Origin of the sequence: Pseudomonas sp. LAIL14HWK12:I1 (assembly GCF_003202095.1) — a bacterium.
GTDB classification, from domain to species: domain Bacteria; phylum Pseudomonadota; class Gammaproteobacteria; order Pseudomonadales; family Pseudomonadaceae; genus Aquipseudomonas; species Aquipseudomonas monteilii.
Map to the genome: position 1 here is coordinate 1 of NZ_QJKG01000004.1, position 112,375 is coordinate 112,375.

Sequence of the window (112,375 nt, forward strand, 5' to 3'; positions counted from 1 at the left end):
GAGGCTTGACCATATAACACCCAAGCAATTTGCGCGTAAGCCGAATTGTGGTGGTGAAGACGAAAGACCCGAAAGTTCGCAACATCACAAATATCGCATATCCGAATTGGCCACGAGTGTTCACGGACATTCTGGCAACAGAATTTCTTGACGACCATAGAGCATTGGAACCACCTGATCCCATCCCGAACTCAGTAGTGAAACGATGCATCGCCGATGGTAGTGTGGGGTTTCCCCATGTGAGAGTAGGTCATCGTCAAGATTCATTTCGCAAAACCCCTATCTGCGCATGCAGGTAGGGGTTTTGTCTTTTCCGGCCAGGAAAAGGTTTGTCTCCAAGCGTGCCACGGTCCGTGCCACGCCCCGTGATATGGTTCCGCATCTGAACCAACTGCCTTCCAGGGAATGCTCAATGGCTATTACCACGCTCCATCCAGGTTTCATGATCGTCCACGGCAACCGCCTCGATGACCTACGCAGCCTGGTGGTGAGCTGGATGCGCCGTTACCCCTTGGCACCTTTGGAAAACGAAATCGCCCTTGTCCAAAGCAATGGTATCGCCCAATGGCTCAAACTGGCCCTGGCTGAAGACCCGCTGGAAAATGACCTGGGTGGCTGCGGCATCGCTGCCGCAATCGATGTGCAACTGCCTGGCAGCTTCATGTGGCAGCTGTACCGCAGCGTGCTGGGCCACGACGAAATTCCCGAAGTATCCCTGCTCGACAAGGCCCCACTGACCTGGCGCCTGATGCGCCTGCTGCCAGCCCTGATAGAGCGCCCGCATTTCGAGCCGCTGCAGCGCTTCCTCAATGACGACAGCGACCTGCGCAAGCGCTACCAGCTCGCCGAGCGACTGGCCGACCTGTTCGACCAGTACCAGGTCTACCGCGCCGACTGGCTCAAGGACTGGGCTGCTGGCAATCACATCCTCAATACTGCCCGTGGTGAGCGCAAAGGCCTGCCGCCGGGCAACCGCTGGCAAGCCGAGTTGTGGCGAGCCTTGTTGGAGGATGTCGGTGAGCAGGGCATGGCGCAAAGCCGCGCCGGGGTACATCAGCGCTTCACCGAGCGCATCAACAATCTGGAACAGGCACCTGCGGGGCTGCCCCCGCGGGTGATCGTGTTCGGCATTTCCTCGTTGCCTGCGCAGGCCCTGGAGGCACTGGCAGGCCTGGCGCGCTTTAGCCAGGTATTGCTGTGCGTGCACAACCCCTGCCGCCACCACTGGGCGGACATCGTTGCTGACAAGGACCTGTTGCGCCATCAGTACAGGCGCCAGCAACGCAAACAGGGCATGCCCCTGCAACTGGACGACCAGTCGCTGCACCAGCATGCTCATCCGTTGTTGGCCGCTTGGGGCAAACAGGGCCGCGACTACATCAACCTGCTCGACAGCTATGACGATCCGGGCAGCTACCAGGGTGCGTTCAGCGATGGGCGCATCGACCTGTTCAGCGACGGCTCGCCTACCACGTTGCTCAACCAGTTGCAGGACGACATTCTTGAACTACGCCCGCTCGCCGAAACCCGCGAGCTGTGGCCGCCAGTCGATCCAGGCAAAGACCGCTCGATCCGCTTCCACATTGCACACAGCCCGCAACGCGAAGTGGAGATTCTCCATGACCAGCTGCTGGCCCGCTTCAGCGCCGACCCTACGTTGCGCCCGCGTGACGTAATCGTCATGCTGCCAGCCATCGACACTTACGCGCCGCATATTCGCGCCGTGTTCGGCCAGTTGCAGCGCAGTGACCCGCGCTACATCCCCTTCACTCTCACCGACCAAGGCCAGCGCGGGCGTGAGCCTTTACTGATTGCCCTTGAACACCTGCTCAAACTGCCGGATAGCCGCTTCGCGGTCAGCGAAGTGTTCGACCTGCTGGACGTCCCGGCAGTCCGTGCCCGCTTCGGTATTCGCGAAAACGACTTGCCTACGCTGCACCGCTGGATCGAGGGCGCCGGTATTCGTTGGGGCCTCAACGCCGAGCAGCGGGCCAGCCTGGGTTTGCCCGCCGGGCTTGAACAGAACAGTTGGCGCTTCGGCCTGCGACGCATGCTGCTGGGCTATGCCGTAGGTGTGGGAGAGGCCTGCGATGGCATCGAGCCCTACGATGAAATCGGAGGCCTGGACGCAGCACTGATCGGTCCGCTGGTCGCACTGCTCGATGCACTCGACGTCGCTTGTCAGGCGTTTTCCGAGCCTGCCACTGTCAGTGAGTGGGGGGAGCGCCTGCACGCCTTGCTGCAGGTATTCTTCCTCGCCGAGGATGAGCACGACGAGTTCCTGCTGATGCAGCTACAGGACCTGCGCGATGGCTGGCTTGAAGTGTGCGAGGCTGTTGGGCTGAATGACCCGTTGCCGCTGACCGTGGTGCGTGAGGCCTGGCTGTCAGGCCTCGACCAGGGCAAGCTGTCGCAACGCTTCCTCGCCGGTTCGGTTAATTTCTGCACCCTCATGCCCATGCGCGCCATCCCGTTCCGCGTAGTCTGCCTGCTGGGCATGAACGATGGCGACTACCCGCGCGCCCAGCAACCACTGGACTTCGACCTGATGGCCAGCGATTACCGCCCCGGTGACCGCTCACGCCGCGAAGACGACCGTTACCTGCTGCTCGAAGCGCTGCTGTCGGCACGTGACCAACTGTATGTCAGCTGGGTCGGGCGCAGTATCCGCGATAACAGCGAGCGCCCGGCCTCGGTACTGATCGGCCAGTTGCGCGATCACATCGCTGCGGGCTGGCAGTTGAACGGCGCCGAGCAAGGGCAACCCGTGGAGCCGGGCGAGCAACTGCTGCATGCACTGACCCTGGAACACCCACTGCAGCCGTTCAGCCCCCGCTATTTCCAGAAGGGTAGCCCGCTGTTCAGTTTTGCCCACGAATGGCAGGTGCTGCACCAGCAAGGCGAAGAGCAAGAGCAGGGCGACCCTGGCTTGCCACCTTATTTCGACGATGAAGCCCTGAGCCTGACCCAGCTGAATGACTTCCTGCGCCACCCGGTACGGCACTTCTTCAGCCAGCGTTTGAAGGTGTACTTCGAAGCACTGGAGGCGCCGACCCCGGACGAAGAACCCTTTGTCCTCGATACCCTGCAACGCTACGGCGCCAGTGAGAGCCTGCTCGGCGCCGCCCTGGCCGAGCCGGGCAACGCCGAACAGGCCTTGCAGGCCCAGGCGCGGCGCCTGCAAGCCTGCGGTTTGTTGCCACTGGCCGGCTTCGGCGAGCTACTGCAGAACGAGCTGATCGAGCCGCTACCCGACCTGCTGCAACGTCACCAGCAGTTGCTGCAACGCTGGCCACAGCTGGTCGAGGGCGCTTTGCCGGTGCATTTCGAGCACGGCCAGCACCGCCTCGAAGGCTGGCTGGGCCGTGTGTTCCAGGCGGATGACCAGAGCCTGCTCAGCATCACCACCGTACCCAACACCATCAGTGCCGGGCGCAACAACCTCAAGTGGCACCGCCTGATTGCCCCTTGGGTCACGCACTTGGCCGCCTGTGCGGCAGGCTACCCCTATAACAGTGCACTGGTAGCCAGTGACCTGACCCTGTTGCTTGCACCGCTGCCGCCCGAGCAGGCCAGGCAACTGTTGGGCGATTTGCTCGTGGCCCGTCAGGCAGGGATGAATGCGCCTCTGCCCGTTGCAGCCAAAACCGCGTTTGCATGGTTGGCCCAGGACGATGCCGACAAGGCCTTGGCCGCCGCAGCCCGCGCCTACGAAGGCGACGAGCGCACCAGCTTTGGCGAGCGGGGTGAAAGCATTGCCCTGGCTCGCCAGTTCCGTGACTTTGCCGCACTCACTGCTGACGAAACCTTCGAAGGCTGGTGCGAAACCTTGTACCGCCCGTTGTTCACCGCCCCTTGGCAGACCTTGGGCAATCCGGAGAAAGGCGTATGACCCAGGCCCGTCCCTTGGCACTGAGTTTCCCCCTGCACGGCAGCCAGCTGATCGAGGCCAGCGCCGGCACGGGCAAGACCTTCACCATTTCGGCGCTGTACCTGCGCCTGATCCTCGGCCACGGTGGCGAACAGGGCTTTGACCGCGAGCTGCTACCACCGCAAATCCTCGTGGTGACCTTCACCGACGCTGCCACCAAAGAGCTGCGCGAGCGCATTCGTGCCCGCCTGGCTGAGGCTGCACGGTTTTTCCGTGGTGAACTGGAAGCCGCCGACCCGTTGTTGCATCAACTGCGTGACGATTATCCACAAGAGGCCTGGCCGCGGTGTGCCGGCCGCCTGGAAATCGCTGTGCAGTGGATGGACGAAGCGGCGGTATCGACCATCCATGGCTGGTGCCAGCGCATGCTCCGCGAGCATGCCTTCGACAGTGGCAGCCTGTTCACCCAGACCCTGGAAACCGACCACAGCGAGCTGCTGGGCCAGGTGATGCGCGATTACTGGCGGCGTTTCTGCTACGGCATGCACGGTGATGCGCTGGCCTGGGTCCGCAGCAACTGGGGGAGCCCCGATGCCTTGCTGCCGCGCATCCGCCCGCTGTTTGGCCGCATACGCGCTCAGCACGACGGGCCAGAGCCCTCCGCGTTGATCCAGGCGTCACTGCAGCAACGTGACCAACAGCTGGCTCGGCTAAAGGCGCCGTGGGCGCAGTGGGCCGAAGAGCTGCGCCAAATCTGCCGCGATGCACTGGCCGCCAAGCAGGTCGACGGCCGCAAGATGCAGGCCCGTTACTTCGAACCTTGGTTCGACAAACTTTGCGCCTGGGCTGCCGATGAGCATCTGGTGGAGCTCGACCTGGGTACCGGCTTCACCCGACTCACCCCTGCGGGCATGGCTGAAGCCTGGAAGGGCGAACCGCCCGACCACCCGGCCCTCGACGCCATGCAGACGTTGCAACAGCAATTGCAGGCCTTGGACAACCCAGATGCGCCGTTGCTTGAGCATGCTGCCGGCTGGGTATCGGCGCGATTCGAAGTGGAGAAGCGCCGCCGAGCGGAAATGGGCTTCGACGACATGCTCCTGCGCCTGCAGCACGCCCTGGCCAGCGAGGCCGGTGAGCGCCTGGCCAGCCTGATTCGCGAACAGTTTCCGGTTGCGCTGATCGACGAATTCCAGGACACCGACCCGGTGCAGTACGGTATTTTCGAGCGCATTTACCAGATCAGCGAAAACCGTGCACAAACCGGCCTGTTCATGATCGGTGACCCCAAGCAGGCAATTTACGCCTTCCGGGGTGCCGACATTTACACCTACCTTGCTGCGCGGCGCGCCACCAGCGGCCGCCTGCACAGCCTGGACACCAACTACCGCTCCAGCAAAGCCATGGTTGCGGCGGTCAACCAGGTGTTCCTGCAGGCCGAGGCGCGTGAAATGGGGCGGGGTGCATTCCTGTTCCGCGAGGCCGATGACAACCCGTTGCCGTTCATCGAGGTGCATGCCAAGGGCCGTGGCGAACAGCTGCTGATTGGCGGTGAAGCCAGCGCAGCCCTGCAATGCTGGCAGCTGGAAAGCGAAGAGCCGGTTTCCAGCAGCGTTTACCGCCAGCAACTGGCCGCCAGCTGCGCCAGCCATATCGTCGCCTTGCTCAACGGTGGCCAGCAGGGCACGGCGGGCTTCCAGAATGCCGAGGGCGAATTGCGCCCCTGCCTGCCTTCGGACATCGCCATCCTGGTGCGTGATGGCCATGAAGCGCAGATGGTCCGCGCCGAGCTGGCCAAGCGTGATGTGCGCAGCGTGTACCTGTCCGACAAGGACTCGGTGTTCGCCGCCCAGGAAGCCCACGACCTGCTGGCCTGGCTCAAGGCCTGCGCCGAGCCAGACTCGGAACGCCTGCTCAAGGCCGCACTGGCCAGCCTCACACTGGGCCTGTCGCTGGCCGAACTGGACCGGCTGAACCAGGACGAGCGGGTCTGGGAAGGCTGGGTCATGCGTTTTCGCCTTTACCGCGACACCTGGCAGCGCCAAGGGGTGCTACCGATGTTGCGCCACCTGCTGCATGACTTCCATCTGCCGCGCACGCTGATTCGCCGCAGTGATGGCGAGCGGGTGCTGACCAACCTGCTGCACTTGGCCGAGCTGTTGCAACAGGCCGCAGGCGAGCTGGACGGTGAGCAGGCGTTGATCCGCCACCTGGCCGAGCACCTGGCCAGTTCCGGGCAGGCCGGTGAAGAACAGATCCTGCGCCTGGAGAGCGACGAACAGCTGGTCAAGGTGGTAACGATCCACAAGTCCAAGGGCCTGGAATATCCCCTGGTCTATCTGCCGTTCATCTGCACCAGCAAACCCGTCGACGGCACCCGACTGCCGTTGGCCTGGCATGACAGCGACGGTAATGCCCACCTCACACTCACGCCGAACCAGGAGCAGATCGAGCGCGCCGATGACGAGCGCCTGGCCGAAGACCTGCGCCTGCTCTACGTAGCCCTGACCCGGGCACAGTATGCTTGCTGGCTGGGTGTTGCCGACCTCAAGCGTGGCAACCAGAAGCGTTCGCAGCTGCACCGCTCGGCATTTGGCTACCTGCTGGGGGGCGGCATTGCTCTGGCCGAATCGACGCAGTTGACGGGCTGGTTGCAGGCGCTGGCGGCGACGTGCCCGCACATCACCTGCCCGGGTCTGCCGCAGGCGGATGAGCAGGTGTATCGCATGCCCCATGCCGAGCGTGAGCTGCTGCCTGCACGCAAGCCTCGCCGCGCAGCAGCCGAGCATTGGTGGATCGCGTCGTACAGCGCCCTGCGCGTCGGCGACCAGACCCTTGGCGCCGACAGCTCGCAGGCCCAGCAATTGCTGGATGACGAGGTGCTCGATGCCCAGGTGTTGCGCGAGGTCCCGCCCGACAGCGGCGATATCCACCGCTTTCCACGGGGGCCGAACCCGGGCACCTTCCTCCATGGCCTGCTGGAATGGGCAGGGCGCGAGGGCTTCAGCCAGGTCACCGGCAACTCGCAGCTGATCGAGCGAACCGTTGGCCAGCGATGCAACCGCCGTGACTGGACCGGGTGGATTCCCACCCTCACCCAGTGGCTGCAACGCTTGTTGAACGAGCCGCTGCCGTTACCGGGCAACGACCTGCGTGTAACGCTCGGTCAGTTGCGCCATTACCAGATCGAAATGGAGTTCTGGTTCGCCAGCCATCAGGTCGACGCCGAACAACTCGACCGCCTGGTCGCTCGCTACACCCACCCTGGGTTGGCACGCCCGGCAGCGCAGCCAACCGTGCTCAACGGCATGTTCAAAGGCTTCATCGACCTGGCGTTCGAGCTGGACGGGCGGTATTACGTGACCGACTACAAGTCCAACTGGCTGGGCCCCGACATCCAGGCCTACGACACAATGGCCATGGCAAAGTCCATCATCGAGCACCGCTACGACCTGCAGTACGTGCTGTACCTGCTGGCCCTGCACCGCCAGTTGCGCGCACGCCTGCCGGATTACGATTACGACCGCCATGTCGGTGGCGCCCTGTTCATCTTCCTGCGAGGCGCCAGCAGCAGCGGCCACGGCGTGTACCACGCCAAGCCACCGCGTGAGCTGATTGAACGCCTGGATGCGCTGTTCCGTGGCGAGCGCGCGCCCGCACAGCAGGACCTGTTAGCCGGAGTCGCGCCATGAGCCGAAGCCTACTCGACCTTTTGCCCACCCCACTGCACGCCGAGCACCTGTTGGCGCTGGCACCTCAGCATGACAGCGGTGACCTGCTGCAACTGCTCGACCGCTGGGTAGAGCGGGGCTGGCTGCGTGCCCTGGACCGTGCATTCGTGTCGTTCCTTGAAGAGCGCTCCCCTGGCAGTGACCCCTTGCTGTTGCTGGCGGCAGCGTTGGCCAGCCACCAACTGGGCCATGGCCATGTGTGCCTCGATTTGCAGCAAACCCTGGCCGAGCCCGACTTTGCACTGTCGCTGCCACCGGAAGGCGACGCCTTGACTGGCCCTCTGCTGTTACCCTCGCAGCTGCTGGCCAACCTCGACTTGAATGCCTGGCGCCAGCGCATCGCCGCCAGCTCGCTGGTGGCACTCGGCGATAACCCAGGCCAGCAAGCGCGGCCGCTGGTGCTCAGCGGCGAGCGCCTGTACCTGCGCCGTTACTGGCGCTACGAGCGGCGCATCGACCATACCCTGCGCCAGCGCCTGACCCAGGCCGAAGCGCCGCTGACCGACCTGTCAGATCGCCTGGCGCAGCTGTTCGCGGGCGGGGCGCCAGCAGGCCAGGTGGACTGGCAGAAGCTTGCGTGTGCGCTGGCCACCCGTGCCGGTTTCAGCATCATCACGGGCGGCCCCGGCACGGGGAAAACCACGACCGTCGTGCGCCTGCTGGCCCTGCTGCAGGGGCCGGCGGTAGAGTTGGGCAGGCCGCTGCGCATACGCCTGGCCGCGCCGACCGGCAAGGCTGCTGCGCGCCTGACCGAGTCCATTGGCCAGCAAGTCGAGCGGCTGCAAGTCAGCGCCGAGGTCCGCGGGCAAATTCCCACTGACGTCAGCACCGTACACCGGCTGCTCGGCAGCCGCCCAGGCTCGCGGCACTTCCGCCACCATGCTGGCAACCCGTTGCCGCTGGACGTGCTGGTGGTCGACGAGGCGTCGATGATCGACCTGGAAATGATGGCCAACCTGCTCGATGCCTTGCCGCCACGGGCACGCCTGGTGTTGCTGGGGGACAAGGACCAGTTGGCCTCTGTCGAGGCCGGTGCGGTGCTGGGGGATTTGTGCCGGGATGCCGAAGAGGGCTGTTACTCGCCGGCAACCACTGCGTGGCTGGAACAGGTCAGCGGCGAGTCGCTGGCCGGCAGCGGGCTCAAGGCCGGCGATGAGCAGCGCAACCCGCTGGCCCAACAGGTGGTAATGCTGCGCTTTTCACGACGCTTCGGCGAAGGCAGCGGCATTGGTCAACTGGCCAGGCTGGTCAATCGCCAGGACGCTTACGCGGCACGCAACCTGCTGGCCACGCCACCGGAGGATGTGCACAGCCTGGCGCTCAAGCACGAGCAGGACCGTGCTTTTGACCGCCTGCTGCTCGACGGCCTGAACCGTGGTGCCGAAGGCCCGCAAGGCTATCGCAGCTACCTGCGCACCCTTGGCCGCTACAGGCCGGCACTCGAAACCGCATTTGACGACCCGGCATGGGAGCAGTGGGCGGGCAAGGTGCTGCACAGCTTCGAGGACTTCCAGTTGCTCTGCGCGGTGCGTCGCGGCGCCTGGGGTGTCGAAGGCCTCAACGAGCGGGTGGCGCGGGTGCTGCACAATGCCGGGCTGATCGACAGCCAGCAGCCCTGGTACGAAGGGCGCCCGGTGTTGGTGACCCGCAACGACTACGGCCTGGGCCTGATGAACGGTGACATCGGCATCGCCCTGCGCCTGCCGGATGAGCAAGGCGAGCCGCTGCTGCGCGTGGCTTTCCCGCGTAACGATGGCAGTGGCGGGGTGCGCTTCGTCTTGCCGAGCCGGCTTAACGAAGTGGAAACGGTGTTCGCCATGACCGTGCACAAGTCCCAAGGCTCGGAGTTCAGCCACACCGCACTGGTGTTGCCGGATGCGCTCAACCCGGTGCTGACCAAGGAGCTGGTGTATACCGGCATCACCCGCGCCAAGCACTGCTTCAGCCTGGTCGAGCCACGCCAGGGCATTTTCGAAGAGGCGGTGGCGCGCAAGGTACGGCGTATTTCCGGGTTGATGCTGGAGCAGGTCTAGGGGCATACAACCCGATGCACCTGGCCGCTCTTCCATACAAGGAAGCGGCCATGTGCTATCGTTGCGCCGATACCGGAAAGGAACATAAGAGATTTCCCACATGAATGTGGCCGGGAGGCGAGCGCCAAACTGTGCACTTTCGCTGTTGCTGGCCGCCCTGTTCATTTCCATGGGCGCCGCCCGGGCAGATACCGCCACAACCACCGCCCAGGCCCAGCAACGCGCCAAGGCCGTGACCCAGGTCGTACTGGGTATCTTCAGCTATGCCCGCTGGCCGGTCGAACCCTCCCCCTTACGCCTGTGCCTGGTCGGCCCCACCGAGTATGCCGATGACCTGATCAAAGGCCATGTACAGGAGTCCGGCCGCCCGCTGCAGGTGCGGCGGCTGCTGGCAGAGGATACCCAGGTCGCCCAGGCCTGCGATGCCATCTACATTGGCAAGCTTGACCAAGGCCAGCGCGACAAACTGTTCGAGCGCATCAGCGGCCACCCGGTTCTGAGCATCAGCGAAGCGAACGACCCCTGCACGGTCGGCAGCCTGTTCTGCCTGCGGGTCAGCGACCAGCAGGTGGCCTTTGAAGTCAACCTGGATTCGGTGGCGCGTTCCGGCGTGCGCATCCACCCCAGCGTGCTGCAATTGTCGCGGCGCCGGGCGGTGCAGCCATGAAGCCGACCCGCAAGCAGGGCTTACGCCCGACCCTGCGCTCGGTGCTGGGCCGTGGCCACCTCAGCGTTGCCTTGCTCGCTGTAGGTCTGGCCGGTATTTCGCTTACGCTGCTGGGTGTGCTCGCCCTGCGCGTCTATGCCAACCACAACCTGCACCTGATTGCCCGCTCGATCAACTACACCGTAGAGGCGGCGGTGGTGTTCGATGACAGTGCTGCAGCCAACGAATCACTGGCGCTGATCGCCAGTAACGAGGAGGTGGCCGAGGCCAAGGTCTTCAACAACGAAGGCGAGCTGCTGGCGCACTGGCAACGCGGCGATACGGGCATGCTCGGCAAGCTCGAAGTGCAGGTGGCCACGGCCTTGCTGGATGAGCCGGTCAACCTGCCGATCCTGCACCAGCAGCAAAAAGTCGGGCACACTGAACTGGTCGGCCAGGGCCGTAGCCTGCTGCTGTTCCTGCTCAGCGGTCTGGCCGGAATCCTGTTCTGCACGATACTCAGCGCTTTGGCTGCCCAGTATCTGTCGCGGCGCCTGCTCAGCAATATCACCCGCCCGCTGCGCGGCCTGGCCAGTGTCGCCCACGCCGCCCGCCGCGAGCGCAGCTTCGACCGGCGCGTGCCGGAGGCGCCGATTGCCGAGCTCAACGAGCTGGGCAACGACTTCAATGCCCTGCTGGACGAACTGGAGGTGTGGCACAGCCACCTGCAGAGCGAAAACCAGACCTTGGCTCACCAGGCTAGCCACGACAGCCTGACCGGCCTGCCCAACCGCGCCTTCTTCGAAGGGCGCCTGAACCGCAGCGTGCGCAATGCCGCGCGGCAGCGGGACCACCTGGCGCTTTTGTTCCTCGACAGCGACCACTTCAAGCAGATCAACGACACCCTTGGCCATGCCGTGGGCGACGAAGTGCTGATCAGCGTGGCCGACCGCGTGCGTGCCCAGCTGCGCGAGCACGACCTGGTGGCACGCCTGGGCGGTGACGAGTTCGCGGTGTTGCTGACACCTTTGCAGTCGCGCAAGGACGCCGAGCAGATTGCCGAGAAGATCGTGGCCAGCATGAAGCTGCCGGTGCAGCTGGACAGCGGCCGCAGCATTGCCACCTCACTGAGTGTCGGTATTGCCTATTACCCGGATGACGGCGCTGACCCCGCCAGTCTTCTCAATGCCGCCGATGCGGCGATGTACGAGGCCAAGCGTAAACGCCGTGGCCATTGGCAAGTGGCGCAGACGGAACGGTCCGCCAGTGAAATCAAGAACAGGAGTTGAACCCGTGATGCACGCTTTACGTTTCCCCCTTTGGGCCTTGTTGCTCGCCATGCTGGCGCTGACCGGTTGCCAGAGCGCACCCCCCAAGGGCCTTACCCCTGAACAGATTGCCGTACTCAAGCGCGAAGGCTTTACCCCCACCGATGAAGGCTGGGCCTACGACCTGTCCGGTAAAGTGCTGTTCGGCAGCGACCTGGACAGCCTCAACGGCCAGAGCCAGGCGATTGTCGAGCGCATTGGCAAGGCGCTGCTGGGTGTTGGCATCCAGGGCGTGCGGGTAGACGGGCATGCCGATTCGTCGGGCAAGGCGGCGTATAACCAGCAACTGTCCGAGCGCCGTGCCCAAAGCGTGGCCAAAGCGCTGGTCGGGGTGGGCATGCAGGCCCAGAACATACAGCGCCGTGGCCTGGGCAGCACCCAGCCAGTGGCAGACAACCGCACCAGCGCCGGGCGTACCGAAAACCGGCGTGTATCCATAGTGGTGGCGTCTTACTGACTGGTTATATCAGGGCGCAGAGCGCCCTGATCATTCCTGAGCAAAACTCATCTCCCGCGTTTCGCCCATCAACAACGGCGCGTTCGCCTCGGTCACCCCCCGGATGTAATCCCACAGCAGGGTAATCCGCTTCAACTTCCTCAAATCCTCCCGGCAATACATCCAGAACTGCCGCGTCACCTCGATCTCATCCGGCAACACCGTCACCAATCTCGGGTCCTGTGCTGCCAGGAAACACGGCAATATCGCCAACCCACGCCCCTGCAACGCCGCGGTGTACTGTGCAATCACACTGGTACTGCGTAGGTGCGCACTGGCACCGGGGATCAGGTTGGCCAGGTACAAAAGCTCCGAACTGAACGCCAGATCATCCACGTAACTGATAAAGGGATGTTTGGCCAAGTCCGCCACCTGACGAATCGGCGCGTGGCTGTCCAGGTAATCCTGGGTCGCATACAGCCGCAAGCGGTAATCGCACAGCTTGCAGCACACATAAGGCCCATGCTCTGGCCGCTCCAGCGCGATGACAATATCCGCCTCACGTTTGGACAGGCTGATGAAGTGCGGCAGCGGCAGAATATCCACCGAAATCGCCGGGTAGGCATCAACGAAGTGGCTCAGCTGAGGGGTAATGAAGAAGCTGCCGAAGCCCTCCGTGCAACCCATGCGCACATGCCCCGACAACGCCACGCCCGACCCGGACACCTGCTCGCAGGCCATGTGCAGCGTGCTTTCGATCGACTCGGCATAGCCCAGCAGGCGCTGGCCTTCGGCGGTCAGCACAAAACCGTTGGTCCGCGACTTTTCGAACAGCAACGTACCCAAGGCCCCCTCCAGCGAGCTGATGCGCCGTGACACCGTGGTGTAGTCCACGCTCAGCCGTTTGGCGGCACTGCTGGCCTTGCGGGTGCGAGCCACTTCAAGGAAAAACTTCAGGTCGTCCCAGTTGAGGGCGCTCAGGGATGTGAGGTCTTTTTGCATGATGATCCGGTTTTTTTGTGCGTTCTTGTTGGATGTTTGCACATCTATACTCGAAACAAGCCTCAGGACGCCACCTTGCGTTTGCTTGGCGCTGGCGATCTCGTCCCGACAATAATTCCAAGGAGAACGCAGATGAACGCACCGCAATCCCCGAACCCCACCAAGGTCGAGCAGGTCAAGCTGCTGATCGACGGCCAATGGGTCGAGTCGAAAACTACTGAATGGCGCGACATCGTCAACCCTGCCACCCAGGAAGTACTGGCGCGCGTGCCGTTCGCCACCGTCGAAGAAGTCGACGCTGCCGTGGCTGCTGCCCATCGCGCTTTCCAGACCTGGCGCGACACCCCGATTGGCGCACGCATGCGCATCATGCTCAAGCTGCAGGCGCTGATTCGCGAACACACCAAACGCATTGCCCAGGTGCTCAGCGCAGAGCAGGGCAAAACCTTGGCTGATGCCGAAGGCGATATCTTCCGTGGGCTGGAAGTGGTCGAGCACGCGGCGTCCATTGGCACCCTGCAGATGGGCGAATTCGCCGAGAACGTCGCAGGCGGTGTCGATACCTACACCCTGCGCCAGCCGATTGGTGTATGCGCCGGTATCACCCCGTTCAACTTCCCGGCGATGATCCCGCTGTGGATGTTCCCCATGGCCATCGTCTGCGGCAACACGTTCGTGCTCAAGCCGTCCGAACAGGACCCTCTCTCGACCATGCTGCTGGTCGAGCTGGCGCTGGAAGCCGGCGTACCGGCCGGTGTGCTTAACGTGGTGCACGGTGGCAAGCAAGTGGTGGATGCCATTTGCACCCATCAAGACATCAAAGCTATTTCCTTCGTTGGCTCTACCGAAGTCGGCACCCACGTGTACAACCTGGGCAGCCAGCACGGCAAGCGCGTGCAGTCGATGATGGGCGCCAAGAACCACGCCGTTGTGCTGCCCGATGCCAACCGCACGCAAACCATCAACGCCCTGGTCGGTGCTGCTTTCGGCGCGGCGGGCCAGCGCTGCATGGCCACCTCGGTGGCGGTGCTGGTGGGCAAGGCCCGTGAATGGCTGCCGGATATCAAGGAAGCGGCCAGCAAGCTCAAGGTCAATGCCGGCTGTGAGCCTGGTACCGATGTAGGCCCGGTAGTTTCCAAACGCGCCAAGGAGCGTGTGCTGGGTCTGATCGAAAGCGGCATCAAGGAAGGCGCCAAGCTGGAACTCGACGGCCGTGACGTCAAGGTACCGGGCTACGAGCAAGGCAACTTCGTCGGCCCAACCCTGTTCTCGGGCGTGAAGACCGACATGCAGGTGTACACCCAGGAAATCTTCGGCCCGGTGCTGGTGACCCTGGAGGTCGATACACTTGATGAGGCCATCGCCCTGGTCAACGCCAACCCGTTCGGCAACGGCACTGGCCTGTTCACCCAAAGCGGCGCGGCCGCGCGCAAGTTCCAGAGCGAAATCGACATCGGCCAGGTCGGCATCAACATCCCGATCCCGGTACCGGTACCGTTCTTCAGCTTCACCGGTTCGCGTGGCTCCAAGCTCGGTGACCTCGGCCCGTACGGCAAGCAGGTGGTGCAGTTCTACACTCAGACCAAGACCGTCACCGCCCGCTGGTTCGATGACGACAGTGTCAATGACGGTGTGAACACCACCATCAGCCTGCGCTAAGGAGACGTCATGCGTATTGCATTCATTGGCCTCGGCAACATGGGCGCGCCCATGGCCCGCAACCTGATCAAGGCCGGGCACCAGCTGAACCTGTTCGACCTGAACAAAACCGTGCTGGCCGAGTTGGCAGAACTGGGCGGGCAGATCAGCCCGTCGCCCAAGGACGCGGCGGCCAACAGCGAGCTGGTTATCACCATGCTGCCGGCGGCGGCCCATGTGCGCAGCGTGTACCTGAACGACGACGGCGTGTTGGCCGGCATTCGCCCCGGCACACCAACCGTGGACTGCAGCACCATCGACCCGCAGACCGCCCGCGATGTGTCCAAGGCCGCAGCGGCCAAGGGTGTGGACATGGGCGATGCGCCGGTGTCCGGTGGCACCGGCGGCGCGGCAGCAGGCACCCTGACCTTCATGGTGGGCGCCAGCGCCGAGCTGTTCGCCAGCCTCAAGCCGGTGCTGGAGCAGATGGGCCGCAACATTGTGCACTGCGGTGAAGTCGGCACCGGGCAGATCGCCAAGATCTGCAACAACCTGCTGCTGGGCATCTCCATGATCGGCGTGTCCGAGGCCATGGCCCTGGGTAACGCGCTGGGCATCGACACCAAGGTGCTGGCCGGCATCATCAACAGCTCGACCGGGCGTTGCTGGAGTTCGGACACCTACAACCCGTGGCCGGGCATCATCGAAACGGCGCCTGCGTCGCGCGGTTATACCGGAGGCTTTGGCGCCGAACTGATGCTCAAGGACCTGGGGCTGGCCACCGAAGCGGCACGCCAGGCACACCAGCCGGTGATCCTCGGGGCCGTGGCCCAGCAGCTGTATCAGGCCATGAGCCTGCGCGGCGAAGGGGGCAAGGACTTCTCGGCCATCGTCGAGGGGTATCGCAAGAAGGATTGACGAGCGAGGTGGACTTCATCGCGGGCCAGGTGGCCTTCCCTCTGTAACTGCGCACCAGAGGGAAGGGCACCTGCCCCGCGATTTTTTTATCAGGCGAAAACGAAGTACTTGCGTACAGTCTCGACCACTTCCCAGGTGCCTTTCATCCCCGGTTCGATGACGAACACATCCCCGGCTTTCAGATGCTTCGGCTCTTCGCCTTCCGGGGTGATGATGCAGTAGCCATCGAGGAAGTGGCAGAACTCCCACTTCTCGTAGTTGACCTCGAACTTGCCCGGGGTGCAGATCCAGGTGCCCATGATCTTGCTGCCGTCGGCCGACAGGTAGGCATTGAGGTTGACAGTGTGCGGATCGCCGCCGATGCGCTTCCACTTGGTGGCGTCCACGACCGGCGTCGGGCAGGTTTCGCGCAGGACGGTGATTAAATCGGACATGGCACAACTCCTGGTGACTGGCTGAATGACTCGTCACCATAGGGCCATCGGCCGGGCCGCAGTTGCCTGGGCTCGACGTCCAGCTGTCTGGTCGCGCTATGCCAGGTGGTTTACCTCGACGGTGATGTGCGCCAGTTCTTCATGCACACTCAAGGCCTGGCGCACGCTGTCGGCGCTGAGGGCACTTGAGGTGGCCAAACCAAGAATGCAGGCGTATTGGGCCTTGCCCACCCGCCATACATGCAGGTCGGTGATGCTGGCCGGCACGGGCAGCTGCGCCACCACTTCGCGGATTTCTTCCACCACCGGCGCGTCCATCTCCGCATCCAGCAGCACCCGCCCGGTATCGCGCAGCAGGCCGCGGGCCCACAGCGCCACCAGCAGCGCACCCACTAGGCCCATGACCGGATCGAGCCAGCTGGCGCCCCAGAACTTGCCGGCCAGCAAGGCCACGATGGCCAGTACCGAAGTGGCGGCATCGGCCATCACGTGCAGGTAGGCCGAGCGCAGGTTCAGGTCGTGGTGGTGATGGCCGTGGTCATGGTGATGGTCGTGCCCATGATGATCATGATGATCATGATGGTGATGGTCATCGCGCAGTAGCCAGGCACAAATCAGGTTGACGGCAAGGCCTACCACGGCGATGAAGATGGCCTCGTCATAATGGATGGGTCCCGGTGCCAGTAGCCGCTCCACCGACTGGAACACCATCAGCCCGGCCACGCCCAGCAACAGCAGCGCGCTGGAATAACCACCGAGAATCTCGATTTTCCAGGTACCGAAGGCAAAGCGTCGATCAGCGGCATAGCGCCGTGCGGCGGCGTAGGCCAGTAGCGACAGGCCAAGGGCCAGAGCGTGAGAGCTCATGTGCCAGCCGTCGGCCAGCAGTGCCATGGAGTTGAAGAACCAGCCACCGGCAATCTCCGCCACCATCATCACGGCGGTCAGCCACACCGCCAGGCGGGTCTTGCGCTCGGCGCCCAGGTTGCTGGTGTGGAACTGATGGCTGTGCTGCCAACGGTCTGAGGTTTGTGTCGCCATGGTTTATCATGCTCCCGGACGATCGAGAAATATACTATACCCCAGTATACCTAGCATGGTGTGGAATCCAATGGCACATACCCTGAAGAGCAAGAAGCAACTGCTGGCCCGGGTGCGCAAGATCAAGGGCCAGGCGGCCGCGCTTGAGACGGCGCTGGAGCAGGACAAGGACTGCCTGGCGATCCTGCAGCAGATCGCCGCCGTGCGCGGCGCGGTGAACGGGCTGATGGCCGAAGTGATGGAAGGGCATATCCGCGAACATCTGGTGGCGGACGGGCTTAGCGCCGAGGAGCGGCAGGATGAGGCGGACAAGGTGGCGGCGTTGTTGCGGTCTTACCTCAAGTAATCTCGCGGGAGCGGAACCCGCTCCCACATGGATGGTGCAGGCGATTGGAAATTGGGTTGGGCAGTTGATCTATACCTCCCAGGGGTATGTGGCTACGCCCACCAATACCGCACAAAGTGGAAGAACACCGGCGCCGCAAAGCACACCGAGTCCATACGGTCGAGCATGCCGCCATGGCCTTCGATCATGTGTCCCCAGTCCTTCACCCCACGGTCGCGCTTGATCGCCGACATCACCAGCCCGCCGAAGAAGCCCATGGTGTTCACGGTCAGGGCCATCAGTGCGGCCTGCCAGAAGGTGAACGGGGTGATCCAGCACAGCAGGGCGCCTATCAAGGTGGCCAGTGCCACGCCGCCGGCCAGGCCTTCGACGGTTTTGGACGGCGATAGGGTGGGTGCCACCTTGTGTTTGCCGAACAGCTTGCCGCATACGTACTGCAGCACGTCGCTGATCTGCACCACCAGGATCAGCCAGGCGATCAGCAGCAGGTTGCGCCCCTCGTAGCCCGGGATGTCCAGCGTCATCAAGGCCGGCACCGATGACACGCAGTACACCGCGATCATCAACCCCCACTGTACCTTTGATGCACGCTCAAGGAAGCGTGTGGTATCGCCGCCAAAGCTGGCCAATATCGGCAGCAGCAGGAACAGGTACACCGGGATGAAGATGCTGAACAGGCCGTACCAGTCCATGGCGATGAGCACGTACTGCACCGGCAGCGCCACATAGAACGCCGCCACCAACGCCGGGTAGTCGCTGCGCCGGGTCGGGGTAAGGGTCATGAACTCGCGCAGGGCGTAGAACGACACGCCGTAGAACAGCACGATCACACCGTACTTGCCGAACAGGAAAGCGATGCCGATGACCAGCACCATCGCCCACCAGGCGTTGATGCGAGCGTTGAGGTTGTCGATTACCGCGTGTGGCGCTGGGCCTGCGCGCCACTTGAGCAGGCGGCCGATCACGCTGGCGAGCAGCAGCAGGGCGCCGATACCGCCGAACAGGGAAAGGGTGTTGTCGTCCATGTCAGGCATCCTTCGGGGCCAGGTTCAGCAGGGCTCGGCTGGCCCGCTCTAGAAAGGCCTGCTTGCTTTCATCAGCGTGCAGGTGCAACGGTTCGCCAAAGCTCAGTGTGCAAAGTAGGGGCAGCGGAAGGGCGCGGCCCTTGGGCATCACCCGGTTGAGGTTGGCGATCCAGACCGGTACCAGTTCGACGTCGGGGTTGGTTGCCGCCAGGTGGTACAAGCCGCTTCTGAACGGCATTAGCGGTTCATCACCCAGGTTGCGCGTGCCCTCCGGGAAGAAGATCAGCGAGTCACCCTGCGCCATGGCTTCGAGGATCGGTTGCAGCGGGCTGCCCTGGCCTTCACTGCGTTGCCGATCAATCAGCACGCCGTTGAACACCTTGCGAATGAGAAAGTCGCGAATGCCCGGTTTGGCCCAGTAGTCCGCGCCCGCCACCGGGCGGGTACGCTTGCGCAGAGGTTGCGGCAGTGAGGCCCACAGCAGCACGAAGTCACCGTGGCTGCTGTGGTTGGCGAAGTACAGGCGCTGTACCGGCAGCGGCGTACAACCCAGCCAAAGGGCGCGGGCACCCGTGATCAGGCGGGCGGCGGAGGTGATGACATAGGCGGTCAGGTTGGCGAGCATGAGGCGTTCGTTATCCCTTCAAAGGCAGTGTCAGCAGGGTAGCCAAGGCTAGCGAGAGCTGCAGGCCCAGGCATACGGCCTGACGGCGCAACAGGCCTAGTGCGGCCTGGCTGCGGGCAGGCCAGGCGCGGCCGTCGGTGGCCTGTGGTTTGAGTTTCAGTTCGAACAGGGCGTGGTCCAGGGCCTGGGTGTCTGCCGCCAGGTCTACGCTATTGGCAAGGTGGGCAAACAGTTCGGCATCGATCGCCACGCGGATGGCCCAGTACTTGTGCAGCACGCCGAGCGCCAGCAGCACGCTGCACAGCACGCTGGCCAGCGGTGCCAGAGGGAGACCCAGCAAGGGGGCGAGGCCATAGGCCAGAGCCAGCAGGGTGAGGCCGTCAGACAGGTGCTCCAGCTGTTTGCCTCGGCCCAGCAGGCTGGCCACTACACGCAGGTTCATGGCTGTGCTTCCAGTTGCTGGAGAGCCTGGCGATGCGCGTTGCGCAGGACGATGCCGGGGCGTGCTTTACGGATAAGGGATTCTGCCTGCTGGGCGTCATCGCAACGGCCGGTCACCACCAGCCAGGCCGCCACGGCGCTGGCGCTGCGTGAATAACCCAAAGCGCAGCACACCAGCACGGGGCCTTGAGTGCGTAGGTGCTCGATAGCGCTGGTGGCTTGTTGTAGCAGGATGCTGTCGGGTGCTATCAGGTCAAGGGTGGGGAAATGCAGGTAATCCTGCGTTGCCAATACGGTGCACGGCAGCTCCGCACACAAATCGACAATCGCAGCAAATTGCCCCCCCTCACCACGTCCTGGAGTCCGCCCAAGGTACACGTCATCGCATACCTCATCCGCTTGCGGGTGGCCCTTCGTCCAAAGCCGCGAATTGAGCCACGCACCTGCCAGATAGGGTGCCAACAGCCACCGGCTCGCATTCGACAAGCGCCCGTCGGCACCCTTCTGAAAACCATCCGCCCCGAACACGGCATAGTTCATTGCCACTAGCCCCAGCGACACGCCCGGCCAACTTAACCACAGCCAGGTGCCGCCCAGCGCAACAGCTGGAAGCACACACAGCAGCGCGCCCACAGCATAACAACCGGCGACCTTCCAACGCTTGGCATCCCGTGCAAGGCGGGCCGCCTGGAAGGGCAGGTGCCCTTGATACGGCCACAGCCACAGGCAGGCAAACCCGGCCAGCGCCCCAGTGGGTACATCGATGAAATGATGCTGCCAGGTGGTCAGCACCGACACCCCGATCAGCGCCATCCAGCCATGCATCAGCCAACGCCAGGGCTGGCGTTGCAGATGCCGGGCAAACATCGTCCAGATGATCACCAGCAAAGCGATGTGCAGCGAAGGCGCCTGGTTGAAGGGTTTGTCGAAGCCCATCAATACATCGAACAGCCAGCCGAACAGCCCGTCCAGTTCCGGTCGCTCGAAGGTGAACCGCAGCGGCCACAGCAGGAAACAGCAGACGCTGATCACCTGCGCGCTGAGCAGCGCCAGCGCGTGGCGGTCCATTTCCTGGCGTGTGCGCGGCAGCAGGAAGGACAGCCCGTAGAGCAGGTCGATCGACCAGTACGGGATGATCGTCCAGGGCCACAGCGGCATGCCGTGCTCCCAGCTGAACACCAGGCTGCCGACATCACTGCGCCCGGCCGTGTAATGGTTCGCCAGCCCATAGCTGAGGAAGAACAACGGCCCCAGCAGCAGAAGCCAGAACACGCCCCGGCGGATCAGCCCAGGCTCGCGTGGCGGGCTCACTCAGCGTACCCGCTGTGCCAGGCTGACGCTGAAAATGCCCCATTGATCAATACGCTGGGCCAGCTTGCGGAAGCCCGCTGCCTCGACCAGCTGGTCCATCTCGGCCTGGCTGCGGCGGCGCATCACCCAAGCCTCGCCACCCCGATGGCTGGTGAGGGCGCGGGCAATCATCTCCAGTTGCGGGTGCCACGGCTGGCCGGTGTAGACCAGGTAGCCGCCATCCTCTACGGCGTCGGCCAGCCCGGCCAACGAGTTGCCCACCAGTTGGTTACTGGGGAAGAGTTCGTACAGCCCTGAAACCACTGCCAGCGTTGGGGGTTGCTCAAGTGTGGCCAGGCTCTGGCGATCGAAAGCATCGCCCTGGACGAAGCGGGCGATGTCGGCCAGGCCCTTTTCGCTGATTAGCGTGCTGCCTTGCTGAACGTTCAGTTCGCTGTAGTCGCGCAGCAGGATCGAATCCGGCAACCGCTCAAGGTCTTGCAGGGCTTCGAGGATGTAGCGGCCATGGCCGGCGGCAATATCGACAATGTGCACGGGCCGTTGTTGTTCACGCAGGTGGGCGATGGCCAGGCGCAGCAATTCCTCGACGTGCAGCTTGCGCTGGCGAATACCACGCCAGCCGATGGCGTCGAGGTAATTCTGGTCGATCAGGCGGCCCAGTTTGCCCTTGCCGGTCGGCTGGTTGCGGTACACGTAGTCGAGGGTGCTGCCCGAGTCGAAGCCGGTGTCAAAGCCCAGCTTCACGCCTTCGGACAGCCCCTTGCCCAACTGCAGGCCCGCGCGGGTGGCGCGCCAGTAAAGGTCGCGGGGCGAATTGCGTGGCAAGGGGGCGGCCAGGCTCTCGGCCTCGGCGCAGCTGGCGCCGGTCTTGTCGGCATCCAGCAATGACGGCTGTGCGGCGGGGCGGGTGAAGCAGTGTTCGACAAACCGTTCGATGCGCCTCAGCGCATGGGCCCGATCACGTTCCCCCAAGGTGTCGTGGAAGAACCCGGGCAGTAGGTGCATTTCCTTGCGGGCACTGCCCAACCGTTCGAAAAAGCGCTCCTGTGGCTGGCGCTCGACCACGAAGTCGGCCCCGGAGACCAGCAACTGGGTCGGTACCTGAATGGCCTGGGCGTCTGCCACTACCCGGTCGGCGGCTTCGTACAGGCCTAGCAGCATGGTCACCGAGATTGGCCGGCTGATCAGCGGGTCGGCCACGTACGACATCACCCGCTCCGGGTCATGGGTAAGCAGGCGCGGCTTGACGTAGCTGTTGACGAAGAAGTTGCCGCGCAAGGCCTTGAGCAGTTTCAGGCCGGGGCGGGCGAACGGCACGTACAGCTTGACCTTGAATGCCGGCGAGGCCAGCACCAGGCAGCGCACCTTGGGCGCGTAGTCGTGGGCCCAGGTGGCAATCAGCACGGCGCCGACGCTTTGCGCCAGCACCACCATGTCCTGCTCGGCGATACCGTGGTGGGTGTGGATATGTTCGATGAAGGTTTGCACGTCGCGCACGCTGGTGGCGAACCCCGGGCTGTCGCCGCGTGCACCTGGCGACTGGCCGTGGCCGCGCGCATCCCAGGCGAAGAAGTCATAGCCCGGCATGTCCAGTTCATCGGCCAGGTGGGCCATACGCCCGCCGTGTTCATGGCCACGGTGAAACATCACCACAGCCCGGCGTGGCTGGTGTTCGTTGCGGGTGGCAGGCCAATGACGGTAGTGCAGCTCGACACCGTCATGGGTGGAGAAATGCAGCGCTTGCGCTTGGCGCATGGTCAACGTCCTTTTGCGACGATTTTAGGCTCTGCGGGTTTCGGCCAGCCCCTGGCGAACCCGGTTGTAGAGGGTATAGAGCGAGAGCGCGAGGATGACCAGCAGCAAACCATTGATCCAGCTGTCGTTCAGCAGGCCAAAGGCGACGCCGGTGCCCAGCACGCCGAAGGCAAAGGCGCGGTCGCTTTTGCCCATGGGGCCGTCATAACGCCGCGAGGCGCCGGCCAGCGGGCCCATGACCCCGGCGTATTCGCTGAAGGTGGCGCACAGCACCACCAGTGTCACCAGCGTCGGTGACACCCCGGCCAGCAGGGCGAAGGGCAGGTACAGGGCGGCATCGGCGATCACGTCGCAGAGTTCGTTTAGGTAGGCGCCGAGGGTGGATTGCTGGCCGAACTCCCGGGCCAGCATGCCGTCGACGGCGTTCAGCGCCATGCGCAGCAACATCCACACTGGCACCAGGATGAACAACCAAGTGGCATGGGGCAGGGCGGCTAGCAGCAGGCCCAGCAGGATCGATACCACGGCGGCGGTGACGGTGACCTGGTTGGCGGTGACGCCCCGGTCATGCAGGCGCTGGACGGTTGGGCGCAGCAGAGCCTGGAAGCGCGGTTTGAGCTGGTAGATCGATGCCACTGGAAAGTCCTTTTTAGTGGTGCGATGTGCCGATTGTGTGCCGAGGATTTTGCTGGCTGCAAGTGAGTGGCTGAGAAATTGCTCACATCGGTTGAGGCCAGGGTTTTCAGCGCGCCCGGCGCACGCCATTATCGGCCCATGACTACCTTGCTCGCTTTCTACCAGAACATTGGCCCAGCGCTCTCGCTGCTGGTGGTGCTGACCTTCCTGCTGGCCGGCGCCGTCAAAGGGGTGATCGGCCTGGGTATGCCGACCATCGCCATGGGCCTGCTGGGACTGGCTATGTCACCGGCGCAGGCTGCTGCGCTGCTGATCGTGCCTTCGACCCTCACCAACCTTTGGCAACTGGCAAGTGGCGGGCACCTTCAGGCCTTGCTGGTGCGGCTAGGCCCGATGCTGGCACTCATCTTCATTGGCACCTTGCTGGGCAGCGCCTGGTTGGGCATCAACAGCGGCCCATGGGCCGTCCACGCACTGGGTGCGGCCTTGCTGGTGTATGCGGTGTACGGGCTGATTGGCCCAGGTTTGCAAGTGGCGGCGGCGCACGAGCGCTGGCTGGGGCCGGTTTGTGGGCTGGTGACGGGGGGCGTCACGGCGGCAACCGGGGTATTCGTGATACCGGCTGTGCCCTACCTGCAGAGCCTGGGCCTGAGCCGCGAGCAACTGATCCAGGCCCTGGGCCTGTCGTTCACGGTTTCGACCCTGGCGCTGGCCGTTGGCCTGGCCGGGCAGGATGCCTTGGGTGGCCAGGCGTTGGGGGCTTCGCTGCTGATGCTGGCGCCAGCTTTGCTCGGCATGCTGGTCGGCCAGTGGTTGCGTCAGCGCATCAGCGCGCTGGTGTTCAAACGTTGCTTTTTCATCGGCCTGGCGGCACTGGGCGGCCATTTGCTGATCAACGGCTAGCGCTTGAGGCGCTGAGCATGTCGACCCGCTGGATATCGAAATCGCGCTCTAGGTAATCCATGCGCTTTTCGAAGAACGCGGCCATGTGCGGCAGGGCCGAATGCACATCCAGCGCAGCCTGGTTGGCCCACACTTCGAAGAACACGAACAGGCTCGGGTCCTGCTGGTCACGCAGCATGTGGTACTCGATGCAGCCCGGCTCCTGGCGGCTTGGCTCGACGTAAGGCCGGAACAGGTTTTCGAAGGCGTCAGCCATTTCCGGGCGGGTCTTGGCTTTGAGGATGAAGGCGAACTGCTCGCTCATGGGGCGCTACTCGGTGATGGAAGGTGAACCGATTCTACGGCAATAATATGCTGCGCATTCGTGACTTCTGGTCAATTGTATTTTGCCCCGTTACCGCTGTATCCCAACCCCATGGGTCTCTAACCTGCCGGCATGAATTCTGACCCGGCCGGGGAGGCCAGCATGAAAAAGATCCTTCTGCTCAATGGTGGTAAACAGTTCGCTCACTCCGATGGCCGCCTCAACGCGACCTTGCACGAAGCGGCCATCGCTCACCTGGACCGCGCCGGTTTCGATGTGCAGGAGACGTTCATCGACGGCGGCTACGACGTACAGGCCGAAGTGGAGAAGTTCCTCTGGGCCGATGTCATCATCTATCAAATGCCGGGGTGGTGGATGGGCGCGCCCTGGACCGTGAAGAAGTACATCGATGAAGTCTTCACCGCTGGCCATGGCAGCCTTTACGCCAACGATGGCCGCACCCGTTCGGACCACTCGCAAAAGTACGGCAGCGGTGGTTTGGTACAGGGCAAGCAGTACATGCTGTCGCTGACCTGGAACGCGCCGAAGCAGGCATTCGATGACCCTGCCGATTTCTTCGAAGGCAAGGGTGTGGATGCGGTGTACTTCCCGTTCCACAAGGCCAACCAGTTCCTCGGCATGACCGGCCTGCCAACCTTCCTGGCGGTAGATGTGATGAAGCGCCCGGATGTACCGGCGGCACTGGCGGCTTATGAAGCACATCTGGACAAGGTGTTCGGCAAGGCGATCTAATCCAGGCAAGTAGCTGCCGCAGGCCCGAATGTGAAAACCCGATCCGAAGAACTCCAGGTGTTCGTCGCCGTCATCGACTGCGGCTCGATCTCTGCCGCTGCCGAGCAGATGGGCCAGACCCCGTCCGCCGTCAGCCGTACCTTGTCGCGCCTGGAGGGCAAGCTCGGCACTACCTTGGTCAACCGCACCACCCGGCGTATGGACCTGACCGAGGAAGGACGCTTTTTCCTTGAGCGTTCGCGGCAGGTACTGGAGCAGATGGACGAGATGGAAGAGCGCCTGTCGATGAACCGCCAGACCGCTACCGGGCGGCTGCGCATCAATGCGGCCGCGCCGTTCATGCTGCATGCCATCTTGCCGTGGATTGGCGAGTTTCGCCGCCAGTACCCGGGTATCGAGCTGGAGCTTAACACCGACGACCTGATCATCGACCTGCTGGAGCAGAGCACCGACGTGGCGATCCGCATCGGTGAGCTGGCCGACTCCAGCCTGCACGCACGCAACCTCGGTTGCAGCCCGGTGCAGGTGCTGGCCAGCCCGGTTTACCTTGAGCAGCACGGTACACCGCAGCAGGTCGAGGATCTGGCCAACCATAGCCTGCTGGGTTTCAGCCAGCCCGAATCGCTCAACCAGTGGCCACTGCGCCATGCCCAGGGTGACCGTTGGAGCATTCGCCCGGCGCTGATCGCCTCCAGTGGCGAGACCCTGCGCCAGCTGGCGCTGGCCGGCGAGGGCATCGTCAGTCTGTCGCACTTCATGACCCACGAGGACATTCGCACCGGGCGTCTGCAGGTGCTGCTGAGCGAGGCCAACAATGGCTACCGCCAGCCGATTCATGCGGTGTACTACCGCAACACCCAGCTGGCATTGCGTATCCAGTGCTTCCTCGATTTCATCCAGCGCAAGCTGGCGATGTACGCCTGCTGAGTTGCCTGAACGCGACATATCCTGTCCGCAGACGGCGAAACTTCCTACGTGTTATTGCGCAGTCGAACCGCTTCGGCCTTACTGACTGCTCAACAAAAACAACACCAAGGAAGTGTCATGCGTATTGTTCCATTCCAGTACCTGGCTCTCGCAGCCGCGATCCTGAGCTGTTCCTCGGTTTACGCCGCCACGCTGGAGGGTGGCGCGGTGGCGGCCCCCGATCAATATGGTGCACAGGTGGCTGCCGATATCCTGAAAAAGGGTGGTAACGCGGTGGATGCCGCGGTGGCCACTGCCTTCACCTTGGCAGTGACGTACCCCGAAGCCGGTAACATTGGTGGTGGCGGGTTCATGACCCTGTTCGTCGACGGCAAGCCTTACTTCCTCGACTACCGCGAAGTCGCGCCAAAGGCCGCCACGCGCAACATGTACCTCGATGACAAGGGCGAAGTCATCGAGAACCTCAGCCTGGTCGGGGTGCGTGCAGCAGGTGTGCCCGGCACCGTGATGGGCCTGTGGGAGGCCCACAAGAAGTTCGGCAAGCTGCCCTGGAGCGAGCTGCTGACCCCGGCCATCGGCTATGCGAAAAATGGCTTCAAGGTGGCGGAAAAGCAGTACCAGTACCGCAACGATGCCCAAGGCATGTTCAAGACGGCGACCAATTTCAACGACTACTTCGGCAACATGAAGGTCGGTGAACTGTTCAAACAGCCAGAACTGGCCCAGACACTGGAACGTATCGCTGACAAAGGCGTGAGCGAGTTCTACCAGGGCAAGACCGCCGACCTGTTGGTGGCGCAGATGCAGGCTGACAAAGGCCTGATCACCAAAGAAGACCTGAAGGACTACAAGGCCGTATGGCGTGAGCCGATGGCCGTGAGCTGGCGTGGCAATGTGGTCTACACCGCGCCACCGCCAAGCTCTGGCGGTGTGGCCCTGGCCCAGCTGCTGGGCATCAAGGAAGACCGTGCGGCGGACTTCAAAGGGGTGGCGCACAACTCGGCGCAGTACATCCACCTGTTGGCCGAGATCGAGAAGCGCGTGTTCGCCGACCGTGCCGACTACCTCGGTGACCCGGCGTTCACAAAGGTACCTGTGGATAAACTAGTGGCCAAGGACTACCTGGCCAAGCGTGCCGCGCAGGTCAACCCGAACGCCATTTCCGAAACCGACAAGGTCAAGCCGGGCCTTGAGCCGCACCAGACCACGCACTTCTCCATCGTCGACAAGCAGGGCAACGCGGTCAGCAACACCTACACCCTCAACCTCGACTACGGCAGTGGCGTGGTGGTGAAGGGCGCAGGCTTCCTGCTCAACGACGAGATGGATGACTTCAGCGCCAAGCCGGGGGCGGCGAATGCCTTTGGTGTGGTGGGTGGCGATGCCAATGCCATCGAACCGGGCAAGCGTATGTTGTCGTCAATGAGCCCTAGCCTGATGACCCGCGATGGCAAAGTCGAGCTGGTGATCGGTACGCCGGGTGGCTCGCGGATCTTTACCTCGATCTTCCAGGTGATGAACAACCTGTACGACTACGGCATGCCGCTGGACAAGGCGGTGGCGGCGCAGCGCGTGCACCATCAGTTGCTGCCCAAGGACACTATCTACTTTGATGCCTATGCGCCGTTGACCGGGCCGGAGGCTGACAAGTTGAAGAAGATGGGTTATGTGCTGGAGGATCAGGGCTGGGAGATGGGTGATATCCAGGCGATCCGGGTGGACGGGGCCAAGCTGGAGACCGCTTCCGATCCACGTGGGCGAGGTGTGGGCATAATCGTGAAGTAAGCAGTCGCTTGTGCCGGCCCATCGCCGGCAAGCCAGCTCCCACAGGTGTGCCGCTGCCCTTAAGGCTTGCATTGTCCCTGTGGGGGCCTGGCTTGCCGGCGATGGGCCGCAAAGCGGCCCCAAAATCTTGAGGTCAGACGCGGAACTGGCTGACCAGCGTCTGCAACTGCCCACCCAGCCGCGCCAGTTCCACACTGGACGCCGCTGTCTCGTCACTGGCCGCTGCCGTCTGCTCCGACACATCACGTACATTCAGAATGCTGCGGCTGATCTCTTCAGCCACCGCGCTCTGCTGCTCTGCCGCCGCCGCAATCTGCTGGTTCATCGACTGGATGCTCGACACCGTGCTGGTGATGCTCTCCAGCGACGCCCCGGCCTTGCGTGCCAGCTCGACGCTGCTGTCGGTGAGGGTACGGCTGCCCTGCATGGCGTTCGCCACTTGCTGGGTGCCATGTTGCAAGCTGGCAATCAGCTCTTCGATTTCTTCGGTGGACTTCTGCGTGCGCTGCGCCAGGCCGCGCACTTCGTCGGCAACCACGGCAAATCCACGCCCGGCCTCGCCAGCACGCGCCGCTTCGATCGCAGCGTTCAGCGCCAGCAGGTTGGTCTGTTCGGCCACCGACTTGATCACGTCCATCACGCTGCCGATCTTCTGGCTTTCCTGCTGCAGCAGGTTCATGGCTTCGGTGGAGCGGTGCATGTCTTCGGCCAGGCGCTCGATCTGGCCAATCGCCTCGCCCACCACGCGATCGCCGGCACGGGCTTCGTCGTCGGCACCGGTGGCGGCATGCGAGGCCTGCTCGGCGTTGCGTGCCACTTCCTGAACGGTGGCAGCCATTTCGTGCATGGCGGTGGCCACCTGATCGGTCTCGACCTTCTGGCTGTTGGCGCCCGCGCTGGTCTGTTCGGTGACTGCCGACAGCTCTTCGGCGGCGCTGGCGATCTGGGTGACGCCATCACGGATGCCAGTGATCAGCTCGCGCAGGGTGGTGCCCATGCGTGCGATGCCTTGCTGCAACACGCCCAACTCATCGCGGCGGGTGACGCGCAGGTGCTGGGTAAGGTCGCCGCTGGCGATCTTTTCCACTGCTCCCAGGGTTTCACGCAGCGGGCCGGTGATCTGGCGGGTGATCAGCACCGCTGCCAGCACGCCAACCAACAGCGCCAGCAACGTGGCGATGGCCTGCAGGCTGCGGGCCTGGGTGCTTTCGATGTCGCGGCGCTCCAGCTGGATCTGGTACAGCGCATCGCTGCGCTTGACGATGTCGGCGCCCTGTACGGTCATTTCGGCGCGTGAGGTGGTGATGTCGGCGACTGCGTCGCGGAATTGGCGTACGGCGTCGCGGTAGGCCTGTACCGAGCGCTCGAACTGTTGCAGACGAGCGTCTTCGGCGGGCAGCTGGCGCTTGAGGTTGTCGACGTCGGCCAGCGCTGCGTCCAGCTGGCGCAGGGCGGCTTGTTCGTTGGCGGCGGTGTTGTCGGCAATGTAGCCGCGCACGTCGATGCGCACCTGCAACAGTTGCTGGCGAGCCTTGCTGATCAGCTGGTATTGGGCCAGGCGTACGCTGTCGGCCTCGGGGCGTGCCATGACTTCCTGGCTGAGCACATCCATGGCCTGGTCGGCGCGGGTGGCCGAGCTGTCCATCGCCGCACGCGCATTGCGGGTGGCGTCGTAGCCCTGGCGCATCTTGTTCAGCGACAGCTTGTAGGCGCTGATGGTTTCGCCCAGTTCATTCAGCAGCTTGATGTTTTCCGGGCTCTTGAAGGTGCTGGCCAGGTAAGCCTGTTGCTTGCTGAAGGCGTCCAGTTTGGTCTGGGTGTTGGCGGCGGCGGCATCGTCGCCGTTGGCGATCATGTACTGCAGGCGCGCAATGCGCAGGTCGGTGAGGTCTTTGTTCAGCTGGCCGATGTCGCCCATCCAGTTGCTGCGGTCGATCAGGCTGCCCAGGCTGGTCCAGCCGGTGAGGGCCAGCAGGCCGGTGAGTACCAGCACCAGGCCGAAGCCCAGGCCGAGTTTGAGGTTGACGCTGATGTTGGCGAACCAGCTGTTCATGCACGCTCTCCAGAAGTAGTTTTCGCTCTCTTGATCTTCGATCGCCAGGCGTTGTTGTTCTGGATGCCCGCTGATTCGTTCAGGGATTATCGGCAATGATTGCGGAAGCTGAAACGCTTTTTCAGCAGATTTGTAACTGGATAAATTGGGGCTGCAAAGCGGCCCCGATCAGTATCAAAGGTTACGCGCACTGAAGGTGTCGCAACTGTTCACCTCGCCTTGGGCAAACCCGGCCTTGAACCAGCGCACCCGCTGCGCCGAAGTGCCATGGGTGAACGAGTCAGGCACTACGCGTCCGCGACCTTGCTGTTGCAGGCGGTCATCGCCAATGGCATTGGCCGCGTTCAAGGCTTCTTCGACGTCACCCGGTTCCAGCCAGTTCAGGCGCTTTTGGGCCTGGTAGGCCCACACGCCGGCCAGGCAGTCGGCTTGCAGTTCCTGGCGCACCAGCAGGCCGTTGTCGCCTTCCATGCGCTGGCCGTTGCGGCGCGCGGCATCCACCTTGGCCGAAACGCCCAGCAGGGTCTGCACATGGTGGCCGATTTCGTGAGCGATCACGTAGGCCTGGGCAAAATCGCCAGCGGCAGCAAAGCGGGTTTCCATTTCGCGGAAGAACGACATGTCCAGGTACACCCGCTGGTCTGCCGGGCAATAGAACGGCCCCACTGCCGCCGAGGCGAAACCACAGGCTGAATTGACCTGGCCACTGAACAGCACCAGCTTGGGGTCGCGGTACTGTTTGCCGGCTTCGGCAAACAGGGCTTTCCAGGTGTCTTCGGTGTCGCCCAGGATCGAGGCCACGAACTCGGCCTGCTGGTCATTGGCCGGTGGCGCCTTGCCGCCCGCACCACTCGGTGCAACCTGCGTCTGTTGCTGTTCCATCTGGCCGGCGAGCTGGCCAAGAATCTGCAACGGGTCCTGCCCGGTGAGCCAGCCGATGCCGACGATCAGCAGGATCGCCCCAAGCCCCAGCCCCTTGCCGCCGCCGAAACGCATGCCGCCGCCACCGCCACCTTCGCCTCGGGCATCGACCACGTTGTCGCTGCGTCGGCCTTTTCGCCATTCCATGAGTGCTCTCCCGAGCGTGAAACAAGAAGACAAAGATTAGTTCACGACAGCGGCAGGTGTCAGGCCAAGGTGTTAACCCATAACCCAATGGTTATGTGAGAGAGGGCTGATTTCAATATTCATCGCGCGCGACATGCCTGAAACTGCAAGTCCGCCTGCCACGCCCAGGCGTTCACATAATTCCAAGAGAGGAAACCGGCATGCCCGCACAGGACAACAGCCGCTTCGTGATCCGTGATCGCAACTGGCACCCCAAAGCCCTTACGCCTGACTACAAGACGTCCGTTGCCCGCTCGCCGCGCCAGGCACTGGTCAGCATTCCGCAGTCGATCAGCGAAACCACGGGGCCAGACTTTTCCCACCTGGGCTTCGGTGCCCACGACCATGACCTGCTGCTGAACTTCAACAACGGTGGCCTGCCGATCGGCGAACGCATCATCGTTGCCGGCCGCGTGGTCGACCAGTACGGCAAGCCTGTGCCGAACACCCTGGTGGAGATGTGGCAAGCCAACGCCGGCGGCCGCTACCGCCACAAGAACGACCGCTACCTGGCTCCGCTGGACCCGAACTTCGGTGGCGTTGGCCGTTGCCTGACCGACCGTGATGGCTACTACAGCTTCCGCACCATCAAGCCAGGCCCGTACCCATGGCGCAACGGCCCTAATGACTGGCGCCCGGCGCACATCCACTTCGCCATCAGCGGCCCGTCGATTGCGACCAAGCTGATCACCCAACTGTACTTCGAGGGTGACCCGCTGATCCCGATGTGCCCGATCGTCAAGTCGATCGCCAACCCGCAAGCCGTGCAGCAGTTGATCGCCAAGCTCGACATGAGCAACGCCAACCCGATGGACTGCCTGGCCTACCGCTTCGACATCGTGCTGCGCGGCCAGCGCAAGACCCACTTCGAAAACTGCTGAGGACCCCGCCATGCCAATCGAACTGCTGCCGGAAACCCCTTCGCAGACCGCCGGCCCCTACGTGCACATCGGCCTGGCCCTGGAAGCGGCCGGCAACCCGACCCGCGACCAGGAAATCTGGAACCGCCTGGCCAAGCCAGACGCGCCGGGCGAGCACATTCTGCTGATCGGCCAGGTGTATGACGGTAACGGCCACCTGGTGCGCGACTCGTTCCTGGAAGTGTGGCAAGCCGACGCCAATGGCGAATACCAGGATGCCTACAACCTGGAAAACGCCTTCAACAGCTTTGGTCGCACCGCCACTACCTTCGATGCCGGCGAGTGGACGCTGCACACGGTCAAGCCGGGCGTGGTGAACAACGCGGCTGGCGTGCCGATGGCGCCGCACATCAACATCAGCCTGTTTGCCCGGGGCATCAACATTCACCTGCACACGCGCCTGTACTTCGATGACGAAGCCCAGGCCAACGCCAAGTGCCCGGTGCTGAACCTGATCGAGCAGCCGCAGCGGCGTGAGACGTTGATTGCCAAGCGTTGCGAAGTGGACGGGAAAACGGCGTATCGCTTCGATATCCGTATTCAGGGGGAAGGGGAGACGGTCTTCTTCGACTTCTGATACAAACCCTTGGGGCCGCAACGCGGCCCCAGCGTTCTATCAGTTAACGCCGAACCAGCAGAACCCCACTCTCCATATGGTGGGTATAGGGGAACTGATCAAACAACGCACACCGTTCGATACGGTGGGTGTCCTGCAACTGGGCAATGTTCGCCGCCAGCGTTTCCGGGTTGCACGAGATGTACAGAATGCGCTCGAAACGTCGGGTCAGCTCGCAGGTGTCCGGGTCCATCCCCGCGCGCGGCGGGTCGACGAACACGGTGCCGAAGTCGTAGCTCTTCAGGTCGATGCCTTCCAGGCGACGGAACGGCCGCACCTCATTCAGTGCCTGAGTCAGCTCCTCTGCCGACAAGCGCACCAAACGCACGTTATCCACAGCGTTCTCGTCGAGGTTGCTCAGCGCGGCATTGACCGAGGTCTTGCTGATTTCGGTCGCCAGCACCTGTCGCACGCGGGTGGCCAGCGGCAGGGTGAAGTTGCCGTTGCCGCAGTACAGCTCCAGCAAATCGTCTTCACGCTCGCCGATGGCTTCGAACGCCCAGCTCAGCATCTTCTGGTTCACCGCACCGTTAGGCTGGGTGAACGCGCCTTCCGGCTGGCGATAGCTGAACACGCGGCCAGCCACGTCGAGTTTTTCCACCGCGTAGTCGCGGCCAATCACCAGGCGTTTGCCTTTGGAGCGGCCAATCACGCTAACACCCAGCGCTTCGGCCAGTTGCCGTGCGGCCAGTTCCCACGCCTCGTCCAACGGGCGGTGGTAGCACAGGGTGATCATCGCATCACCGGCCAGGGTGGTCAGGAACTCCACCTGGAACAGGCGGTTGCCCAGTTCCTCGCTGGCCTGCCAGGCCGCCTTCAGGTGCGGCATCAGCGCATTGATGCGCTGGCTGGCAATGGGGAAATCCTCGATCAGGATCGCCTTGTGCTTCTCGCCCGGGGCGAACATGGCGTAGTGGCGCTGGCCGTCCTCGCGCCACAGGCGGAACTCGGCGCGCAGGCGGTAGTGCTCGCGTGGCGAGTCGAAAACAGCCGGCTCCGGCGCGCCGAAGGGCGCCAGCAGCTCGCGCAGCCGGGCCACCTTGGCATCCAGTTGGGTGGCGTAGGAGGAGGGGTCGAAAGCAGCACTCATGCGTTGAACCAGCCCAGCTTGATGACGAACAGGATGGAAAGGATCACCAAGGCCGGGTTCAGGTCGCGGTGGCGGCCGGAGATCAGCTTGACGGCGGTCCAGGAAATGAAGCCGAAGGCGATGCCGTTGGCGATCGAGTAGGTCAGCGGCATGGCCAGGGCAGTCACCACTACCGGTGCGGCTTCGGTAACGTCGTCCCAGTTTATTTCTGCCAGGCCCGAAGCCATCAGCACCGCGACGAACAGCAACGCCGGGGCAGTGGCGAAGGCTGGCACGCTACCGGCCAGCGGCGCGAAGAACAGCGCCAGCAGGAACAGCACGGCAACCACGATGGCGGTCAGGCCAGTGCGGCCACCGGCGCTCACACCTGCAGCGGACTCGATGTAGCTGGTGGTGGTCGAGGTGCCCAGCAGCGAACCGGCCATGGCGGCGGTGCTGTCGGCGATCAGCGCGCGGCCCATTTTCGGCATGTGGCCGTCCTTGCCCATCAAACCGGCGCGCTTGGCCACGCCGATCAGGGTGCCGGAGTTGTCGAACAGGTCGACGAACAGGAAGGCGAAGATCACGCTGACCAGGCCTACGTCCAGCGCACCGGCAATGTCCAGTTGCAGGAAGGTCGGTGCCAGCGACGGCGGCATGGAGACGATGCCGCCGAACGGCGTCACGCCCATCACGATCGAGGCGATGGTCACCGCCAGGATGCCGATCAGCACGGCACCGCGCACTTTCAGCGACTCCAGGCCCACGATCAGGAAGAAGCCCAGGGTAGCGAGGATCGGCGCTGGCTGCTTGAGGTCGCCGAGGCCCACCAGGGTAGCCGGGTTATCGACGACGATGCCGGCATTATGCAGGGCGATCAGCGCCAGGAACAGCCCGATGCCGGCGGCAATCGCCGAGCGCAGCGGCAGCGGGATGCTGTTCACGATCCATTCGCGGATGCGGAAGATCGACAACAGGAAGAACATCACCGCCGACAGGAACACCGCACCCAGCGCCACTTGCCAGGTGTGGCCCATGTGCAGCACCACGGTGTAGGTGAAGAACGCGTTCAGGCCCATGCCCGGCGCCAGGGCGATCGGGTAGTTGGCGATCAGGCCCATGGTCACCGAGCCGATGGCTGCGGCCAGGCAGGTGGCGACGAAGATCGCGCCTTTGTCCATGCCGGTCTCGCCGAGGATGCTCGGGTTGACGAACAGGATGTAGGCCATGGCCAGGAAGGTGGTGACGCCCGCGAGAATCTCGGTGCGCACATTGGTGTTGTGTGCTTTTAGTTGAAACAGCCTTTCCAGCATGCCCGCTCCCCAAGGCGCCCCCGGCGCCATGAATGTATCGACCCCATCAGCAAAGCACAGACCGTACCGGTTGCCGTGGTTTTGTGTGGGGAGGAAAAAAGCCGCGCATGATACCAGCATGCTCGGCGGGGGCCTATGGCCGTTGGGAATGGGATTTTCTCAAGCCTGTGCGGCCTCTTCGCGGTTTTACCCGCGAAGAGGCCGCACAGGTTAGCGCTCAGTTGTTATGCAACCGATCCCGCTTGGCCAGTGTTGGGAACAGTCTTATCCACACCCCGGTCACCACCAATGTGCCCACTCCGCCCATCACCACCGCTGGCACTGTGCCAAACCAGTGCGCCGTCACCCCGGATTCGAACTCGCCGAGCTGGTTCGAGGCACCAATGAACAACCCGTTCACCGCGCTCACCCGCCCGCGCATTTCATCCGGCGTTTCCAGTTGCACGAAAGCCCCGCGAATCACCATGCTGATCATGTCCGCCGCGCCCAGCACTACCAGCACTGCCAGCGAGAACCAGAACGAGGTCGACAAGCCGAAGGCGATGGTCGCCACGCCGAACACCCCGACTGCCGTGAACATGGTGCGCCCCACATTGCGTTCGAACGGGAAGCGCGCCAGCCATACCGACATCAGCAATGCGCCCACCGCCGGGGCCGAACGCAAAAGGCCAAGGCCCAGCGGGCCGGTCAGCAGGATGTCCTTGGCGAACACCGGCAGCAGCGCGGTGGCGCCACCCAGCAGAACGGCAAACAGGTCCAGCGAGATAGCACCGAGGATGTCAGGCCGGCTGCGGATGAAGCGAATGCCGGCCAGCAGCGATTCGATGCTGGCCCGCCCGCGCTGCACGACCTGGCCGCGTGCCTGCAGGCTCAGGGTGAGCACGCAGGCGATGGCATACAGGGCCACGGTGGGGCCATACACCCAGATACTGCCAAAGGCATACAGGAAGCCGCCCACTGCTGGCGCCACGATGGTCGCCGATTGGGTGGCTGACGCTGACGCCGCCACCGCCCTTGGGAACAGCCCAGGCGGCACCACGTTGGGCAACAGTGCCTGGGTCGCCGGCATTTCGAACGAGCGTGTGGCACCCAGCAGGAAGGCGAGGGCGAAAATGAGTTCTCGGGTGACGTTGTCAGTCGCGCTGCCCACCGCCAGCGCCAGGGCGATCAACCCCTGCAGGCTCTGGCACAGGGCGGCGACTTTGCGCCGGTCGTAGCGGTCGGCTACATGCCCGGTGTGCAGCATGAACAGCACCCGTGGTGCAAATTCCACCAGGCCGACCAGGCCCAGGTCCAGCACGTTGCCGGTCAATTGATAGAGGTGCCAGCCAATGGCCACGGTGAGCATCTGGAAGCCGCTGGCGGTAAACACGCGGGCCAGCCAGAACGCCAGGAAAGGGCGGTGGTGACGTAACAACTGCGGTGCGGAATCAGACATCGGAAACCAGGGGCCTCGGCGCAGTAGAGGGGGTGCGCAGCGTATCATCTGTTTGTAACAACCGGTTACTGTTTGCCCGGATCGGCACTTTTTCACACCTAATGAAAGAGGGTGGGGCAACCGGTCACGCGGCAATCAGCCACACGGCTTGCCGGGCAATTCGGGACTATGCTTCCTAACATTCGTTGATCTGGATCAATCGTTCCAGATTCAACGAATAGGCCCTTTTGGCCGGAATCCCTGCGATCGAACAGAACAATTCCAACACGCCGTACTCGACCCAGTGGGGGCAGTGGGCGACTGGGGCCACAAGCCCGGACGCCGGATTATCTGAAGAGGAAGCACCATGTTCGGAATAGAGGCCCTAGAGCTCGCCCGAATGCAGTTTGCCTTTACCGTGTCGTTCCACATCCTGTTCCCGGCCATCACCATTGGCCTGGCGAGCTACCTGGCAGTCCTCGAAGGCCTCTGGCTTCGGACCCACAACCAGGTCTACCGTGACCTCTATCACTTCTGGTCGAAAATTTTCGCCGTCAACTTCGGCATGGGCGTGGTCTCGGGCCTGGTCATGGCCTACCAGTTCGGTACCAACTGGAGCCGCTTCTCAGAGTTCGCCGGCGCCGTCACCGGGCCATTGCTGACCTACGAGGTGCTGACTGCCTTCTTCCTCGAAGCGGGCTTCCTCGGCGTCATGCTGTTCGGCTGGAACCGTGTAGGCCGCGGCTTGCACTTTTTCTCCACCTGCATGGTGGCACTGGGCACGCTGGTATCCACCTTCTGGATTCTCGCCTCCAACAGCTGGATGCAAACCCCGCAAGGCCACGAGATCATCGATGGCCGGGTGGTGCCGGTGGACTGGTTTGCGGTGGTGTTCAACCCCTCGTTCCCCTACCGCCTGATGCACATGGCCACCGCTGCGTTCGTCTCCACGGCGTTCTTCGTCGGCGCCTCGGCGGCCTGGCACCTGCTACGCGGGCGTGACAACCCGGCGGTGCGCAAGATGCTGTCGATGGCCATGTGGATGGCGCTGATCGTCGCCCCGATCCAGGCCGTGATCGGCGACTTCCATGGCCTGAACACGCTCAAGCACCAGCCGGTGAAAATCGCTGCCATCGAAGGCCACTGGGAGAACGTACCCGGCGAGCCGACCCCGTTGATCCTGTTCGGCATTCCCGACATGAAGGCCGAAACGACGCACTTCAAACTGGAAATCCCGGCGCTCGGCAGCCTGATCCTCACCCACAGCCTGGACAAGCAGGTGCCGGCAATGAAGGAATTCCCGCCTGAGGACCGGCCCAACTCGACCATCGTCTTCTGGTCGTTCCGAATCATGGTCGGGCTTGGCTTCCTGATGATCTTCGTCGGCCTGTGGAGCCTGTGGCTGCGCAAGCGTGGCACGCTCTACACCTCGCGCCCGTTCCTGTACCTGGCGCTATGGATGGGGCCTTCCGGGCTGATCGCCTTGCTGGCCGGCTGGTTCACCACCGAGATCGGCCGCCAGCCCTGGGTGGTGTATGGCCTGATGCGCACGGCGGATGGCGTGTCCAACCACAGTTATGCACAGCTCGGCTTCACCCTGGTGGCGTTCGTGGTGGTGTACTTCGCCCTGTTCGGTACCGGCCTTGGCTACATGATGCGCCTGGTGCGCAAAGGACCGCAGACCGGCGAAGGTGACGAACACACACCGGGCGGCCCTGGCCAGAAACGTACGCCGGCGCGGCCGCTGTCTGCCGCCGATGATGGCCATGAGGCCAAGACTGCCAGCCTGAGCAAGGAGGACTGAGCCATGGGTATCGACCTTCCGCTGATCTGGGCGGTGATCATCATCTTCGGCGTCATGATGTACGTGGTGATGGACGGCTTCGACCTGGGTATCGGCATGCTCTTCCCCTTCGTCAAGGGCGAGCAGGACCGCGATGTAATGATGAACACCGTCGCCCCGGTGTGGGACGGCAACGAAACCTGGTTGATCCTGGGTGGTGCGGGGCTGTTCGGGGCGTTCCCGATGGCCTATGCCGTGGTGCTCGAAGCCCTGTACCTGCCGTTGGTCCTGATGCTGATCGGGCTGATCTTCCGCGGCGTGGCCTTCGAGTTCCGCTTCAAGGCCAAGGCCGACAAGCGCCATATCTGGGACAAGGCGTTCATCTGGGGGTCGCTGGTTGCCACCTTCTTCCAGGGTGTGGCCCTGGGTGCCTTCCTCGAAGGCTTCAAGGTGGTCGACCGCCATTTCGCCGGTGGCACCCTCGATTGGCTTACCCCGTTCAGCCTGTTCTGTGGCTTGGGGCTGATCGTGGCCTACACGCTGTTGGGCTGCACCTGGCTGATCATGAAGACCGAAGGGCCGCTGCAACAGAAGATGCACGACATGGCCCGGCCGCTGGCGCTGGTGCTGCTGGTGGTGATCGGTATCGTCAGCCTGTGGACACCCATCGCTTATCCACAGATCGCCGACCGCTGGTTCAGCATGCCTAACCTGATCTGGTTCATGCCGGTACCGCTGCTGGTGCTGGTGACCTTTTACGGGTTGCTCAAGGCGGTGGCACGCAACGCGCACTACACGCCGTTCCTGCTCACCCTGGTGCTGATCTTCCTTGGCTACAGCGGCCTGGGCATTAGCCTGTGGCCGAACATCATCCCGCCCTCGATCTCGATCTGGGATGCTGCGGCGCCACCGCAAAGCCAGGGCTTCATGCTAGTGGGCACGTTATTCATCCTGCCGTTCATCCTCATGTACACCTTCTGGAGCTACTACGTGTTCCGCGGCAAGGTGACCCATGAAGACGGCTATCACTAGGAGGACCGCATGATGACCGGCAAACATGGCTTGGAAGAGAAGAAGCCGCTGTGGCAGCGGCTGGGTTGGCTGTTGCTGATCTGGGCGATGAGCGTGGCGGCGTTGGGTGTGGCGGCGTGGGTGATGCGGCTGTTCATGGGGGCTGCGGGCCTTACCACCCACTGAGGTTGCGGGGAGAACTGTGGGAGCGGCGCCTTTACTTACGGGCTTTCAGGATGACGAACTTTGGCGTCGCTGCCACCTGCTCCACCCCCCGGAACAACCGCGCCAGCTTGCTGTGATAGCCCAAGTGCCGGTTACCCACGATGTACAGCGCCCCACCCACCACCAGCGCCTCACGCGCCTGCTGGAACATGCGCCACGCCAGGAAATCCCCCACCACCTGCTGCTGGTGGAACGGCGGGTTGCACAGCACCACGTCCAGCGACTGCTTCTCCACCCCGGCCAACCCATCGGCTGCGACGAAGGTCGCCGGGCGTTCGCCCAGTGCAGCCTGCCAGTTCTCCCGCGCCGATTGCACTGCCATGTACGACTCGTCGACCAGCGTGTACTGGGCATCCGGGTTGGCCAATGCACTGGCAATCGCCAGTACGCCATTACCGCAGCCCAGGTCTGCCACCCTCGCGTTGCCCAGGTCACGTGGCAGATGCGGCAAGAATGCCCGGGTGCCGATATCCAGCCCTTCACGGCAGAACACGTTGGCGTGGTTCACCAGCTCCAGCGCAGGCGCTTCAAGGCGATAGCGGCTAGGGTAGGGCGAGCGGGCGGCCGGCAGTTCGGCCACCGTTGCCGTCAGCAAGCGCGCCTTTTTCTGCGCCAGCGAGGCCTGCACCGGGCCGATGTATTTTTCCATCAGGTCACCGGCCGCGCGTGGCAAATGCTTGATCATTGCCCCCGCAATCACCTGCGCCCCTGGCGCCAGGTGGCCTTGCAGGCGAATCAGTTGCTCTTCGAGCAGCGCCAGGGTTTTTGGCACGCGCACCAGCACCCGGTCGAACGGGCCTTGCCAGTGTTCACTGGCCGGTACGAACGGCACGCTGTCGAACGGCAAGCCATTGCGCGCCAGGTTCTTTTCCAGGGCCAGATGCGCCAGGTGCGAATCGCCACTGCTGACTACCTGCAGCTGGCCCGCCAGGCTGGCGGCCAAGGCACCGAAGCTGTCATTGAGCACCAGCACCCGGCAGCTGGCGTCGGGAGCCTGTTCGTGCAGTTGCGCAAGCAGGTACTCGTCGGCGGCGTCGAAAGCCTGCAGCGGGTCGTTGGCCTGCTCCGGCTGGCGGATCAGGTCGAGTTCGGCGTAGGGGGTGGTCAACAGGGGCATGGCGTCTGGCTCGGGTATGAAACTGCCCGTTGCGGTTCGCTCCGGGCTTTGCCGGGCGATTCTACAGGGCTTTGCCCAAGGTCGCAGGTTTGTAGGTCAGATCCAGCCACGCATGGCTGCGATGGCGATGGCACCGGCTTTGTTTGCTGCGTTGGTTTTGGTGATCACGCTGCGGATATGAAAGTTAACCGTGCTTTGCGACAGCGATAGAATGCAGGCCACGTCGGCAGCGGTCTTGCCGGCGGCTGACCATTTCAGCACTTCCAGTTCCCGATCGCTCATTTTGGGTTGGGGGGGGGCACAGTGCGTTCAGGTGGTGCTCGCCCAGTACGGCGTGAAGGGTGTGGCACAGCCACTGCACGCTGCCGGCTTTGCCGTAGAGTTCGGTAATGTCGATGTTGCCGGCGGGTCTGGCTACGCTGATCTGGCTCTCGTTGTGCTGTAAGTCGTGCAGCGACTGCGTCCAGCCATGACGCAGGCCATGTTGGCAAGCCTCTTCACGAAACTGAGGGGCTTCGCGGTACAGTTCTTCGGTCCAAAGCACTGGCATCGTCGAGCTGTGGCTCACGTTTGCGGCGGGGTCCTGTTTGTAGAACTCGTCGCGCTGATAGCGCTCGATCCATTCATCCGGATAATTGCTGTAGAGGTAAACCCTGGGTGTCTGCGTGGCGATCTGAATGCGAATATTCAGCCCGAGGTACTCCATGCCCAAGTCCTGAGCCAAGTGCACTGCGATGTCGAACAACTTCCTTGGGCATCGCTCGCTGACGAACACATGCAGGTGTTCGGGTCTCCAATGAAGCATTTGAAGCTCTCCTTGGGTGCCAGGATCCAATCCGTTTGAGTACCCGAAAGATTGTAGGAAAAGTCCTAGCATTGTGTTGGGATTTTTTTGTTATAGCGATAAGGAGTTTCTGAGCGTTCGGCACGATCGCCCTTGATGAGGCCCTACAAAGCGGTGGTTTTTATCCGGGCCGCTTTAAGCGACACTGTGCACTCGCCAACCCTGGAGCCCGATATGACCGCAAGCGCCGAAAAGTTCACCCGCCAGACCCTGCTCGATGTTCAGCCGTTGACGCCGAACCTCTTCAGCCTGCGGGTTACGCGCGATGCGGGGTTCCGCTTCCGTTCCGGCCAGTTTGCCCGCCTGGGCGTGACCAAGGCCGATGGCAGCGTGGTGTGGCGCGCCTATTCCATGGTCAGCGCACCGCATGACGAGCACCTCGACTTCTTCTCCATCGTTGTGCCGGGCGGTGAATTCACCAGCGAGCTGAGCCGGTTGGGGGCAGGCGACACTCTGCTGATCGACCGCCAGGCGTTTGGTTTCCTCACCCTCGACCGCTTTGTCGGGGGGCGTGACTTGTGGCTGTTGGCCACGGGCACGGGGATTGCGCCATTCATGTCGATTCTGCAGGACTTCGAGGCCTGGGAGCGTTTCGACAGCATCAAGTTGGTGTACTCGGTGCGCGAAGCGAAAGAGCTGGCTTATGTGGATGAAATCGCCGGGCTGGAGCGGCGCGACTACCTGGCCGAGTTTGCTGGCAAGTTGCAGTTCATTCCGGTGGTGACCCGTGAGCGGCACCCGGGTGCGTTGAACCAGCGTATTACCACGCTGATCGAGAATGGCGAGTTGGAGAAGGCCGCAGGGCTCGAGCTGTCACCGGAGCATTCGAGGGTGATGCTATGCGGCAACCCGGATATGATCGACGAGACGCGCAAGGTGCTGAAGGCACGTGACCTGCAACTGAGCCTGAGCAAGCGGCCGGGGCAGGTGGCGGTAGAAAACTACTGGTAATTGGGGGCGCACAGCGCCCCCAGCTATCTCAAGGCAAACGGTTCTGGTTCTGTGTCTTGAGCAAATCGCGAATCTCGGTCAGCAGCGTTTCTTCGGCCGTTGGCACTGGCGGAACAGTCGGTGCCACGGCTTCTTCACGCTTGAGCCGGTTGATTGCCTTCACCCCCATAAAGATGGCAAAGGCCACGATCAGGAAGTCGATCACGGTCTGGATGAACTTGCCATACGCCAGCACCACCGCCGGTACATCACCTTCGGCAGCCTTCAGGGTAATGGCCAGGTCGCTGAAGTCCACGCCCCCGATCAATAGGCCCAGTGGCGGCATGACCACGTCTCCGACGAAGGACGAGACGATCTTGCCGAAGGCCGCGCCGATGATGATACCCACCGCCATGTCGACGACATTGCCTTTGACCGCGAAGGCCTTGAACTCACTGATCATGCCCATGTTTGGTTCCTTGTAACAAAAGGTAAGGTTAACGCAGTGTAAGCCACTAAAACGCTTCATGCGTGGTGCTCAGGCCTACTGACTGCAGTTGGAACGAATAGTTTTGTCGCATCCCGAAGCGTTCGAGACACGTTCGGCTCGGCTATCATGACGGTTTTTTCCAGGAGACCCCACCCATGGCCAAGGCCAAGCGCTTGTATGGCTGCACCGAGTGCGGCGCGACCTTCCCCAAATGGGCAGGCCAGTGTGGCGAATGCGGGGCCTGGAACACCCTGGTCGAAACCATGATCGAGAGCGGCGGCGCGGCGGCACCCAGCAGCGGCCGCGCCGGCTGGACCGGGCAACAGGCACAGATCAAGACCCTGGCCGAAGTCAGCGTCGAGGAAATCCCGCGCTTCACCACCAGCAGCACCGAACTGGACCGCGTGCTGGGAGGAGGCCTGGTGGATGGCTCGGTGGTGCTGATTGGTGGCGACCCCGGCATCGGCAAGTCGACCATCCTGCTGCAGACGTTGTGCAACATTGCCGTGGGCATGCCGGCACTGTATGTGACGGGTGAGGAATCGCAGCAGCAGGTGGCCATGCGTTCGCGGCGCCTGGGCTTGCCCCAGGACCAGCTCAAGGTGATGACCGAAACCTGCATCGAGACCATCATCGCCACAGCCCGCGTCGAGAAACCACGGGTGATGGTGATCGACTCGATCCAGACCATTTTCACCGAACAGTTGCAATCAGCGCCCGGTGGCGTGGCCCAGGTGCGTGAGAGCACGGCGCTGCTGGTGCGTTACGCCAAGCAAAGCGGTACGGCCATCTTCCTGGTCGGCCATGTGACCAAGGAAGGCTCGCTGGCCGGCCCGCGGGTACTGGAGCACATGGTCGACACCGTGTTGTATTTCGAGGGTGAGTCCGATGGCCGACTGCGCTTGCTGCGTGCGGTGAAGAACCGCTTTGGCGCGGTCAACGAACTGGGTGTATTCGGCATGACCGACCGAGGCCTTAAAGAAGTCTCCAACCCTTCGGCGATCTTCCTCAACCGCACCCAGGAGGAAGTACCGGGCAGCGTGGTCATGGCGACTTGGGAGGGCACCCGGCCGATGCTGGTCGAGGTGCAGGCACTGGTCGACGACAGCCACCTGGCCAACCCCCGGCGGGTAACCCTGGGCCTGGACCAGAACCGTCTGGCCATGTTGTTGGCGGTGTTGCACCGCCACGGCGGGATTCCGACCCACGATCAGGACGTGTTCCTCAACGTGGTGGGCGGGGTGAAGGTGCTGGAGACAGCCTCGGACCTGGCGTTGCTGGCGGCGGTGATGTCCAGCTTGCGCAACCGGCCACTCGCCCATGGGCTGCTGGTGTTTGGCGAGATTGGCTTGTCGGGCGAGGTGCGGCCTGTGCCCAGCGGTCAGGAGCGGTTGAAGGAGGCGGCCAAGCATGGTTTCAAGCGTGCCATCGTGCCCAAGGGCAATGCGCCGAAAGAACCGCCAGCGGGGTTGCAGGTGATTGCCGTGACTCGGCTGGAGCAGGCTCTGGATGCACTGTTCGAGTAATTAGTAGCCTGTACCGACCTCTTCGCGGGCACAGGCAAACGAAAAAGGGGCCGACGATGCGCGTCGGCCCCTCCACTTCACCACTCAGTCAGCAGTCAATGCTCGGCAACCGCCGCCCGCCTGACGGTTTCATTGCCATGCTCATCCACCTCCAGCATCGGTACCTCATTGCCTTCAGCGTCGAACAGCTTGCCATCCTTGAAGTAGTCACCATCACGCAACGCAGAAATGTCCGAGTACTGGATGGTGCGCTCGTAGGCCGCAGCGAACACCGACTGGTTTTCCGAGTTGCCGGTGGTGAAGTGGTTGAAGATCAGGTTCAGCAGGATGGCCATGATCGCCGCCGAGCTGATGCCTGAGTGGAAGATGGTCTCGAACCAGTTCGGGAAGTGGTGGTAGAAGGTCGGCGCGGCGATCGGGATCATGCCGAAGCCCAGCGAGGCCGCGACGATGATCAGGTTGACGTTGTTCTTGTAGCTGACCTTCGACAGGGTGCGAATACCACTGGCTGCCACGGTGCCGAACAGCACGATGCCCGCGCCGCCCAGTACCGGGGTAGGTACTGCGGCAATCACCCGGCCCATGATCGGCAGCAGGCCGAGCACCACCAGGATCACACCACCGGTAGCTACCACATAGCGGCTCTTGACCCCGGTCACGGCCACCAGGCCAACGTTCTGGGCGAACGCGCTCTGGGTGAACGAGCCGAAGATCGGCGCCAGGATGCTCGATGCCATGTCGGCGCGCAGGCCATTGCCCAGGCGCTTGGAGTCGACCTTGGTATCGATGATCTCACCCACGGCGAGGATGTCGGCCGAGGTTTCCACCAGGGTCACCATGATCACGATGCACATCGACAGGATCGCGGCGATGTGGAATTCCGGCATGCCGAAATGGAACGGCGTCGGGAAGGCAAATATCGGACCTTCGGTGACTTTGCTGAAATCGGTCATGCCCAGCGCCCAGGCGATCAGCGTGCCGACCACCATGGCCAGCAGGATCGACAGGCGCGAGATGGTCGCGCTGCCCAGCTTGCTCAGCAGTAGCACGATGGCGAAGGTGAGCCCGGCCAGGCCGATGTTGGCAACGCTGCCGAATTCTGGCGAGGCGCTGTTGCCACCCATTACCCATCGTGCGGCCACCGGCATCAGGGTCAGGCCGATGGTGGTGATGACGATACCGGTCACCAGTGGCGGGAAGAACTTGGTGATGCGCGAGAACACCGGCGTGATCAGAAAGCCGATCAGCGATGCAGCCATGACCGCGCCAAGCACGCCCGGCAAGCCACCGCCACCCTCGCTGCTGAGGATCGCGCCCATGGTCGCCACACCGGCGAACGACACGCCCTGCACCAGCGGCAACTGGCAGCCAAAAAACGGCAGCCCCAAGGTCTGTAGCAGGGTGGCCAGGCCACCGGCAAACAGCGAGGCCGCGATCAGCATGCCGATTTCGGCACCGTTCAGGCCAGCGGCCTGCCCCAGGATCAGGGGTACCGCGACGATCCCCCCGTACATGGTCAACACATGCTGCAGACCATAGGCCAGGTTGGCACCAAGCCCGAGGTTTTCATCCTCGGGGCGCTTGGTGGGAGACGTGCTAGGGGACGTAGTCATGGAGCAGGCTCTCTGTTTATTGTTGTGTCGCTACTGTAGACATTTCCTGCAAATTATTGCCACAAAAATTGTATACAATATTTTGATCGGAGCGCGTACACGAGCGACCGCAGGGTGTGCGAAAACCCAATGCAGAAGGCGTACCAACTCATCGAAAACGGTGCTAGAGGGGTGTGTACAAAGTACTGCTACCCAGGCTTAAAGCTGTCTGGGTAGACAGGAAACATCATGTGGGAAAGCTATTAGCTAGCTAAGAGATTTCATTATTCGATGAGTTCGCGCAGCTCACGCATCATTTCGGTGCTGTCAGCCACGTTCAATTCCACAAGACGGTGCAAATGGGTCATCGAATCGACGTCGATGTAGAGGCAGATGAAGCCCAGGCGATCGGGTTCTTCGTGGCGCAACTCGACCTGCATCTGCACCTCGGTCACTTCATCGTTGAGCAGGATGTACGCTTCGAAGTCCTGGGTCAGGTCGGCATCCCACGGTTGCGGGCATTCGACCAGCAGCCCTTTGAGGGACAGGTCGAGCAGTTTCACCTCCCAGCAGCGTTCGCCCTGGCACAGCCGGGTCGGGGCGTCGAACTGGATACGCTGGAAGCGGCGGCGTTCGTCGTGATCGCTCATGGCATGGGTCCTCGGGTAGGTCCTAAGGTGACATCCTGACTATAGTTAGCGTGGTATGTGCATCAGGTACCGCAATCTGGCCGCAGAGGCTCTAGACCAAAGCAAGTGTGGCAATGCGCGATGACTGGCCCTAGACTCGGTGGGCGGTCTTTCCAATCCACCAGCTGGAAGCAAACCATGAACAACAATAATAGCCTGCTACGCCACCTTCCGTGGCTGGCGCTGGCAGTCATAGGGGCCTGCGCGCTGGGTGTGGTAGCCCTGCGTCGCGGTGAGGCGATCAACGCCTTGTGGATCGTGGTCGCGGCAGTGGCCATCTACCTGGTTGCCTACCGTTACTACAGCCTGTTTATCGCCACCAAGGTGATGCAACTCGACCCGCGGCGGGCCACGCCGGCGGTGCTCAACAACGACGGCCTGGACTACGTCCCGACCAACAAACACATTCTGTTCGGTCACCACTTCGCCGCCATCGCTGGCGCAGGCCCCCTGGTCGGCCCGGTGCTTGCCGCGCAAATGGGCTACCTGCCCGGCACGCTTTGGCTGATTGCCGGTGTGGTGCTGGCCGGTGCGGTGCAGGACTTCATGGTCCTGTTCCTTTCTACCCGCCGCAACGGCCGCTCGCTGGGCGACATGGTGCGCGAGGAGATGGGCCGCATTCCGGGCACCATTGCCCTGTTTGGCTGCTTCCTGATCATGATCATCATCCTGGCGGTGCTGGCGCTGATCGTGGTCAAGGCCCTGGCCGAAAGCCCGTGGGGCATGTTCACGGTGATGGCCACCATCCCGATCGCGATGTTCATGGGCATCTACATGCGCTACATCCGCCCGGGCCGCATCGGCGAAATCTCGGTGGTCGGTGTTGTATTGCTGCTGGCCTCGATCTGGCTGGGCGGTGTAATCGCTGCGGACCCGGTGTGGGGCCCGGCCTTCACCTTCACCGGCGTGCAGATCACCTGGATGCTGGTGGGCTACGGCTTCGTTGCCGCCGTGCTGCCGGTATGGCTGGTGCTGGCGCCGCGTGACTACCTGTCCACCTTCCTCAAGATCGGCACTATCGTTGGCCTGGCCATCGGTATCCTGATCATCGCGCCCGAGCTGAAAATGCCGGCGCTGACCCAGTTCACCGACGGCACCGGCCCGGTGTGGAAGGGCACCCTGTTCCCGTTCCTGTTCATCACCATCGCCTGCGGTGCGGTGTCCGGCTTCCATGCGCTGATCTCCTCGGGAACAACGCCCAAGCTGCTGGACAACGAAACCAACGCCCGCTACATCGGCTACGGCGGCATGCTGATGGAGTCGTTCGTCGCCATCATGGCCATGGTCGCCGCTTCGGTGATCGAGCCGGGTGTGTACTTCGCCATGAACAGCCCGGCTGCGGTGGTTGGCGCCGACGTGGCATCGGTGGCGCAGACGGTCAGCAGCTGGGGCTTCCTGATTACGCCTGAGCAGCTTGAAGCCGTCGCCCGTGACATCGGCGAGCACACCATCCTGGCCCGTGCCGGCGGTGCGCCGACCCTGGCGGTCGGTATCGCGCAGATCCTGCACCAGGTGTTGCCGGGTGAGAACACCATGGCCTTCTGGTACCACTTCGCGATCCTGTTCGAGGCGCTGTTCATCCTCACCGCGGTGGACGCCGGTACCCGTGCCGGTCGCTTCATGCTGCAAGACCTGCTGGGCAGCTTCGTGCCGGCCCTCAAACGCACCGAATCGTGGGGAGCCAACCTGCTCGCTACCGCGGGTTGCGTGGCACTCTGGGGCTATCTGCTGTACCAAGGTGTGATCGACCCGCTGGGCGGCATCAACACCCTGTGGCCGCTGTTCGGCATCTCCAACCAGATGCTGGCCGGTATCGCCCTGATGCTCGGCACCGTGGTGCTGATCAAGATGAAGCGTCAGCGCTACATCTGGGTCACCCTGGTGCCGGCGGTCTGGCTGCTGATCTGCACCACGGCTGCAGGCCTGATCAAGCTGTTCGACCCGAACCCGGCAGTTGGCTTCCTGGCCCTGGCCAAGAAATACAGCACCGCGCTGGACGCCGGCCAGGTACTGGCCCCGGCCAAGGACATCGGGCAGATGCAGCATGTGATCTTCAACGCCTACACCAACGCGGGCCTGACGATTCTGTTCCTGCTGGTGGTGTTCAGCATCCTGTTCTTCGCCATCAAGGTTGGCTATGCCGCCCTGGGCCGCAAGGAGCGTACCGACAAGGAAACCCCGTTCCAGGCACTGCCTGACGCGTAATCGAGAGGAATGCAGTCATGTTCAACGACCTGGGTCGACTGGGTAAATACCTGGGGCAGGCAGCCCGCCTGATGGTCGGCATGCCCGACTACGACAACTATGTCGAGCACATGCAGAAGACGCACCCGGACAAGCCGGTGATGACGTACGAGGAATTTTTCCGCGAACGTCAGGAAGCGCGTTACGGTGGCAAGTCCGGGCCCAAGTGCTGTTGAGCCTGCGACACGTGTGAACCTGTGGGAGCCTGGGTAACCGGCTCCCACAGTCATTTCAGCTTCAGGAGATTTACTGCGTGCAGACGCCTATTCCCGTAACTGTGCTCACTGGCTTCCTCGGTGCCGGCAAGACCACCTTGCTCAAGCACATGCTCAAGGCCGAGCACGGCCTGAAACTCGCCGTGATCGAAAACGAGTTCAGCGAGGCTGGCATTGACAGCCAACTGCTGGGCGACGAACCGGTGCAGGTGATGACCCTGGCCAACGGCTGCGTATGCTGCAGCATCCACGGCGACCTCACGCGCGCGCTGTACCTGCTGCTTGAACGCCTGGACGCAGGCGAAATCGCCTTCGACCGCCTGGTAATCGAATGCACAGGCCTGGCCGATCCGGCGCCGGTGGCGCAAACCTTTTTCATCGACGAGGAACTGCGTGAGCGCTACATCCTCGACGGCATCATCACCCTGGTAGACGCGGCTCATGCGGAACTGCACCTGACCCAAACCATTGCCCAGGCCCAGGTCGGCTTTGCCGATCGCTTGCTGTTGAGCAAGACCGACCTGGTCGAGGCGGCTGCGGTAGAAGCCCTGCGCGAACGCCTGGCCCGCATCAATGGTCGTGCCGCAATCCGAGTGGTCGAACACGGTCGCATCGACCTGGCTGAGCTACTGGATGTGCGTGGATTCAACCTCAACCCCGACCTGGGTGCGAACCTGAAACCCACCCTGCGCCCGGTGCTCAAGCCTGCTATATCGGACCGTATCTCCACGCTGGTGCTGCGCACGGAAACCGCGCTGGATATCGACCGCCTCAGCGACTTCATGAACGAACTGCTGGAAACCCACGGCAAGCAGCTGTTGCGCTACAAAGGCGTGCTGAACATTGCCGGCGAGGACCGCAAGCTGGTGTTCCAGGGCGTGCTCAAGCTCTACGGCTTTGACTGGGACGCCGAGTGGGCCGAAGGCGAGGCTCGTGAGAGCGTGATGGTGTTCATCGCCGATGAATTGCCCGAGGCTACGATTCGGGCTGGCTTCGAGGCGCTGGCTGCGGGCTGAGCCGGCGCGGCGTCGCTGCCTGGAACCACTGCGGCCACGAGCTGCGGTGGCGGGTTTCGACTTCGATGCAGGGGATCAGGCGCTCGGTGAGCACTGCAGTTTGCCGCACGGCCTTGGCCGTGCGGTACTTGATGCTGTGTATGCATTCACGGTCGCCGAACTCGCAGCGGTTCAGTGCGGTACCGCCACATGGGCCGTTGGCCAGGCCCTTGGGGCATGTTTCCGGGCAGATGTACAACGTGTCTTCCAGGCGGCAGCGGCCACAGGTGTCGCAGCCCACCAATGGCCGTTTCACTGCGCGCTCCACCTTGTGCAACACCTGTGCGCCAACGGGCGTGGACCACAGCCGCTGGCGCACCGCCCAGCCAAATGCCTTGCTCAGGCTATTGCGACGGCTGAACAGCAATGAATGCATGCCGTGCATCAGGTGATAGCGCGCTTTTTCTTTGAGTGAAGCATCGACCCTTGACTCGCCCTGGCGCCAACCCGCCTGCGGCGGATGGAAGGTGACTGCCGGCAGGCCGGGCATCTGCCAGCTGGCGCGCCACGCCGGCGCCCATTGATCCAGGGTGTGGATCCGGGCTTGCCAGTGTTCGATGCGGGCCTCAAGGGCCAGCAGTTGTTTGAGTTCGTGAACCCCTGACAGATGCACGCCGGCGTAACCCATCAGCTTCACGCCGATGATCTGCAAGGCCAGGCGGTCAACGCTGCGTGCCTGGGCAAAGGCCTTGGACTGCACGGTCTCCGCTTCGAGCATGTCGCGCATGGACGGTGTGACGGTAACACCAGCCACGTGGTCGAGCATCGCAGCGCGCCCGTGGGTAAGGCTCATCAGGCACGCCAGCATGGGCTTGGGCGTGGCCTGGCGGCGCATCCAGTGCATGGCTTCCTGGTGTTTATCCCCATCGAACCCCAGTTGCAGGGTGAGGAAGTCGGCGCCCGCTGCCAGCTTTTTCTCGGCCTTGAAATACTGGGCGCCGCCTTCTTCCTCGTGGTACTTGAACGGGTTCAGTGCAGCGCCCAGCAGCCAGTGTGGGCAAGCCTGGCGAGCGATTTGCAGGGCGGCGACCGACTCCAGATAACGCACCGGGCGCTGGCCAGGCTCGTGGCCGGGCAGGCGGTCGCCGGTCAGCAGTAACAGCTGGTCGAGGCCGGCGGCGTCCATGCGTTGCAACTGGGCGAGCAGGTGGTGGCGTTCGCGGTCCTTGCCGGAAAAGTGCGGCAGGGCAGGCACCGGGTTGCTGAACGAGGCGAGGGCGTCCAGCGGCGACATGTCCAGCGGGCTGCCGACACGATCGCCGATGGCCACGGTCATCGGCCAGCCACACAGGTGCGCACGGGCCATGATCGCTTCCATGGCGGCGAAGCGTTCTGCGGAAGGCTTGGGGACGAATTCCATCACGCAGACGAAATTCTGTTCGCGCAGCGCGGTTTTCAGCAGGCTCATGTGGCCGGGTACCTGGTGTGGTCAGGGTGCCATTGTGCGGCACAAGGCGGACCGGGTCATGTCCGGATGCGCAGGATGGTGCTCTGATTGAGACATGAACATGATCATGAAGAAATCTTGTGTTCATCTCAAATTTAATGAGTTTGTCTCAGCGGTCCGCGAACCGGAAAATCCCCTCAATCATTTATGCATGCTGAAGGGACAAGACATGGCACTGGCACACAACCTGGGCTTTCCACACACCGGCTGCGACCATGAGCTGTGGCAGGTGCAGAAAGACGCCGGCATTGAACTGCTGCCAGTCGGCGACATTGCCTGGTATGGCCAGGTGTTGGCCGGTGACCACCAGCAGTTTGCCCCGAACTGGGAACAGCTTTTCGAGGCAGTAGCCCAAGCCACAGCCCTTGGCCATGCGGTCAAGCCGGTGTTGCTGGGCCCGTTGAGCTACCTGTGGCAGGCCAAAGCCAAGGCCGGTGATGTCGACAAGCTGGAGCTGCTCGACAGCCTGCTGCCACTGTATGACCAAGCTCTCAACCGCCTGGCTGCCCTGGGCGTTGAATGGGTGCAGATCGACGAACCGATCCTCGCCCTTGAGTTGCCGCAAGATTGGAAAAACGCCTACGAGCGCGCCTACAACATTCTTCAGCGCGCACCTTTGAAGAAGTTGATCGCCACTTACGCGGGTGGCCTTGAAGGCAACCTTGGCCTGGCCGCGAACCTGCCGGTCGATGGCTTGCACATCGACCTGGTGCAGGCGCCCGACCAGTACACCGCCATGCTCGACCGCCTGCCGGCCTACAAGGTGCTGTCGCTGGGCCTGGTCGACGGCCGCAATGCTTCGCCGTGCGACCTGGAAAAGACCTTGGACCTGCTGCGCGATGCCCACGAGCGTCTGGGTGAGCGGCTGTGGGTGGCGCCATCTTGCGCGTTGCTGCACAGCCCATTGGACCTGGCTGTGCAGAAGTGCCAGGAAGTGGCTGTACTGGTCAGGGCCCTGAATAACGCGCTGAAACAGGTCGCTATCGCCGCTTGATCCTCAATCCCCCTTGAATGTACTCCGATTCAAATCGACAGGGAGTGATGCGATGAGAGTTCTGGTAGTCGGCGCCAGCAAGGGCCTGTTCAACTCAGGCTGTGATCAACGTTCGATCGCCAGCGCCACCCCTTGCCCACCGCCAATGCACAAGGTGGCCAGGCCTTTCTTCGCATCCCGCTTGATCATCTCGTGCAACAGGGTCACCAGCACCCGGCAGCCGGATGCACCAATCGGGTGGCCCAACGCAATCGCCCCGCCATTCACGTTGACCCGTGCCGCATCCCATTCCAGTGCCTTGCCCACCGCCAGCGCCTGTGCGGCAAACGCTTCGTTGGCTTCGATCAGGTCCAGTTCGGCCAACTGCCAGCCGGCCTTTTCCAGGCAACGTTGGGTCGCGGAAACCGGCCCGATACCCATGATTGCAGGGTCTACGCCGGCACTGGCATAGGCTGCGATCTTCGCCAGTACCGGCAGTCCAAGGGCCTTGGCCTTGGCGGCGCTCATCAGCAGCACGGCGGCTGCCCCGTCGTTCAGGCTGGAGGCGTTGCCCGCAGTGACGCTGCCGTCTTTCTTGAACGCCGGGCGCAGTTTGGCCAGGGATTCAGCAGTGGTGTCCGGGCGTGGCTGTTCGTCGCGCGCAAACACTTTGGGCTCACCCTTTTTCTGCGGCATCACGATCGGCGTGATTTCGTCATCGAAACGCCCGGCCTCGATAGCCGCCACCGCCTTGCGCTGCGATTCTGCGGCAAAGGCGTCCTGCTGCTCTCGGCTCAGGCTGTACGTGTCCACAAGGTTCTCGGCGGTGATCCCCATGTGGTAGTCGTTGAAGGCATCCCACAAGCCGTCGGTGATCATGCTGTCGATCAGCTGGCCATGGCCCATGCGCTGGCCGGTACGTGCCGAAGGCATCACGTAAGGGGCAAGGCTCATGTTTTCCTGGCCGCCGGCAATCACCACCTCGGCGTCACCGCAGCGAATGGCCTGGGCCCCCAGGTGCAGGGCCTTGAGGCCCGAGCCGCAGACCTTGTTCAGGGTCAGTGCCGGAACACTGTAGGGCAGGCCAGCCTTGATCGCGGCTTGGCGCGCCGGGTTCTGCCCGGCACCTGCGGTGAGTACCTGGCCAAGGATCACTTCGTCGACCTGCGCCGGGTCCAGCCCGGTCTGTTCCAGCAGGCGCTTGATCACGGCGGCACCGAGGTCGACCGCAGGCACCGTAGCCAGGGCGCCCTGGAAGCTGCCGATGGCGGTACGGGTTGCGGCGACAATGACCACGTCGTTCATGTTGTTGTTCTCCGTGCGATGGGCGTAATGCCCAAGCATCGGTGGCTTTGGCTTATTTGTTAAGTTTGTTTTTCTTTCTGATTGATGTGAAAAGCAAATCAATGAGCACCAGGCGCGCTATCCAACTAAGCTGTTTCCCGTGCTGTTTTCACCCAACTGAATGGAGCTCATTCCCATGCGCATCCTGATAGCCCTGTTTATCCTGATCGGCAGCAGCACAGCATTCGCCGCCACCCAATGCACCACCGCTGACAAAAGCACCTGGCAAGACCAGGAAAAATTCCAGGCGCAGCTCAAGGAACAGGGCTACAAGATCAACAAGTTCAAGGTGACCGAGGGCAACTGCTACGAGATCTACGGTTTCGACAAGGACGGCCGCAAGGTCGAGATCTACCATGACCCGGTGACCGGCAAGGCGGTCAAGTCCGAGTACCACGATTGAACAGCAACGGCACGGTGCAGCTGTGGGACCCGCTCCTGCGGCTGTGCCATCTCTCGATCGCCGGTGTGTTCTTCGCTGATTACTTTTTCAACGAAGAAGGTGACGACTGGCACCAGTGGCTGGGCTACTACGCATTGGCCTGCGTGGTGTTGCGCCTGGTGTGGGGCTTTGTCGGGCCACGTAGCGCGCGCTGGGCTGACTTCTGGCCAACCCCGTCGCGTCTGGCGGGGCATGCCCGCAAGCTGCTGCGGGGGGAGCCTTGTCATCGCCTGGGGCATTCGCCGATTGGCGCCTTGGTGATGTTGCTGATGCTGACCGGCATTGTCGGCCTGGTCCTGACCGGATGGGCGTCGCAGGAGGTGGATGCCTTGTGGGGCGAGGACTGGCCGACTGATCTGCACAGCGGGTTGGCCGATGCCGTGCTGGTGCTGGTTTGCGTGCATGTGCTGGCGGCCGTTTACGAGAGCGTGCGCCTGCGGGAAAACCTGCCTTGGTCGATGATTACCGGGCGCCGTCGGCGCCGCGATTGAGTATGCCGGTGCCGGCCTTTTCGCAGCTAAAGCCGCTCCCACAAGTATTGCACAGACCTTGTGGGCGGCGCGGTCTCTGTGGGAGCGGATTTACCCTCGAAGATGCCGGGATAGAAGAACCCCGGTTTTGCATCCCCATGATCACCCCGTAATATGTGTCGGATAACCTGCGGGGGTAGTCTCACCCTCTGATCAATCGGAATCGCCTCAAACGGCGCTTCCCCGGCATAAACCTGACGAGGTACAGACATTGGCCATCATTCATCCTAAGGTTCGCGGTTTCATCTGCACCACGACTCACCCGAAGGGCTGCGAGCTCAACGTCCGTGACCAGATCGAAGCCACCCGCAAGCTGGGCGTGCGCGAGGATGGCCCGAAGAAGGTCCTGGTCATCGGTGCTTCCAGCGGCTATGGCCTGGCGGCCCGCATCACCGCAGCGTTCGGCTTCAAGGCCGACACCCTGGGCGTGTTCTTCGAGAAACCAGGCACCGAAACCAAGGCCGGCACTGCTGGTTGGTACAACGCCGCTGCCTTCGACAAGTTTGCCAAGGCCGAGGGCCTGTACAGCAAGTCGATCAACGGTGACGCCTTCTCTGACGAGGCCCGTGCCAAAGTCATCGAACTGATCAAGAACGAAATGGGTGGCAAGGTTGACCTGGTCATCTACTCGCTGGCTTCGCCTGTGCGCAAGCTGCCGCAGACCGGTGAACTGGTGCGTTCGGCACTGAAGCCAATTGGCCAACCGTACAAGTCGACCGCCATCGACACCAACAAGGACACCATCATCGAGGCCAGCATCGAGCCGGCCACCGAGCAGGAAATCGCCGACACCGTCACCGTCATGGGCGGCCAGGACTGGCAGCTGTGGATCGACGCCCTGGCGGGCGCCGACGTGCTGGCCGAAGGTGCTCGTACCGTAGCCTTCAGCTACATCGGCAGCGACATTACCTGGCCGATCTACTGGCACGGGGCGCTGGGCCAGGCCAAGCAGGATCTGGACGAAACCGCCCTGCGCCTGGACCAGAAACTGGCCGGCGAACTCAAGGGTGGCGCCAACGTGGCGGTGCTGAAGTCGGTGGTCACCCAGGCCAGCTCGGCCATCCCGGTGATGCCGCTGTACCTGTCGATGGTCTTCAAGATCATGCAGGAGAAGGGCGTTCACGAAGGCACCCAGGACCAGCTGGACCGCATGTACCGCGACCGCATGTACCGTGCCGACGGTGCGCCGGCCGAAGTCGACGAGAAGGGCCGCCTGCGTCTGGACGACTGGGAACTGCGTGACGACGTGCAGAGCGCCTGCAAGGCCCTGTGGCCACAGGTGACCACCGAGAACCTGTTCGAGCTGACCGACTATGCCGGTTACAAGAAGCAGTTCCTCAACCTGTTCGGCTTCGAGCGTGCTGACGTCAACTACGACGAAGACGTGGCTACCGATGTGAAGTTCGACTGCGTCGAGCTGTAATCGGCGATAGCCTGTACCGGGCCGTTCGTGGGTTCACCTGCGAACGGGCCGGTACAGGCTATAAAATCTTTGCTAGCTTTGGCGCACAACAACAGGGAATGCGCCATGAGCAGCCTCACCCAACCCGCCACAGCCTTTCGCCACCCCGCAGCCGACGGTTACAGCCTCGGCGGTTTCTGCTGGCGCCACGCCCAGCCAGACCCCCAGCGCCCGCTGGTGATCATCAACGCTGCCACTTCGGTACGCTGCCGCTATTACTCACGTTTTGCCGACTTCCTGTTTGCCCAGGGCTGCGATGTGCTGACCTACGATTACCGGGGCATCGGCGAATCCCGCCCGGCTTCGTTGCGCGGTTTTCAGGCTTCATGGAGCGACTGGGGCAGGCTCGATTTCGAAGCCATGCTGGCGCATGCTGCAGCGCATTTCCCTGGCCAGCCGGTGGATGTGGTGGGGCACAGTTTCGGCGGCTGCGCAGTGGGCCTGGCGCCATCTGCCAGCCGGGTGCGCCGGGTGGTGATGGTGGGCGCGCAGTTCGCCTATTGGCGCGATTATGCGGCTGAGCAGCGCTGGCAGCTGTTTGGAAAATGGCATGTGGTTATGCCGCTGTTGACTCGGGTATTCGGTTACTTCCCCGGCAAGCGACTGGGTTGGCTGGAGGATACGCCATCTGGCGTGGTGCACGACTGGACCACACGAACCCCGCGTTACGAACACCGGCCCAGCGGCCGTGAACTGAAAACACCGCCGTTCGCCCAGGTGCGGGCAGCAACCTTGGCCATCAGCCTGACCGATGACCCCTTCGGCACCGTCGCGGCCACCGAGCGTTTGCTGAGTTATATACAGGGTGCCCGGCACCTGCGCATCGCGCCTGTGGATATCTCGGTCGAGGAAATTGGCCACTTCGCGTTCTTCCATGACCGCTTTCGCGAAAGCCTGTGGCCGGTGGCCTTGCAGTGGTTGCAGCAGGGAGGGCTGGAAGAAGGAGGGCCTGGCACCATCATGGATTGATGGTGGGCTCAAAATTTTGGGGCCGCATGGCGGCCCCGGCTATCTCAGCCCTTGCGCGCCAGAGGCTGCGCAGCAAACTTCACCCCAGCCAGCCCATGCTGGATCAGCGCACGGATATTGCCATGGTCACTGCCCTCAGGCGTGGCCAGCACATCCCGGTAGTGCTCGCCAAAGGCCAGCAGCGCTTCCTGGTCGCTCAGCCCTTCCAGCAGTGCCAGGCCCAAAGTCTTGCACGAACCTTCGTTCTGCCCAGCGGCATTTTCCACGCCACCATTGTTGAAGGCCTGAGGCTGGTAGCTGTAGTGGTCGGCAATGAACGCCAGGGTATCGGCAAATACATGCTGGCCGCTGGCCAGGCTGGCGCGCAGGGTGTTCAGATCAGTCACGAGGTTTTCCTTTTTCGAACGCCGCTTGTTGTTCGGCGCTGGCTTCTTTCTGGTGTTGGGCTTTCCAGTCGGCGTAGGGCATGCCGTACACCGCTTCGCGGGCGTCATCCAGGCTCAGGTCGAGCTGGCGCTCGTCCGCTGCGGCCTTGTACCACTTGGACAGGCAGTTGCGGCAGAAACCGGACAGGTTCATCAGGTCGATGTTCTGCACGTCGGTGCGCTTTTGCAGGTGTTCGACCAAGCGCCGGAACGCGGCGGCTTCGAGTTCGAGCTGTTGCTGTGGGGTCATGGGCTTCTCTCAAGTCATGCGGTTTTTCAGGTGGCGGCCACCGTTGATGACCACCTGGCTGCCGGTGCTGTACTGGCTGGCGAGCAGGTACTTGACGGTCTCGACCAGCGGGCCGGCGCCGGGTTCGAATTCCAGCAAGGCCTTTTTCAGGGTTTGCTGGCGGTAGGCTTCATCGCCCCCTTCCTTGAGGATCAGCAGCCCGGGCAGGATACCGTTCACATGCACCTTGGGCGCATATTTTTCGGCGAACGACAGCACCATGTTCTGCAGCGCGGCCTTGGTGGCGGCGTAGCCGATGTGGCTCTTGCTGCCGCGTGAGGACGTTTCGTCGCAGATGTGGATGATGTCGGCCTTGTCCACCTTGGCCAGCAGGTCGCCCAGGGCCAGGTTGAGGTGGTAGGGCGCTTCGACGTGCAGGCGGAACATGGTTTCGAGGTTGTCGAGCCCGTCATCCAGCCACAGCGAGGCATTGTGGATGATGGCCCGCAGGCCGTCGTAATGGCTGTGCAGGTGATCGATCAGGGCCTGGCGGTCGGCCGCCTGGCACAGGTCGGCCTGGAACTGCACGATGTTCGGGTGGGCCGTCTGTGGCTGGACACTGCGGCTGGCACTGACCACCGTATGGCCGGCCTGTGCCAGTTCAAGGGCCAAGGCCAGCCCGACGCGCTGGCTGGCTCCGGTAACGAGAATGGGGCTGTTCATGTTCGGGCGGTCAACTTATCTGTCCTTTGGTTGCCCCCAGCATACCCGAACTGTTTCCCTATTGTATGGCCTGCCCTCAGCGGCTGCGCAGGGCGCCAGAGGGCGTTGGGGTGGCATGCAGCCAACCGGCCAGCAGGCGGGTGGACAGGGGGATGAACAGGTAGACCATCACGGGTGTCAGCGCCAAGGTGCTGAGCAGTACCCGGGGCACCAGGTCCAACGCTGCCAACCAGTGGCCGAATAGCAGGTTGAACAGCAACGAGACCGGGAAGAATGCCAGCCAGATCGCCACAGCCTGTTTCCAACGGGGTGGTTTTTGCACCATGTTGGTGCCAAACCAGTCGTCGATACCACTTACGCGCGCCTCTTTGGGGCGTTCGAACAGGCCGTTGCCGCGTTGCAACCAGGCCCGGCGCGAGGCGGAGTGCTCCCAGGCATGCAGGGTCGGCTCGTCGCTGAAGCGAAAGATGATCTGGAATTCGTCGCCATCGCGGGGCGGCGCAAGGATGCCCGAGCCAAGGTAGCCGGGAAAGTCGGTGGCCAGCTGCTCGCCTTCATGCAACCAGGCCAGCAAGTCCTGGTAGCGGCCATGGGCGGCGCGGCGAGACACCATCAGGGTGACGGGTGGGGTAGACATCGTGTATCTCCTGGCAACGGGGCTGGCGGGTAGCTGGCCCCTTTGGCTGTGTGGCCCGGGGTGGTGGGCAACACAGGCGTGCATGCAAGAATCGGGCACGGATTATCGCGTATCTGCAATATTCGGCAAACCCCGGGCGGCAAACGGTTGCACCCTGCGACTCGCGCCGTCGTAGTAGAATACCTGTTCAACTTCCGCACGCAGGGTACCCCTTGCAGATGAACGAACAGGGACGTAATCCAGTGATCGATGCGAGTTTTGAACAGCAGGAGCTGTTTCCAATTCGTGAAGTTTCCCGTCTGACCGGTGTCAACGCTGTGACCCTGCGGGCCTGGGAGCGTCGTTATGGCCTGATCCAGCCAATCCGTACCGACAGTGGCCACCGCCTGTATTCCCAGGCCGATATCGATGAGATCCGCCGTATCCTCGGGTGGCTGGAGCGCGGTGTGGCAATCAGCAAAGTGGGCAGTATTCTTGCGCGTGGCCATGCCCTTGCCGGCCAGGCCGGTGATGCGACGGACGCCTGGCTACGCTGGCAGCACCAGATCCGCCTGGCGGTGCAGCGTTTCGACGTGGCGGGCCTTGATCTGCTTTTCCAGGAGGTTTTTGCCGCCAGCACCCTGGACCAGGTTTTCAGCGAAGTGTTCATGCCTGTGTGGCACGACATGGCAGTCCGCCAGGGCGGCTATGGGCAGGCCAGTGAATGGCTGTTCTTTGACCAGTTCCTGCGCGGCCGGGTCTTCGCTCGCTTGCAGCTTGCCCATGTGCCGCGTAGCCGCACCGTGCTGTTGGCGCCATTACCGGGGCAGTGCCATGAGCTCGAGCTGCTGGTCACCAGCTTGATCCTGGGCAGCGACGAAACAGGTGTGACCCCGTTGGCGAACGGGCAGCCACTGCAGGAGTTGGCGCTGGTTTGCGAGCGCCTGAAGCCGGATGCCCTGGTGCTGTTTTCCCATCAGCCGCTTACCGCAGAGCTCACTCGGCACCTGGCTCGCCTGGCGGCGGTATTGGACTGCCCGTTGTTACTGGCCGGTGAGGCGGCGGAAGTGGCACAGGCCAGCCTGGCTGGCAGTGCTATCGCCTGCCTGGGAGCGCAGGGTAGTGTCATGCGCCAGCGGTTGCGGCAGTTTCTGGCAGGTCAGCTAGATACCTGAGTGTGCAGGTCGGGGTGGGCCTGGAGGATGTAGTCGCGCAGACGCTCGATTTCTTCGGGCGGGCTTTGGCTGAGGTCATAAGCCGCCAGGTCCGGGCCAATACGCCGGCCCAGTACGCCGTGCAGTTCGATCGGGCTGATGCCGCCGGGGGCGAAGCGCAGTTCGAAGCGTGCGGGTGGCGAGGGCAGGTCACGGACTTCCAGCAGCACACCTTTGAAGGAAATATCACGTACCCACAGACCGCTGATCTCGTCATGGGCATCGAGCAGTGCGCTCGGCTGCTCCATCGACAGGCGCCAAGGGCGCAGCATGGGGCCGTCTTCGTAGATTTCCGGTGAACCCAGTTGCAGGTGCAGGGCGTGGAACTCGTCTTCTACCAATTGCAGGGGGAAGCTGATCTGTTGGTTGTTGAACTGGGCCTGCAAGGTAACCTGTTCGTTCGCCACCAGCCGGGTAAGCAGGCTCTGTATGCGGCGGTCGCCATTGACCAGCAGGCTCGACATGGAGTCGGCCACGTTCAAATGCGGCGAATGTTGCATGTTCTGGATGAAATCCAGCTCGTCCTGGGTCAGGAGCACGTCTGCTTGCATGATCGAACTCGGTGGTGGCGATTTCTTCATCGGGATTGACCGTGCATGGCGTACTTGGTTCAAGCGCGTTCGTCGGGTTTCGGACGAGCGCACAGTTCCGCCAGTTGCCGTTCCAGTTCGACCTGGCGGCTGACGTCTTTCTGGATACCGATGAAGTAGGTGCGCTGGTCAGCGGCGTGCCTTACCGGGGTAATCGACAGCTCGTTCCAGAAGGCGCTGCCATCCTTGCGGTAGTTGCGCAGCACTTCGCGACAGGGGCGGCCTTCGGCCAAGGCCCTGCGGATACGTGCGCGGCCAAGCTGGTCACGGTCGTCAGCCTGCAGAAAGCGGCAATCCTGATAGAGGATTTCATCGCGGCTGTAGCCGGTCAGGCGTTCGAAGGCGGCGTTCACGTAGATCAGGATGGTGTCGTCGCCTTCCTGCTCGGCAACCACGATCCCGTCATTGGACGCATCGACCATCGATTGCAGCAATTGCGCATTGATCATGTTCGGGCCATTGGGCAAGGAGGGGCTGAGGACGGCGACTTTGGTAGAGGCGGCCTTTTGCCAGCGCTGGATGCTAGTATCCTACGTTTTCACTCAGTTTCGGAATCCTCTACCCGATGAAAGTCGCCATTATTTCCGGATCGGTCTATGGCACCGCCGAAGAAGTCGCCCGTCACGCTGAAACGCTGCTCAAGGCAGCGGGCCTGGAGGCCTGGCATGCGGCACGTGCCACCCAGCAGGATCTTGAAGGTTTTGCCCCCGACGCCTTGCTGGCCGTGACCTCGACCACCGGCATGGGCGAACTGCCGGACAACCTCATGCCGCTGTACAGCACCCTTCGCGATACCTTGCCTGCGGCCTGGCGTGGTCTGCCGGGGGCGGTGATTGCACTGGGTGACTCCAGCTACGGTGATACCTATTGCGGCGGTGGCGAGCAGATGCGCGAGCTGTTTGCCGAATTGGGTGTGCGTGAGGTGCAGCCGATGCTGCGCCTGGACGCCAGCGAGACGGTGACCCCGGAGGCGGATGCCGAACCGTGGTTGGCTGAATTGGCAATCGCACTGAAAGCCTGACCCTAAGGCCGCATAAAAAAGCGCGTCAGGCGTGAGGTTCGCGCAACAATGCCAACCACGCCTGCGCCGCCCGTGACAGGTAGGCCCCACGTCGCCAGATAAAGGCGATGTCCCAGCGTAAATCCCCCGGCGAACGGAGCGGCAAACGCACCACCCCGGGGCGCTCCAGCGCTTTTGCCACCACTCGGGGCAGCAACACCACACCCTGGCCTGCCGCCACCAACGCCGCCAAAAAGTCTGCCTGGCCACTGCGGCCGCCTTCCTTCGGGGTAAAGCCCTGTTGCTGGCACGCCTTCAGCAGCCGGTCGTTGAGCACGAAACTGCGTTGATACAACAGGAACGGCGTATCGGCCAGTTGCCCCAGGTCCACCCCGTCCAGGCTCGCCAATGGATGCCCCGCCGGCAGCAGGGCATCCATTGACTCGTTGCAGAACGGCTGGTAGTCGAACGTCTCATCGCTGGGTGTCAGGCTACCACCCAGTTCCAGCTCGCCACTCTTGACCGCCTGTTCGACACTGCGGCTACCGCCCTCCAGCAACTGGATCGCGATGTTTGGGTGACGTCGCCGGTATTCGGCAAAAAGCCCGGCGAACAAGGCGTCACTGCCCAACATCGGCAGACCCAGGCGTAGTTCGCCACGCTCCATCTGGTTGAGGTCGTCCAGTTCGTTGAGCAGCGCCTGGCGTTGGCGCAGCAGGGCTTCGCCGCGCTCCAGCACAATGTGCCCGGCCGCTGTCAGGTGCAGCTGGGAGGCCTGGCGTTCCAGCAGCGGCTGGCCCACATCTTGCTCCAGCTGCGCCACCTGCTTGCTCACGGCCGATTGACTGATGTGCAGGGTTTGCGCGGCCTGGGTAAAACCACCGCGGTGGACCACTTCGATAAAGCTGCGCAGCTGTTTGAATTCCATGCTCTGAATTCCATTCTGGAATGGCTATCAGTCTAACAATTCGCTTCTGGCCTAGGCAGCCAAATCTTAAAATGAGGGCCTGTCGAGGAACCCCCGTCATGAAACCCGCATTGTTGAAAAAAGCCCTGCGCCTGCTTGTCGAGCTGGCGATTCTTTGTGCCTTGTTTCTGCTGGGCGGCCAGCTTGCGACCTGGTTGGGTTGGCCGATCCCAGGTGGTGTGATGGGCCTGGCACTGTTGCTGATACTGTTCGCGTCCGGTGTGCTCAAGCCGGCCATGCTGCAACTCGGCGCCGGCTGGCTGATGGCCGAGATGCTGCTGTTCTTCATTCCGGCGTTGATGAGCCTGCTGGACTACGGCTCGTTGATCCGTGAGGAGGGCTGGCGCATCTTGCTGGTGATCGCCGTGAGCACGCTGATGGTGATGGTGGTGACCGCGCTCACCGTAGAACTGGTGTGCCGCTGGAGGTTGCGCCATGAGCCTTGAACCCATGCCGCTGTTCTGGCTGGCCCTGACCTTGCTGGCCTACCTGGGCAGCCGCTGGCTGTACCGGCGCAGCGGGCGCTACCTGCTGTCGCCGTTGATCCTGGTACCGGTGCTGTTGCTGGCGGTGGCGGTGCCGCTGCACACCGCGTATGCCGAATATGCGCGCAATACCCATTGGTTGATGAGCGTGCTTGGCCCGGTGACCGTCGCCTTCGCGGTGCCCATCTGGCAGCAGCGGGCGATGCTGGCGCGCCATTGGCCGGCGCTGATGGTGGGCATGGTCGCCGGCAGCAGTGCTTCGATCGCCAGTTCCTGGGGGCTGGCGCACCTGCTGGCGCTGGACAGCGCGACCAGCCTGTCGCTGGTGCCGCGTTCGATTACCACACCGTTTGCCATGCCGTTGGCCCATGACCTGGGGGGCGTACCAGAGCTGACAGCGGTGTTCGTGATGTTCACCGGTGTACTCGGCGCCATGTTCGGCGGCGCGCTACTGCGTTGGTTGCCGTTGCGCACGCCGCTGGCACGGGGTGCGTTGTTTGGTGTCGGTGCGCATGGCGCCGGGGTCAGCCGGGCACAGGAGGTGGGCCGCGAGGAAGGCTCGGTGGCCGGCCTGGTCATGGTGCTGACCGGCTTGCTGAACCTGTTCGCGGCACCGTTGCTGGCCCTGTTGCTCTGACCGTTCGTGCCACTGACTCGCACAGTCATCAAGCTGGCTGGCAACGCAAGTTCCAGCCAGTGGGCTGCTGGCTAGACTTTGCCTCGACATAGAGAGCACATGTATGTGCCGAGGTGACATGCAATGACCGCAGCCTTGCCCTATCCCGTCCCTATCACTTCACCGGGTTACTTCTGATGCCTATGGCCGAAATTCCATTGTGCGTCTGGCGTACCCGGGGACAAAGCTTCAACTTCCGGGGCCAGAGCATCCGCTACTGGACCGCAGGGCAAGGAGAGCCCCTGCTTCTGTTACACGGCTTCCCCACGGCCAGCTGGGACTGGCACTACTTGTGGGGGCCTTTGACCCAACGCTTTCGGGTGATCGCTTGCGACATGCTCGGTTTTGGCGACTCGGCCAAGCCGGTCGACCACGCGTACAGCCTGATGGAGCAAGCCGACCTGCAGCAGGCATTGCTCGGCCATCTGCAGGTCGACCAGCCGGTACACCTGTTGGCCCATGACTACGGCGGCAGCGTGGCCCAGGAACTGCTGGCGCGGCACCACGAACAGCGTGCCGAGATAGCCAGCTGCGTGTTCCTCAACAGTGGGCTGTTCCCCGAAAGCTGCCGCATGCTGCTGATCCAGAAACTGCTGCTTAGCCGGTTCGGCTGGCTGGTCGGGCGCTCGTTCGGGCGTGACGACCTGGTGCGCAACGTGACCCAGGTCTACGGCCCCTGCACCCACCCCAGCGAAAGTGCCCTGGATGATTTTTGGAGCCTGATCGCCGCCAACCGGGGCACGCGCATCCTGCACAAGCTGGTGAGCTATATCCCCGAGCGCAGGTTGCATCGCGAACGCTGGGTCGGGGCGATGCAGCGCAAAGGCGTACCCCTGCGCTTCATCAATGGCGTGGTTGACCCACTTTCCGGCGGGCACATGCTGGAGCGTTATCGGCAACTGGTGCCGGAGCCGGATACCGTGCAGTTGCAGGGCATCGGCCATTACCCGCACACCGAGGCGCCTGTGCAGGTCCTGCGCCACTACCTGGCTTTTCGTGAACAGCGGCTGAGCTATTACCCACAGAAAGTGGCGTGGTCCTGACCGGGCCTCATCGCCCTGCGTTATTGCCAGGCATTCAGCCTGCGTGAGCTTGATTGTCCGCCTGCCGTTGGCGGCGGACACTTGGCTGACCTGAACCTGCCTGGAGCCATGAGCATGAGCGAGCCTGTCCGTCTGCAAGATCGCGTGGTGATCGTCACCGGAGCCGGCGGTGGGCTGGGCCGCGCCCATGCGCTGCTGTTCGCCGCGCGGGGTGCCAGGGTCGTGGTCAACGACCTCGGCGGCTCTACCCACGGTGAAGGTGCCAGCGCTTCGGCCGCCGACCGGGTGGTGGAGGAGATCCGCGCCGCCGGTGGCACCGCCATCGCCAACCATGACTCGGTCAGCCAGGGCGCGCGTATCGTCGAGCAGGCCCTCGACAGCTTCGGCCGGGTCGATGTGCTGGTGAACAATGCCGGCATCCTGCGTGACAAGACGTTCCACAAGATGGACGACAGCGACTGGGAGCAGGTTTATCAGGTGCATGTGGAAGGGGCCTTCAAGGTCACCCGCGCCGCCTGGCCACACCTGCGCGAACAGAACTGGGGGCGGGTGATCTTCACCGCTTCTACCTCTGGCATCTACGGCAACTTCGGCCAGGCCAACTACGGTATGGCCAAGCTAGGCTTGTATGGGCTGACCCGCACTTTGGCAATCGAAGGGCGCAAGCACGGCATTCTGGTGAACGCCATCGCCCCTACCGGCGGCACCCGCATGACCGAAGGGCTGATCCCGCCTCAGGTCTTCGAGCGGCTCAAGCCGGAACTGGTCAGCCCGCTGGTGGTGTACCTGGGCAGTGAGCAGTGCCAGGGTACGGGCGAATTGTTCGAGGTGGGTGGCGGCTGGGTGGGCAAAGTGCGCTGGGAGCGCAGCCTGGGGGTAGGCTTTGATCCGCGCGAAGGCTTTACCCCGGAGCAGGTGGCGGAAAACTGGGCAAGGATTGGCGACTTTGACGGGGCCGTGCACCCGCAGGACAGCTTGCAGGCGCTGCAGCAGATGATGGCGAACCTGCAGAAGTACCCACTCTAGAGCGCTTGCTGGGCACTTTGTGGGAGCGCATCAGCCAGCGAGAGCGCAGGTTCTTTCGGGGCAAAAAAAAAGGCCGCTGCAAGCCACAGCGGCCAATCGAGACGTTAGATCAAGGAGCTTCAAAATCTACGTCGGTGAACCTCGCAGACCTGAAAGGCGGGGGGGAAGAGCCCTTCATGCCGGCCAGTGAGTTAAGAATAAGCGCTTGATCCTGTGGGAAAAATAGCGGCTTATGACATTCACCTTTACGTATCGGGCAATAGTGCTGCAGGCGCTCACGCGGCCGGTGAATAGCCCATGCGCCAGCTGGTCTCGCGCGCAGCCGCCAGCAGCCTTTGCGCCGCCGGCCCATGTTCGTCGGCATGAAAAATCGACGTTGGCCCGACCACGGTCATCACGGCCACAACCTGCCCCAAGGCATTGAACACCGGTGCCGACAACGCATCCACACCTGGCATCAGCAGGCCGTGCACATGGTGCAACCCACGGTCGCGAATGCCGGCCAAGACTGCCTGGTAGTCTTCTGCAGTGTGTTGCAGGGCGGCCAGCTCGCGGTCGCGCAAGTCCACGGTCTCGCGCTCGGGCAGATAGGCGGCGAACACCAGGCCGGTAGAGGATGTAAGCAGCGGTAGCACCGAGCCGATTTGTGTGACCACGGTGACCGCCCGCACTGCCGGTTCAATGCTGACCACGGTCGCGCCCTGGTTACCCCACACGGCAATGAAGCAGCTCTCGTTCAGTTCATCGCGCAATTGCGACAGCGGCAGGGCGGCAATCTTCAACACATCGATGCTGCCCAGCGCCGCCAACCCCACCCGCAATGCTTCGCGACCCAAACCGTAGTGGTTGGTGGCGCTGTCCTGCTCTGCAAAACCACTGGCAATCAACGCCTGCAGGTAACGGTGCACCTTGCTCGCCGGCATTTGCACATGTTCCGCCAGGCGTGACAGCGACGTGGAAGGGGAGAGCTCTGCAAGCGCCTTCAGGATGTCGGTGCCGACCTCCGCCGAGCGGACTTTCTGCTTGCCGTTGTCGGCGGGGGAGCTGGCTTTGGTCATGGGCATCTGCTTCCGGATTCTTCAAGTCGGGCCTTTATAGCTTGACGCCAAGCGCGGGGCAAATTACGTTATTCGTAATCTGATTACGATAAAAACAATGCAGACGCGCTGCCACCCCACACCGGGCCAGCAGCCAGCTGCCCGCAACGGCTCGGCCAGAGCCCGGAGGCATCGATGAATCGCGACACCTCACCCGACCTTCACTACCTCAGCGGCTTCGGCAACGAATTTGCCAGCGAAGCACTGCCAGGGGCTTTGCCGGTCGGGCAGAACTCGCCGCAGAAGGCGCCCTATGGGCTGTATGCCGAATTGCTCTCGGGCACGGCGTTCACCATGGCCCGCAGTGAGCTACGCCGTACCTGGCTTTATCGTATTCGCCCGTCTGCACTGCACCCACGTTTCGAGCGCCTGGCGCGCCAGCCGTTGAGCGGGCCGTTGGGTGGGATCAACCCCAACCGCCTGCGCTGGAGCCCGCAGCCGATCCCTGCCGAACCGACCGACTTCATCGAGGGCTGGCTGCCGATGGTGGCCAACGCGGCGGCGGAAAAACCGGCCGGTGTGAGTATCTACATCTACCGCGCCAACCGTTCCATGGAGCGTGTTTTCTTCAACGCCGACGGTGAACTGCTGCTGGTGCCGGAAATGGGCCGCCTGCGCATTGCCACCGAACTGGGCGTGATGGAAGTTGAACCGCTGGAGATCGCGGTGATTCCACGCGGCATGAAGTTCCGTGTCGAACTGCTCGATGGCCAGGCCCGCGGCTACATCGCCGAAAACCATGGGGCGCCGCTGCGCATCCCGGACCTGGGCCCGATCGGCAGCAATGGCCTGGCCAACCCGCGTGACTTTCTCACTCCGGTGGCGCACTACGAAGAGGCCGAAGGGCCAGTGCAACTGGTGCAGAAGTTCCTGGGCGAGCACTGGGCTTGCGAACTGCAACATTCGCCGCTGGATGTGGTGGCCTGGCACGGCAGCAACGTGCCTTACAAATACGACCTGCGCCGCTTCAACACCATCGGTACCGTCAGCTTCGACCACCCGGACCCGTCGATCTTCACCGTGCTGACTTCGCCGACCAGCGTACATGGCCTGGCCAACATGGACTTCGTGATCTTCCCGCCACGCTGGATGGTGGCCGAGAACACCTTCCGTCCGCCATGGTTCCACCGCAACCTGATGAACGAGTTCATGGGCCTGATCAACGGTGCCTACGATGCCAAGGCCGAAGGCTTCCTGCCGGGTGGCGCCTCGTTGCACGGGGTGATGAGCGCCCATGGCCCCGACGCCGAAACCTGCGAAAAGGCCATTGCCGCCGACCTGGCGCCGCACAAGATCGACAACACCATGGCTTTCATGTTCGAGACCAGCCAAGTGCTGCGCCCGAGCCAGCAAGCCCTTGAATGCCCGCAATTGCAGGCCGACTACGATAGTTGCTGGGCCACCTTGCCGAGCACCTTCAACCCGAACCGGAGATAACCCATGAACCACACTGCCAATGCCCGTAGCTGGGTCGAGCACGCCAACGGGCACAGCGACTTTCCGCTGCAGAACCTGCCGATGGGTATTTTCAGCCGGCCGGGTGAAGCCAAACGCTGTGGCGTGGCCATCGGTGACGCGATCCTCGACCTGGAAGCGGTGCTGGCCGCCGGCCTGTTCGACGGTGCTGCCAAGGCTGCCGTCGAAGCCACCCGCGGTGGCGCGCTGAACGCATTCTTCGCCTTGGGCCGCAGCGCCCGTGTGGCCCTGCGCGAGCGTTTGCAGGCCCTGCTTGGCGAGCACAGCGAACACCAGTCGGCATTGACGCCGGCGCTGATTCCGGCCAGCGACTGCCAACTGCATGTGCCCGCGCAGATCGGTGACTACACCGACTTCTACGTCGGCATCGAGCACGCCAAGAACGTGGGCAAGCTGTTCCGCCCCGATAATCCGCTGCTGCCCAACTACAAGTACGTGCCGATCGGTTATCACGGCCGCGCCTCCACCATCCGCCCATCGGGCACCGATGTGCGCCGGCCCAAGGGCCAGACCTTGCCGGCCGGGCACACCGAGCCGAGCTTCGGCCCTTGCGCACGCCTGGACTACGAACTGGAGCTGGGCATCTGGATTGGCCAGGGCAATGACATGGGCCAGGCGATCCCGGTAGGCGACGCCGCCGAGCATGTGGCCGGCTTGTGCCTGCTCAACGACTGGTCGGCGCGCGATATCCAGGCCTGGGAATACCAGCCACTGGGGCCGTTCCTGTCCAAGAGCTTCATCACCACCATTTCCCCCTGGGTGGTCACTGCCGAGGCGCTGGAGCCGTTCCGCTGCGCCCAGCCGGCGCGCCCGGAAGGCGACCCGCAGCCACTGTCGTACCTGCTGGACAAGCGCGACCAGGCCGCCGGTGCCTACGATATCGAGCTTGAAGTGCTGCTGCTGACCCAGCGCATGCGTGAGCAGGGCGTTGCTCCACACCGCCTGACCCTGAGCAACACCCGCAGCATGTACTGGACCGTGGCGCAGCTGGTGGCGCACCACAGCGTCAACGGCTGCCAGCTGCAACCAGGCGACCTGTTCGGTTCGGGCACCTTGTCGGGGGCCACGCCGGGGTCGTTCGGCAGCCTGCTGGAGATCACCGAGGGCGGCAAGCTGCCGGTGGAACTGGCCAGCGGCGAGGTGCGCAAGTTCCTCGAAGACGGTGACGAAATCATCCTGCGTGCCCGCTGCACGCGCGACGGCGTGGCCAGCATCGGCTTCGGCGAATGCCGTGGCACGGTCATCGCGGCCAACTGAGGAGGGGCGGGCATGGAGCTGTACACCTATTACCGTTCCACCTCGTCCTACCGGGTGCGCATTGCCCTGGCACTGAAGGGGCTGGCTTACCAGTCCCTGCCGGTCAACCTGCTGCAGGGTGAGCAGCGTGGGGCGGACTATGTCGCCATCAACCCGCAGGGCCGCGTACCGGCCTTGCGCACCGATGGCGGTGAATTGCTGGTGCAGTCACCGGCAATCATCGAGTACCTGGAAGAGCTTTATCCACAGCCCGCGTTGCTGCCGGCCACGGCCGAGGCGCGTGCCAAGGTGCGTGGTGTAGCGGCAATCATTGGCTGCGACATCCACCCGCTGCACAACGTGAGCGTGCTCAACCGGCTGCGCCAGGCCGGGCAGGACGAGGGGCAGGTCAATCAATGGATCGGCCACTGGATCAGCCAAGGGTTGGCGGCAGTGGAGCAACTGATTGGTGATCAAGGCTTCTGTTTCGGTGATCGACCGGGGCTGGCGGATGTGTACTTGATCCCGCAGCTGTATGCCGCCGAACGCTTCAACATCGACCTGAGCAGCTTCCCGCGTATCCTGCGGGTTGCCGCAATGGCCGCCGGGCATCCGGCGTTCACCCAGGCCCACCCCGCCCAGCAGCCGGACAGCCCGGCTCAGTGAAGCGAACGGTTCGCCGCCGGAAGCTTGCCGATGCGTTCGGACAGCTTCAGGCGCTGGGCCGGATCTTCAGTCAGTAGCAGCGCATGCTCCAGGTCGAAGCGCTCGGCCTGTGGGCAATCCAGGTGCTGGTACAACGAGGCGCGGGTCATGTAGTCACTGACCTGCACCGGCCCCAACTGCATGACCCGTTCGGCATCGATCAACGCCGCCAGGTGGTTGTCGTTGCTGATGTGCAGCTGGCGCAGGTTGCGTGACAGGCGTTGCAGCATCTGCAGCGGGGTGGCACTGCGCATGTGCTCGGCCGTCAGCGCAACATGCGGCCCGAACTGGCGGGCCAGCAGCTCACGGCAATCGTTGGGGTACAGGCGCCGGCCACCGCAGGGATCGAGCAGGTGGTCGGCACCCGGTACACGCAGCAGGAAATGGCCAGGAAAGCCCACACCTTCCAGCGGAATGGACAGGCGCCCGGCCAGTTCCAGGGCGAGTATGGCCAGGGTCAGCGGTTGGCCACGGCGGCGTTGCAGCACTTTGTCCATCATCGCCGCCTGCGGGCGCAGGGGGTGGTACTCATCCTGCTGGAAGCCCAGCGCATTGAGCTGGCGCAGCAGCGGCTGGGCCAGTTCGCACAGTGGCAGCATCGGCAGGTGGGTGCTGATATCGCGCTGCAGGTCTTGCAGCACGGCAAGGCTGGCTGCGGGCTCGACACTCCGGTCGTGCTCGGCGGCAATCCACAATGCGGCTTCCAGCAGGGCGACAGGCTCGCGTTCCAGGCAGGCCAGGCAGGCTTGACGTGGCTTCATGGGGCTTCTCCACACACGCTTGAGTATTAGCCGTGGCGCGGGGTTTCGTCCAGTGGTCCGGCGGCGGCACCAGCTTCAGGGCGGTGCCTATACTGGAGGGAGCACCTCATGGGGGGCCTGTCGATGTTCGCTCTGATGCAAAGCACCCGTACCCAGTCCTTGCACCTGTTCAACGACCCGCCTACGGGTCTGAAAGCGGTTGTGGCGATCCACAGTGAGCAACTGGGCCCGGCCATGGGCGGGTGCCGGTACCTGCCTTATGCCGATGACGAAAGCGCCATGACCGATGCCATTCGCCTGGCCCAGGGCATGAGCTACAAGGCGGCGTTGGCGGGCTTGCCGCTGGGCGGTGGCAAGGCGGTGATCATGCGCAACCCGCATGTGGAAAACCGCGCCGCACTGTTCGAGGCCTTTGGCCGCTTCATCGATACCTTGCACGGACGCTTCATCATCGCCGTGGACAGCGGCACCTCGACCCTGGACATGGACTGCATTGCTCAGAGCACACCCCATGTGACCAGTACCACCGCATCGGGTGATCCCTCGCCACATGCGGCGATGGGGGTGTTCGCGGGTATTCGCGCCACCACCTCGTTCCGGCTGGGCAGTGATGACCTCAGAGGCCTGCGAGTGGCGGTGCAGGGCTTGGGCAATGTCGGTTTTGCGTTGGCGGAGCAACTGCATGCAGTGGGCGCGGAGTTGCTGGTCAGCGACCTGGACCCAGGACGTGTGCGGCTGGCGATGGAGCAGTTCGATGCCAAGCCTGTAACCAACGATGCGTTGATCAGCACTCCTTGCGACATCTTCGCCCCTTGCGGCGTGGGGCCGGTGCTGAACGGGCAAAGCGTGATGCAGTTGCGTTGCGCGGCGGTGGCGGGGGCGGCGAACAACCAGCTGACCACCTTGCAGGTGGCCGACCAGCTGGAGTCGCGCGGGATATTGTATGCGCCTGACTACGTGATCAATGCCGGTGGGTTGATCTACGTGGCGCTGACCCATCGTGGCGAGGATTTGGGCACCATCACCGCGCACCTGGCGCGGATACCGTCACGGCTGACCGAAGTGTTCGGCCATGCCCAGGCGGAGAAGCGTTCGCCGGCGCGGGTGGCGCAGATGTTGGCAGAGCGGTTGCTCTACGGCTGAATGCTGATGCTGGCGTTACTGGCCTCTTCGCGGGCTTGCCCGCGAAGCAGGCGCTGCCGATCTCACTCGGCAGCACCTCCTTCCAGCAACTCGGCCAACGCATCCGGCTGGCTCTTGAACGCCCGGGCAAACACATCGCGGTTCTTGGCCATGTAGATACCGGCTTCCTCAACCTGCTGCTCAGTCAGCGACGGCACCGCCTTGTGCAGCACTTCGGCCAGGCGCTCGGCCAGTTCGAGCATCTTGTCGTGACGGTCTGCTTCGGCCTTATCCATGAACAAGCGCTCCGGGTCGCGGCTGCTGCGGTACACCACTTCGACGGCCATTCATCACCTCTATGCCTTTTTTGCTGTTTGTGTTGCAGTTTACTGTATGCGCATACAGTAATGGCATTGCCATCATCACGCAACCTGATTCTTCAGCCTGCCCACACGTGCCTTGCGGCAATCGGTCGCCTTCCAAGCCAAGGGCCTGGCCCTTTAACTGCATGGCACAAGCGTCACACCGGTGACGCATCATCCTTAAAGACGTATCGGGGAATGGAACATCGTGAACATCAAATGGGCAGACAAGCTACGCAAAGGCCTGCATGGTTCGGCCGACTCGCTGGGTAACCTGTGCGTCGAGGCCTTCCATTACCTGGCGCTGTTTGGCATTGGCGCGATTACCGCCTATGCGGCGGTGGTCACCTTCCTGGACATGCTCGGCAAGGGTGGGGTCAGTGTCGATGACATCCTGCTGCTGTTCATCTACCTGGAGTTGGGGGCGATGGTCGGCATTTACTTCAAGACCAACCACATGCCAATCCGCTTCCTGCTGTACGTGGCCATTACCGCGCTGACTCGCCTGCTGATCGGCGATGTCTCGCACCACAAGGCGCCGGACGAAGGGCTGCTGTACCTGTGCGGCGGCATCCTGTTGCTGGCGTTCTCGATTCTGGTGGTGCGCTACGCTTCGTATCGCTACCCCTCGACCAAGGTGCTGGATGCCAACGGCAAGGAAGTGGAGGAGGGCAAGTAACCCTCAGTTGGCAACGACGTGGCGCGGCGCGTGACGAGCGTCGCGGGTTAGCGCGGCCAGCACTTGCATGGGGTTTTGACTGAATTCGATGGCCAGGCCCAGGCGAATGCTGTCGATCACCCGTTGCAGGCGCGCCGGGTCGTTGCGCTGGGCCTGGGTGATGAGGCGCTTGGCGACAACGCCGGCGTCGTCGGACAGGGTCAGCATGATGCTGCCGTCGAGGTTTGTGATGCTCAGGTTGACCCGGTATTCGGGGGCGAATGCAGCACTGATTTTTTCGAACGGGTTGTCCATGGTCGTGCTTCTGCAGTGGATGAGTGCAGAGGTTGACTGGCAACGCGGCGGCTTGGTTCAGTGCCATTGATCGCTACAAACAAAAACGCCCGGCTTCAAGCCGGGCGTTTTGCTTTGACGATCAGGCGTCTGGGTCACTCAGCTCCAGGGCGCCGCGCTTGCTGCGCAACTTGCCGTAGAAGTGTTCCAGCGCGTGGGTGAGCTTGGTGGCGGCACCGTCGACTGCCTGGTCCAGCGAAGTGGCGGTGTGGGTCACGGAAATCGGTTGGTGGCCTTTTGGGCGAGCCTCCATCTGGCAGCGTTTGTCATGCGGTCCGGGCTTGGCGCCGTTTTCGTCGCGCAGGTGAACCTCGATGCGGGTGAGGTCTTCTTCGTAACGTTCCAGCGAGTTCTGCAGTGTGCTGCGGACCCACTGATCGAGCCGGGCGTTGCCTTCGAAATGATTGCTGCTGTTGACCTGGATTTGCATGATTCAATCCTTATTCAGCTTGCTCGCATGGAGGCGCGCCTAGGCCCTTGAGACCCTTGGAATTTCTGCGCCTCTTGACTCTAAGGTCAGGCAACTGCGGGATGAATTCAAGCCCTTTCTGAAAATAAATTTCTTGTTGCAAAAGGGGGCTACAAAGCGGCCCCCCATTTGCTACAGGTCAGAACTCCACCGACGTCTGCCCAGTGCACGGCCTGCTCGGCCACTTGCGGGGAAAACGAGGCGTTCACAGGGCGAAGTAGCAGCAGGCTTTGCTTATGAGAATTGAAATCATTAGTATTGCAGCCCCGAAAACGCCCGGACCTTCGCCATGACGCGCAAAACCGCCGGACTCCCGCTCAGTTACCGGCTGGGCGTTGCCTCACGTAGCCTTGCCGCGCTGCTGGGCGGCTACTTGCTGGCGTCGATGGCCAGCGTCTGTATTGCCTTGGTGGCGCCGTTGCCCAAGGTCGATGCCACGCTCACCGGCCTGCTGCTGTCGTTCGTCTTCTACCTGCTGGCGTTCATCTGGTGCTTCGCCTGCCGCAACGCCTGGCGTGCCTGGCTGGGTGTACTGGCGCCAAGCCTGTTGTTGGGCCTGATCAGCGGCGTCGCCTACTGGATGAAAAACCCATGAAAGAAGGCTTTCGCCAGGCGATGGCCTGGCTGCACACCTGGACCGGCCTGATCTTCGGCTGGCTGTTGTTCGCCATCTTCCTCACCGGCACACTGTCGTATTTCAAGGAAGAAATCACCCACTGGGCGCAGCCCGAAGTGCGCAGCCATGCTCTGGATCCGCTCAACAGCCTGGGTGTGGCCCAACGTTACCTGCAGGACAATGCCGGGCATTCTGGCACCTGGTTCATTCGCATGCCCAACGCGCGCGAGGCTGCCTTGAGCGTGGGCTACCGCGACCCCAATGGCGGGCCACGCGGGTTCGTGAGTAAAACCCTCGATACCCAGACCGGTCAGCCGGTTGAAGCGCGCGACAGCCGCGGTGGCGAGTTCTTCTACCGCTTCCACTTCCAGCTACAAATGCCTTACCCGTTCGGCCGATGGCTGTCGACCTTCTGCGCGTTCATCATGCTGTTGGGGCTGGTCACCGGCATCATCACGCACAAGAAGATCTTCAAGGAGTTCTTCACCTTCCGCCCCGGCAAGGGCCAGCGCTCCTGGCTGGACGGGCACAACGCGATCGGTGTGCTGGTGCTGCCATTTCACCTGATGATCAGCTACAGCAGCCTGGTGCTGTTCATGTACATGGTGATGCCGGCTGGCATCATGGCCAGCTATGGCAATGACACCGACAAGTACTTCAACGACCTGTTCGGCCGCGACGATGCGCCCAAGGCGGCCCATGTGGCTGCACCGCTGGTGCCGTTGCCCAGCCTGTATGCCCAGTTGCAGGCACTGCAACCCGGCGCGCGTATCGGCAACATCCAGGTGCAGAACCCGGGCGACAGCAATGCCCGTGTCACCTTCACGCAATCGTCTGCCGACCATGTGGCTTATCGGCGCAGCGCTAACTGGACCTTCGATGGCGCCAGTGGCGAGCTGCTGAGCCAGGGCAAGCCAGAGAGCGGGGCAATGATGACCGCCTTCAGTTTCGCCGGGCTGCACATGGGTAACTTCGCCGGCCCTTGGTTGCGCTGGCTGTACTTCTTCTTTGGTGTGGCCGGCACTGCGGTGATCGGCACCGGGCTGGTGATGTGGCTGGGCAAGCGTCAGCTCAAGCACGCCAAGAGCGAGCGCATACCGGGTGAGTTGCGCCTGGTCGAGGTACTCAATATCGCCAGCATGAGCGGCTTGCTGCTGGCGGTGGCAGGTTTCTTCTGGGCCAACCGCCTGGTCCCGATAGGCGTCGAAGGCCGGGGCGACTGGGAGGTCAATGCCTTCTTCATCGCCTGGGGCCTGTCGCTGGTGCATGCGGTACTACGCAGCGGGCGCAGGGCCTGGGGCGAGCAACTTGCGTTGGGTGCGCTGGCCTTTGCCTTGCTGCCGCTGCTCAACGGCCTGAGTACCCACCGCGGGCTGAACCATTCGCTGCAGGAGGGTGACTGGGCCATGGCCGGCTTCGACCTGACTGCCCTGGCCACCGGCCTGTTCCTGGCCTGGCTGGCGGGCAAGATGCTGCGCAGCCCCAAGCCGGTTGCCAAGCGCCCACGCGCAGTAAAAAAGCCGGGTACTGAAACGGCGGAGGCGAGCTGATGCTGGGTAACGCACTGATCGCATTCGCAGGTGTTGTGGCCCTGTGCCTGGCCATGGAAAAACACTTCAGCGACCTGCTCGGGCGCAAGCCGCGCCTTGGGCAATTGCGGCTGTTGCGCAGTGCTGGATGGCTGTTGCTGCTGTTATCGCTGCTCCTCAGCGTGCACTTGCGTGGCTGGGCCTACGGCCTGGTGGAGTGGACGGCGGTGATGATGGCCGGGGTAACCCTCTGGGTGTTCGGCCTGCCTTACCAGCCGCGCCTGCTGCTGGGCCTGGCCGCCGCCAGTGTGGTGCTCGGCCCGTTGCTGGCCGGGTTTGCCGTGTGAAGCCGTGAGCGAGCAGGCGGACATCATCGAGCCCGACGCCGACAGTGCCGGCGGGCGTGCACGTTTCGTCCAGGTGTTCCAGGCCCAGCGGGCACGCATGGAAGCCCTGGTCAGCCGACGGGTCGGCTGCCGCGCCACGGCATCGGACCTGGTTCAGGAGCTATTTCTGCGCTTCTGGCGGCGCCCCGAAGTGAAGGTCGAGGCGCTGGACACCTACTTGCTGCGATGCGCAGGTAATCTCGCCATCGACCACCTGCGCAGTGAAGGCAGCCGCGAACGCGTGGCCGAAGCCGCGTTGCCGGTGGACGAAGTGGCCACGGCCCAGGCGCCAGAGCAGGCCCTGGAAGTGGACCACGACCTGCAACGCATCGAAGCCGCCTTGCGCGCCTTGCCCGAGCGCACCCGGCAGATCTTTTTGCTCAACCGTATTCACGGCTGCAAGTACGGCGAAATCGCCAAGGCCATGCAACTGTCCCAGAGCACCGTGGAAAAGCATATGATGCGCGCCCTTGAAGCGTGCAAGGCCAGTGTTGCCGAGCCCGCGCCCACTCCACGCCGGCCAGGGAGCGCCCGTCGATGAGCAGCATGCCCCCCATTACCGAGGCGCAATCCCAGGCCGCCCTGCAGTGGCTCAGCCGCATCAACGAGCAGCCCGCGCAAGCCGAAGGGGCGGCGTTCAAGCGCTGGCTACTGGCCGACCCTGTTCACCGCGCCGCCTATGAACAGGCTCAGCTGTTGTGGCAGAAAAGCGCCGGCCCGGCGCAGCGGTTGGCCGACGAAGAACAGCAAGCCCTGCAACGTTACCTCGATGCCATGGCCAGGCCGCCGGCCCGTGGTCCGTGGAGGCGTGTGGCGGCGATGGCGATGGCGGCCTGCCTGGTGCTGGCCGTGGGTGTTGCCGGTGGCTGGCACCCGGGGTACTGGTTGCAGGACCTGCAGGCTGACTACAGCAGTGCCGGGCAGATTCGCCAGGTGACCTTGGCTGACCAGTCGCAGGTCACGCTGGATGCCGGTAGCGCCATTGCGGTCGATTTCGCCAAGGGGGAGCGCCGTGTGCGGTTGCTTCATGGCGCGGCGTTTTTCCAGGTGACGCATACCGGCGAGCCGTTCCTGGTTGAAGCTGCCGGTGGCGAGGTGCGGGTGCTCGGCACCCAGTTCGAAGTGCGTGAGCAGGGCGAGGGCGCCCAGGTGACGGTACGCAGTGGGCGTGTGGGGGTTAGCCCTGCGCAGGGCGGTTTGGCGCGCGAACTGACTGCCAACCAGCAGGTGAACTACAGCGCAGGCAGGATCGACGACACCCAGGTTGTGGACAGTGACAACCGCCTGGCCTGGCGCCAAGGCTGGCTGAACTACTACCAAGTGCCACTGGCGCAGGTGGTGGAAGACCTTGGGCGCTATTACCCGGGGCGCATTCTGTTGCTGGATGGTGAGCTGGGGCAGCGCAAGGTCAGCGGCAGCTTCCCGGTGGACGAGCCGCAGTTGGCGCTGGATTCGCTGGGCAAGGTGATGGGCTTTTCGCGGCAGACCGTGCTGGGGCGTTTGACCCTGCTTCGGTAGTCGCCTGTACTGGCCTCTTCGCGGGCACAGGCAAAATATTTTTAAAAAACGGGTGAGGTAACAGGACGTGGCATCCGTGTAATGAGTGGAAGTGCGATTCATTCGCAGTCATCACCCTCTCACAGGTCAGCGTCCATGAAGTTCTCTCCGCGTTGCGTCCCTCTCTGGTTCGGCCTTGCCATGCTCCCGGCCGTTGCTGTCGCTCCCCTGGCCAGTGCCGCCGAGCAACAGCAGACCTATGCTTTCGCCCAGCCGGCCCAGCCCCTGGCCCGGGCGCTCAACGCCTTCAGCCGCACCACCGGCCAGAGCGTGGTCTACACCTTAGAACTGCCGGGCGTGCAGGCGCCGGCACTGAACGGCCGATTCAGCGCCGAACAGGCCCTGCAACAGCTGCTGGGCAGCACCGGGTTGGCCTGGCGCCGCGTCGATGCCCGTACTCTGACCCTCGAAACCGCAGACACTTCCGGCGCCCTCAACCTGCAGGCCACCACCGTGACCTCGCAAATGGACGTGTACAGCTATCAACCGCCGGCCACCGCCTCGATCATGCGCGGGCAAGGCCCGAACCAGGACATTCCCCAGGCCATCAACGTGGTACCGGCCCAGGTCATCCGCGACCAGGCTCCGCGCAACCTCGACGATGCCCTTTACAACGTCAGTGGCATCACCCAGGGCAACAACTTTGGCGGCACCTCCGACACGGTGATGAAGCGCGGTTTTGGCGACAACCGCGACGGCTCGATCATGCGCGACGGCATGCCCATCGTGCAGGGCCGCAGCCTCAACGCCAGTACCGAGCGGGTCGAAGTGCTCAAGGGCCCGGCCTCGCTGCTGTACGGCATCCAGGACCCGGGTGGGGTGATCAACGTGGTCAGCAAGCGCCCGCAGTTGCAGCAGTACAACGCCCTGACCGTCCGTGGCTCCACCTACGGCAGCGGCAAGAACGGCAGTGGCGGCGGGTTCGACAGCACCGGCGCGTTGGGCGACAGCAACTTCGCCTACCGCCTGATCGTCGACCACGAGGATGAGGACTACTGGCGCAACTACGGCGTGCACCGCGAGTCATTGGTAGCGCCGTCGCTGGCCTGGCTGGGCGAAGACACCCAGGTGGTGCTGGCGTACGAGCACCGCGAGTTTCTCTCGCCCTTCGACCGCGGCACCGCGTTCGGCAGCAACGGCCACCCGCTGAACATCCCCACCACCCGGCGCCTGGACGAGCCGTTCAACGACATGGAAGGGCGGTCTGACCTGTACCGCCTGGAAGTCGACCACCAACTGGCCGATGACTGGAAGCTGCACTTTGGCTACAGCTTCAACCGCGAGACTTATGATGCCAGCCAGGTGCGGGTGACCGGGGTCAACGAAGCCAAAGGCACACTGACTCGCAGCATCGACGGCACCCACAACGCCATGAGCCGTGACCAGTTCGCCACCTTGAGCCTGGTGGGCAACGTGGAGTTGGCCGGTATGCAGCACGACCTGCTGTTCGGCGTTGACCATGAAGACCGCAAGATCTTTCGCGGTGATCTGATCCGCCAGACTGCGCAATCCACGTTCAGCTATGTGAACCCGGTCTACGGCCAAGAGGTGGAGGGCACCACAGTAAGAGCCAGTGACAGTGACCAGACCGACAAGCTGCGCACCGATGCACTTTTCGTGCAGGATGCGCTGCACCTGGACGACCACTGGATCCTGGTGGCCGGTGCACGATTCCAGCAATTCGACCAGTACGCAGGCCGTGGCCGTCCGTTCACGGCCAATACCGATAACAGCGGCCAAGCCTGGGTGCCGCATGCCGGCATCGTCTACAAGGTGGATGACCAGCTGTCGTTCTATGGCAGCTACAGCGAGTCGTTCAAGCCCAACTCCAGCATTGCGCCGCTGACGGGCGGCGTGGTGCTGGACTCGTCGGTTGCACCTGAGGAAGGCAAGTCGTGGGAGCTGGGCGCCAAGCTAGACATGCCCGGTCGCCTGACCGGTACCCTGGCGGTGTTCGACATCACCAAGCGCAATGTGCTGGTTTCCAACTTTGATGCCACCACGAAAGAGACGGTGTACAGCAACGCCGGCGAGGTCAGCTCGCGTGGCGTGGAGCTCGACCTGACGGGGCAACTGAGCGAGCACTGGAGCCTGATTGGCAGCTACGCCTACACGGACGCCAAGGTCACCAAGGACCCGGACCTGCAAGGCAACCGCCTGCAGAACGTGGCCAAGCACAGCGGTTCGTTGTCGGCCGTGTACGACTTCGGCAGCCTGTTCGGGGGCGACAAGCTGCGGATGGGCGCAGGTGCGCGTTATGTGGGTGAGCGGGCGGGCAACTCGACCAACACCTTCGACCTGCCGTCCTATACCGTGGCCGATGCGTTCGCCAGCTACGAGACCAAGCTGGATGAGCACAACGTGCGCTTGCAACTGAACGTGAAGAACCTGTTCGACAAGGTCTACTACAGCTCGGCGGTGAACCAGTACTTTGTGGCAATCGGGGATGCGCGGCAGGTGAGCCTGTCCAGCACCTTCGAGTTTTGAGCCAGCCTGTACCGGCCTCTTCGCGGCTAAAGCCGCTCCTACAGGGATCGCGCCCGCCTCAAGCGCAACGCTTTACCTGTGGGAGCGGCTTTAGCCGCGAATGGCCGAACGGTACTCGCCAGGTGTTGCGCCAAGGGCCTGTTTGAACCGGTTGCTGAAATGGCTGGCACTGGCAAACCCGCACATCAAGGCAATTTCCCCCAGCGGCATTTCCCCCAGCCGCAACAGCCCACAAGCCCGGTGCAGCCGCCGGGCCAGCAGGTACTGGTGTGGCGGTAGCCCGAAACTGGTGCGGAACATGCGCGCAAAGTGGTATTCGGACAGGTTGCAGCGCAAGGCCAGTTCACCCAGGGTAATCGGCTGGTCCAAGTGCGCCTCGATGTACTCGACCATTTGTCGGCGCAGGTTTGGCGCCAGCCCGCCCTTCAGGCGCAGGCCTTGGCGCAGCCCGACCTGGCTGAGCAGCGCATGGTCGACGATTTCGTGTGCCAGGCTGCTGGCTAAAAGGCGCTCGCCTGGCTCGTCCCAGTCCAGGGTGATCAACTGGCGAAAGCGCGTGGCCTGTTGCGGGTCGTCCAGAAAGGTCGCCTCCTGCAACTGCAATTCACGCGGCTCCCGGTCGAGCAGGCGCACGCAGCCCAAGGCAAACTGCGCCTCGCTCACATACAGGTGGGCCAGGCGGATTGCACCATTGACCACCCAGTTCGATTCCTGCCCGGCCGGCATCACGCACAGCTTGCCCGGCGCGCCCTTGTCGGCCGGGCGCTGGCGGCGGAAGGTGCCGGTGCCGTCGGCGATGTAGCACGACAGGGTGTGATGGGTCGGTGCCTGATAATCGCGGGCATCATCCCGGTTGCTCCACAACGCCGCCGCCAGCCCATCGCCCAGGTGCGCGCTCAGCTCCAGCCGGGCGTGGGGCGAGGCGTGCATGGCGTTGAACACTTGCAGCTGCGTGAGTGGGGTCATGGGCGAATCCTCTTGCCAGCTATCCTACTGCGGCTGTGGTCGAGTGACATCCACCGGGGCAAGAAAAGCGCAAGTTTGTGCAAGCAGGCAAACGCTGATCGGAAGAACACTGGCGATCCCTGTGGGAGCGGGCTTGCCCGCGAAGCGCCGGGCACCGATCTTGAAAGGCCCAAGGAACCACCGCCATGAACCTGTCACTGTACCTGCTCACCGTCCTGATCTGGGGTACCACCTGGATCGCCCTGAAGCTCCAGCTGGGTGTGGTCGCGATCCCGGTCTCGATCGTTTACCGCTTCGCCCTGGCCGGGCTGATCCTGTTCGCCTTCCTGCTGCTCACCCGCCGCCTGCAACCCATGAACCGCCGTGGCCACCAGATCTGCCTGGCTCAGGGCCTGTGCCTGTTTTGCGTCAATTTCATCTGTTTCCTCAGTGCCAGCCAGTGGGTCGCCAGTGGCTTGATCGCCGTGGTGTTTTCCACCGCTACCCTGTGGAATGCGCTCAATGCACGGATCTTCTTCGGCCAGAAGATCGCCAGCAATGTGTTTGGCGGCGGTGCCTTGGGCCTGCTCGGGTTGGGGCTGCTGTTCTGGCCCGAGCTGTCACACCACACCGCCAGCCGCGAGACCTTGTACGGCCTCGGCCTGGCCTTGCTCGGCACGCTGTGCTTCTCGGCGGGCAACATGCTGTCGAGCATGCAACAGAAGGCCGGGCTCAAACCCATGACTACCAACGCCTGGGGCATGGTCTACGGGGCGGCGATGCTGGCGGTGTTTTGTGTGGTCAGCGGCGTGCCGTTCAGCATGGAGTGGAATGTGCGCTACATCGGCTCGTTGCTGTACCTGGTGGTGCCAGGGTCGGTGATTGCCTTTACTGCCTACCTGACTCTGGTCGGGCGCATGGGGCCGGAGCGGGCGGCCTATTGCACGGTGCTGTTCCCGTTGGTGGCGTTGAATGTGTCGGCGGTGGCCGAGGGGTATCAGTGGACGGCGCCGGCCTTGTTGGGGCTGGTGGCGGTGATGGCGGGGAATGTGCTGGTGTTTCGCAAGCCCAAGGCCAAGGTGCCTGAGGGGATGGTGGTGGCCAAATAGGTAATGTGCTGCCTGCACCGACCTCTTTGCGGGCTCGCCCGCGAAGAGGTCGGTGCAGGCAAAATATGACTATCAGCCTTTCCACACCTGTGGATTCACCAGATCCCGCGGCCGCTCACCCAGCAGTGCCGCGCGCAGGTTGTCCATCGCCCGGTTGGCCATGGCCTCACGGGTTTCGGCAGTGGCTGAACCAATGTGCGGCAGGGTCAGGGCGTTATGCAGCTTGAACAATGGCGAATCGCTCAGCGGCTCCTTCTCGTACACATCCAGCCCGGCGCCACGAATGGTGCCGTTCTGCAGCGCTTCGATCAGCGCCGCTTCGTCCACCACCGGCCCGCGCGCGATGTTGATCAGGAAGGCGCTCGGCTTCATCATCTTCAGCTCTCGCGCACCGATCAACTTGCGGGTGGTCTCGGACAACGGCACCACGATCACCACGAAGTCCGCTTCTGCCAGCAACTGCTCCAGGCTGCGGAACTGCGCCCCCAGCTCTTGCTCCAGCGCGGTTTTACGGCTGTTGCCCGAATAAATGACCGACATGTTGAAGCCAAAGCGACCACGGCGGGCAACGGCGGCGCCGATGTTGCCCATGCCGACGATACCCAGCGTCTTGCCATGTACATCGCTGCCGAAGTGCGCTGGGCCCACGGTGGCTTGCCAGTTGCCGGCCTTGGTCCAGGCATCCAGCTCGGCGGTGCGGCGGGCGCAGCCCATGATCAGCGAGAAGCCCAGGTCGGCGGTGCTTTCGGTCAGCACATCCGGGGTATTGGTCAGGGCGATACCGCGTTCGTTGAAGTAGTCCAGGTCGTAGTTGTCGTAGCCGACCGACACGCTGGACACCACCTCCAGCTTGCCTGCGCCTTCAAGCTGGGCACGGCCTAGCTTGCGGCCAACGCCGATCAAGCCGTGGGCCTCGGGCAGGGCTTCGTTGAACTGGGCATTGATGTCGCCGAGCTTGGGGTTCGGCAAAATGACGTTGAAGTCTTGCTGCAGGCGCTCGGCCATGGCCGGGGTGATACGGCTGAAGGCCAGGACGGTCTTTTTCATCGGGCAACTTCTCTGCAAGGCGGTGGTGGATATTGGTTAGCAACCTACCATTGTCCACCCCCGCCATGCAGCAGCTTTTTAGTTGGCGATCAGCACCTGATGGGTTTTCAGGTCCGCCTCATGGGCGGCGAGAATCTCCGGCAGGGAATTGCGCAAGTACTCGACCCAGGTCTTGATCTTGGCATCCAGGTACTGCCGCGACGGGTAGATGGCGTACAGGTTCAGCTCCTGCAGGCGGTACTCGGGCAGCACCCGTACCAGGCTGCCATCACGCAGACCGTCGATGGCCGAGTAGATGGGCAGCACGCCCACGCCCATGCCGCTGCGGATCGCGGTCTTCATGGCATCGGCGGTGTTCACCATGAACGGCGAGCTGGTGATGTTGACCATCTCCTGGCCTTCCGGCCCGTCGAACAGCCACTTTTCCAGCGGGATCACGGGGCTGACCATGCGCAGGCAGGCGTGCTTGAGCAGGTCTGCCGGCTTTTGCGCACTGCCGTGGCGGGCGATGTAGCCGGGCGAAGCGCAGACAATGCTGTAGGTGATGCCCAGGCGTTGGGATACGAACCCCGAGTCGGGCAGTTCGGTGGCCAGCACGATGGACACGTCATAGCCTTCGTCCAGCAGGTCGGGTACGCGGTTGGCCATGGTCAGGTCGAAGGTCACGTCCGGGTGCGATTCGCGGTAGCGGGCGATGGCATCGACCACGAAGTGCTGGCCCACCCCGGTCATCGAGTGCACCTTCAGCTGCCCTGCGGGGCGCGCATGGGCGTCGCTGGCCTCGGCCTCGGCTTCTTCCACATAGGTAAGAATCTGTTCGCAACGCATCAGGTAGCGCTTGCCGGCCTCGGTCAACGCAATGCGGCGGGTGGTACGGTTGAGCAGCCTTGTTTGCAGATGGGCTTCCAGGTTGGAGACCGCCCGCGACACGTTCGCGGTGGTCGTATCCAGTTGCGCGGCGGCAGCGGTAAAGCTGCCAAGCTGGGCTACGCAACTGAAAGCACGCATGTTTTGCAGGGTGTCCATGGGTCACTCTCGATGTAGAGGACAAAATTGTGTCACGAAGTAACGATAAAAAGCTGAAAATTTGCCTTCGACCAAAGGCGGATTATCGCTGTTTTGGTAACAAAGATTCGCAGGAATCTGCGCTTATCGCCAGTGCTGCCGCCCCCTAGAATTGCCCGGCCCCTTCACCTCTTCCTCGGGAAATCGCAGCTGTGCCGCGTCGCATCATCAGAACGCTCAATGCGTTCAGTGCCTGTGCCCTTGCCCTCACCTTGAGTGGCTGTATCGGAACCTGGGGCATCGCCCCGCAAAGCAAGACGCTGCAAGCCAATACCCTGGCCACCGACGCGGCCATACGCGAAGCCGCGACCGATGCCCACTGGCCCGACCAGCAGTGGTGGCACGCCTATGGCGACGCCCAGCTGGACCGCTGGGTAGCCCTGTCCGTGGCCGGCAGCCCAAGCCTGGCCATGGCCGCCGCGCGGGTGCGCGAAGCCAAGGCCATGGCGGGTGTGGTCGAGTCGGCAGAAAAACTGCAGGTCAATGGCCAGGCCACGCTCAAGCGCCACAACTGGCCTGAAGACCAGTTCTACGGCCCTGGCGCGCTGTCTGGCGCCAACACCTGGGACAACAATGCCGCCTTCGGTTTCAGCTACGCCCTCGACCTGTGGGGCCGCGAACGCAATGCCAGCGAGCAGGCGGTGGATCAGGCGCACATGAGCGTGGCCGAAGCCCGCCAGGCGCAGCTGGAACTGCAGAACAACGTGGTGCGTGCCTATATCCAGCTGAGCCTGCACTTTGCCCAACGCGATATCGTCAAGGCCGAACTGGAGCAGCAAGAGCAGATCCTGGCCTTGGCCAAGCGCCGCCTGGACGCGGGCATCGGCACCCATTTCGAAGTCAGCCAGGCCGAAGCGCCGCTGCCGGAAACCCACCGCCAGCTCGACAGCCTGAACGAAGAAATCGCCCTGACCCGCAACCAGCTGGCTGCCTTGGCCGGCAAGGGGCCGGGGGAGGGCGCACAGTTGCAGCGCCCGACCCTGGCCCTGGCTGCACCACTGAAACTGCCTTCCAACCTGCCTGCCCAACTGGTCGGCCAGCGCCCTGACGTGGTTGCCAGCCGCTGGCAGGTGGCCGCGCAGGCGCGTGGCATCGACGTTGCTCATGCCGGCTTCTTCCCCAACGTCGACCTGGTCGGCAGCCTGGGCTTCATGGCCACCGGCGGCGGCCCGCTGGAGTTCCTCACCGGGCGCAAGTTCAACTACAACGTCGGCCCGGCCATCAGCCTGCCGATCTTCGACGGTGGCCGCCTGCGCTCGGAGCTGGGCGTGGCCTCGGCGGGCTATGACGTGGCGGTGGCGCGTTACAACCAGACCGTGGTTGGCGCGCTCAAGAACATCTCCGACCAGCTGATCCGCCGCGAGTCGATGAAAGAACAGTCGCATTTCGCTGCCGAATCCGTTGCTGCTGCGCAGAAAACCTACGACATCGCCATGGTCGCCTTCCAGCGGGGTCTTACCGATTACCTGAGCGTGCTCAATGCGCAGACCTTGCTGTTCCGCCAGCAGCAAGTGCAACAGCAGGTGCAGGCCGCCCGCCTGATCGCCCATGCCGAGCTGGTCACCGCGTTGGGCGGTGGCCTGCAGGCCGGCCAGGATGTGCCGAAAGAGGAACGCCAGGCCGCGCCGAAAACCCCGGCCACCCTGGCCATTTTCGACAAGAAGCCGGATAACGCCGAATGAGCACTTCCAGTTTGCCCATGCGCTGGCTGCAAAGCCTGGAATGGCGCCGGGGCTTCTTTGCCTGGGCGCGCACCGACGGTGTGACCTGGGTGTACATCTTCAAGGTGCTGGCTGCCGCCTTCATCACCCTGTGGCTGGCCATGCGCCTGGAGCTGCCGCAACCGCGCACGGCCATGATCACCGTGTTCATCGTCATGCAGCCGCAAAGCGGGCATGTGTTCGCCAAGAGCTTCTACCGAGTGCTCGGCACCCTGGCCGGCTCGGCGATGATGGTGGCGCTGATCGCCATCTTCCCGCAGAACACCGAGCTGTTCCTGCCCAGCCTGGCCTTGTGGGTGGGCCTGTGCTCGGCCGGCGCCATGCGCTACCGCACCTTCCGCGCCTATGGCTTCGTGCTGGCCGGCTACACGGCAGCGATGATCGGCCTTCCGGTGCTGCAGCACCCCGATCAGGCGTTCATGGCAGCGGTATGGCGGGTGCTGGAAATTGCCTTGGGCATTCTGGTATCGACCTTCGTCAGTGCCGCGATCCTGCCGCAGTCGGCCAGTGCCGCCATGCGCAACGCCCTGTACCAGCGCTTTGGCGTATTCGCCGGGGTAGTGGTGGAAGCCCTGCGCGGTGACAGCCAGAAAGACCGTTTCGAAAGCAGCAACGTGCGCTTCGTCGCCGAGGCCGTGGGCCTTGAGAGCCTGCGCAACGTCACTGCCTTCGAAGACCCGCACATGCGCCGCCGCAGTGGCCGGCTGGTGCGCATGAACAGCGAGTTCATGGCCATCACCACACGCTTCAATGCCTTGCACCGTTTGCTCGAACGCCTGCGTGCTCGTGGCCCCCTGCAGATCGTCAGTGCCATCGAACCGGGCCTGAACACCTTGGTGGAACTGTTACAGCCCTACGTGGGCCGGGCGTTGACCGATGCCGATGCACTGCGCCTGACCCTGGAGCTGGCCGCCTACAAGGAAGGCCTGCAAGCCCAGGTGCGCGGGCTGCGAGCCGAGTACCTGGCGACCGAACCCAGCGAGGCCGACCTGCTCGACTTCCATACGGCGTTCGAGCTGCTGTACCGCTTTGTCGACGAAATGTTCAGTTATGCCGAAACCCACGCTTCGTTGGCGGCGCACAGGCACGAGCGTGAACAGTGGGACGAGCCCTATGTGGCGCAGACCAGCTGGCTGGTGTCGCTGGCCGCCGGTGTGCGTGCCTCGGCGGTGCTGTTGCTGCTGGGCAGTTACTGGCTGCTCAGCGACTGGCCCAGCGGCGCCATGATGACCTTGATCGCCACCGTCACCGTGGGCCTTTCGGCGGCTTCGCCCAACCCCAAACGCATGTCGTTCCAGATGGCTTGCGGCACGGCTATCGGCGCTTTTGTCGGCTTCTTCGAAACCTTCTTCGTGTTCCCCTGGATCGACGGTTTCCCGCTGCTGTGCATGGTGCTGGCGCCGGTGTTCGTACTCGGCGCGTTCCTTGCCTCGCGCCCGGCTTACGCCGGTTATGGCCTGGGCCTGCTGGTGTTCTTCGCCATCGGTTCGGTGCCGAACAACCTGACGGTGTATGACCCTTACACGTTCATCAACGACTACATCGGCATGGTCATCGGCATGTTCGTCTGCGCTGCTGCTGGCGCGATCATCCTGCCGCCCAACAGCCGCTGGCTGTGGAGCCGGCTGGAGCAGGAACTGCGTGAGCAAGTGCTGTTCGCCATCAGCGGCCGCCTGCGCGGCCTTGGGTCGGCCTTTGAAAGCCGCACCCGCGACCTGTTGCACCAGGCCTACGGTCTGGCGGCCGGCAAGCCGCAGGTGCAAAGCCAGCTGATGGGGTGGATGTTCACCGTGCTGGAAATCGGTCACGCCGTCATCGAGCTGCGCAAAGAGCAGGCCCGTGCGCCGGTGCACCCGGCCTACGCCGAGTCACAACCGTGGCGCCAGGCCATCCGCGTGATGGGCCGCGCACTGGCAAGGCTGTTCTTGCAGCCCAGCGCCAGCAACCACGAACGCGCACTGGTGGCGGTGGACCACGCCATCGCTCGCGTGCAAGCCACCGACGAGCCATTCGCCCGGCACTTCGATACCTCGGTGCTGCGCCGTGCGCAAAGCTACCTGCATTTCATCCGTTCTTCCCTGCTTGACCCACAATCGCCACTGGCACCGGCGAAAGGACTGCACCATGCCCCGTGAAATCGCCTTCCATGGCGTGTACATGCCCACCATGACTTTGATGTTCCTGTTCGCCCTGGGCCTGGCCTGGGGCCTGGACCGGTTCATCGCCAGCCATGATGGCTACCGCTTCTTCTGGCACCCGGCGCTGCTGCGTCTGAGCCTGTTCGTCTGCCTGTTCGGCGCCATGGCGCTTACTGTCTACTGGTGAGAATCCTTCGATGAAAAAGTTCTTCAGCCTGATCGCCACCCTGCTGGTGCTGGTCGCCGCCGTGGCCATCGGTCGCCAGTTGTGGCTGCACTACATGACCACGCCCTGGACCCGCGACGGCCGCGTGCGTGCAGACATCATCAACGTCGCCGCCGACGTGCCCGGCTACGTGGTGGACGTCCCGGTCAAGGACAACCAGCGGGTGAAGAAGGGCGACCTGCTGATCCAGATCGACCCCGAGCATTACCAATTGGCAGTCGACCAGGCCAAGGCTCTGGTCGCCTCGCGCAAGGCGACCTGGGAAATGCGCAAGGTCAACGCCAAGCGCCGGGCCGACATGGACAACCTGGTGATTTCCAAGGAAAACCGCGACGACGCCAGCAACATCGCCAACTCCGCCCAGGCCGATTACCAACAGGCCCTGGCCGAGCTGGCTGCCGCCGAGCTCAACCTCAAGCGCACGCACATCGTGGCCACGGTGGACGGGTACGTGACCAACCTGAATATCCACAAGGGCGACTATGCGCGCACCGGTGAAGCGGTGATGGCGGTGGTCGACGAGAACTCGTTCTGGGTGTACGGGTTCTTCGAAGAGACCAAGCTGCCCCACGTGAAGGTGGGTGACCAGGCCGAGCTGCAGATGATGAGTGGCGAGCGCATCAAGGGCCATGTAGAGAGCATCGCCCGCGGCATCTACGACCGTGACAACCCGCAAAGCCGTGAGCTTATTGCCGATGTGAACCCGACGTTCAACTGGGTGCGCCTGGCGCAGCGCGTGCCGGTGCGGATTCACATTGATGAAGTGCCGGAAGGGTTTTTGCTGGCGGCGGGGACGACCTGTACGGTGGTGGTGAAGCCGAGCGAGGGGTAAGTGTTGTTCACGGTTGCTGTGCGGCTTCCCTCAGCAACTGATCCCAATCATCGGGAGGGTGGCCGTTGTCGAGCATTTTCTGGAAGACCTTGTAAGCATCGTCATGACTTTCATAAGCCCGCTTGCTTGATTCGTCATTGACCCAGGCCAGCACGATGATCCTGCTGGGGGTGTGGTAGCGAAAGAACAACCGGTACTGCTGAAAGAACTTTGCCCGAAACCAGTGCTTGTGACCCTCGCCCAGCGTGGCGCCTTGGCGGTATTCAGATTTGGTCGGGTCCTGAGGGATCACATCAAAAGCCAAACGCTTGATCGCCGCCAGCCGCTTATAGGCATTTCTTTCCGTGTAACCTGTTGGGTCTTTCTGCATCTGAGCATGAACTTGAGTGCTCAGTGCCTCCAGTTTGGCCAGGAACAGCGGGTGGGCAAATACAGTCCATCCATGAATAACCAGAGGCTTCCTGCTCGCATCACTCATTCATCATCCGCCGACAGAGGTTGATCCAGGTCGACCTCTGCGTCGCCGACAAGCTTGTCGAGACGCGCGATGAGGTCAGCATCGACAACCTGCAGCCGTTGAGGGTTGGTGGCGATATCGTGTGCCAGGAACTCCAGAAATTTGCCCAGTACCGGATCGCTCTCGGTTGCTTCTGCACGGGTGAGTATCACCTCACCGTCAGGGCGAATCGAGTAATGGATCTTGTCACGTTTTTTCAAGCCCAAGGCGCGCCGTACTGTTTCGGGAACAGTGGTCTGATAGCGATCGGTCAGTGTGGACTCGACGTCGAGAGTGGTTGCCATGGGCAATGTCCTTTTGAGGGGAAGCTATGCATTCCAAGGTAATGCGAATGCATTGCTTGGTCAATGCAAGTGCATTACCCCTCTGATGAGCGGTCAGGCTACTCCCACCAACACCGGAACCTTCACCCGGTCAATCACCTTCGCGCTGATCGACGGATCCAGCATCCGCCCCAGCCGCGACAGGTGACGGTGGCCCATGATGATCAGCTCGCAGTTCAGCTCCTGCGCCTTGGCCACGATCACTTCGACCGGTTGCCCGGCCACCATGCAGCCCTGGCTGGCGAAGCCGGCTTGCTGCAACTCGCGCACGGCCTGGGCGACGGCGTGGTCGGCATGTTGCTGTTCCTCGCAGGCGGCGGGGTATTCCTCCAGCTCTTCGGTTGTATAGGGGGCGGGTTGTTCGTGGACGGCGAAGGTGGAGTCGATGGCCAGCAATACGTGCAGTTCGTGTTCGCCGGGGCGGCAGTAGCGGCGGGCGAGGGTGAGCAGGGCGCTGGAAGCGGGGGAGGCGTCGATGGCGATCAGGACGGGGGTGGGCATTGGGGATCCTTGTACAAGGCTGGCTGAACGGTTGCCTGTCCGGGCCCTTTCGCGGGTAAACCCGCTCCCACAGGTACACCACAGTTTTCGAAATCCGCGCAGTCTCTGTGGGAGCGGGTTTACCCGCGAATGGGCCGAACCTGCCATGCAATATTTTTGGCCCAATCCACTTCCGGAATAAATGTCCCTCCACGCACGAGCGCATTGCGTCTGGTGCAATCCACCAACCTGCTACCATCGCCATCCCCACAGCTGCCACGGAAAACGGCCATGCAACTCCCGGACATGAACCTGCTTGTCGCCCTCGATGCCCTGCTCGATGAGGGCAGCGTGGTGGGCGCGGCGCAGCGCATGAACCTGAGCCCGGCAGCGATGAGCCGTACCCTGGGGCGCATTCGCGAGGCCATGGGCGACCCGATTCTTGTGCGTGCCGGCCGTGGCCTGGTGCCGACGCCGCGCGCGTTGGCCCTGCGCGAGCAGGTGCATGGCCTGGTGGAGCAGGCCGGGCAGGTGTTCCGCAGCCGAGACGATGTCGATCTGGTTAACCTGGATCGTGCCTTCAATATCCGCACCAACGATTTGTTCATCGCCCTGTACGGCGCCCAACTGCTGCGCATGATGCTGGCCCAGGCACCGCGCACGGTGTTGCGGTTCGTCCCGGAGGGCAGTGGCGACGATGATGCGGTGCTGCGCAATGGGCACATCGACCTGATCATCAGCTCGGCCGTAGAACTGGGCCCGGAAATCAAGGTGCAGAGCCTGTTCAACACCTATTTCGTGGGCCTGGCGCGCGTAGGGCATCCGATCTTCGACGCCCCTATCACCCCAGAGCGCTTCGCCGCCTACCCGCAGATCAGTGTATCCCGGCGTGGCCGCGCCAATGGGCCGATCGATGTGGCGCTGGCCAACCACAAGGTGGAGCGGCGGGTAGCGCTGATCACCACCAGCTTCCACTCGGCTATGTTTTCGTTGCCGGATTCGGACCTGATCCTGCCGATACCGGCCAATATCCTCAACAGTGTGCAGCGCCTGAAATTGCCACTGCGCTCGTTCGAGATCCCGGTGCCGTTGGAAAAGGTCAATGTGAAGCAGGCATGGCACCCGCGGTTCGACAACGACCCCGCGCATCGTTGGCTACGCCAGACGTTGAAAGCATGCGGCAGTATTGATCCGTGACTTTCATGACAATTGCGTCTGGCGCAATATAAAACTGCCAACAAGTCAGTTTTCGTCAGCATTCGACCTTCTTAAACTTGCTCCAGCCTCGAAATTGTTGCTGGAGATGTAATTTCATGAGTTCCCTGACCGCACCCTCTGCGGCGTTGGCCGCCGCCCCCGCGCCGGCTGCACCTGCGCAGACGGCGTTCGGCGTGCAGGTGGTGGTGGGGCTGTTCGGTGTTTTGCTGGCCGTGCTGTGTGCGGGCCTGAACGAGTCAGTCACCAAGATTTCCCTGGCCGATATCCGCGGTGCCATGGGTATCGGTGCCGATGAAGGCGCCTGGCTGCTGGCGGTGTACAGTGCCGCCTCGGTCTCGGCCATGGCCTTTGCGCCATGGCTGGCCACCACCTTCTCACTGCGGCGCTTCACCATGAGCGCCATTGGCCTGTTCGCCGTGCTTGGCCTGCTGCAACCGTTCGCCCCCAACCTGCATAGCCTGATGCTGCTGCGTGTACTCCAGGGCTTTGCCTCGGGTGCCTTGCCGCCGATGCTGATGAGCGTGGCGCTGCGCTTCCTGCCGCCGGGCATCAAGGTCTATGGCCTGGCCTGCTATGCACTGACCGCCACTTTCGGCCCCAACCTTGGCACCCCGCTGGCGGGGCTGTGGACCGAGTACGTCGGTTGGCAATGGGCCTTCTGGCAGATCATCCTGCCCTCGCTGCTGGCCATCGTCTGCGTGGGTTGGGGCCTGCCGCAAGACCCGCTGCGCCTGGAGCGTTTCAAGCAGTTCGACTGGCGCGGTGTGTTGCTGGGCCTGCCCGCCATCAGTTGCATCGTGCTGGGCCTCTCGCTGGGTGACCGTTGGGGCTGGTTCGATTCGCCGCTGATCTGCTGGCTGCTGGGTGGTGGCCTGCTGCTGTTGGTGCTGTTCATGTTTAACGAGTGGTCCGAGCCGCTGCCGTTTTTCCAGTTGCGCATGCTGCAGCGGCGCAACCTGAGTTTCGCCTTGGTGACCTTGGCCGGCGTGCTGATCGTGCTGTCGGGCGTAGGCAGTATCCCGTCGGCCTACCTGGCGCAGATCCAGGGCTACCGCCCGGCACAGACCAGCCCGCTGATGATGCTGGTGGCGATGCCGCAACTGATCGCCCTGCCGCTGACGACAGCGCTGTGCAACATCCGCGCGGTGGACTGCCGCTGGGTGCTGGGCATTGGCCTGGCGATGCTGGCGGTGTCGTGTGTCGGCAGCAGCCTGCTGACCAGCGAGTGGATCCGTGGCGACTTCTACCCGTTCTACCTGTTGCAGGTGTTTGGCCAGCCCATGGCGGTGCTGCCACTGCTGATGCTGTCCACCAACGGGATGACCCCACAGGAAGGCCCGTTCGCCTCCAGTTGGTTCAACACTGTCAAAGGCCTGGCTGCAGTCATCGCGGGTGGCTTGCTGGATGCACTTGGGACCCTGCGCCGGCACTTCCATTCCAATCACCTGGTGGACAGCCTGGGCAACGCCCCGCTGGTCGACGACAGCGCTGCGGGCCTGGCCCGGCGTATTCACGACCAGGCGCTGGTGCTGACCTCTGCCGACCTCTACCTGGTCATGGCTGGCATCGCCGTGGCCCTGATCTGCCTGATTCCTTTCGTGCCTACCCGGGTCTACCCGCCGCGCGCGGTGGCCTGAACCCTGGATGAATTCGAGACCCGCTGAAATGACTAACAACCGCAAGACCCTGTTCATTGGCTCGGTACTGGCCGTGGCCGTTCTGGCTGGCATTGTCGGCCCCTGGATGTTCGGCAGCGACCACCGCCAGAGCACCAACGATGCCTACGTCATTGCCGACTACACCGTAGTTGCGCCCAAGGTTGCAGGCTTCATCAAGGACGTGCTCGTAGAAGATAACCAGCAGGTCACAGCCGGCCAGTTGCTGGCGACCATCGACGCCCGTGACTACCAGGCCGCCCTGGATGCCGCTCAGGCCCAGTTGCTGGTGGCTCAGGCGCAAAGTGCCGATGCCCGCGCCACGCTCGAGCGCCAGGCAGCATTGATTGCCCAGGCCGAGGCGGCGGTGAAAGCGGCCCAGGCCGAAACAGCGTTCGCCGACCATGAAGTCAACCGCTACAGCCGCCTGGCCGAGCAGGGCGCCGGTACCGTGCAGAATGCCCAGCAGGCACGCAGCGGCGTCGACCAGGCCCGCGCTCGCCTGGCCAATGCCCAGGCGGCGCTGGTGGCGGCGCGCAAGCAGGTGGATATCCTTACTGCCCAGGTGGCCAGCGCCGATGGCCAGCTCAAGCGCGCTGAAGCAGGCGTGGAAAAGGCACAGCTCGACCTGTCCTACACGCGCATCACGGCGCCGGTGGACGGCATGGTCGGCGAGCGCGCCCTGCGCGTGGGCGCCTACGTCAATCCCGGCGCACGCCTGTTATCGGTGGTGCCGTTGCAGCAGGCCTATGTGGTCGGCAACTTCCAGGAAACCCAGCTGACCCATGTGCAGCCGGGGCAGCCGGTGAGTATCAGCGTTGACACCTTCTCCGGTGAAAAGCTGCAAGGCCACGTAGAGAGTATCGCCCCGGCTACCGGCGTGACCTTCGCTGCGGTCAAGCCAGACAACGCCACCGGCAACTTCACCAAGGTTGTGCAGCGCATCCCGGTGAAGATCGTGTTCGATGACGGGCAGCCGTTGCTCTCCCGCTTGCGGGTGGGCATGTCGGTGGAAGCGACCATCGATACCCGTGGCGACAAGCTGGATGGCAAAGAGGTAAGTGCACGATGAAACCTGCATTACGCTTGAGCCCCTTGGTGCTGGCCGTGTTGATGGCCGGTTGCACGATGGGCCCGGACTTCCTGCGCCCCGACAGCCGGGCACCGCAACAGTGGGCGCCGCTTCAAGGCCAGGCAGCATCCAGCCAGCCGCAAGCCGAACCGCTGGAGCTGCGCTGGTGGGAAACCTTTCATGACGGACAGCTCAGCGCGTTGATCCAGCGCGTTGCCGAGCGCAACCTCGACCTGCAGATGGCCAGCGCCCGCCTGCTGCAAAGCCGCGCCTTGCGCAGCACCGTGGCCGCCGATGGGGTGCCATCGGTAGACGCCAACGCTGGTTACAGCCGCGCTCGTAACAGCGCCGAAGGCTTGAGCGACCCTTCCGGTAAAGCGGGTAAAGAGGCGTTCAACCTTTGGCAAGGCGACTTGGTGGCCGGTTGGGAACTGGACCTGTGGGGCCGCGTGCGGCGCCAGGTCGAGGCTGCCGATGCCACGGTCGAAGTGGCCGAGAACGACCGCCGTGGGGTGCTGCTGGCCTTGCTGTCGGAAACCGCCGGCAACTACATTCAGCTGCGAGCGGTGCAGCACACGATTGATGTGACACAGGACAACCTCAAGGTTGCCCGGCACAGCCTCAAATTGTCCGAAGACCGTCAGGCCGAAGGTGTTGCCACTCGGCTCGACGTGGCTCAGGCCAGTGCCCAGGTGGCGTCGATCGAGGCCCGCCTGCCAAGCCTCGAAGCCCGGCGTGATGACCTGATCAACGCCCTCAGTCTGCTCGCCGCAGAACCGCCACGCAGTCTGCAGGCTGAATTGCTGCAAGGCGGTGAACTGCCTGCGCCACAGCAAAAGTTCGCCATCGGTTTGCCGTCCGAACTGGCCGAACGCCGCCCGGACATTCGCCAGGCCGAAGCGCGCCTGCATGCTGCCACCGCCAGTATTGGCGTGGCCAAGGCTGATTTCTATCCGAGCATCCGTTTGTCGGGCAGCGTCGGCTTCCAGGCCATGCAGTTGTCTGATTTCGGCGGCTGGGATTCGCGCCGCTTTGCCTTCGGGCCACAGTTGTCGTTGCCGATCTTCGAGGGTGGCCGGCTCAAGGGCACCTTGGAACTGCGCGAGGCGCAGCAGCAGGAAGCGGCGCTGAACTACCGCAAGGTGGTGCTGGGCGCCTGGCATGAGGTCGACGATGTGCTTCGCCTGTACAACGCCAGCCAGTTGCGCCGTGACCACCTGGCCGAGGCTGTGAGGCAGAACCGCATCGCCCTGGAAACCGCCCAGCGCCAGTACGTGGAAGGGGCAGTGGACTTTCTCAATGTGCTGACGGTGCAGGGTGCATTGCTGGCCAGCGAGGAGCAGTGGATCGACAGCTCGGCGGCGGTGTCGCAGGCGCTGGTGGGGTTGTACAAGGCCCTGGGTGGTGGCTGGCAGGCGTTTGATGAGCAGCCGGTGAAGAAAGCATAAAAAGCGGGGCCGCTGTGCGGCCCATCGCCGGTACTGGCAAAAGAAAAATCAAAGCGGACGCAGCAGCCCAAACCGCTTGCGCAATGCCCAATCCAGCACCCGCCGAGGCAGTAACCGGGCCATCAGCGGCAGCGCCGTACTGCCATTCCCCAACCGCACCACAGCGGGTACGGGTGACTTGCCAACGGCCGCCAGTACGCCTTGGGCAAATACCGCCGCCGAAGTCGGCTTGTCCTGCGAAGCCCGCGCCCGTGCCTGTACATGCTCACGCAACGGCCACCACGCAGAGTCCGCCGCCAGCACCTGCTCCGCCTGGCGTTGGGCATTGTTGGCAAATTGCGAGGCAATCGCCCCGGGCTGCACTTGCATAACATGCACACCGAACGGTGCAAGCTCCAGGCGCAAGGCATCGCTCAAGGCATGCACCGCCGCTTTCGAGGCGCAGTAGGCACCGGCGAACGGTGTGACCAGCACGCCGGAAACACTGCCGATGTTCACCACTGTTCCTCGTGAGCGGCGTAGCAACGGGAACAGCGCGCGGGTTACACCCACCACGGCGAACACGTTGGTTTCGAACTGCTGGCGCAGGGCGTCCACGCCACCGTCGAGCAACGGCCCCATGGCGCCGTAGCCGGCGTTGTTGATCAGGATGTCGAGGGTTTCGAGCTCCTCGGCCAGGCGGGCCAGGGCCTCGCTGTCATTTACGTCCAGCTGCCGCGCGGTAAAACCGGCGGCGCTTAACACTTCAACATCCTCCGCCTTGCGCGCAGTGGCCCAGACGTGGAGGCCGGCATCGCGGAAGGCGTCGGCCAAGGCGCGGCCGATGCCGCTGGAACAACCGGTGATCAGAACGGTGGGCATGGGGGAGGCCTTTGATTAATTGGCGAAGGTGCCTTGCAGGTGTTCGGCACGGAATTCCAGCGTTTGCGGCCGGTACCCGGACCGCAGCGGTGGCAATGGCAGGCAGTCTTTCCACTCGGCCCCCGGTTGCAATTCACCCGGCCCTCGATAGCGTGGGGCGTTGTAGGTGTTCTCGGCCAGGTTCACGGTATCGCCCGGCGCATACGCCGCCACCCGCCAGCGCAGTTCGGTGAGCGGCACCTTGTTGCCGTTCTTCATGCGTACTTGCAACGCACGGTCGGCAGGGCATTGTTCGGGGGCATAAACGAGGCGCAAGTCCAGGCGGGCCAGTCGTGAGGTTTCGCGGTTGTCCTGCCAGACGACAAACAACGCCACCAAACCCAGGCCACACACAGCGGCCAGCGAGATCGGCAAAGCCTTGGCCGGGTAGCGCAGCAGCAGCACCAGCCAGGTGAGGATGAGGAAGGCACCGATGATCATGGGGCGTGCAGACCTTGGTTGCGCGGGTCTGACCATCGTAGCCTGAAATGGGAAAGGGCCGCAAAGCGGCCCCTAGGTGTTACTTATTGCGCGATGGTCTTCACTGAAACCCCACGCTCTGCCGGTGTCGATGTGCGCCCGTATACATCCTCGAAGCGCTCGATGTCATCCTCACCCAGGTAGCTACCCGACTGCACTTCGATGATCTCCAGCGGGATCTTGCCCGGGTTGCGCAGGCGGTGGATCGAGGCAATCGGAATGTACGTCGACTGGTTCTCGGTCAGCAGGAACACGTTCTCGTCACACGTCACCTCGGCAGTGCCAGACACCACGATCCAGTGCTCGGCACGGTGGTGGTGCATCTGCAGCGACAGGCTGGCGCCTGGCTTGACGGTGATGTGCTTGACCTGGAAGCGGCCGCCCATGTCCACCGAGTCGTACGAGCCCCACGGGCGATACACTTCCAGGTGGTTCTGGGTTTCCGTGCGGCCCTGTTCGTCAAGGGTCTTGACCATCTGCTTCACGCCCTGGACCTTGTCCTTGTGGGCAATCATCATGGCGTCCTTGGTCTCGACCACCACGATGTTTTCCAGGCCGATCACCGACACCAGCTTGCCGTTGCCATGGATCATGCAGTTGCGGCTGTCCTGCACCACCACGTCGCCTTTGGTGACGTTGCCATCCTCGTCCTTCTCGTGCACCTCCCACAGCGACGACCAGCAGCCCACATCGCTCCAGCCGGCCGACATCGGCACCACGCAAGCGCGCTGGGTTTTTTCCATCACCGCGTAGTCGATGGAGTTGTCCGGGCAGCAGGCGAAGGTGGCTTCGTCGATGCTCAGCACATCGCCGTCCTCCTGGCTGCGCTCCAGGGCCAGCACGCAGGTGTCATAGATGTCGCCGTCGTGCTTTTTCAGCTCTTCGAGGAAGCGGCTGGCGCGGAACAGGAACATGCCGCTGTTCCAGAAGTAGCCACCGGCCTGGACGAACTCGGCGGCGCGTTTTTCATCGGGTTTTTCAACGAACTGTGCCACCCGCGCCACGCCTTCGGGCAGCAGTGCATCCTGGCTGGAGCGGATGTAGCCGTAGCCGGTTTCCGGTTTGGTCGCCGGTACGCCGAACAGCACCATTTCGCCACGCTCGGCGGCCACGGTGGCCAAAGCCAGGGCGCGTTGCAGCGCCTTCTGGTCATCGATCACGTGGTCGGCGGGCAGTACCAGCATCAGCTCGTCACGGCCTTCGTTGACCAGCTTCATGGCGGCCATGGCCACGGCCGGCGCGGTGTTGCGGCCGAACGGCTCCATCAGGATGCCTTGGGTTTCCAGCTTCAGGGCAGCCAGTTGCTCCTGGACGATGAACTTGTGGTCCTTGTTGCAGACCACGATCGGTGTGTCCATGCCTTCGAACACCAGGCGCTCGATGGTTTGCTGGAACAGGGTGTGTTCACCGGTCAGGGCCAGGAACTGTTTAGGGAACTGCTTGCGCGACAGAGGCCACAGACGCGAACCGCTACCACCAGAAAGAATTACCGGGATCATCATGTTTCTCCAATAGTCGTTAATAGGCAGAGGGATCAGTTGCTAGCCACGGGGCGAGTTACCCACACCGGCGACAAGGCGTTGCCGGAACCTGTTACGTACAGCACCGCGGCTTCGCCGCGCTCCAGGGCGACGGGTTTCACGTCGCCCACTTTCTTGTCACCTTGGAACAACGCCAGGTTGACCTTCACTGGGTTGATTTCACGTTCGCCACGGCCGTTGGCGGCCACCGGCTTGACCACTTCGGTCTTGCCGTCGGCGGTTTTCAGGGTCAGCTGCTGGTCGCTCAGGTTCTGCACGCGCACCAGGGCTTTCTGCTTGTTCTTGAACGGCGGTTCTTCGATCAGCTGCGGGTTGCCGCTGCTGCTGTTGACCAGGGTGTAGTACTTGTCCGAGGCCAGCTTCACCGGCACGCTCTTGCCGCCAACCTGGGCGGTATAGTCGCCGCCTGGCAGGAAGCTGAAGTCGCTGCTGGCCTGGGCGCCCACCTGTTTGATCTGGGTGTTGCCGACCGAAGCGGCAGCGGGTGCGCTGGCGGCGTTGTACAGGCGCACGAAGGTCGAACCTTTCGGCGCGCTTGGGCCATACAGGGCGGCGTCGGCACCGGCGAAGGCCTGCATCGAAGCAAGGGAAAGGCCGGCCGCGAGGGTGAGGGCTTTGGCAATGGAAGTCTTGGTAGTCATGTGCATTTCCTCTCTATCGTTCAGTGGTTCGTCCGGGTGGACGACAAGGCCAGGTTTTCTTCGGATTTACGCGAGTTTTTCAGCTGCGCGATCCACTGCGGATCGAAGCTGCTGAGGTCGTTTTTCATGGGCAGATAACGTTCGGGGAATTCCCACACCACCACCTGGGGTGCGGCGTTTTTGAAGGCATCGCTTTGCAGGTACTTGAGCATTGGCAGCAGGGGGCCGTGGCCGTCTTCGGCGTAGTTGGCCACGTCGCTGCGCAGCGCTTGCTGCAGCGCACCAAGGAAGTTCCAGTGCGGGTTGGCGCTGTAGCTGGTGCCCACCAGCGCCACCGGGATTTCGTTGTTGGCAAATAGCGCGTCGTCGCTTTCAGCCGCTGCTTCTGCCGGGCGGGTGGTGCGTTGTTGCAGGTTGTCCGGGGTTGGCAGCAGGTTGCTGAACAGCGGGTCGAGCGGCAGGAAGTTGGTCAGGTCGCCTTTGTAGGGCGCAGTGCTGCCGGCTTCGGTCACGAAGGTTTGCGGGTCGCCGTTGAGCAGGTTCTGTCGGCTTACGGCTTCAGCCAGCGCCTGCGCTGCCACTTCGGCGCCCATCGGCGTCCAGTGGGTGTCGGTGCGCAGGAAAACCTGGCCACGGGCCTTGGCTTGTTCCATGGCCGCTTGCAGGTCCGGGGCGAACACGTTGGCCTGGCGCACCTGAGCATGGAACTGGTTGTACAGGTCGTCGTGCAGGCTTGCCGGTTGCTCCTTGCCCAGGTATTCCGAATAGATACGCGCCTTGGCGGGCACGATGGCCAGCACCAGCTGGCTGCCGTGCTGCTGCAAGGTGTCGCGTACGCCGCGGATCAGCGCCAGGTTTTCCTGCATCAGTTGCTCGGCACCGGCGGTGGGCTTGAACTCTTCGTCGCTGAACAGCCACTGGTCGCGGCCCAGCACCACACCGGGGCGGCCTTCGTTGAACAGCTTGAAGTCCAGCGCGGCCCAGACGTTGGTGCCAAGGCGCTTGATCGGGAACTGCTCGTCGTAGTGGGTTTCGGCGGCCTTGGCCAGCTTGCCGTTGAGCACGGTCATCTGCTCGGTACGCTGGAAGCTTTGCAGGCCACCGGTGGACCACACGCCCATGCCCACCAGCAAGCCGAGGAACGACAGTGAATACGTGATGCGTAAAGTACGGTTCATGTCATCGGCCTCAGAACTGGAAGTACAGGAACGGCGAGTAGCTTTGCGCCGAGAGCTTGAGGATCGAGGCCACGAACAGCAGCAGCACCAGGGCGCGGGTCATCACCCGGGTCCAGTCCAGGCCGATCGAGCCGTCAGTGTTGACCTGCACCGGGGTCGCCTTGGGCGAAGGCTTGGCATTGCGGTAGAAGTCGCGCAGGCCGAAGAACGCCAGGGTGAGGTAGGCGATCACCAGGGTGGCCACTTGCAGGCCGGTCAGCTGGGCACGGTTGAGTTCCGACAGCTGCCAGTCGCCAAAGCTGAACATGGCGCCGTACATGCGGCCGGCCACGTGCAGGTTTTCGGCGCGGAAGATCACCCAGCCGACCACCACCAGCAGGAAGGTGAAGGCCCATTTCACCGGGTTGAAGCGCTGCGGGTTGGTGTCGATGCCCAGCGCACGCTCGATGGCCAGCCACATGCCGTGCCAGGCACCCCAGATGATGTAGGTGAAGTTGGCGCCGTGCCACAGGCCGCCCAACAGCATGGTCAGGAACAGGTTGCGGTAAGTGTTGAAGGTGCCTTTGCGGTTACCGCCCAAGGTGATGTACAGGTAGTCGCGCAGCCAGGTCGACAGGCTGATGTGCCAGCGCCGCCAGAACTCCGTGATCGACTGGCTGATGTAGGGCTGCTTGAAGTTCTCCATGAAGCGGAAGCCCATCATCAGGCCCAGGCCGATGGCCATGTCGCTGTAGCCGCTGAAGTCGAAGTACAGCTGCGCGGTGTAGGCCAGCGCGCCCAGCCAGGCGTCGCCCGTGGTCGGGTTTTGCAGGGCGAAGCAGTGGTCGGCCACTACCGCCAGGGTGTCGGCAATGAACACTTTCTTGATGAAGCCCTGCATGAAGCGGGTGCAACCTTCGGAGAACTTGTCCAGGGTGTGGGTGCGGTTGTTGAACTGGTCGACCAGGTCCTTGAAGCGCAACACGGGGCCGGCGATCAGGTGCGGGAAGATCGCCACGAACGCTGCGAAGTCGATGAGGTTGCGGGTGGCCGGGGTGTCGCCACGGTACACGTCGATGATGTAGCTGATCGACTCGAAGATGTAGAACGAGATACCGATCGGCAGCAGCACGTGGGTGAGGATGAACGGCTCCAGGCCGAACGAGCTGATGATCGCGTTCAGGCTGTCGACACCGAAGTTGGCGTACTTGAAGTAGCCAAGGATTGCCAGGTCGACGCCCACGCCCAGCAGCAGCCAGCGCTGGGCCGGCTTGGTGCGCACGCCGGCGGCGCCGACTTTAAGGCCGATCCAGTAGTTCCACAGGGTGACCCCGGCGAACAGGGCCAGGAAGTCCACCCGCCACCAGGCATAGAAGATGTAGCTGGCGACCAGCAGCAGCAGGTTGCGATAGCGTTGCCCGCTCAAGTAGTACAGGCCGAGGAAGATCGGCAAGAACAGGAACAGGAACACGTTGGACGAGAAGACCATCCCGGTTCTCCTTTTTGTTCACAGCATCCGGGGCACAGCGCCCCCCAAACCCCCCAGTGCATAACCGGAAGGCAACTTAGGTCCCTGTGGGAGCGGGCGAGCCCGCGAAGAAGGCACCGCGATGCATGGCAAGGGCTTCGCCCTTGTTCGCGGGCATGCCCGCTCCCACAGGTTCCGACCCCACACGGGGTTCACTTCATTTCTTGCTCTCTGCGCTCGGGTCATAGACCCGGGTCAGGTTGCCGCCGAGCCTGAAACTGTCGAATGGCTGCATGCCGTGCTTGCGTTCGAGCGTGTCACCCACGCACTGGTACAGCGCGCACCACGGTTCGAGCCAGGCGTACTTGCTGTCGACCTTGAGGTCTTTCATGTCTTGCTTTTCGCCTGCGCGTTCCGCGAAGTGCTTAGGATCGCGAGCGCCGTACAGCACGCCTTCCCCCAGGCGCTGCAGGGCAAAGTTGTTTTCGCTGCGCAGGTCCACACCGTTGGCCTTGGCAAAGCTGGCGATCATCGCCAGCGGTGGCAGGGCGTAGTTGTGGTAGGCCAGGGCGCGCTGCTTGCGCTTGATCTCGTTGGGCAAGAAGCCCTGCTCGTCGACCTGGTTGGCGCCGATCTTGTATTCCTTCACGGCCCAGTCGAACAGGTCGCGGCGGTTGGTCGCCACCGAGGTGGCCATGACCGACCAGGCGGCCCAGTAGCTGTGGTTGTTGATCTTCGCCAGCGGCAGGTTGCTCCAGTCGCGCACGGTTTGCTCTGCAAGGCGGGCGAACCATTTCTCGATCAGCTCGGCCTCGGCCTGGTGCGCGGCCAGCGGCTGCGAGTTGGAGAACTTCAGGCGCAGCCAGGAACCACTCATGCTGCCCAACGCCCATTTGCGCATGGATTTGCCGGTGTGGTTGTAGTCGGTGGACATCAGCGCATCGGCACGCGCCCAGGTGCCCAACCAGGTCAGGGCGCAGTCGAGTTGTGCCGGGCGTCCGTCGCGCATGTACTGGTTGACCATCTTGGCCACGCCACGCTCCAGGGTGGTGATGTCCTTGGTCGAATCGCGGAAGGCCTGCTCGGAATCCTTGTTGAGGGTTGCCCGGGCACTGTCCGAACCTTCGTACTTGCTGCGGAACTGCAGCGCACCGGTGTACGGCTTGGGCGTTGCTTCGCAACGGAAGTTACCGTCGCCGGTCTTGAGCTTTTCGATCCCCTCGTAATACCCCTGGGGGGGGACCAGCGCGGCATGCGCGGCCCCCCCGAACAGGGCCAGCGCGAGCAGGGCGGGGCGGAAGATTCGCTTGAAGGTAGTCATGGGTCGCCTCACTGGCCGGCCTGCGCGGTTTGCGCGGGCACGGCGAAGTTGTTGCGTTTGCAGAGCTTGGCTTCGACTTTCTGGGTGCCGCTTTCCGGGCCTTGCACCTCGAAGGCCAGCAGGCTCTGGCTGGCCCAGTCCTCGTCTTCACGCATCTGGAAGACAAAGCGGCCGTCGGTGTCGGAGGTTTCCGGTTTTTCCAGCTTGATGTCTTCGTGGCGACCGTTGAGGTACCAAAGGGTGGCTTGCAATACCTTCACCGACGGGTCTTCGAACTTCACGTCCATCTGCAGGTTGCGGTTGATCAGGTCTTTGATCACGCCGCCCTTGCCGTTGACCATCAGCTCGTTCTTGCCGGGCTTGAGGGTGGTGCTGGCGCTCATCAGCGCCGGGCGGTCGTCGCAGCCGTTGTCGAGCAGGCCGAGGATTTGCCGCCAGATGGTTTCCTGGTCCAGGCGGTACAGCGGGGAGAACTCCCAGATGAGGATCTTCGGCGGGTTCTTCTTGAATTCCTCGCTGCCCAGGTACTGGATCATCGAACCTTCCAGGCCACCGCCGGGGAAGGCGACGTTGAGCACGTCGGCACCGATGTACTGTTCGAGGAAGCCCGAGAAGTTGTAGTTCTTGCCACTGTGGCTGGTGCCGACCAGGGTGATCTGCGCGTTGCCACTGTCACCGAACAGGTCGTCGCCACCGCCGCTGGAGCCTTTCGGCTCGGTGGCGAACTGGTCCATGTACTGCACTGCATAGCTGGTGCCGCAGAGCTGGCCGGCGACGTTGTGCAGGGTGCCGGTCTTGCCCATGCGCCCGGATTTTTTCGTTTCGAATTCCTTGCGCGGGATGCCTTCGAAGGCCGGCATGTGGTGCACGGTGTCGGCCACGATCTTGGCCGCGCGCTCGGCGCCGTAAGGTGTCCAGTGCTGGTCGCCACGGAAGTAGAAGTCCTTGCCCTGGTCGGCGGCGGCCAGCTGTTCGTTGGTCAGCGGCGACAGGTCGGGCACGTTGTAGCCCATGCTTGCAAAGCGCTTGAGCATGGCCTGGTAGTTGCCCAGCGCCTTCTGGTAATCGAAGGCAGCTTTCTCGGCCGGGTTGAGCATGTTGCGGTTCACCAGGCCACGGGTCGGCTGGTAGACCACCACCAGTTCCACGCCGCGCTTCTTGAACGCGTCGTGCACCTGCTGCAGGCGTTTGTAGCCGGCCGGGGTGGTGTTGAACTCGGTGCGCAGGTCTTCGCGGGTACGGAAAAGCCAGTCCCCTTTGGCCTGCACCAGCGTGGTGAAGTTCTGCTGGTAACGGGTGGTGTAGCGGCTGGCGTCATGCGCTTCAGGGCACAGCTGGCAGCACGGCTCGGCGGTGAAGGTGGGGGCCTTCACGTCGTCGGCGCGCACGCCCTGGCTGATCGCCAGAAGGGCGGCGGACAGGCCCAGCAGTTTCATCAGGTGTGGGGTCATGGTCTGGGCTTCCTTAATCGATCATTTCGGTCTGGCGTTCGACCGGGTCGATCAGCACAGCCTTTTGCTGGCGTACCAGCAGGTCGAGGATTTCGTCCTGGCGTTCGCCCAGGATGCCGTTGAGGCTGATACCGCTGGCCTTGCGCGGGGCGAGCATCGAAACCTTGTACAGCTCGACCGACAGCGGCGAGTCGATCGACAGCGGGCCGGAGCCGTTGGCCGTCAGCTCACCGCCTACCAGGATCAGCGACACTTTGGTGTCGAACGGGTCCAGGGCGATGTCGCGGTCGGTGTCGGACAGGTCTTTGATGTGGCCGTACACGCCCACCAGGCCGTTGGCCATGGCGATGTTTTCGTACAGGCGGATGTTCACGCTGTTACGCACGCGGATGCCGTGGCGGCGGTTGTTGATCAGCTTGTTGCCCCAAATCAGGTTGTCGCCGCTTTCGTACAGGGTGATGCCGTCGGTGTGGTTACGGTAGATCTCGTTGTAGGCGATCAGGTTGTTGACGCTGTTACGGTCGATCACCACGCCCGAGAGCTTGTTGTCGTAGCTCTTGTTGTTGATGATCCAGCTGTCGTTCACCTCACGCGAAACGATGATGCCGTGCTTCTTCTTGGTGCCGTACACGGTGTTGCCGGCGATGATCAGGCGGTGCGAGCGGTCGTGCGGGTCGATGCCGTAGACGATGTTGTCGCGGTAGGTGCTGTCCTTCACCACGAAGTCCTGGGTTTCGTAGCAATAGAAGCCGTACCACATGTCGCTGAACTCAGAGCCGATGATCCAGCCGGTGGGTTCCGGGCGTCCCATGCGCTTGGCCATGTTCGGCGTGTACTGCGAGATGCTCACACCGTACGATTTGGACTTGGCGTAGCCGAAGCTGGCCATCTTCGTATTGACGATGTAGGTCTCGGTACCGCCCCACGACAGCAGGAACGGGCGGAATTCCTTGGGCGAGCGGAAGGTCGCCGGGCCGTTGTCCTTCTCGCGCCAGCCGGTCACCTGGGTGTCGGTGACGAACAGCTTGCCGTCGTTGACCAGGAACGAACCGCCCTCCTGGGACAGGCGCAACTGCTTGACCTTGCCGTCGATCTCGAGGATGCCCTTTTGCCCGACCACAATCGGCAGGCGCGCCAGGTACACGCCTGGCTCGACTTCGCTGAGGTACTGCTTGGGCACCTTCTTGCTCAGTTCCACCAGGTCGACATGGCCGTCATCGACGAAGATCGCCTGCGGAATACCGTGCTGGCGCTGCACCCACTCGGCCGCCTTGTTGTCGCCGCCGACGAACTCCTTGAGGGTGTCCTCCTGGAACATGCGGCGCAGGCTGACCTTGCCCTTGTGGCTGCGGTCGATCTTCTTCTGCACCGCCTCGGCGGTGAAGCCGGTCAGGTCGGGCAGCTTTGGCGGGTCCATCTGCAGCGGCTCGATCGGCGCGCTGGCCACGGTATAGGTCTTGGCCTGCTGCAGTTCCTTGGCAATAACCTGGGGTTCTGCGGCGGCGACCAGGCCGCTGGCCAGCAGCAAGGCGCTGGCCAACAGGCTGTGACGTAAGTGCGGGTGAAGGTTCATCAGGTTTCTCCCGGCCTCAGAATCGCCAGATCACGTCGACGAAGGCGCGGTGCATGTACGAGTCCGCTTCCTTGCCATAGGCGTCGCCCGGCTTGAACACACCGGCGCGCAGGCGCACCAGGGCGGACGGTTCGTCGATGGCCTGGCTCATGGAGGCTGGCAGCAGGCCTTGCTTGAAGTACTTGGTCACAACCACGTCCATTTCCTGGCCAAGGTCTTTTTCACCGTCGACCAGCTGGCGGTTGACGCCGTTGTCGTCGACGGCGGCATTGATGCCGCTGGAGCCGATGTTCTGGTTGCCGTCGACACGCCAGAACTTGTGGTAGATCAGGCTGGCGTCGTAGTCGTCGCGCAGCTGCCAGGAGGCGAACAGGGTGGCGGCCTGCAGGTTGCCCAGCTCGCCACGGAATGCCTCGCCGAAGCGGTGCACGCGCGAGCGGGTGCCGGTGAAGTTGGAGCGGTTGCTCTCAAGGCCGGTTTGCTCGAAGTTGTTCGAACCGTCGTCGCCACCGCCGCCGCTGCCACGGGCATAGGCCGCACCGACCTGCCATTGCGGGTCCAGGCGCAGGCGGATGCCGAGGTCGGTGGCCCAGGCATTGACATCGCCGCTCTGCTTGCCGGTGGCAACCTGCTCGCCGCCGACGGCCTGGCTGCTGAGGGTGTCGCGGTCACCGGTCAGCCAGGTGACGCTGCCCCAGTAGTTGACGGTGTGGTCGTTGCGCCAGTTGTAGGCGTCGCTGTTGGCTTCCAGGCCCAGCCAGGTCAGGTCGCCGGTGCGGGTTTTGTCCAGTGCGTCGACGGTTTCTCCCGGGTTTTTCAGGCTGCCGCTGTCGTGGGTGTGGTGGGCACGTACGCCTACCCAGTGACCAGGGGTCCACTGCGTGGCGACGTTGCCGTAGATGTGGGTGCGGTCCTTGTCTTCCGGGGCCAGCTCGGTGAGGTCGGTGCGGTATTCGCTGAAGCGCTGGGCCACGCCCAGGTCGGCCTTGAGCAGGGTGGTGTCGAAGGTCCAGTTCAGCGCTTCGATGTTGGTGTCGCGCCACATGCCATCGTCGCTGCGCAGGCGCTGGCGACCGAGGCGAAGTTGCTCGCCGGGGTAAGCGGTGAGGCCGCTGTAGCCCACCCAGAACTCGCGCATGGCCAGGTAGCTTTTGTCTGGCTGGCGGCTGTCGTCACCGGTGTCGGTGGTGGTGCCGTCGTCGTTCTGGCGCAGGGTGTCGGTTTCGATGGTGTCGGTGGCGGCGACGGCCTGGCCCATGGCGTAGGCGCTCCAGTTGCCGCGTTCGCCGTACACCCACGGGCGCAGGTCCAGGCCCAGACCGTTGACGTCGCCGCCAGGGCGGGTGCCCAGGTCGCGGTCGTCTTCCGACTGGCCGGTGATTTTCACGTCCAGGCCAAAGTTTTTCTCAGCGGTCATTTCCGCCAGGGTCGGGCAGGACCACAGCAGGGCGAAGCTCAGGCCGATGCCAGCTTTCACGAAGGGATTGAGCGTCATAGCGAGTCCTCACCGTCTACTTCTTTTTCGTCGTCTTGCAGGGCTTCGAGTGCCAGGGTGCTGTTCGCGCCCTGGGCCATGCTGCCGCGTGCCTGCTTCTCTTGCGCCAGCAGTTGCTGCGCCTGGCTACGTTGGTCAGGCGTGAGTTGCTGGTCGAGTTGCTGCAAGAGTTCGCTCGATTGCGGCGTCGGGTTGACCTGCGACAGCTGGGCGAACACCCAGGCGTTGCCCGGTTGCGGGCGAATGCCGTGGCCTTCGCTGAACAGCTGGGCCAGGGCATAGTCGGCGCTGTTCTGCCCGCCACGGGCGGCGGCCAGCAGGTGGTCGACGGCTTTCTGCGGCTCGACGTTGCCCAAATAGCCGCGGCGGTACAGCTGGCCCAGGTAATAATGGGCGCTGATCTCGCCTGCGTCGGCGGCAGCCTGCAGGTGCTGCTCGGCCTTTTTGGCGTCGGCTGGCAGGGTCTTGCCTTCGTAGTACAGGCGGCCCAGCAGCAGTTCGGCGCGAGGCTGTTCGGCTTCGCGGCCCTTGTCGATGTAGGCCAGCAACTGGTCGGTGTCGCCCAGTTCGGGGAAGTCGTACACCAGTTGCGCCAGGCTGACCCAGGACGCCGGGTTCGTCGGGGCCACCTGCTCAAGCAGGTCCTTGGCGGTTTTCTCGTCGGTCTGGCCCAGGCTGCGGTCAGCCAGCACACGGGCAACGCTGTCGACCCGGGTGGCCGGCACTGCGCCACGGGCGTAGGCGGCTTTGAGCTGGGCGAGCAGGTCGGCCTGCTGGTCGGCCTGGCCACGCTTCTGGTATACGGTGGCCAATTCGACGTAGCAGATGTCGGTGGTGTTCAGGGCGGCCTTGCAGATGTTCTCCACCTCGCCCAGGTGCTGGTCGTAGGTGCCCTGGGTGCGGTACAGCAGCACCTGGGCCAAGCCCGCTTCCGGGTTGCCGGCGGCGCGCCATTGGTCGATCTGCTGTTGTGCGTTGACCTTGGGGAAGCTCTGCGGGTAGCTGAGGTAGAGCATCGCCAGCGGGATCAGGGTATTGCTTTCGCCTTGACGGGCCGCTTGCTTGAGCAGGGTTTCGGCTTCTTCGCGTTCGGCCTGGGTGCTGTCGGGCTTGGCCACCAGCAGGCGACCAAGGCGTGCCTGGGCACGGGGCGACGTGGCAGCTGCGGCGCGGTAGGTGGCCTCGGCTTCCTTGATTTGCGACGGGTCGCGGGTGGCCACCTTGATGTCGGCCAGGCCCACTTGCGCTTCGCTGTAGCCCAGGTCGGCCAGGGCCTTGTAGTTGCGCTCGGCCAAGGCCGTGTCACCGCGTTTCATGGCTTCGTTGGCCAGGCGCTGGTCGGGCAGGCCGGCACAGCCGGCCAAGGTGATGGCGGCAGCCAGGGCACACAGGCCCAGGCTTGCGCTCTTCTTGTAGGGAATCATGCTGTGATCCTCTTACAGCCCACGGGCCACGGCTTTGTCGATCAGCCAGTTCAGCGATGGGCCACGGTCGCTGTTGACCGAAGCCGGGCGGCCGGCCAGTTCGGCGGGCAGGCCGCTGTCAGGCTTGATCTGCACGCGAATGTCGGAGGCGAGGTCGTCGCTGTTGAGGCTGGCGCTGCTGACGATCTGGCCGGTGCGCACTTCGTCTTCGCCGGCGACCTGGAAGTTGACCCGGGTGCCTGGCTTGACCTCGTCGAACTGGCGGTAGCTGAAGCGGGCTTCGACCATGGGCGTGGTGGTGCGCGGGATCAGCTGGAAAATCGGCTGGCCTTTGGCGGCATACTGGCCGTCGTCCACCAGTTGGCGGGCGACCACGCAATCGCAGGGGCTGGTGAGGGTGCCGGACAGCTGCTTGCCGAACAGCTCTTCGATCTTCGCCGGCTCCAGCTGCGAGTCGTCCAGATTGCCCTTGAGCATGTCCAGCATGCTGGTGGTGAAGCTAGCCAATGGCGCGCCCTTGGCGATCTGCCCACCGCCCTCGACCAGGCTGCTCACGGTGCCGTCGCGTGGCATGGTGATGGTGGTGGTCGGTACCGCGACCACACCTGCTTCGGCATGGCTGACGAAATACATGCCGTACAACGACTTGGCGACAAAGCCGAAAGCCGCGACGCCGACCACGAATACCCCGAGGGTGACGGTGACTGCCTTGAACCGGCCGAATGCGCTCAGGCCGGAGCCGCCGTCTTTTTGCTTACGCGCCTTGGTGAAGTTGTCACGTTGCAGGGTGCTGAGCACGTCGCCGATGCTGATCAGCTCACCGGACAGGTGGCTGGTGATGATGTGCCGCAGCGTGGCGATGTCGCGGGGTTCAAGGTTCTGGAACTGCGCACCGGTACGGCCGCTGCTTGGGTTGTACGAGCGCACCTGGAACTCGATGTCGATCGACAGGCCCAGGTTGTCGACCACGAACTGCAGGCGCCCGCGCAGTACATCGCCCACCGACAGTGGCTGCTTGGTGTGGAAGCTCAGGCCGCCGGCAGAAAGGTCGTCGACCTTCACTTCGTGGGTTTGGCGCTGGGCGTCCAGGAAACGCAGCTTGGCGGGAATGCGCACCCGGGCGTGTTGGCGCTGGGCTTCGGACTCATGCACGACATTGACGTTCACGGCGGTATTCATGGTGGTTTGTTCCTGTTAGATCCGATCCGGGTTGGGCTCACACGACCATGAACAGCACAGCAACGAAGATGCTGGCCGCCGAGAAGGTCATGGTCCGCGAGGACCAGGTGTTGAACCATTGTTGAAAGCTGGCGAGGTCACGCTTGAGGGCAGTGGGCTGACGCGTCCACGACTGCTTGTCGAGGCGGAAGAACACATAGATCTTCATCAGCGCGCCGATGATCTGGTTGTAATAGAGAATCAGCGGGTAGGCCGGGCCCACGTTGTGGCCGGAGCACAGCAGCATGACGGTGAGGATCAGGCGGGTGATGCCGATCCACAGCAGGTACACCAGCAGGAAGGCCAGGCCGAACTTGAGGCTGGCGATCACCGCCACGGTCAGCCCCAGCAGGCTGGTCCACATCGACACGCGCTGGTCGAACAGCACGATGCTGGTGAACAGCCCGAGGCGGCCAAGGCCCAGGCCCAGCGCACGGGAGTTCTGCCGCAGGTTGTTGCCGTACCAGCGGTACATCAGCTTGCGGCTCGCCTTGAAGAAACTTTTCTCCGGCGGGTGCTCGACTGTGTTGATGGCGGCGTCCGGCACGTAGAAGGTGTCGTAGCCCAGACGCATCAGGCTGAACCAGCTGGACTTGTCGTCACCGGTGAGGAACTTGAAGCGGCCCAGGCGCCAGTGCATCAGCGAGTCGCTTTCGACGTCGGCAATGAACTCAGGGTTGGTCACCACGCTGGCGCGGAACATCGACATGCGCCCGGTCATGGTCAGCACGCGCTTGCTCAGCGCCATGGAGCACATGTTGATGTGGCGCTGGGCGAAGCGCAGCTTGTGCCACTCGCTCATGATGTAGCCGCCGCGTACTTCGCAGAA

At 63.1% G+C, this 112,375-nt stretch carries 106 protein-coding genes, 1 rRNA gene and 1 pseudogene (1 of these 108 cut by a window edge); 55 read left to right on the forward strand and 53 right to left on the reverse strand.

What is annotated here, in order from left to right; genetic code table 11:
* The first annotated feature begins 146 nt into the window (after positions 1-146).
* From rrf to D906_RS11935, 7 genes are all read left to right on the forward strand, one after another.
* Positions 147-262, forward strand: a 5S ribosomal RNA gene (rrf, locus tag D906_RS11905).
* Positions 263-412: 150 nt separating this feature from the next.
* Positions 413-3,892: an exodeoxyribonuclease V subunit gamma gene (recC, locus tag D906_RS11910; RefSeq protein WP_027615355.1), complete on the forward strand. Its 3,480-nt coding sequence runs from the start codon at positions 413-415 to the stop codon at positions 3,890-3,892.
* On the forward strand, positions 3,889-7,563 hold the full coding sequence (recB, locus tag D906_RS11915; protein WP_027615356.1) for an exodeoxyribonuclease V subunit beta: 3,675 nt from the start codon (positions 3,889-3,891) through the stop codon (positions 7,561-7,563). Before recC ends, recB begins: the two co-directional genes overlap by 4 nt.
* A complete protein-coding gene (gene recD, locus D906_RS11920; RefSeq protein WP_027615357.1) occupies positions 7,560-9,635 on the forward strand; it encodes an exodeoxyribonuclease V subunit alpha in 2,076 nt (691 codons plus the stop codon). The genes recB and recD overlap by 4 nt, the downstream gene beginning before the upstream one ends.
* A gap of 100 nt (positions 9,636-9,735) precedes the next feature.
* Positions 9,736-10,302: a YfiR family protein gene (locus D906_RS11925; RefSeq protein WP_019097845.1), complete on the forward strand. Its 567-nt coding sequence runs from the start codon at positions 9,736-9,738 to the stop codon at positions 10,300-10,302.
* Positions 10,299-11,570 carry a diguanylate cyclase domain-containing protein gene (locus tag D906_RS11930; protein WP_027615358.1) on the forward strand — a complete coding sequence of 424 codons (1,272 nt, stop codon included), beginning with the start codon at positions 10,299-10,301 and terminating at the stop codon, positions 11,568-11,570. The genes D906_RS11925 and D906_RS11930 overlap by 4 nt, the downstream gene beginning before the upstream one ends.
* Before the next feature lie 4 nt (positions 11,571-11,574).
* Positions 11,575-12,066, forward strand: a complete 492-nt coding sequence (locus tag D906_RS11935; protein WP_019099139.1) for an OmpA family protein — start codon at positions 11,575-11,577, stop codon at positions 12,064-12,066.
* Between the two features lie 30 nt (positions 12,067-12,096).
* Here D906_RS11935 and D906_RS11940 read toward each other — a convergent pair whose 3' ends face one another.
* A complete protein-coding gene (locus D906_RS11940) occupies positions 12,097-13,047 on the reverse strand; it encodes a LysR family transcriptional regulator (protein WP_025754015.1) in 951 nt (316 codons plus the stop codon).
* 132 nt (positions 13,048-13,179) lie between these two features.
* Between D906_RS11940 and D906_RS11945 the strand changes: the two genes are divergently transcribed.
* Both D906_RS11945 and mmsB read left to right on the forward strand, forming a co-directional pair.
* On the forward strand, positions 13,180-14,706 hold the full coding sequence (locus D906_RS11945; protein ID WP_016713426.1) for a CoA-acylating methylmalonate-semialdehyde dehydrogenase: 1,527 nt from the start codon (positions 13,180-13,182) through the stop codon (positions 14,704-14,706).
* A 9-nt stretch (positions 14,707-14,715) separates the two neighbouring features.
* Positions 14,716-15,603, forward strand: coding sequence for a 3-hydroxyisobutyrate dehydrogenase (gene mmsB, locus D906_RS11950; protein ID WP_027609099.1), 888 nt, complete (start codon positions 14,716-14,718; stop codon positions 15,601-15,603).
* A gap of 89 nt (positions 15,604-15,692) precedes the next feature.
* Here the strand turns inward: mmsB and D906_RS11955 are convergent, their stop codons facing one another.
* Together D906_RS11955 and dmeF are read right to left on the reverse strand one after the other, a co-directional pair.
* The gene (locus D906_RS11955) at positions 15,693-16,037 is read right to left on the reverse strand and encodes a cupin domain-containing protein (protein WP_097156171.1); all 345 of its coding nucleotides are present in this window, start codon (positions 16,035-16,037) and stop codon (positions 15,693-15,695) included.
* Positions 16,038-16,133: 96 nt separating this feature from the next.
* Positions 16,134-17,078: a CDF family Co(II)/Ni(II) efflux transporter DmeF gene (gene dmeF / locus D906_RS11960; RefSeq protein ID WP_027615359.1), complete on the reverse strand. Its 945-nt coding sequence runs from the start codon at positions 17,076-17,078 to the stop codon at positions 16,134-16,136.
* Positions 17,079-17,148: 70 nt separating this feature from the next.
* On the opposite strand from dmeF, the gene D906_RS11965 reads away from it, so the two are divergent.
* Entirely contained in the window at positions 17,149-17,424 is a 276-nt protein-coding gene (locus D906_RS11965; RefSeq protein ID WP_019098795.1) for a metal/formaldehyde-sensitive transcriptional repressor, read from the forward strand.
* 92 nt (positions 17,425-17,516) lie between these two features.
* Here D906_RS11965 and D906_RS11970 read toward each other — a convergent pair whose 3' ends face one another.
* The 6 genes from D906_RS11970 to D906_RS11995 are packed head-to-tail and all read right to left on the reverse strand — an operon-like array spanning position 17,517 to position 23,217.
* Positions 17,517-18,449: a phosphatidate cytidylyltransferase gene (locus D906_RS11970; RefSeq protein WP_027615360.1), complete on the reverse strand. Its 933-nt coding sequence runs from the start codon at positions 18,447-18,449 to the stop codon at positions 17,517-17,519.
* A gap of 1 nt (position 18,450) precedes the next feature.
* Positions 18,451-19,074, reverse strand: a complete 624-nt coding sequence (locus D906_RS11975; RefSeq protein ID WP_027615361.1) for a lysophospholipid acyltransferase family protein — start codon at positions 19,072-19,074, stop codon at positions 18,451-18,453.
* A gap of 10 nt (positions 19,075-19,084) precedes the next feature.
* Entirely contained in the window at positions 19,085-19,516 is a 432-nt protein-coding gene (locus D906_RS11980) for a hypothetical protein (RefSeq protein ID WP_019098798.1), read from the reverse strand.
* Positions 19,513-20,826 carry a phosphatase PAP2/dual specificity phosphatase family protein gene (locus D906_RS11985; RefSeq protein ID WP_027615362.1) on the reverse strand — a complete coding sequence of 438 codons (1,314 nt, stop codon included), beginning with the start codon at positions 20,824-20,826 and terminating at the stop codon, positions 19,513-19,515. The genes D906_RS11980 and D906_RS11985 overlap by 4 nt, the downstream gene beginning before the upstream one ends.
* On the reverse strand, positions 20,827-22,581 hold the full coding sequence (locus D906_RS11990; RefSeq protein WP_027615363.1) for a bifunctional alpha/beta hydrolase/class I SAM-dependent methyltransferase: 1,755 nt from the start codon (positions 22,579-22,581) through the stop codon (positions 20,827-20,829). It lies immediately after the preceding gene.
* A 24-nt stretch (positions 22,582-22,605) separates the two neighbouring features.
* A complete protein-coding gene (locus D906_RS11995; protein ID WP_019098801.1) occupies positions 22,606-23,217 on the reverse strand; it encodes a CDP-alcohol phosphatidyltransferase family protein in 612 nt (203 codons plus the stop codon).
* Positions 23,218-23,355: 138 nt separating this feature from the next.
* Here D906_RS11995 and D906_RS12000 point away from each other — a divergent pair, with 138 nt between their 5' ends.
* Positions 23,356-24,120, forward strand: coding sequence for a sulfite exporter TauE/SafE family protein (locus D906_RS12000; protein WP_027609103.1), 765 nt, complete (start codon positions 23,356-23,358; stop codon positions 24,118-24,120).
* Here the strand turns inward: D906_RS12000 and D906_RS12005 are convergent.
* Complete coding sequence (locus D906_RS12005) at positions 24,110-24,424, reverse strand: putative quinol monooxygenase (protein ID WP_019098803.1); 315 nt, start codon at positions 24,422-24,424, stop codon at positions 24,110-24,112. The two genes, D906_RS12000 and D906_RS12005, sit on opposite strands and share 11 nt — an antisense overlap.
* A 162-nt stretch (positions 24,425-24,586) precedes the next feature.
* On the opposite strand from D906_RS12005, the gene D906_RS12010 reads away from it, so the two are divergent.
* The 3 genes from D906_RS12010 (at position 24,587) to ggt (ending at position 27,889) form a co-directional block, all read left to right on the forward strand.
* Entirely contained in the window at positions 24,587-25,177 is a 591-nt protein-coding gene (locus D906_RS12010; protein WP_025754007.1) for an NAD(P)H-dependent oxidoreductase, read from the forward strand.
* 30 nt (positions 25,178-25,207) lie between these two features.
* Entirely contained in the window at positions 25,208-26,104 is an 897-nt protein-coding gene (locus D906_RS12015; protein ID WP_025754006.1) for a LysR family transcriptional regulator, read from the forward strand.
* A 117-nt stretch (positions 26,105-26,221) separates the two neighbouring features.
* Positions 26,222-27,889 carry a gamma-glutamyltransferase gene (ggt, locus tag D906_RS12020; protein ID WP_019098806.1) on the forward strand — a complete coding sequence of 556 codons (1,668 nt, stop codon included), beginning with the start codon at positions 26,222-26,224 and terminating at the stop codon, positions 27,887-27,889.
* Positions 27,890-28,022: 133 nt separating this feature from the next.
* Here ggt and D906_RS12025 read toward each other — a convergent pair whose 3' ends face one another.
* Positions 28,023-29,942: a methyl-accepting chemotaxis protein gene (locus D906_RS12025; RefSeq protein ID WP_025754004.1), complete on the reverse strand. Its 1,920-nt coding sequence runs from the start codon at positions 29,940-29,942 to the stop codon at positions 28,023-28,025.
* A gap of 174 nt (positions 29,943-30,116) precedes the next feature.
* Complete coding sequence (locus D906_RS12030; protein ID WP_016713442.1) at positions 30,117-31,010, reverse strand: neutral zinc metallopeptidase; 894 nt, start codon at positions 31,008-31,010, stop codon at positions 30,117-30,119.
* 200 nt (positions 31,011-31,210) lie between these two features.
* On the opposite strand from D906_RS12030, the gene pcaH reads away from it, so the two are divergent.
* Both pcaH and pcaG read left to right on the forward strand, forming a co-directional pair.
* Entirely contained in the window at positions 31,211-31,930 is a 720-nt protein-coding gene (gene pcaH, locus D906_RS12035) for a protocatechuate 3,4-dioxygenase subunit beta (RefSeq protein ID WP_009682255.1), read from the forward strand.
* Between the two features lie 10 nt (positions 31,931-31,940).
* Complete coding sequence (gene pcaG, locus D906_RS12040) at positions 31,941-32,546, forward strand: protocatechuate 3,4-dioxygenase subunit alpha (protein ID WP_012274187.1); 606 nt, start codon at positions 31,941-31,943, stop codon at positions 32,544-32,546.
* Between the two features lie 43 nt (positions 32,547-32,589).
* On the opposite strand, the gene trmA is transcribed toward pcaG, so the two are convergent.
* The 3 genes from trmA to D906_RS12055 form a co-directional block, all read right to left on the reverse strand.
* A complete protein-coding gene (gene trmA, locus D906_RS12045) occupies positions 32,590-33,675 on the reverse strand; it encodes a tRNA (uridine(54)-C5)-methyltransferase TrmA (protein ID WP_027615364.1) in 1,086 nt (361 codons plus the stop codon).
* Entirely contained in the window at positions 33,672-34,967 is a 1,296-nt protein-coding gene (locus D906_RS12050) for an NCS2 family permease (RefSeq protein ID WP_019098809.1), read from the reverse strand. The genes trmA and D906_RS12050 overlap by 4 nt, the downstream gene beginning before the upstream one ends.
* 217 nt (positions 34,968-35,184) lie before the next feature.
* Positions 35,185-36,405: an MFS transporter gene (locus D906_RS12055; protein ID WP_016713448.1), complete on the reverse strand. Its 1,221-nt coding sequence runs from the start codon at positions 36,403-36,405 to the stop codon at positions 35,185-35,187.
* 346 nt (positions 36,406-36,751) lie between these two features.
* On the opposite strand from D906_RS12055, the gene D906_RS12060 reads away from it, so the two are divergent.
* From D906_RS12060 to D906_RS12070, 3 genes are read left to right on the forward strand one after another with little or no spacing between them, the layout of a single operon-like run.
* On the forward strand, positions 36,752-38,188 hold the full coding sequence (locus D906_RS12060) for a cytochrome ubiquinol oxidase subunit I (RefSeq protein WP_025754001.1): 1,437 nt from the start codon (positions 36,752-36,754) through the stop codon (positions 38,186-38,188).
* Between the two features lie 3 nt (positions 38,189-38,191).
* Positions 38,192-39,199: a cytochrome d ubiquinol oxidase subunit II gene (gene cydB / locus D906_RS12065; protein WP_019098811.1), complete on the forward strand. Its 1,008-nt coding sequence runs from the start codon at positions 38,192-38,194 to the stop codon at positions 39,197-39,199.
* Between the two features lie 9 nt (positions 39,200-39,208).
* Complete coding sequence (locus D906_RS12070; RefSeq protein ID WP_016713451.1) at positions 39,209-39,364, forward strand: DUF2474 domain-containing protein; 156 nt, start codon at positions 39,209-39,211, stop codon at positions 39,362-39,364.
* A gap of 31 nt (positions 39,365-39,395) precedes the next feature.
* On the opposite strand, the gene D906_RS12075 is transcribed toward D906_RS12070, so the two are convergent.
* Both D906_RS12075 and D906_RS12080 read right to left on the reverse strand, forming a co-directional pair.
* Entirely contained in the window at positions 39,396-40,520 is a 1,125-nt protein-coding gene (locus D906_RS12075; protein ID WP_027615365.1) for a methyltransferase, read from the reverse strand.
* A gap of 96 nt (positions 40,521-40,616) precedes the next feature.
* Positions 40,617-41,325: pseudogene (locus D906_RS12080) on the reverse strand (autoinducer binding domain-containing protein).
* Positions 41,326-41,538: 213 nt separating this feature from the next.
* Between D906_RS12080 and D906_RS12085 the strand changes: the two are divergent.
* Positions 41,539-42,315, forward strand: coding sequence for a ferredoxin--NADP reductase (locus D906_RS12085; RefSeq protein WP_025753999.1), 777 nt, complete (start codon positions 41,539-41,541; stop codon positions 42,313-42,315).
* A gap of 28 nt (positions 42,316-42,343) precedes the next feature.
* Here D906_RS12085 and mscL read toward each other — a convergent pair whose 3' ends face one another.
* The gene (gene mscL, locus D906_RS12090; RefSeq protein WP_019098814.1) at positions 42,344-42,763 is read right to left on the reverse strand and encodes a large-conductance mechanosensitive channel protein MscL; all 420 of its coding nucleotides are present in this window, start codon (positions 42,761-42,763) and stop codon (positions 42,344-42,346) included.
* Between the two features lie 176 nt (positions 42,764-42,939).
* Here mscL and radA point away from each other — a divergent pair, with 176 nt between their 5' ends.
* Complete coding sequence (gene radA / locus D906_RS12095; RefSeq protein WP_012274175.1) at positions 42,940-44,310, forward strand: DNA repair protein RadA; 1,371 nt, start codon at positions 42,940-42,942, stop codon at positions 44,308-44,310.
* A 95-nt stretch (positions 44,311-44,405) separates the two neighbouring features.
* Here the strand turns inward: radA and D906_RS12100 are convergent, their stop codons facing one another.
* On the reverse strand, positions 44,406-45,923 hold the full coding sequence (locus tag D906_RS12100) for a nucleobase:cation symporter-2 family protein (protein ID WP_019098815.1): 1,518 nt from the start codon (positions 45,921-45,923) through the stop codon (positions 44,406-44,408).
* A 263-nt stretch (positions 45,924-46,186) separates the two neighbouring features.
* Positions 46,187-46,552: a PilZ domain-containing protein gene (locus D906_RS12105; RefSeq protein ID WP_019098816.1), complete on the reverse strand. Its 366-nt coding sequence runs from the start codon at positions 46,550-46,552 to the stop codon at positions 46,187-46,189.
* A gap of 177 nt (positions 46,553-46,729) precedes the next feature.
* Between D906_RS12105 and D906_RS12110 the strand changes: the two genes are divergently transcribed.
* The 3 genes from D906_RS12110 to yjiA all read left to right on the forward strand — a co-directional run bounded on the left by D906_RS12110 (position 46,730) and on the right by yjiA (position 50,066).
* Positions 46,730-48,796: a carbon starvation CstA family protein gene (locus D906_RS12110; protein ID WP_019098817.1), complete on the forward strand. Its 2,067-nt coding sequence runs from the start codon at positions 46,730-46,732 to the stop codon at positions 48,794-48,796.
* A gap of 17 nt (positions 48,797-48,813) precedes the next feature.
* Positions 48,814-49,011 carry a YbdD/YjiX family protein gene (locus tag D906_RS12115; protein ID WP_016713459.1) on the forward strand — a complete coding sequence of 66 codons (198 nt, stop codon included), beginning with the start codon at positions 48,814-48,816 and terminating at the stop codon, positions 49,009-49,011.
* Between the two features lie 77 nt (positions 49,012-49,088).
* Positions 49,089-50,066 carry a GTPase gene (gene yjiA, locus D906_RS12120; RefSeq protein WP_016713460.1) on the forward strand — a complete coding sequence of 326 codons (978 nt, stop codon included), beginning with the start codon at positions 49,089-49,091 and terminating at the stop codon, positions 50,064-50,066.
* On the opposite strand, the gene D906_RS12125 is transcribed toward yjiA, so the two are convergent.
* Positions 50,026-51,513 carry a methylenetetrahydrofolate reductase C-terminal domain-containing protein gene (locus D906_RS12125; protein ID WP_027615366.1) on the reverse strand — a complete coding sequence of 496 codons (1,488 nt, stop codon included), beginning with the start codon at positions 51,511-51,513 and terminating at the stop codon, positions 50,026-50,028. The genes yjiA and D906_RS12125 overlap by 41 nt on opposite strands.
* 208 nt (positions 51,514-51,721) lie before the next feature.
* On the opposite strand from D906_RS12125, the gene D906_RS12130 reads away from it, so the two are divergent.
* Positions 51,722-52,546 (forward strand): 5-methyltetrahydropteroyltriglutamate--homocysteine methyltransferase, encoded by an 825-nt coding sequence (locus tag D906_RS12130; protein ID WP_019098819.1) that lies wholly within the window; start codon positions 51,722-51,724, stop codon positions 52,544-52,546.
* Positions 52,547-52,651: 105 nt separating this feature from the next.
* Here the strand turns inward: D906_RS12130 and D906_RS12135 are convergent, their stop codons facing one another.
* Entirely contained in the window at positions 52,652-53,830 is a 1,179-nt protein-coding gene (locus D906_RS12135; protein ID WP_019098820.1) for an acetyl-CoA C-acetyltransferase, read from the reverse strand.
* 175 nt (positions 53,831-54,005) lie between these two features.
* Here D906_RS12135 and D906_RS12140 point away from each other — a divergent pair, with 175 nt between their 5' ends.
* The 4 genes from D906_RS12140 (at position 54,006) to D906_RS12155 (ending at position 57,272) form a co-directional block, all read left to right on the forward strand.
* The gene (locus D906_RS12140; protein ID WP_016713464.1) at positions 54,006-54,272 is read left to right on the forward strand and encodes a PepSY domain-containing protein; all 267 of its coding nucleotides are present in this window, start codon (positions 54,006-54,008) and stop codon (positions 54,270-54,272) included.
* On the forward strand, positions 54,269-54,802 hold the full coding sequence (locus D906_RS12145; protein ID WP_019098821.1) for a cytochrome b/b6 domain-containing protein: 534 nt from the start codon (positions 54,269-54,271) through the stop codon (positions 54,800-54,802). Before D906_RS12140 ends, D906_RS12145 begins: the two co-directional genes overlap by 4 nt.
* Positions 54,803-55,052: 250 nt before the next feature.
* A complete protein-coding gene (gene fabV / locus D906_RS12150; protein WP_016713467.1) occupies positions 55,053-56,264 on the forward strand; it encodes an enoyl-ACP reductase FabV in 1,212 nt (403 codons plus the stop codon).
* 105 nt (positions 56,265-56,369) lie between these two features.
* On the forward strand, positions 56,370-57,272 hold the full coding sequence (locus tag D906_RS12155; RefSeq protein WP_019098823.1) for an alpha/beta fold hydrolase: 903 nt from the start codon (positions 56,370-56,372) through the stop codon (positions 57,270-57,272).
* Positions 57,273-57,316: 44 nt separating this feature from the next.
* Here D906_RS12155 and D906_RS12160 read toward each other — a convergent pair whose 3' ends face one another.
* From D906_RS12160 to D906_RS12175, 4 genes are all read right to left on the reverse strand, one after another.
* Entirely contained in the window at positions 57,317-57,658 is a 342-nt protein-coding gene (locus D906_RS12160; protein WP_019098824.1) for a HopJ type III effector protein, read from the reverse strand.
* Positions 57,651-57,947: a DUF1244 domain-containing protein gene (locus D906_RS12165; RefSeq protein ID WP_019098825.1), complete on the reverse strand. Its 297-nt coding sequence runs from the start codon at positions 57,945-57,947 to the stop codon at positions 57,651-57,653. Before D906_RS12165 ends, D906_RS12160 begins: the two co-directional genes overlap by 8 nt.
* A gap of 9 nt (positions 57,948-57,956) precedes the next feature.
* Complete coding sequence (gene folM / locus D906_RS12170; RefSeq protein WP_025753993.1) at positions 57,957-58,649, reverse strand: dihydromonapterin reductase; 693 nt, start codon at positions 58,647-58,649, stop codon at positions 57,957-57,959.
* A gap of 76 nt (positions 58,650-58,725) precedes the next feature.
* Positions 58,726-59,286 carry an antibiotic biosynthesis monooxygenase gene (locus D906_RS12175; RefSeq protein ID WP_019098826.1) on the reverse strand — a complete coding sequence of 187 codons (561 nt, stop codon included), beginning with the start codon at positions 59,284-59,286 and terminating at the stop codon, positions 58,726-58,728.
* Positions 59,287-59,504: 218 nt separating this feature from the next.
* On the opposite strand from D906_RS12175, the gene D906_RS12180 reads away from it, so the two are divergent.
* Entirely contained in the window at positions 59,505-60,440 is a 936-nt protein-coding gene (locus tag D906_RS12180) for a MerR family transcriptional regulator (RefSeq protein ID WP_016713471.1), read from the forward strand.
* Here the strand turns inward: D906_RS12180 and D906_RS12185 are convergent.
* Both D906_RS12185 and D906_RS12190 read right to left on the reverse strand, forming a co-directional pair.
* Positions 60,425-61,030 carry a hypothetical protein gene (locus tag D906_RS12185; RefSeq protein WP_025753992.1) on the reverse strand — a complete coding sequence of 202 codons (606 nt, stop codon included), beginning with the start codon at positions 61,028-61,030 and terminating at the stop codon, positions 60,425-60,427. The genes D906_RS12180 and D906_RS12185 overlap by 16 nt on opposite strands.
* 59 nt (positions 61,031-61,089) lie before the next feature.
* The gene (locus D906_RS12190; protein ID WP_016713473.1) at positions 61,090-61,518 is read right to left on the reverse strand and encodes a PAS domain S-box protein; all 429 of its coding nucleotides are present in this window, start codon (positions 61,516-61,518) and stop codon (positions 61,090-61,092) included.
* A 116-nt stretch (positions 61,519-61,634) separates the two neighbouring features.
* Between D906_RS12190 and D906_RS12195 the strand changes: the two genes are divergently transcribed.
* The gene (locus D906_RS12195) at positions 61,635-62,090 is read left to right on the forward strand and encodes a flavodoxin (protein WP_019098828.1); all 456 of its coding nucleotides are present in this window, start codon (positions 61,635-61,637) and stop codon (positions 62,088-62,090) included.
* Positions 62,091-62,115: 25 nt separating this feature from the next.
* Here the strand turns inward: D906_RS12195 and D906_RS12200 are convergent, their stop codons facing one another.
* Positions 62,116-62,997: a LysR family transcriptional regulator gene (locus tag D906_RS12200; protein WP_027615367.1), complete on the reverse strand. Its 882-nt coding sequence runs from the start codon at positions 62,995-62,997 to the stop codon at positions 62,116-62,118.
* A gap of 98 nt (positions 62,998-63,095) precedes the next feature.
* Between D906_RS12200 and D906_RS12205 the strand changes: the two genes are divergently transcribed.
* From D906_RS12205 to D906_RS12220, 4 genes are all read left to right on the forward strand, one after another.
* Positions 63,096-63,482: a CidA/LrgA family protein gene (locus D906_RS12205; protein ID WP_016713476.1), complete on the forward strand. Its 387-nt coding sequence runs from the start codon at positions 63,096-63,098 to the stop codon at positions 63,480-63,482.
* Positions 63,472-64,158, forward strand: coding sequence for an LrgB family protein (locus D906_RS12210; RefSeq protein ID WP_019098830.1), 687 nt, complete (start codon positions 63,472-63,474; stop codon positions 64,156-64,158). The genes D906_RS12205 and D906_RS12210 overlap by 11 nt, the downstream gene beginning before the upstream one ends.
* A 176-nt stretch (positions 64,159-64,334) precedes the next feature.
* Positions 64,335-65,240, forward strand: coding sequence for an alpha/beta fold hydrolase (locus D906_RS12215; protein ID WP_019098831.1), 906 nt, complete (start codon positions 64,335-64,337; stop codon positions 65,238-65,240).
* Between the two features lie 114 nt (positions 65,241-65,354).
* Positions 65,355-66,266, forward strand: a complete 912-nt coding sequence (locus tag D906_RS12220; RefSeq protein WP_016713479.1) for an SDR family oxidoreductase — start codon at positions 65,355-65,357, stop codon at positions 66,264-66,266.
* Positions 66,267-66,541: 275 nt separating this feature from the next.
* Here the strand turns inward: D906_RS12220 and D906_RS12225 are convergent, their stop codons facing one another.
* The gene (locus D906_RS12225; protein WP_016713480.1) at positions 66,542-67,324 is read right to left on the reverse strand and encodes an IclR family transcriptional regulator; all 783 of its coding nucleotides are present in this window, start codon (positions 67,322-67,324) and stop codon (positions 66,542-66,544) included.
* A 174-nt stretch (positions 67,325-67,498) separates the two neighbouring features.
* Here D906_RS12225 and hmgA point away from each other — a divergent pair, with 174 nt between their 5' ends.
* From hmgA to maiA, 3 genes are read left to right on the forward strand one after another with little or no spacing between them, the layout of a single operon-like run.
* Positions 67,499-68,800, forward strand: coding sequence for a homogentisate 1,2-dioxygenase (gene hmgA, locus D906_RS12230; RefSeq protein ID WP_019098832.1), 1,302 nt, complete (start codon positions 67,499-67,501; stop codon positions 68,798-68,800).
* A 3-nt stretch (positions 68,801-68,803) separates the two neighbouring features.
* Entirely contained in the window at positions 68,804-70,096 is a 1,293-nt protein-coding gene (fahA, locus tag D906_RS12235) for a fumarylacetoacetase (RefSeq protein ID WP_019098833.1), read from the forward strand.
* A 12-nt stretch (positions 70,097-70,108) separates the two neighbouring features.
* Positions 70,109-70,741 (forward strand): maleylacetoacetate isomerase, encoded by a 633-nt coding sequence (maiA, locus tag D906_RS12240; protein WP_019098834.1) that lies wholly within the window; start codon positions 70,109-70,111, stop codon positions 70,739-70,741.
* On the opposite strand, the gene D906_RS12245 is transcribed toward maiA, so the two are convergent.
* Entirely contained in the window at positions 70,735-71,541 is an 807-nt protein-coding gene (locus D906_RS12245) for a SirB1 family protein (protein ID WP_019098835.1), read from the reverse strand. The genes maiA and D906_RS12245 overlap by 7 nt on opposite strands.
* A 123-nt stretch (positions 71,542-71,664) precedes the next feature.
* Here D906_RS12245 and D906_RS12250 point away from each other — a divergent pair, with 123 nt between their 5' ends.
* Entirely contained in the window at positions 71,665-72,684 is a 1,020-nt protein-coding gene (locus D906_RS12250) for a Glu/Leu/Phe/Val dehydrogenase dimerization domain-containing protein (RefSeq protein WP_025753991.1), read from the forward strand.
* A 62-nt stretch (positions 72,685-72,746) separates the two neighbouring features.
* Here the strand turns inward: D906_RS12250 and D906_RS12255 are convergent, their stop codons facing one another.
* Positions 72,747-73,010 (reverse strand): YebG family protein, encoded by a 264-nt coding sequence (locus tag D906_RS12255; RefSeq protein WP_016489064.1) that lies wholly within the window; start codon positions 73,008-73,010, stop codon positions 72,747-72,749.
* Between the two features lie 223 nt (positions 73,011-73,233).
* Between D906_RS12255 and D906_RS12260 the strand changes: the two genes are divergently transcribed.
* Positions 73,234-73,704 carry a phosphate-starvation-inducible protein PsiE gene (locus D906_RS12260; RefSeq protein ID WP_016713487.1) on the forward strand — a complete coding sequence of 157 codons (471 nt, stop codon included), beginning with the start codon at positions 73,234-73,236 and terminating at the stop codon, positions 73,702-73,704.
* 3 nt (positions 73,705-73,707) lie between these two features.
* Here D906_RS12260 and D906_RS12265 read toward each other — a convergent pair whose 3' ends face one another.
* Both D906_RS12265 and D906_RS12270 read right to left on the reverse strand, forming a co-directional pair.
* Positions 73,708-73,998, reverse strand: a complete 291-nt coding sequence (locus D906_RS12265) for a DUF3509 domain-containing protein (RefSeq protein WP_025753990.1) — start codon at positions 73,996-73,998, stop codon at positions 73,708-73,710.
* Positions 73,999-74,119: 121 nt separating this feature from the next.
* Positions 74,120-74,467, reverse strand: coding sequence for an HPF/RaiA family ribosome-associated protein (locus D906_RS12270; protein ID WP_016713489.1), 348 nt, complete (start codon positions 74,465-74,467; stop codon positions 74,120-74,122).
* Positions 74,468-74,795: 328 nt separating this feature from the next.
* On the opposite strand from D906_RS12270, the gene D906_RS12275 reads away from it, so the two are divergent.
* The 6 genes from D906_RS12275 (at position 74,796) to D906_RS12300 (ending at position 81,081) form a co-directional block, all read left to right on the forward strand.
* Complete coding sequence (locus tag D906_RS12275; protein WP_019098838.1) at positions 74,796-75,101, forward strand: DUF3649 domain-containing protein; 306 nt, start codon at positions 74,796-74,798, stop codon at positions 75,099-75,101.
* Positions 75,098-76,672 carry a PepSY domain-containing protein gene (locus tag D906_RS12280; RefSeq protein ID WP_025753989.1) on the forward strand — a complete coding sequence of 525 codons (1,575 nt, stop codon included), beginning with the start codon at positions 75,098-75,100 and terminating at the stop codon, positions 76,670-76,672. The genes D906_RS12275 and D906_RS12280 overlap by 4 nt, the downstream gene beginning before the upstream one ends.
* On the forward strand, positions 76,672-76,998 hold the full coding sequence (locus D906_RS12285) for a DUF3325 domain-containing protein (protein WP_027615368.1): 327 nt from the start codon (positions 76,672-76,674) through the stop codon (positions 76,996-76,998). The genes D906_RS12280 and D906_RS12285 overlap by 1 nt, the downstream gene beginning before the upstream one ends.
* Positions 76,999-77,002: 4 nt before the next feature.
* Positions 77,003-77,578 carry an RNA polymerase sigma factor gene (locus tag D906_RS12290; RefSeq protein ID WP_027609112.1) on the forward strand — a complete coding sequence of 192 codons (576 nt, stop codon included), beginning with the start codon at positions 77,003-77,005 and terminating at the stop codon, positions 77,576-77,578.
* Positions 77,575-78,555 carry a FecR family protein gene (locus D906_RS12295; RefSeq protein WP_027615369.1) on the forward strand — a complete coding sequence of 327 codons (981 nt, stop codon included), beginning with the start codon at positions 77,575-77,577 and terminating at the stop codon, positions 78,553-78,555. Before D906_RS12290 ends, D906_RS12295 begins: the two co-directional genes overlap by 4 nt.
* Positions 78,556-78,690: 135 nt before the next feature.
* A complete protein-coding gene (locus tag D906_RS12300; RefSeq protein ID WP_027615370.1) occupies positions 78,691-81,081 on the forward strand; it encodes a TonB-dependent siderophore receptor in 2,391 nt (796 codons plus the stop codon).
* Between the two features lie 90 nt (positions 81,082-81,171).
* Here D906_RS12300 and D906_RS12305 read toward each other — a convergent pair whose 3' ends face one another.
* A complete protein-coding gene (locus D906_RS12305) occupies positions 81,172-82,047 on the reverse strand; it encodes an AraC family transcriptional regulator (RefSeq protein ID WP_027615371.1) in 876 nt (291 codons plus the stop codon).
* A 185-nt stretch (positions 82,048-82,232) separates the two neighbouring features.
* On the opposite strand from D906_RS12305, the gene D906_RS12310 reads away from it, so the two are divergent.
* Positions 82,233-83,135 (forward strand): DMT family transporter, encoded by a 903-nt coding sequence (locus D906_RS12310; RefSeq protein ID WP_027609115.1) that lies wholly within the window; start codon positions 82,233-82,235, stop codon positions 83,133-83,135.
* Positions 83,136-83,207: 72 nt separating this feature from the next.
* Here D906_RS12310 and D906_RS12315 read toward each other — a convergent pair whose 3' ends face one another.
* Positions 83,208-84,182, reverse strand: coding sequence for a D-glycerate dehydrogenase (locus tag D906_RS12315; RefSeq protein ID WP_027615372.1), 975 nt, complete (start codon positions 84,180-84,182; stop codon positions 83,208-83,210).
* A gap of 78 nt (positions 84,183-84,260) precedes the next feature.
* Positions 84,261-85,208, reverse strand: a complete 948-nt coding sequence (locus D906_RS12320) for a LysR family transcriptional regulator (protein ID WP_016713499.1) — start codon at positions 85,206-85,208, stop codon at positions 84,261-84,263.
* 191 nt (positions 85,209-85,399) lie between these two features.
* Here D906_RS12320 and D906_RS12325 point away from each other — a divergent pair, with 191 nt between their 5' ends.
* Genes D906_RS12325 through D906_RS12340 form a run of 4 tightly spaced genes read left to right on the forward strand, consistent with a single transcriptional unit; the run spans position 85,400 to position 90,164 of the window.
* Positions 85,400-86,929 carry an efflux transporter outer membrane subunit gene (locus D906_RS12325; RefSeq protein ID WP_027615373.1) on the forward strand — a complete coding sequence of 510 codons (1,530 nt, stop codon included), beginning with the start codon at positions 85,400-85,402 and terminating at the stop codon, positions 86,927-86,929.
* Positions 86,926-89,103 (forward strand): FUSC family protein, encoded by a 2,178-nt coding sequence (locus D906_RS12330; RefSeq protein WP_019098848.1) that lies wholly within the window; start codon positions 86,926-86,928, stop codon positions 89,101-89,103. The genes D906_RS12325 and D906_RS12330 overlap by 4 nt, the downstream gene beginning before the upstream one ends.
* The gene (locus D906_RS12335; RefSeq protein ID WP_009685040.1) at positions 89,093-89,293 is read left to right on the forward strand and encodes a DUF1656 domain-containing protein; all 201 of its coding nucleotides are present in this window, start codon (positions 89,093-89,095) and stop codon (positions 89,291-89,293) included. The genes D906_RS12330 and D906_RS12335 overlap by 11 nt, the downstream gene beginning before the upstream one ends.
* 10 nt (positions 89,294-89,303) lie before the next feature.
* On the forward strand, positions 89,304-90,164 hold the full coding sequence (locus D906_RS12340; RefSeq protein ID WP_016713502.1) for an HlyD family secretion protein: 861 nt from the start codon (positions 89,304-89,306) through the stop codon (positions 90,162-90,164).
* A gap of 7 nt (positions 90,165-90,171) precedes the next feature.
* Here D906_RS12340 and D906_RS12345 read toward each other — a convergent pair whose 3' ends face one another.
* The 3 genes from D906_RS12345 to D906_RS12355 all read right to left on the reverse strand — a co-directional run bounded on the left by D906_RS12345 (position 90,172) and on the right by D906_RS12355 (position 91,505).
* On the reverse strand, positions 90,172-90,642 hold the full coding sequence (locus tag D906_RS12345) for a type II toxin-antitoxin system YhaV family toxin (protein ID WP_025753981.1): 471 nt from the start codon (positions 90,640-90,642) through the stop codon (positions 90,172-90,174).
* A complete protein-coding gene (locus D906_RS12350) occupies positions 90,639-90,965 on the reverse strand; it encodes a type II toxin-antitoxin system PrlF family antitoxin (protein WP_027615374.1) in 327 nt (108 codons plus the stop codon). Before D906_RS12350 ends, D906_RS12345 begins: the two co-directional genes overlap by 4 nt.
* Positions 90,966-91,058: 93 nt before the next feature.
* Positions 91,059-91,505, reverse strand: a complete 447-nt coding sequence (locus tag D906_RS12355; protein WP_016713505.1) for a universal stress protein — start codon at positions 91,503-91,505, stop codon at positions 91,059-91,061.
* Positions 91,506-91,775: 270 nt separating this feature from the next.
* Between D906_RS12355 and D906_RS12360 the strand changes: the two genes are divergently transcribed.
* The 4 genes from D906_RS12360 to D906_RS12375 all read left to right on the forward strand — a co-directional run bounded on the left by D906_RS12360 (position 91,776) and on the right by D906_RS12375 (position 96,877).
* Positions 91,776-92,681 (forward strand): LysR family transcriptional regulator, encoded by a 906-nt coding sequence (locus tag D906_RS12360; RefSeq protein WP_019098852.1) that lies wholly within the window; start codon positions 91,776-91,778, stop codon positions 92,679-92,681.
* Positions 92,682-92,797: 116 nt separating this feature from the next.
* Positions 92,798-94,339 (forward strand): MFS transporter, encoded by a 1,542-nt coding sequence (locus D906_RS12365; protein WP_027615375.1) that lies wholly within the window; start codon positions 92,798-92,800, stop codon positions 94,337-94,339.
* A 28-nt stretch (positions 94,340-94,367) separates the two neighbouring features.
* Positions 94,368-95,429 (forward strand): HlyD family secretion protein, encoded by a 1,062-nt coding sequence (locus tag D906_RS12370; RefSeq protein WP_019098854.1) that lies wholly within the window; start codon positions 94,368-94,370, stop codon positions 95,427-95,429.
* Positions 95,426-96,877: an efflux transporter outer membrane subunit gene (locus tag D906_RS12375; protein WP_019098855.1), complete on the forward strand. Its 1,452-nt coding sequence runs from the start codon at positions 95,426-95,428 to the stop codon at positions 96,875-96,877. The genes D906_RS12370 and D906_RS12375 overlap by 4 nt, the downstream gene beginning before the upstream one ends.
* Positions 96,878-96,925: 48 nt before the next feature.
* Here D906_RS12375 and D906_RS12380 read toward each other — a convergent pair whose 3' ends face one another.
* The 13 genes from D906_RS12380 to D906_RS12445 all read right to left on the reverse strand — a co-directional run.
* Complete coding sequence (locus D906_RS12380) at positions 96,926-97,738, reverse strand: SDR family oxidoreductase (RefSeq protein ID WP_027609118.1); 813 nt, start codon at positions 97,736-97,738, stop codon at positions 96,926-96,928.
* A gap of 15 nt (positions 97,739-97,753) precedes the next feature.
* Positions 97,754-98,218 carry a hypothetical protein gene (locus D906_RS12385; RefSeq protein WP_025753977.1) on the reverse strand — a complete coding sequence of 155 codons (465 nt, stop codon included), beginning with the start codon at positions 98,216-98,218 and terminating at the stop codon, positions 97,754-97,756.
* Positions 98,219-98,301: 83 nt separating this feature from the next.
* Positions 98,302-99,756, reverse strand: coding sequence for a mannose-1-phosphate guanylyltransferase/mannose-6-phosphate isomerase (locus tag D906_RS12390; RefSeq protein ID WP_025753976.1), 1,455 nt, complete (start codon positions 99,754-99,756; stop codon positions 98,302-98,304).
* Between the two features lie 35 nt (positions 99,757-99,791).
* Positions 99,792-100,439 carry an alginate O-acetyltransferase AlgF gene (locus D906_RS12395; RefSeq protein WP_016713514.1) on the reverse strand — a complete coding sequence of 216 codons (648 nt, stop codon included), beginning with the start codon at positions 100,437-100,439 and terminating at the stop codon, positions 99,792-99,794.
* Positions 100,440-100,459: 20 nt separating this feature from the next.
* Complete coding sequence (locus D906_RS12400; protein WP_025753975.1) at positions 100,460-101,617, reverse strand: alginate O-acetyltransferase; 1,158 nt, start codon at positions 101,615-101,617, stop codon at positions 100,460-100,462.
* A 10-nt stretch (positions 101,618-101,627) separates the two neighbouring features.
* Entirely contained in the window at positions 101,628-103,085 is a 1,458-nt protein-coding gene (locus D906_RS12405) for an MBOAT family protein (protein ID WP_019097272.1), read from the reverse strand.
* Positions 103,086-103,281: 196 nt separating this feature from the next.
* Positions 103,282-104,385, reverse strand: a complete 1,104-nt coding sequence (locus tag D906_RS12415; RefSeq protein WP_027609119.1) for a mannuronate-specific alginate lyase — start codon at positions 104,383-104,385, stop codon at positions 103,282-103,284.
* 8 nt (positions 104,386-104,393) lie between these two features.
* Positions 104,394-105,836, reverse strand: coding sequence for an alginate O-acetyltransferase (locus D906_RS12420; protein ID WP_025753973.1), 1,443 nt, complete (start codon positions 105,834-105,836; stop codon positions 104,394-104,396).
* Positions 105,837-105,849: 13 nt separating this feature from the next.
* Positions 105,850-107,409, reverse strand: a complete 1,560-nt coding sequence (gene algG / locus D906_RS12425; RefSeq protein WP_016713519.1) for a mannuronan 5-epimerase AlgG — start codon at positions 107,407-107,409, stop codon at positions 105,850-105,852.
* A gap of 16 nt (positions 107,410-107,425) precedes the next feature.
* The gene (locus tag D906_RS12430) at positions 107,426-108,904 is read right to left on the reverse strand and encodes an alginate export family protein (RefSeq protein ID WP_019097270.1); all 1,479 of its coding nucleotides are present in this window, start codon (positions 108,902-108,904) and stop codon (positions 107,426-107,428) included.
* Positions 108,901-110,328: an alginate biosynthesis TPR repeat lipoprotein AlgK gene (gene algK, locus D906_RS12435; protein ID WP_019097269.1), complete on the reverse strand. Its 1,428-nt coding sequence runs from the start codon at positions 110,326-110,328 to the stop codon at positions 108,901-108,903. Before algK ends, D906_RS12430 begins: the two co-directional genes overlap by 4 nt.
* Positions 110,329-110,340: 12 nt before the next feature.
* Positions 110,341-111,507 carry an alginate biosynthesis protein Alg44 gene (locus tag D906_RS12440; RefSeq protein ID WP_027609120.1) on the reverse strand — a complete coding sequence of 389 codons (1,167 nt, stop codon included), beginning with the start codon at positions 111,505-111,507 and terminating at the stop codon, positions 110,341-110,343.
* A gap of 37 nt (positions 111,508-111,544) precedes the next feature.
* Positions 111,545-112,375 carry the 3' portion of a glycosyltransferase family 2 protein gene (locus tag D906_RS12445; RefSeq protein WP_025753970.1) on the reverse strand. Its footprint extends 651 nt past the window's final position, so 831 of the gene's 1,482 nt are visible here — the last part of the coding sequence; its start codon lies beyond the right edge, outside the window — the gene reads right to left on this strand; the stop codon is at positions 111,545-111,547.

Excerpts from the sequence above, each read along its gene's own strand:
- recC (WP_027615355.1), top strand. The coding sequence starts at position 413 with ATGGCTATTACCACGCTCCATCCAGGTTTCATGATCGTCCACGGCAAC.
- recB (WP_027615356.1), top strand. The coding sequence starts at position 3,889 with ATGACCCAGGCCCGTCCCTTGGCACTGAGTTTCCCCCTGCACGGCAGC.
- recD (WP_027615357.1), top strand. The coding sequence starts at position 7,560 with ATGAGCCGAAGCCTACTCGACCTTTTGCCCACCCCACTGCACGCCGAG.
- D906_RS11925 (WP_019097845.1), top strand. The coding sequence starts at position 9,736 with ATGAATGTGGCCGGGAGGCGAGCGCCAAACTGTGCACTTTCGCTGTTG.
- D906_RS11930 (WP_027615358.1), top strand. The coding sequence starts at position 10,299 with ATGAAGCCGACCCGCAAGCAGGGCTTACGCCCGACCCTGCGCTCGGTG.
- D906_RS11940 (WP_025754015.1), bottom strand. The coding sequence starts at position 13,047 with ATGCAAAAAGACCTCACATCCCTGAGCGCCCTCAACTGGGACGACCTG.
- D906_RS11945 (WP_016713426.1), top strand. The coding sequence starts at position 13,180 with ATGAACGCACCGCAATCCCCGAACCCCACCAAGGTCGAGCAGGTCAAG.
- mmsB (WP_027609099.1), top strand. The coding sequence starts at position 14,716 with ATGCGTATTGCATTCATTGGCCTCGGCAACATGGGCGCGCCCATGGCC.
- D906_RS11955 (WP_097156171.1), bottom strand. The coding sequence starts at position 16,037 with ATGTCCGATTTAATCACCGTCCTGCGCGAAACCTGCCCGACGCCGGTC.
- dmeF (WP_027615359.1), bottom strand. The coding sequence starts at position 17,078 with ATGGCGACACAAACCTCAGACCGTTGGCAGCACAGCCATCAGTTCCAC.
- D906_RS11965 (WP_019098795.1), top strand. The coding sequence starts at position 17,149 with ATGGCACATACCCTGAAGAGCAAGAAGCAACTGCTGGCCCGGGTGCGC.
- D906_RS11970 (WP_027615360.1), bottom strand. The coding sequence starts at position 18,449 with ATGGACGACAACACCCTTTCCCTGTTCGGCGGTATCGGCGCCCTGCTG.
- D906_RS11975 (WP_027615361.1), bottom strand. The coding sequence starts at position 19,074 with ATGCTCGCCAACCTGACCGCCTATGTCATCACCTCCGCCGCCCGCCTG.
- D906_RS11980 (WP_019098798.1), bottom strand. The coding sequence starts at position 19,516 with ATGAACCTGCGTGTAGTGGCCAGCCTGCTGGGCCGAGGCAAACAGCTG.
- D906_RS11990 (WP_027615363.1), bottom strand. The coding sequence starts at position 22,581 with ATGCGCCAAGCGCAAGCGCTGCATTTCTCCACCCATGACGGTGTCGAG.
- D906_RS12000 (WP_027609103.1), top strand. The coding sequence starts at position 23,356 with ATGACTACCTTGCTCGCTTTCTACCAGAACATTGGCCCAGCGCTCTCG.
- D906_RS12005 (WP_019098803.1), bottom strand. The coding sequence starts at position 24,424 with ATGAGCGAGCAGTTCGCCTTCATCCTCAAAGCCAAGACCCGCCCGGAA.
- D906_RS12010 (WP_025754007.1), top strand. The coding sequence starts at position 24,587 with ATGAAAAAGATCCTTCTGCTCAATGGTGGTAAACAGTTCGCTCACTCC.
- ggt (WP_019098806.1), top strand. The coding sequence starts at position 26,222 with ATGCGTATTGTTCCATTCCAGTACCTGGCTCTCGCAGCCGCGATCCTG.
- D906_RS12025 (WP_025754004.1), bottom strand. The coding sequence starts at position 29,942 with ATGAACAGCTGGTTCGCCAACATCAGCGTCAACCTCAAACTCGGCCTG.
- D906_RS12030 (WP_016713442.1), bottom strand. The coding sequence starts at position 31,010 with ATGGAATGGCGAAAAGGCCGACGCAGCGACAACGTGGTCGATGCCCGA.
- pcaH (WP_009682255.1), top strand. The coding sequence starts at position 31,211 with ATGCCCGCACAGGACAACAGCCGCTTCGTGATCCGTGATCGCAACTGG.
- pcaG (WP_012274187.1), top strand. The coding sequence starts at position 31,941 with ATGCCAATCGAACTGCTGCCGGAAACCCCTTCGCAGACCGCCGGCCCC.
- trmA (WP_027615364.1), bottom strand. The coding sequence starts at position 33,675 with ATGAGTGCTGCTTTCGACCCCTCCTCCTACGCCACCCAACTGGATGCC.
- D906_RS12050 (WP_019098809.1), bottom strand. The coding sequence starts at position 34,967 with ATGCTGGAAAGGCTGTTTCAACTAAAAGCACACAACACCAATGTGCGC.
- D906_RS12055 (WP_016713448.1), bottom strand. The coding sequence starts at position 36,405 with ATGTCTGATTCCGCACCGCAGTTGTTACGTCACCACCGCCCTTTCCTG.
- D906_RS12060 (WP_025754001.1), top strand. The coding sequence starts at position 36,752 with ATGTTCGGAATAGAGGCCCTAGAGCTCGCCCGAATGCAGTTTGCCTTT.
- cydB (WP_019098811.1), top strand. The coding sequence starts at position 38,192 with ATGGGTATCGACCTTCCGCTGATCTGGGCGGTGATCATCATCTTCGGC.
- D906_RS12070 (WP_016713451.1), top strand. The coding sequence starts at position 39,209 with ATGATGACCGGCAAACATGGCTTGGAAGAGAAGAAGCCGCTGTGGCAG.
- D906_RS12075 (WP_027615365.1), bottom strand. The coding sequence starts at position 40,520 with ATGCCCCTGTTGACCACCCCCTACGCCGAACTCGACCTGATCCGCCAG.
- D906_RS12085 (WP_025753999.1), top strand. The coding sequence starts at position 41,539 with ATGACCGCAAGCGCCGAAAAGTTCACCCGCCAGACCCTGCTCGATGTT.
- mscL (WP_019098814.1), bottom strand. The coding sequence starts at position 42,763 with ATGGGCATGATCAGTGAGTTCAAGGCCTTCGCGGTCAAAGGCAATGTC.
- radA (WP_012274175.1), top strand. The coding sequence starts at position 42,940 with ATGGCCAAGGCCAAGCGCTTGTATGGCTGCACCGAGTGCGGCGCGACC.
- D906_RS12100 (WP_019098815.1), bottom strand. The coding sequence starts at position 45,923 with ATGACTACGTCCCCTAGCACGTCTCCCACCAAGCGCCCCGAGGATGAA.
- D906_RS12105 (WP_019098816.1), bottom strand. The coding sequence starts at position 46,552 with ATGAGCGATCACGACGAACGCCGCCGCTTCCAGCGTATCCAGTTCGAC.
- D906_RS12110 (WP_019098817.1), top strand. The coding sequence starts at position 46,730 with ATGAACAACAATAATAGCCTGCTACGCCACCTTCCGTGGCTGGCGCTG.
- D906_RS12115 (WP_016713459.1), top strand. The coding sequence starts at position 48,814 with ATGTTCAACGACCTGGGTCGACTGGGTAAATACCTGGGGCAGGCAGCC.
- D906_RS12125 (WP_027615366.1), bottom strand. The coding sequence starts at position 51,513 with ATGAGCCTGCTGAAAACCGCGCTGCGCGAACAGAATTTCGTCTGCGTG.
- D906_RS12130 (WP_019098819.1), top strand. The coding sequence starts at position 51,722 with ATGGCACTGGCACACAACCTGGGCTTTCCACACACCGGCTGCGACCAT.
- D906_RS12135 (WP_019098820.1), bottom strand. The coding sequence starts at position 53,830 with ATGAACGACGTGGTCATTGTCGCCGCAACCCGTACCGCCATCGGCAGC.
- D906_RS12140 (WP_016713464.1), top strand. The coding sequence starts at position 54,006 with ATGCGCATCCTGATAGCCCTGTTTATCCTGATCGGCAGCAGCACAGCA.
- D906_RS12155 (WP_019098823.1), top strand. The coding sequence starts at position 56,370 with ATGAGCAGCCTCACCCAACCCGCCACAGCCTTTCGCCACCCCGCAGCC.
- D906_RS12165 (WP_019098825.1), bottom strand. The coding sequence starts at position 57,947 with ATGACCCCACAGCAACAGCTCGAACTCGAAGCCGCCGCGTTCCGGCGC.
- folM (WP_025753993.1), bottom strand. The coding sequence starts at position 58,649 with ATGAACAGCCCCATTCTCGTTACCGGAGCCAGCCAGCGCGTCGGGCTG.
- D906_RS12175 (WP_019098826.1), bottom strand. The coding sequence starts at position 59,286 with ATGTCTACCCCACCCGTCACCCTGATGGTGTCTCGCCGCGCCGCCCAT.
- D906_RS12180 (WP_016713471.1), top strand. The coding sequence starts at position 59,505 with ATGAACGAACAGGGACGTAATCCAGTGATCGATGCGAGTTTTGAACAG.
- D906_RS12185 (WP_025753992.1), bottom strand. The coding sequence starts at position 61,030 with ATGCAAGCAGACGTGCTCCTGACCCAGGACGAGCTGGATTTCATCCAG.
- D906_RS12190 (WP_016713473.1), bottom strand. The coding sequence starts at position 61,518 with ATGATCAATGCGCAATTGCTGCAATCGATGGTCGATGCGTCCAATGAC.
- D906_RS12195 (WP_019098828.1), top strand. The coding sequence starts at position 61,635 with ATGAAAGTCGCCATTATTTCCGGATCGGTCTATGGCACCGCCGAAGAA.
- D906_RS12200 (WP_027615367.1), bottom strand. The coding sequence starts at position 62,997 with ATGGAATTCAAACAGCTGCGCAGCTTTATCGAAGTGGTCCACCGCGGT.
- D906_RS12205 (WP_016713476.1), top strand. The coding sequence starts at position 63,096 with ATGAAACCCGCATTGTTGAAAAAAGCCCTGCGCCTGCTTGTCGAGCTG.
- D906_RS12210 (WP_019098830.1), top strand. The coding sequence starts at position 63,472 with ATGAGCCTTGAACCCATGCCGCTGTTCTGGCTGGCCCTGACCTTGCTG.
- D906_RS12215 (WP_019098831.1), top strand. The coding sequence starts at position 64,335 with ATGCCTATGGCCGAAATTCCATTGTGCGTCTGGCGTACCCGGGGACAA.
- D906_RS12220 (WP_016713479.1), top strand. The coding sequence starts at position 65,355 with ATGAGCGAGCCTGTCCGTCTGCAAGATCGCGTGGTGATCGTCACCGGA.
- D906_RS12225 (WP_016713480.1), bottom strand. The coding sequence starts at position 67,324 with ATGACCAAAGCCAGCTCCCCCGCCGACAACGGCAAGCAGAAAGTCCGC.
- hmgA (WP_019098832.1), top strand. The coding sequence starts at position 67,499 with ATGAATCGCGACACCTCACCCGACCTTCACTACCTCAGCGGCTTCGGC.
- fahA (WP_019098833.1), top strand. The coding sequence starts at position 68,804 with ATGAACCACACTGCCAATGCCCGTAGCTGGGTCGAGCACGCCAACGGG.
- maiA (WP_019098834.1), top strand. The coding sequence starts at position 70,109 with ATGGAGCTGTACACCTATTACCGTTCCACCTCGTCCTACCGGGTGCGC.
- D906_RS12245 (WP_019098835.1), bottom strand. The coding sequence starts at position 71,541 with ATGAAGCCACGTCAAGCCTGCCTGGCCTGCCTGGAACGCGAGCCTGTC.
- D906_RS12250 (WP_025753991.1), top strand. The coding sequence starts at position 71,665 with ATGTTCGCTCTGATGCAAAGCACCCGTACCCAGTCCTTGCACCTGTTC.
- D906_RS12255 (WP_016489064.1), bottom strand. The coding sequence starts at position 73,010 with ATGGCCGTCGAAGTGGTGTACCGCAGCAGCCGCGACCCGGAGCGCTTG.
- D906_RS12265 (WP_025753990.1), bottom strand. The coding sequence starts at position 73,998 with ATGGACAACCCGTTCGAAAAAATCAGTGCTGCATTCGCCCCCGAATAC.
- D906_RS12270 (WP_016713489.1), bottom strand. The coding sequence starts at position 74,467 with ATGCAAATCCAGGTCAACAGCAGCAATCATTTCGAAGGCAACGCCCGG.
- D906_RS12275 (WP_019098838.1), top strand. The coding sequence starts at position 74,796 with ATGACGCGCAAAACCGCCGGACTCCCGCTCAGTTACCGGCTGGGCGTT.
- D906_RS12280 (WP_025753989.1), top strand. The coding sequence starts at position 75,098 with ATGAAAGAAGGCTTTCGCCAGGCGATGGCCTGGCTGCACACCTGGACC.
- D906_RS12285 (WP_027615368.1), top strand. The coding sequence starts at position 76,672 with ATGCTGGGTAACGCACTGATCGCATTCGCAGGTGTTGTGGCCCTGTGC.
- D906_RS12295 (WP_027615369.1), top strand. The coding sequence starts at position 77,575 with ATGAGCAGCATGCCCCCCATTACCGAGGCGCAATCCCAGGCCGCCCTG.
- D906_RS12300 (WP_027615370.1), top strand. The coding sequence starts at position 78,691 with ATGAAGTTCTCTCCGCGTTGCGTCCCTCTCTGGTTCGGCCTTGCCATG.
- D906_RS12305 (WP_027615371.1), bottom strand. The coding sequence starts at position 82,047 with ATGACCCCACTCACGCAGCTGCAAGTGTTCAACGCCATGCACGCCTCG.
- D906_RS12310 (WP_027609115.1), top strand. The coding sequence starts at position 82,233 with ATGAACCTGTCACTGTACCTGCTCACCGTCCTGATCTGGGGTACCACC.
- D906_RS12315 (WP_027615372.1), bottom strand. The coding sequence starts at position 84,182 with ATGAAAAAGACCGTCCTGGCCTTCAGCCGTATCACCCCGGCCATGGCC.
- D906_RS12320 (WP_016713499.1), bottom strand. The coding sequence starts at position 85,208 with ATGGACACCCTGCAAAACATGCGTGCTTTCAGTTGCGTAGCCCAGCTT.
- D906_RS12330 (WP_019098848.1), top strand. The coding sequence starts at position 86,926 with ATGAGCACTTCCAGTTTGCCCATGCGCTGGCTGCAAAGCCTGGAATGG.
- D906_RS12335 (WP_009685040.1), top strand. The coding sequence starts at position 89,093 with ATGCCCCGTGAAATCGCCTTCCATGGCGTGTACATGCCCACCATGACT.
- D906_RS12340 (WP_016713502.1), top strand. The coding sequence starts at position 89,304 with ATGAAAAAGTTCTTCAGCCTGATCGCCACCCTGCTGGTGCTGGTCGCC.
- D906_RS12345 (WP_025753981.1), bottom strand. The coding sequence starts at position 90,642 with ATGAGTGATGCGAGCAGGAAGCCTCTGGTTATTCATGGATGGACTGTA.
- D906_RS12350 (WP_027615374.1), bottom strand. The coding sequence starts at position 90,965 with ATGGCAACCACTCTCGACGTCGAGTCCACACTGACCGATCGCTATCAG.
- D906_RS12355 (WP_016713505.1), bottom strand. The coding sequence starts at position 91,505 with ATGCCCACCCCCGTCCTGATCGCCATCGACGCCTCCCCCGCTTCCAGC.
- D906_RS12360 (WP_019098852.1), top strand. The coding sequence starts at position 91,776 with ATGCAACTCCCGGACATGAACCTGCTTGTCGCCCTCGATGCCCTGCTC.
- D906_RS12365 (WP_027615375.1), top strand. The coding sequence starts at position 92,798 with ATGAGTTCCCTGACCGCACCCTCTGCGGCGTTGGCCGCCGCCCCCGCG.
- D906_RS12370 (WP_019098854.1), top strand. The coding sequence starts at position 94,368 with ATGACTAACAACCGCAAGACCCTGTTCATTGGCTCGGTACTGGCCGTG.
- D906_RS12375 (WP_019098855.1), top strand. The coding sequence starts at position 95,426 with ATGAAACCTGCATTACGCTTGAGCCCCTTGGTGCTGGCCGTGTTGATG.
- D906_RS12380 (WP_027609118.1), bottom strand. The coding sequence starts at position 97,738 with ATGCCCACCGTTCTGATCACCGGTTGTTCCAGCGGCATCGGCCGCGCC.
- D906_RS12385 (WP_025753977.1), bottom strand. The coding sequence starts at position 98,218 with ATGATCATCGGTGCCTTCCTCATCCTCACCTGGCTGGTGCTGCTGCTG.
- D906_RS12390 (WP_025753976.1), bottom strand. The coding sequence starts at position 99,756 with ATGATCCCGGTAATTCTTTCTGGTGGTAGCGGTTCGCGTCTGTGGCCT.
- D906_RS12395 (WP_016713514.1), bottom strand. The coding sequence starts at position 100,439 with ATGACTACCAAGACTTCCATTGCCAAAGCCCTCACCCTCGCGGCCGGC.
- D906_RS12400 (WP_025753975.1), bottom strand. The coding sequence starts at position 101,617 with ATGAACCGTACTTTACGCATCACGTATTCACTGTCGTTCCTCGGCTTG.
- D906_RS12405 (WP_019097272.1), bottom strand. The coding sequence starts at position 103,085 with ATGGTCTTCTCGTCCAACGTGTTCCTGTTCCTGTTCTTGCCGATCTTC.
- D906_RS12415 (WP_027609119.1), bottom strand. The coding sequence starts at position 104,385 with ATGACTACCTTCAAGCGAATCTTCCGCCCCGCCCTGCTCGCGCTGGCC.
- D906_RS12420 (WP_025753973.1), bottom strand. The coding sequence starts at position 105,836 with ATGACCCCACACCTGATGAAACTGCTGGGCCTGTCCGCCGCCCTTCTG.
- algG (WP_016713519.1), bottom strand. The coding sequence starts at position 107,409 with ATGAACCTTCACCCGCACTTACGTCACAGCCTGTTGGCCAGCGCCTTG.
- D906_RS12430 (WP_019097270.1), bottom strand. The coding sequence starts at position 108,904 with ATGACGCTCAATCCCTTCGTGAAAGCTGGCATCGGCCTGAGCTTCGCC.
- algK (WP_019097269.1), bottom strand. The coding sequence starts at position 110,328 with ATGATTCCCTACAAGAAGAGCGCAAGCCTGGGCCTGTGTGCCCTGGCT.
- D906_RS12440 (WP_027609120.1), bottom strand. The coding sequence starts at position 111,507 with ATGAATACCGCCGTGAACGTCAATGTCGTGCATGAGTCCGAAGCCCAG.